The following is a 98,227-nucleotide window of genomic DNA, read 5'->3' as shown; positions in this document are numbered from 1 at the left end:
TCGAGCGAAGACATGGCGACGGAGATGCTTGCTGAGGCACGAGTTCAAAACCCCGGGATGACACGCATCTCCGTCGCACAGCCGCATTATACAGCAGCGGCAACGTACAAGGATGAGGGGCGCTGGAGGATGCCGTGCCCGATGAAGGCAACGCCAACGAGAGCCTCATCCTGAGGTGCCCCGCAGGGGCCTCGAGGGCGAGGCGGGTGCGCTGAGAGTCGATGGATGCAAGGAGCAACGTTGGAACATGTTCGAGGCTCCGGCCTATGGCCTGCGCGACTCAGGATGAGGGAGGTTGGTGGATGCCGCGCCAACGCCACAATAGCCTCATCCTAGCCGAGTGCACTTTGCTCCGTGCAAATCTTGTCGATCAAGGCATCAAGCTCACCTCTCGGCGGACGGCTTTTGGCCAGGCGCTGTTTGAGGTGCATGATCGGCTCGGCGAGGATTTCGTCCAGGCTCTCGGCGCATGTGAAGTCGCCGGCCACGCGCTTGACCTTCGAATTGTCGAAGATCGCGGTCCAGGCCTTGTCGCCCAGGAGCGGGCCAACCCATTCCGGATTGTATTTGATCAGCGCATCCGTCGGCACGTGGACGATCTTCGCCTCGACGCCTAGCAATCTGGCGATCGTCTTCTGGATATCGTCCCAGATGTGGGCGCGGTCGGAGGTGATGTGGAAAATCTCGTTCACCGCCGCCTGCTTGCCGAAGAGGCCGACGAAAGGCACGGCAAAATCGGCCGAGCGGGTCAGCGTCCAGGGCGTGTGGCCGTCGCCCGCCACGATGATGGGCTCTCCGTCCAGCAGGCGTCTCGCCATGATGTCGCTGTCGCCCATCATCATCGGCAGGCCAGTGCGAACGGTGTGGCTGGGACGCACGATCGTCCAGGCGAGATTGTCGGATTTCTTGAGTAATTCCTCGCAGGCGATCTTGGCCTGACTGTAGGGCCAGTACGGATTGATCGCCGGGGTCTCCTCGGTGATCACGTAGTGACGCGGCGGTTTTTCATAGACTGAAGCCGAGGAGATGAATATGTACTGGCCGCACTTGCCAGAGAAGACCTCGATGTCACGCGCGATCTGATCGGGCGTGAAGGCGATGAACTGGCAGACGACATCATAATTGACCTTGGCGAGTTCTGCGTAAGCGCCCGATCCGAGTTCGCCGACGATCGAACTCACGCCCGCAGGCAGGGGGGCGCTTTTCAAGCCGCGATTGAAGACGCTGACATGGTGGCCCGCGGCAACGGCGCGCTCGACGCAGGGATATGAGATCTGGCCGGTGCCGCCGATGAAGAGAACGTTCAAAGCCATAGGCGTGACCTCGGGATCTGTGGGTGGGATCAAGGATGGCCCTTCATAGCGCGAAAGAAGGTGATCGTCTCCGCAAATCTCGTGCACCGCGACCGTCGGAGCTTCGTCGTTTCGACGGCGACAAATGGGGGCGAACTTGCCGCCGTCATGGCGCTTATGCCTGTGCCTTGCGGTAGGCTGCGGCGACAAGCCAGAGCGAGGAAAGCAGGAAATAGAAGGCGCCGAAGCCTGCATAGGGAACAATGTCAAGAATCGTCGGCGATGCGGCGCCGAAAGACCAGCTGATCATGAAGGCGCCAGCAAGCGCCGATTGCGCACCGCTGAGGATCATCACCCATTGGGCGCCGTAGATGCGCCAGCGCCTGACACCTGTTGAGAGTTGCAAGAGCCCGGAAAGGATCGCCCATGCCCCGAAGACGGCAAGGACGGCATAGTTGCTTTTGCCGAGGGCGATGACGACGGCGAGTGTGGTGATGGTGCTGACGACGACATTCAATGCCTGCGAACGGTTGGCCTTGAGGCCGCCATTGACGCGGGCGTCGACGAGGTTGGCCGCGGCATCCCACAGCGGATAGATCACCAGCAGGAAGGCCGCAAGGTTCGCTTGCCCGCCCGAGAGAATGGCGGTGGCAATCCAGATCAGAGAGAATGCGGCGCGCGTGAAATAATAGGATCGCAGCCAGTTGGGCTGGGGAGAGGAATTGTCTTGCATCGGCAGGGGCTCCTTGGTTTGTCTACCTACTAGTAGGAAGATAAATACCTCGAGTCAACGCGTCGCCCGCACACCTCATTGTGAGCAAGAGGAATGCCGCAAGGGCTTGACAATCTGCCTACCAAAAGGTAGGCGACGTCATGAAATCAATGGCTTCCACCTCCGATAAAATTCTCGACGTCGCCCAGTCGCTCATCGTGGCGGGCGGCTATAACGGCTTCAGCTATGCCGACATCTCGGCCGCGATCGGCATCCGGAAGGCGAGCATCCACCACCATTTTCCTGCGAAGGCCGAGCTGGTCGCGGTGCTGGTGGACCGTTACGCCAGGCAGGCGGAGGCGGGTTTGCAGTCTTTGCGCGAGCAGGCGGCAAGCCCTGTCGATCAGCTGCAGTTCTACGCCAATTACTGGCGTTCCTGCATCGAGAACGCGGCGCAGCCCTTCTGCGTCTGCGCTATGCTTGCCAGCGAGATGCAGATGCTGCCCGACGAGGTGGCATCACGCGTTCGTGCCCATTTCCGAAATCTTGCTGCATGGCTCACCTCGGTGCTGCAGGCCGGCGTCGAGCAGGGCCTGTTCCAGCTCGACAAGCGGCCGGAAGAGCAGGGGCAGATGCTGATGGCCTCAGTTCATGGGGCCATGCTCTCGGCGCGGGCTCTGGGCGATCCCGGATTGTTCATCGCAGTGGTTGCACCTGAGATCGCAAGGCTGCGGGCCGCATAACGATCTCCTCTCCAATCTGGAGGATGCCGCGCCGAGGCCCAAGAGAGCCTCATCCTGAGGCGCCCCGCAGGGGCCTCGAAGGACGAGGCGGGTGTGCCGGAAGTTATGGATGCAGGGGGCAACGCTGCGGCGTGTCCTTCGCACCTCATGATAAGGAGCGTTGGGAGGGGGCCGCGCCCAACTCATGGGTCGCGAAATGCTGTTCCGTCACTCCCCACCATCGCCAACCAGCGCATCCCGCACGATCATATAATAGCCGGCAAGCTCCGGAATTTTTGCTGCCAGCGTGTCGAAAACAGGATCGGATGGCGCAAGCGTGCCGGCATATTTCGCCTCGATAAAATCCTCATGCGCGGCCAGCGCCTCGGCATCGGCCTTATGCACGACGGTGTAGATCGGCGAGGGCACGGTGCGGCCCTTGACGATGATGCGGTCGAGTTCGATCACCGTGTAGTTCACGGCGACCAGTCTTGCGGTTTCCTCGCCGAGCAGCAGCGCCACGCCGTAATTTTTCGAGGCGCCTTCGAGGCGCGAGGCGAGGTTGACGCTGTCGCCGAGGCAGGAATAGTCGAAGCGGCGGTTCGAGCCCATGTTGCCGACGATGCATTCGCCGGTGTTGATGCCGACGCCCATCTTCAGGACGTGCGGCTTGCGGCCGAGTGCCGCCGCTTCCCGCTCCAGCTGGTTATTCAGCCTCGAGATCGCCGCCTGCATGGCGAGCGCGGCGCGCACGGCGTGCAGTGCATGGTCGGGATCGTCGAGCGGTGCATTCCAGAAGGCCATGATGCAGTCGCCCATATATTTGTCGATTGTGCCGCCGTGATCCATCACGACGTCGGAGAGCGGCGTCAACAGCCGGTTGATCAGGCCGGTCAGCTGCTCCGGATCGTCCTTCAGCGTCTCGGCGATGGTGGTGAAGCCACGCACGTCGGAAAACAGCACCGAGAGGGTGCGCCGCTCGCCGCCGAGCTTCAGCTGCGACGGGTCGTTCGACAGGCGCTTGACGAGATCGGGCGAAATATATTGGGCGAAGGCGCGGATGATCTGGCGCTTGTTGCGGCGCTCCTCGGCAAAATCGAAGGCGGCCTGACCGAAGACGACGGAGATATAGGCGACGGTCGGGCCGAGCGGCGAGACGAAGACATGGCCGAGCCGGATGCCTGCAAAGCTGACGGCCGCGAAGGCGAGGAGGGCGGCCGCGCTGGTCACGATCGTCGGCCATCCGGTCGAGCGCCAGACGGTCAGCGCCGCAAGCAGCACCGAGATCAGGATGCAGGCGGCGACCGCCGGCAGGTGCGCTTCGCGGATCGACAGGCCGTAGCGGATATTATCGTAGATCGTCGCCTGGATTTCGACGCCGGGGACGAGCTTGCCGGTGTGAACTGTGTAAGGCGTGGCGAAAGCATCGACGCCGCCCTTGTCGATCTCAGGTGCATTCTGCAGGCTGAGGCCGACGAGCACGACGCGGTCCTTGAAATAGCCCGGCGGCAGCAGGTTCTGAGGATCGAGCGCCTGGTAATAGGAGACCGTAGGATAGCTGCGGGCCGGGCCGAGGGACTGGATCAGTCGCCCGGCCGGCAGGATCTCCGTCGCCGCCCCCGAGGCCTTGGCCAGCATGGCGGCAAAGCCGTCCTCATAGCCGGGAATGCGGCGGAAGATGCCGTCACCGCTGAGATCGATCGAGGCGATGCCGGTCACGGCACCCGCGTCGGTCAACGCCGGCAGCGGCGTGGCGCGGATCAGCTGTGAGGCCTGCGGCGTCTCGATCAGCGTTTCATCGCCGGCAAGCACGACATCGGGACCGACCGCCTTGGCGATTGCCGCGTCGTTGCCTGGGTTGGATGGCTCGGCCATGATGATGTCGAGGCCGATGACGCGGGCGCCGGCCGCGCGCAATTGGCTGACAAGTTCGGCATGCAGGCTGCGCGGCCAGGGCCATTGCGCGTTGATATCGGCGAGCGAAGGCTCGTCGATCGCGACGATGATGGGGCCGTCCTTCGGCGGACGCGGATCGTCGACGGTCGAGAGATAGTCGAAGCTTCTGAGTTCCAGCAGCGACCAGGCGGGCAGGCGCGACAGAAGCGAGATGGCGACCAGCACGCTGAGCGACAGCACCAGCAGCCTGAGGCGGCGGCTTCCGGCCTGACCGCCGTCCAGCCCGGCCTGCCGAGGCTTGTGGTCCGCCCGCATCAGAAGCGGACTTTGAGCGTGCCCTTGAAGGCGCGGCCCCAGCCGGGCACGCCGGGCGTGATCTCGAAATCTTCGTCGAGCAGATTATAGGCGGCGGCCTCGAGTTCCATGCGCTTGTCGAAGGGTTCCCAGACGAGGTGGGCGTCGAGGCTCCAGTAATCGTCGAGTTTCGTGCCGAAGCGATCGCCGTCGCGCTCGCCGATGTAGTTGGCGGCAACGGTTGCCTTGACCTTGGCCTCGTTGACCCAGGTCAGCGCAATCTGCCCGGAATTCTGCGGTATGAACGGAAGGGGGCCGCCATAGATCGGCTCGAGCGGATCCCTGTTCTCCGAATCCATATAGGCATAGGTGGCCGAAAGACCGAATCCGTTGCCGAGCGCGACATTGGCGGTGACGGCGGCCCGATCGATGCTGCCGCGCGAGATCGGCAGGCTGGTATCCGAGGGAAGCGAGATCAGCGGAAAATCGACCGAGAAATCATGCAGTTCCTGATGCTGGTACTCGACCGAAGTGAAGAAGCGGTCGGTCCATTCGGCATCCCATTGCAGGGCGGCCGTATCCGTATAGCCCCGCAGATTGTTGGAAAACTGATTGGCCTGCAGTCCGAGTATGCCGATCGGAGCAAGGGTCGGCACGGTAGTATCAAAGCTTTGCCGCATGAAGGCGGCACGCAGCCAGTGGTTTTGAATCGGCGCCCAGGCGAGGCCGAAGCGCGGCTCCAGCCGGCTGATATCGATGCCGTCGCCCTCCAGGCGCGTGGCGAACAAGGCGTATTCGCCCTTGAGATCGGGCGTGATCTCGTGCAGCACATCAACATAGGCGCGGCCGATATTGATAGTGTTGCTTGAGGTGTTCGGGCCGTCGACGAATCCTGGGATTAATGGGAAGCGAGGAACGAGTTCATAAGTGCGGGAGAAGACGGTCGTGCTGAGGTCGCTCCAGCCGCCTTCGATGCCGTACCGCCAGGTCAGCGGCCCGTTGCCGATGGAATGGCTGAGAGCCCCGATGTAAGTCTTGGAGGAGGTGTCCTCGGTTCCGTCTGCGACAGGAATGATGTCTGGATCGGGCAGCGGTATAACGCGGGCGTCGTCGACCTGAAGAGAGGTTGTCGTCTTCGACCTGATCCCCGAATAGAAGAATGCACCATTCAATATGTTTTCATAGGCAAAGGTGTGGCTCCAGCCAATGCCGGCATTGGTGATCTCGTTGTCAATATCGCGGCTGACATATTCCGGCAATACTGTCGTCGTGAGCGGAATACCTGCCAAATTGAACAGGTCCGTTAGCGTCGTGCCCTGCGTCTGCGCGCTTAGCGCTCCGTCATTCTTGCCGTGGTTCACGAAGGCGACTACGCGATCATCAGGCGTGACCGTTGCCGTCAGATAACCGTTGGCGCTCAGCAGTTTGTTGTCTGTCTGAACGCCGCCGAAATCCCGGAAATCGCGATCAAGCGCCAGTTCTTCCCAGCTCAGATTGCCATAGAAGCTGATCGGGATCGTCTCATTGGAATAGCCTTGGATCTCGGCTTCGCCGATCCGCCTGGTATGGCCATCGATGCTGTTGATGCCGCCGCCGACAGAGCCTTCGATGAAGGGAACGTCGAACAGCGTTGCCGAGCGAGAACGGCCCGACAGCATGTGCGGAGAAATCAACAAGCCCTGGATGAAGGATGAATAGCTCGACGTGTTGCCGCGGTTCTGGATGACATTGTCATCACTGAAGCTGGTCGCGTTGACGAAAGGAAAGATGCTGCCCTTGATTGACTGATCGATGTAACCGGTGCCCTTGAAGGGATCAAAAGTGGCATCGCCATAATAGCGGCCCCAGGCCTCCAGACCCTGCAGACGAAAGGCGTTATTCAGCGTCGAACCGGCACTCGCGTTTGCGCCGAGCGAGCTGTAATCGCCCCCGCGAGCGCGCGAGCGGCGCAAGTATTCCTGCGCATTGCGGATCGCGCCGTCGGCATCGTAATCGTCAATATCGACGGCGGTGCGGAAGGCCGAGATAGCCGGGTCGTTGTTGTCGAGCCGGTCGGCATTGTCGAGCGCCTGCTGGGAAGGGATGCGGTCACCTTTTTCATAATGGGCGGCGGCGAGCATCATCTGCGATTGCGAATGCGCGGGGTTGGCGGTGCTGGCGGCGAGCAGGTCTTCCAGCGCCTTGTCCCTCTCGCCACTTTGCAGGTAGTAGCGGCCGCGGACAAGCAGTGCGATGTCGAAAGACGGATCGAGGGCGATCGCGGTATCGATCTCGCGCTTGGCTTCCTTCATGCGAGATTGATCAAGATAGAGCATAGCGAGGTTCGCGTGCAGCAGCGGGTCCTGCGGATCAAGCTCGATCGCCTTCTTGAATGCCTTTTCCGCTTCGCCATTGGCATCGCGTGAACTCTGCAGCAGGCCGAGAGAATTCAGCGCGCCCGAGTCGCCGGGAGCAAGCTCGATGGCATGATTCAAATCAGCGAGCGCGCCGTCGATGTCGCTTTCATAGGCTGCCTTGTATTCGGCGCGGGCGGAGAGAGCCATCGGATGATCAGGATCGAGGGCCAGCGAGCGTTCTATCGCTTCTTTCATCTGCTGGCGGTCGTCGATGAGTTGCGCCAGCTGGGCGCGAACCGCCGGCAGGGTCGGATCGTCGGGATAGCGCCGTTCCGCCTTTTTGATGATCTCGAGCGCTGCACGCGGGTTTTCCAGAAAGCCCGCCGTGTAAGCCTGCATGATGGCGCCATAGGGGCCGGTAGTATTGGCCGGCGGCGCTTCGGAATGGGCGGGATCGGCCAGCGAACGGGCGAAATAGCCGCCATATTGCGCCATGTTGCGGCGTGTCGGGTCAAGATGCGGCAGGGCTTTCTGGAAGAGCTTGGCGGCATCGCCGTAGCGCTTTTCGGAGCCGGCAATGGTGGCGTCGAGCAGGTCGACGCGGGCCTGCTGAGCGACTGTCAGCTTGCGGCCGCGAATGTTCTGCAACGTTGCAGCTGCGGCCTGCCGCCCGTCGAAGGCGCTCTGCACTTCGGCAAGTTCCAGCCAATCTTCGATGCTGCGGCGCTCCGGCGGCAGCGCCAGCAGGCGGCGGCGCTCGGTCGCCATGCGGTCGGCCCGCAGCGGCGAGGTCGGCATCAGGCCGAAACCGTCGCGCAGGTCGAGATAGAAGAGCATCTGTTCGCGGTCGTCGGGATTGACGCTGATGAGCTTATGCGGCGCCTGGCCGATGGTGGCGACCGCCCCTTCGCCCTGGTTCACCTCGACGCTGCCCTGCGGGTTGCTGAGGGCCACGCGGCCTTCGAGCACGATCATCGACGTCTGATCGCCCTTGACGGTCATGGTCCAGTCGGTGCCGCGGATGGCGGCGGCCGCTGCAGGCGTCTCGACCGTCAGGCCCTGGCCGCCGCGCTCGGCGCGCGCCCAGATGGTGCCGGTCTGAAGCTCGAGGGTCGTATCGCCGCTCGCCGCCATCTTCTTGACCTGCAGCGACGAATTGCGGCCCAGGCGAACCTGGGTGTGATCGGAAAAGACGATGGCGAGCTGGCCGTTGGCATTGGTGCGCAGCACGTCGCCGGTCAGAAGATCCTGATGGAGGTCGACGACGCGCCAGTCCGATACGTCGATGAAGCGGACCTCCTCGCCGGTCTTGCGGGCGATGACCGAGCCGGCGACCGGTGTCGGCCGCTGCACGGGATCGGCCATCGCCGGCAGCGCGAAACCGGGCACGGCAAACGCCAGCGCCATCCCGATGCGACAGATGTTATTGGAATAACCCCGCATGACCTTGACCCCATACCCCGCTTCCCGTTTGTCCGTGTAGGATGAAAAAGTCAAGCGCGTTGCACACGTGTTCTTGCTTTCGTCGCAAAGTGTAATATCAGGGAAACACTTTAGGGGATGGAGTATTCAGGTGAGCGAATTCGAAAATGCCACGGAGGTTATGCTGAGCAGTCCGTCGAGCGGAGACGTCAGCACCGAGTATTTCGACCACATCAAGAAAATCAACGACATATTTTATGATCAGATCAAGATTTCCGACCAGAAGGCCGCTTATATCTTTACTTTCATGCTCGCCTTTTTGGTGAGCTCTAGCGAGGTGAGGGCGGTCTTCAGCCTGGCCCGTTATATCGGGGGCGCGCCGGGAAGCATTCTGTTTTCGGGCCTGCTTGCCGCAGCCTCGGTCTTCTCCATCCTCTCGGCCATCCTCGTCGTGCTGCCCCGTCGTCTGGGCACTTCGACCTCGCTTTTCTGGGGCGCCTGGCCGAAGCACCGCGACCTGTTTTTCGAGGCGGCGCTGCGGCGCGACGAGCGCTATCTATTCGACCAGTATCTTGAAAATGCCGAGATTCTTTCCTGCATCGCGCGCAGCAAATATCGCTGTGTGACATTCGCCTTTCGTGGATTGATGGTGAGCGTCGTTGCCTATGTCCTGCTGTTGGCGGCTGGGTGAGAGCTGACACTCTCCTATTGAGGCATAGGGATGGGGCGCGCTGAGGCGCCCCTTCCGTCGTCACTCCTCGACCTCGAGAACGAGTTCGATCTCGATCGGCATGCCGAGCGGCAGGCTGGCGACGCCGAGGACGACACGGCCGGAGAGCCTTTCCTTGCCGAAGACCGCAAGCAGCAGTTCGGACGCGCCGTCGGCGACCCTGGGATGGTCGCGGAAATCGCCTTCGGTAGCGATATAGACGCCGAGCTTGACGACCCTCACGACGCTATCCAGCGAGCCGAGATAATCCCTGGCGGCGGAAAGCGCGCTCAGCGTCGCCGTCTCGGCTGCCTTACGGCCCTCTTCCGATGTCAGCGCGCCGCCGACACGGCCGATATAGCGGGGCTTGTGGCCGACGACCGGCAGCATGCCGCTGAAGAAGATGAGATTGCCTGTTCTCGTTGCCTCGACATAGGCCCCAAAGGGTGTCGGCGGCGGGGGAAGGGTGATGCCGAGTTCCTGCAGCCGCCGTTCCGCGCCGGCTGCCTGCGCTTTTTCATGGTTTACCATTTGCCCAGATGTGCGCCGCCATCGACGTGCAGCACCTCCCCGGTGACGCGCGGAGCTTCAGTGAGGAAGATCACCGCGTCGACGATTTCATCGACATTCGAAATGCCTGCCATCGGCGACAGCGTCCTCAGGAATTCCTTCGGATTATCCTTGTGCAGGGGCGTGTCGACGACGCCGGGGGCGACCGTGTTGACACGGATTCCCTCGCTTGCATATTCCATCGCAAGGTTCTTCGAAATCGCGTCGATGCCGCCCTTGGTCATCATCGCCACCGAAGCGGGAAGACCGGCGATCGGATGGTCGATCAGCGGCGTCGTGATGCTGACGACGCTGCCCCCGGTCTTCTGGGCGAGCATCTGCCTGATGACCAGCTGCGTCAGGTGCAGGAAACCTTCGAGATTGGTCGACGAGAGCTTACGGAAGTCGGTCATCGTGTAATCGACGAACGGCTTGGTGAAGAAGATGCCGGCATTGTTGACGAGCGCGTCGATCGAACCGAACCGGTCGATCGCGGTTTTGGCGACGCGGGCCGCTGTTTCGGCCTCGCCGATGTCGCCGTCGACCACCGCCAGCCTGTCGGAAGCCTGGAAAGCATCCGAAGCGCTGACCTGACGCGAGGTGGCAACAACGTTGTAGCCGCGCTCGACGAAGGCGTTGACGAGGCCTGCTCCGATACCCTGGGAGGCGCCCGTGACGATGACAGTCCTTTGCTTGGTCATGTTGAACTCCATAATCTGGTTCGGGCAACGCGGGCCTGGCAAGGCGGGTCGCTCGAGATGGGGCCACTGCGATCGCGCCGCCATCGGGTTGTTGATTGTTTTCGCAAGGTGAATATGGCGAAACCCGCATTGCTCGATTAGATAGAAATATCTGGATTCTCTTTTGCATCAGTGCAAAAATGGCGGCATGGCCGATCTCAACGACATCGCCGTTTTCGTGAAGGTGGCGCGATATGGCAGCTTCAGCCGCGCCGCCCATTCGCTCGGCATGCCTGTCTCGACCGCCAGTCGGAAGGTGACGTCGCTGGAAGAGCAGCTCGGTGTAACGCTCATTCAGAGGACGACCCGCAAGCTCAGCCTCACCGCGCAGGGCCGGGCCTATTACGACAGGTGCAGCGAGCCGCTCGCCCATCTGCTCGACGCCGAGCAGGCGCTGACTGAAACGCAGAGAAAGCCGGAAGGCCTGTTGAAGATCTCGGTGCCGGTCATCTTCGGACAGGAGGTCTTCTACGAATTCATCTCCGATTTCCTGAAGGCCTATTCCGAGATCCAGATCGATCTTTTCGTCACCAACCTGTTCCTCGATCTGGTCGCGGAGAATATCGATCTCGGCATCCGCTTCGGCGAACTCAAGGATTCCACCATCGTCGCGCAGCGGCTCGGCAAGAGCGTGCGCTATCTGGTCGCCGCGCCCGGCTATCTCAGGGACAGGGCGCTTCCCACGAACCCCGAGGACCTCAAAGACCATCGATGCGTGCTCCTGAATGGGCGTAACGGTGAAGCGGAATGGCATCTCATCAGCGGCCGCAAATCGGTTGACGTGCGCGTGTCGGGGTCGGTATCGAGCCGCGATTTCGATGCGGTCAGCGCCTTCACCTATCGCGGCCATGGCATCGGCCTGCTGCCTTCGACCTATTGCGACGAACAGATCGAAAGAGGCGCGCTCATCCGCGTGCTGCCGGACTGGTCGTCGCCGGAAATCTTCGTGCACGCCGTCTATCCCACCCGCCGCTTCCTGCCCCTGCGCCTGCAGGTCTTCCTCGATGCCCTGAAGGCATGGAAAAGTCCTTTGTGGCTGCCGTTGCATTGAGGGGTGCCATCACCGAAAATTGAAGCCCAGCGCTTGGCTGTGCGTCCGGCCCCGATCAAGCTGTGGTACAGTCTGCCGGCTTGAGAATGGCGCGGGGATCTGCCGATGCTGACGTCGCTTGCGGTGCTCATGGGTCTTTCCGGTGTCGTGCCGACGGCGCAGGCTGCGGCAAACGAGGTCGACGTGACGTTGGTGCTGGCCGTCGACACTTCGCGGTCGATGGATTTCGAAGAGATCGGCATCCAGCGCGACGGTTATGTCGAAGCGCTGAAACACAAGGAATTCATCGACGCGGTGAGGGGCGGGCTCACCGGCCGCATCGCAATCAGCTATTTCGAATGGGCGGGTTATGTCGTCCAGGGTTCGGTGATCGACTGGCAGGTGATCGCGACGGAGCAGGATGCGATCGCCTTTGCCGACAAGATCGACGCTCGGCCGACCGCCACCCAGCGACGCACGTCGATCTCCACCGCGATTACCCAGGGCGTCAGCATGATCATTGCCAGCCCCTTCCGCGGGAGGCGGGAGGTGATCGATGTTTCCGGCGACGGTCCGAATAATTCCGGCAATCCCGTCACCCCCGTCCGCGACAAGGCGGTGGCGTCAGGCATGGTCATCAACGGCCTCGCCCTCATGCTGCGGCCTTCCGACGCGCCTGACGGGCTGGACAAATATTATGCCGACTGCGTCATCGGCGGTCCCGGCGCCTTCGTGCTGCCGGTCCGCAAGATCGAGGACTTCGCCGTCGCCGTGCGCCGCAAGTTGGTGATGGAGATCAGCGGCCTGTCTGCCCCGGCAACGGTGCAGCCGATCGCCGGCACGGAGCCCGCCACGGACTGCCTGATCGGGGAGAAACAGTGGCGGGATTTTTTCGAGCGGTGATGCCAGCGGGCCGAGGCTCCGCCTTTGGCTGGCGCGCCTCTGGATGAGGGACGCCAGAGGATGCCGCTCCCATAGGGGGCGTTAGAAAACCGCAAGTGTTGTTGGACCCACCTATAGCGGCAGTTCCTTGCCGGCCTGTTCGCTAACCATATATTCGGCATACCAGTCCGGCCAGTTCTCGTCGTGCTTGCCGCCGTTGCGTTTCTCGTGTTCGCCGTGGGCGGCGGCGGCGCGGCGCAGGGCAGACGCCAGGTCGCTCGACGTGGAGAAGGCCGTCTCGTCGGCATCGATGCGTCCCGGCAATCGCGTGGTGACTTCCTGGAACAGCCAGCCGTTGCCGTCGGGATCCTTGAAGGAAGCGAAGGAGCGGTAGCTGCGATGCTCGGGATCACGGCCGGCGATCCTCAGCCGTCCGAAGAGATAAGGTTCGTCCTTGCCGGCATAGACGCCTGATGCGTCATGAAACACGTCGCTGACCTCGACGCCGCGGGCGATGAGATCGCGGCGGGCGGCGTCGATGTCGGAGACGACAAGATAAAGGCCCTGGGCGGAGCCGGGCGCCGCAGCGGTGATGTTCTTGCCGAAGATGATCGCGCAGCCGGAGCCCGGTGGCGTAAACTGGATCACCCGGAAGTCGGCATCATTGGTGAAGTCGGCGTCGAGCCGCCAGCCCAAGCCGTCATAGAAACGTTTGGCGCGGTCGACATCGGAGACGGGGATGACGACCACCTCGAGCTTGGTATCGACAGGCCGCGTTTTCGGATTTTCGACGGGGGGTTCACTGCGCATTGCATTGCTCATCTTCAGCTCCTTGAGGTTTGGACGCATTAAGAATGGCGATACATGTCGGGCTCGAGTGGATCACAGCGCGGCGAGGGCGTCGAATCAATTCTTCCGTCTGGGGTGGCGGGTATCGGCGGTCTCGCAGCAAGGCGGCGGGCGCTGTCGCCGCCGCCTTCTGTTCGTCGCGCCGCGGTTATGCGGCGAGAGCGGCGCGCGTCTTGCCGATCATGAGGGCGGCCCGCGCCGCCTCGCGGCCCTTCTCGACGAAGTGCGCGCGGTAGATCTGGGTGTGGTGTTCCGTCTCCTGATACTGATGTGGCGTCAGCGAAACGGACAGCACCGGCACGCCGGTATCCATGCCGGCGCGCATCAGCCCGTCGACAACGGCCTGGGCGACGAATTCGTGGCGGTAAATTCCGCCGTCGACGACGAAGGCGGCGGCAATGACGGCGCTGTAGCGGCCGGTGGCGGCAAGATCACGCGACAGCAGCGGCATTTCGAAGGCGCCGGGTACATCGAACACGTCGATCTGCTCAGCTGGAATAAGCTGCTGGAAACCTTCGAGCGCACGGTCGACGATATCGGCGTGCCAGCCGGCTTTGACGAAGGCATAACGGGTGGGTGTCATGGTAATCTCCTTTGGCGTACAGACACGTCACCCAAGGCGATCACGAACGTTCGCCGGCAGCCGGGGAGGGCAGCAGGAACGCACGTTCTCTTTCATCCGGACTATGACCGTCGGCTCAGGCATCTCACCTGATCTGCTGACCCTTCCTTACGGAAGGCGCTCGCGGGCTCGCAATCGAAACTGCATACCGCCGGTAGGGACTTCCACCCCGCCCTGAGAACGGCGCGGACAATAGGGGCAAGGCGAGAGGCTGGCAATAGGGTTTCGTCGTCGAAGACGTGCGGTGGCCCCCAACCTCCATCATTCCAGGCCTTGAGCTTGGAATCCCGCCAATGGAGGCAAGGGAGCCGCGCTGCGCGGCCTCAGCCGAAGGTCTTGCTGAGCGCGCACTTCCCCCTAACTTCCAGGAGGGCTCACGCCAAACCAGCATGACACGCCGTCCCGCATGAGGCGGGCAGGCCATCACACCACGGGAGGGAGACATGCCGGAAGCTTTCGTCGTTCACCGCGAAGCGCATATCGCAGCGCCGCCGGCGGCGGTGTTCGCGCTGATGACCGATCCGGAAAAGATTCTGCGCTGGATGGGGACGGAGGCTCAGGTCGAGCCGCAGCCGGGCGGTCTCTATCTCGTCAACGTCACCGGCGCCCGCTTTGCGCGCGGCTCGTTTCGCGAGGTGGTGCCGGTGCATCGCCTTGCCTATAGTTTCGGCTGGGATGGCAGCGAGGTGGTGCCGCCGGGCTCGAGCCTGGTCGAGATCGACCTGATCGAGCAGCCCGACGGGACGCTGCTGCGGCTGACCCATAGCGGTCTGCCGAGTGCCGAGCAGTGCGCCGGCCATGCGGAAGGTTGGGCGCATTATCTCGACCGGCTGACCGACGTCGCCGCCGGGCGCGACCCCGGCCCCGATCCGTTTTACGGCAGGACATGAACGGATTTTTGCGGGCATCGGAACGTCCAATGGCTTGTCGTCACTGAAAGGACGGCCGCCGCGACGGCGGTTGGCGCGTCCGCAAAGATGAACGCGCAATTCATCGCAGGTTCAATTTGGCGGCCCTAGAGTCGGTGCGGCTGGATTGAATTGGAGTTCTCGATGAAGGTACTTTTGATCGCGGCTGCCGTGCTCGCTGGCAGCCTCTCGATCGGCACAGCTGAGGCGATGCCGACCGGGACAATCAAAGTTCAGAGCAATATCACACAGGTCGACTACGCCTGTGGTCGCGGTTGGCATCTGACGCGCTGGGGCGAATGCCGGCGCAACTGGCGCCGCCCGCCGCCGGTGGCCTTCTATGGCGGTCCGCCGCGCTGGGGCTGGGAACGGCGGCATCACCGCTATTGGGATGGTCCGCGCTGGCGCGAGGAGCGGCGTTGGGACCGCGACCGTCGCTGGGACGACGATTAAGGGCCTCGATCAGAGGCATGTCGATGGAGGCCGGCGCGATCTCGCCCGGCCTCTTTTCACGAGACTTCGAGCGTTTCCGGTTCAGATCCGGCTGACGAGCCAGTACTTGCCGTCGATCAGTTCTTCGAGTTCGATGGGATCCTTGACGCCGAACTCAAACCATTCGACGAGTTCCTTCGCCTTCAGCCGGCTTTCGTCCGCTGTAAACTCGATTCCATAGCGCGCGCACCAGCGCCGCAGGATCGACGTCAGCAACGTCATGTCGTTTCCGTCCAGCGGATCTTTCGGCCAGAATGTCGTGCCCATCGCAACCCCTCAATCGCGGATGACAGGACATTACAATGGAATCAAAGTCGCGCAAGTTTAAAGTGTTATTTTTCTGTTTTCCACCGTGTGACGGATTTTTGACGGTGTTGTTGCCCGAAGCCGAGGGAAGGGCGGGCGCGGAAGCGTCGGCTTGCGGAGGTTTGCCGGCGATGTCATCCTAGGTCATGGATCTGCCTTCCTCCCTTGCCTGGCTTGTTGACGAGGCCGCTGCCTCGCCCGGTCCCGAACGGTTCCTCGCCGAGCTCGGGCGCCGGCTGCTTGGCGACGGTCTGCCGCTTGCCGGCGGCGCGCTGACGCTTTCGGTGCCGCATCCGATCATCGCGCGGCGCACCTGGCTCTGGCGGGCGGAGACCGGGGCCGTTATCGAGGCGCTCGCCTTCGCCGCGGCCCCGCCCGTCGAGGCCGGGCGCGAGTGGCTGGCCGGGCTCGGGCCGGTCTGGGAGGAAAGGATCGGAGCCTCGCCGGAGAGCCCGCTGCTTGGCTGGGCGGGCATCGGCGATGGAAGAGGGACGGGCGCTTTCGGCACGGCCGACGCGGACCGTCTGCGCGACGTGGCGCGCTTTGCCGCCGCCCCGCTTTCCGCTCTTGCGGCACGGGAGGCGCGGGCCGCCCTGCTCGAAGCCTATCTCGGCCGGCGCAGTGCGGCGCGGGTGCAGGCGGGGGCGCTTGCGCGCGGCACCGGCGAAACCATCCGCGCGGCGCTTCTCTGCGCCGATCTGCGCGACTTCACGGCGCTCTCCGAAGTGACGGAGCCGCACGCAATGATCACCACGCTCGATGCCTGGTTCGACCGCGTCGCCGGTGCCGTGCACGCCTTCGGCGGCGAGGTATTGAAGTTCATCGGTGACGGCGTGCTGGCGATCTTCCCGGTTGCGGCCGCGCCAGGCAAGGCCCAGAGCGATCGTGACGCCTGCGAGGCGGCGCTGCGGGCCATTGCCGCCAGCCGCGCCGGCATGACCCATCTCGATCAGGTGCGCCGGGCACAGGGCCTGGCGCCGCTGCCTTTCGGTGCCGCACTGCATTTCGGAGAAATCCTGTGGGGCAACATCGGTGCGGCCGACCGGCTGGATTTCACCGCCATCGGCCCTGCCGTCAATCTTGTCAGCCGGCTCGAAGGGCTCTGCAAACCACTCGGCCGCAGCGTGCTGATCTCGGGGGCCCTGGCGGGAAACACGTCGGCGCCGCTCGTGCTGCTTGGAGAACACGCTTTGCGTGGCATTGCCGATCCTTGTGCGGTCTTCACCCTGCCGGAGGATTGAGGCGGAGGGGCAATCGGTCAATTTCCACAAAGAAAATTTTGCAAAGATATCTTTGCAGTGGTAGTCTTGTGGGATGAAAAGCCCGCGCCCTCGTCCTGCCACAGATGCTACTACGTCCCGCACCGTCAGCCGCGTCGTGCCCGAACCGACCGCGCTGAAGGCGCTGGCGCATCCTGTCCGGCTGCGCATGCTCGGCATGCTGAGGATCGATGGTCCTGCAACGGCGACGCAGCTTGCCGCGCGGCTCGGCTTGAACAGCGGCGCGACGAGCTATCATCTGCGCCAGCTTGCCCAATACGGTTTCATCGAGGAGGCGCCGCATGCCTCGCGGCGCGACCGCTGGTGGCGCGCGAGCCACGAGATCACATCCGTGCCGCCGAGCGACGCCGAGGGTGAGGCGCTCGAACTCGATCTTGCCTTCAATCAGGCCGCTCTTTCGCTGCAGGTTTCCCAGATGCAGCAGGCGCTGGAGGAATATGCCGAGCTGCCGGCCGAGTGGCGCAAGGCGACAGCCGCCGACGACATCATTATCCCGATGACGGCGGCACAGGCCGAAGCTTTGACGAAACGACTGACCGATGTCATCCTGGAGGCGATGCGGGCGGCGCCGTCGCTGGGGGAAGAGACGTCACAGGCGCCCGGCATGGTTCCCTTCTACGTCATGCTGCACGCCTTTCCCTATCCGGGACGCCTTCCGCATCGGGAAGGGGATAAGCGGTGATAAGGGGCGGGCCGTTCCTGGCGCTCGCCGCGGCCGAAACGCTTTCGCTTTCCGGTACACGCCTGTCGACCATCGCCATTCCCTGGCTGGTGCTCAGCACGACCGGCAGTCCGGTGCTGACGGGCCTGACCGCGATGATGGAGATGCTGCCCTATGTCGTCGCCAGAGCGCTCGGCGGACCGCTGATCGATCGGGTTGGGCCAAAACGGATCGCCGTTTGCTGCGATGTCGCCTCCGTAGCTGTCGTGGCGCTGGTACCGCTCCTCGATTTCTTCGGCCTGCTCGGCATGCCGGCGCTGTTGCCCGTCGTCTTTGCGATGGGCGTGCTGCGCGGGCCGTCCGATGCCGCCAAACAGGCGATGGTTCCCGATATCGCCGCGCTCGCGGCCGTGCCGCTGGAGCGCGTCACCGGCGTCGTTGCGGCGATCGAACGCCTTGCGTCGACGGTGGGCGCTGCCGGGGCTGGAGCGCTGATCGGCCTGATTGGCCCCGGACAAGCGCTGCTCATCAATGCCGCCAGCTTCGCTGCGGCCGCGCTGATCGTCGCAGCCGGCATGCCAGGCTCGCGGCGCATCTGCGAACCGTGCGGCACGCAGGATGCGCGAACGGGGCCCGCAACGTCCTATCTCGACGAGCTCCGTGAAGGCTGGCGGTTTCTGCGCGGCGATGCGGTGCTCGTCGGCATCGCCGCCATGGTGGCGATCACCAATCTGCTCGACCAGGCCTATCACGCCGTCCTGCTGCCCGTCTGGACGCGGGAGTCCGGCCACGGGCCGGAACTGCTGGGTGCTATGCTGGCGGTCTTCACCGGCGCCTCCATCGCCGGTGCGGCGATTGCGGCGGCGGCCGGGGAGCGGCTGCCGCGGCTGACGGTCTATACCGTCGCCTTCCTCTTGACCGGATGTCCACGTTTCCTGGTGCCCGCGCTGGATGCTCCGCTCGCCCTTGTCTTTACGACCTTGGCCATCGCCGGGTTTGCCTCTGGCTTCCTCAATCCGATCCTTTCGGCTGTGATATTCGAGCGCATCCCCAAGCCGCTGACCGGCCGCGTCAGCGCGCTGAACGTCGCCCTGTGCTTCGCCCTCATCCCCTTCGGCGGCCTGGTCGGCGGCGCCCTGATCAGCACTATCGGTCTTGCCGCAGCACTTCTGTTCACTGGTCTTGCCTATCTTGCAGCGACGCTCGCGCCCCTGGCGTTGAAGAGCTTCCGCGAGTTCGACGGCAAGAGTACTGCGGTCACCGATGCCGCAGCTCCTCGACTATCAGGTCGATGAAGCGGCGCACTCGCGGTTCCAGCAAGCGTTTGTCGGGATAGAGTGCGACGATCTTGGCGTCGTCGATTTCGAGCTCCGGCAGGACATGGCGGAGGCGGCCGGCGGCGAGATCGCCGGCGGCGAGAAAGCCGGGCAGCAGGGCTATGCCGAGACCCGCAACGGCAGCGTCGCGGATCGCCTCGCTGCTGTCGAGCCTCAGGCGGCTGCGGCCCTGCGCCTTGACCCAAGCGCCGTCGTCGCCGCGAAAGCGCCAGCCTTGCCGTTGATCGCGGCTGGAAAAGACGAGACAATCATGGGCGGCGAGATCGTCAATGTGGCACGGCTCGCCACGGTCAGCGAGGTAGGACGGCGAGGCGCAGAGCCGCGCCCTGTCGGCGGCGATCACGCGCGAGACGAGCCGGTTCTCGGATGCCGACGGCATCGCGCCGATCCGTATCGCCAGATCGAAACCTTCTTCGACGATGTCGGCCTTGCGATCGGTGAAGTTCACCTCGACCTGGATGTCGGGCCAGGCCAGAAGATATTTTTCGACGATGGGCAGCACGACAAGCCGTCCGAAGGCATCGGGAACGGTGAGCCTGAGAACGCCGCGTAGCGCGCCGCTCTGCCCCGCCACGCTCGCTTCCGCCTCGTCGACCGAAGCGAGGACTCCCAGCCCGTGTTCATAGAATAGCCGGCCTTCGTCGGTCAGGCTCAGCCTTCTCGTGGTGCGGTTGAGCAGGCGCGTGCCGAGGCGATCTTCCAGGCGGATGACGGCCTTTCCCGCTGCCGATCGCGACAGGCCCATGGCCTGGCCGCCGGCGATGAAGCTTCCGGCATCGACGACGGCCATGAAGATCAGGATATCGTTGAGGTTCGTACGCGGCATGAGGCAACTCGAGCGGTTCGGGCTACGGCCTTAAGTCGGTCGTCATGGGATCGATTCAAGGCTCGCAGCATCAACGCCCGACGCGGCAGTAAGGTCCCGACGCCGCCTCAGCGCCAGCCGAGCGCTGGGGCGACGTGGGTCAGGATCGCCTCGATAACGTGGGCGTTGTAGGCAACCCCGAGCTGGTTGGGTACGGTGAGCAGCAGCGTGTCGGCCTCGGCGATCGCCTCATCCTCGGCGAGCTGCCGGATCAGGACGTCGGGCTCGGCGGCGTAGCTGCGGCCGAAGATCGCCCGGGTCTTCTCGTCGATGAAGCCGATCGTGTCGCTCTCGTCGTTGCCGTAGCCGAAATAAGCACGGTCGCGGTCGTCGATCAGGGCGAAGATGCTACGGCTGACCGAGACGCGCGGCTGGCGGGTGTGGCCGGCAGCCTTCCAGGCCTCGCGGTAAGCGCGGATCTGGTCGGCCTGCTGGACGTGGAACGGCTCTCCCGTCTCGTCGTCCTTCAACGTCGAACTCTGCAGGTTCATGCCGAGCTTTGCCGCCCAGACGGCGGTGGCGTTGGAGCTGGCGCCCCACCAGATTCGCTCGCGCAGACCCTCGGAATGCGGTTCGAGACGCAGGAGACCCGGTGGGTTGGGAAACATCGGCCGCGGGTTCGGCTTGGCAAAGCCTTCGCCGCGCAGCACTTCAAGAAAAACTTCCGCGTGGCGCCGCGCCATCTCGGCCTCGTCCTGACCTTCCTGCGGGGCATAGCCGAAATGGCGCCAGCCGTCGATCACCTGCTCCGGCGAGCCGCGGCTGATGCCGAGCTGCAGTCGCCCGCCGGCGATCAGGTCGGCGGCGCCGGCATCCTCGGCCATATAGAGCGGGTTCTCATAACGCATGTCGATGACGGCAGTGCCGATCTCGATGCGGCTGGTTCTCGCGCCGACGGCGGCCAGCAGCGGGAAGGGGGCGGCCAGCTGGCGGGCGAAATGGTGCACGCGAAAATAGGCGCCGTCGGCACCGAGCTCCTCCGCCGCGACGGCAAGGTCGATCGATTGCAGCAGTGCGTCGCCCGCCGAGCGCGTCTGCGATTGCGGCGAGGGCGTCCAGTGCCCGAACGAAAGGAATCCGATCTTCTTCATGCCGATGCCGCACCTTGTTTTGTTGCGTCTGGGGTCGACAGGTCATGGCACAATTTGGGGCTGGAAGACAATCGGAACCGGACAGATACGGCGCATCGGACTGGCGAATGCGGGTTGCCGAGCCTCACTCCGGTCTCTCTCTCCGGTTCATCGTCGGTGCGTCGTGTCCCGTGAGAGTTCTGCGGATCGCAGGTATCGAACATACTACTCGAAAGAGTTATCCCGTCCGCTCATGCCAGCCCTAAGTTAAAAGGGCGCAGCGGAGCGAGATCTGCCATCTGGTCTGCGTGCCAGAAGCGCGAATTGGTCCGCTCGTAAACACCCGGTCGCGGGTCAGGCGTGAGACCTGCGACCGGGGCAGCGCAGACCCTAAGCCGCCGCGCCGAAGACCATCTTTCCGTTGTTCAGAAAACACGTTTTGTCGAACAGCTGCAGGTCAAGTGGGTTCGGCAGCCTGATGTCGCCGATGTCGGGCAGCGGTTTTTGCGCCATCTCGAAGGATCGGTCGATCTGAGCGATGAAAACCATGACTATGCCGCGTTGGCGCGCGAAAACCTTCAGAATGCCGACCTGGGCCGAGAGTTCCGGGTTTTCCCGCTTCTGGTCGAGCAGCTGGAGATAATCGACGACCACGAGGGTGCCACGCGGAGCGGAGACCAGTCTCGCGGTCATGTAATCGGCGCTGATGGCGTCGGAGCCGTCGAATTCGAACAGGTGATCGAACTGCGCGCGGTCGATGCCAATAGCACGAAAGCGGTCTTCGACATTCTCTCGCGTATACTCCAGCGAAAAGAATATGCCGGGATGGCCCGTCTTCATCGCCTCGACGGCGAGCCGGAGGCCCATCAGGGTCTTGCCGTGGCCGGGCCGGGCGCCGACGAGCAGGAGGTCGCCGGGCCGCAAGTGCGCAAACAGCTCGCTGGCGGGCGTAGTCTCCGATGCCTTTGCCGCCAGTAGGCTCCAGCGGCCATAGCCTTCGTCCCTGGCAATGCGGTCGAGCGCCTGATGCAGCGGTATGTCCTCGGCGCGCGATAACGCCTTGGCCTTACGCTTAAGGTGATAGATGGGCTGAGTCGTCTTCATGGATAAACCTCCTATTGCGAGCGTCGTTCGCAATCCCTCCTTATGCCAGGTGCTCGAACAGTCGGTTCGGTGTCAGGTAGCCCCGCATGACGTCTGCTTTCCCAATGGAGGGGGGAGGCGTGGGCTGCGCCGGAATCAGATGATAGCGCAGGACCAGGCGGCCGAGAATTGCCTGGGCCGTCCTGCAGAAAAAAAGTTTCAATCTCTCAAGCGGAAGCGGAGCGGCCCCAAAGGAGTCCGGCATTTTATCGCCTAGAACGCCGGCACCAATAAAACGGAAGCAATCGATTTTCTCCTATTGAGAACGGGCATGTGCCTACAGGCCTCGCCAGCTGGCCATGACCCGCAGCCATGGCGCCAAGTGGAAGCCGCTCATCAACAGATACATCGGCACCATTCCGCCGATCGGGAAGGTCTCGGGCGCGGCCATGCAGATCATGTCGGTGCTGCCGTTGGCGGCCGTCAGCAGTGCCATGATCGCGAAGGTTGGCGCGGCGGCGAGCGACAACCATTCGGCGGCGGACAAGCTCCGGGTGGATTTGCCCGGCTTGGCGGCCGCCCCGTCAGCGGCCGCGGACATCGACAGCCATTCGGCTGTATTGAAGGCGGCGCTGTCGCCTGGTGCGGCGTGTTCGCTGCCGCTTTTCGAGCTGTGGAGGAGGGGCCGCATCACCGTCACTCCTTGTCGTAGCGGTCGTGGTGGCGCCACCAGATGCCGGTTTCGTTGCGGCCCTTCGGCGCACGGTCGAGCCACTGGTACATGCCCCAGAGCCCATCCAGTCCGCGCGCGTAGCTCGAATAGCTGTGGTAGACGGTGCCATCGATCAGCTCAAAGGCGCTGACACCCGGCCGGTCGCGGACATAGGTGGGCACGTCGGTGCCGGTCATGGCGGCAATCTGCCCGATCGGGCTTTCGTCGTCCGGCTGCTCCCACTCGGCAACCGCCCTGCCTGCGCGCGGTTCGGGGGCGGGCGGTTCGCGGCGGTAGTTATATTCGATCTCGCCGCGCAGCTGCTGCTCGGCACTGAACCAGACGCTGAAATCGCTGTTGAAATCGCTGCCGGCGGAGGAAGCCCAGGGAAAGCTCCAGTCCATGCGCCGCTTGAAGGCCTGAAGCTTTGCAAGCGGTGCGCGCGAGACCGCCCAGAAGGCGACGTCGTGGTTTTCGAGATGGACGAAGAAGCCGTTGAAGCCGTCGGCGATCGAGGAGCATGACGGGCATCCGGCGCTGTAATCCGGGCCGAACATGAAGTGGTAGACGAGCAGCTGCGAGCGCCCGCCGAAGAGATCCTGCAGCGAGGCATTGCCGCTTTCGGTGTCGAAGCGATATTGCTTGTCGATCCTCACCCGCGGCAATTGCCGGCGCTTGAGGGCCAGCGCGTCGCTGCGCCGCGTCAGTTCCTTTTCCTCTTCGAGCAGAGCGAGTCGCGCCGCCAGCCAGCGCTCGCGCGTTGCGTTCAGTTCACCAGTCATGGGTCTTCTCCTTTGCTTGCCAATTGTCGTAGCATCCGGCGGCCTTGCCGGCCGGTTGCGAGAAGACTACCGCCGGTCAGGCAAATGGTGGGAGTGACAAGTATGACGGGATTTGAATGGACTCGCTGATCACCGCCGCCGCGCGGGCGCTGGCATCGGGGGACGCGCTCGGCGCGCTGAAGCGGGTGGCGCTGCGCGAGGATGCGCCGGCGCTGGCGCTGCGCGGCATCGCCATGGCGCAGCTCGGCGATCTCGTCCGCGCCAAGGCGTTGCTGAAGAGTGCGGCCCGCGCCTTCGGCCCGCGCGAGGCGGTGGCCCGCGCCCGCTGCCTCGTCGCCGAGGCCGAGATCGCGCTCGCCTCGCGTGACCTCACCTGGCCGGTCAAGGCGCTGGAGGCGGCGCGGGCAACCCTTCAGGCGCGCGGCGACCGCGTCAACGCCGCCCATGCCGGCAATATCGCCATTCGCAGGCTGGTGCTGATCGGTCGGCTCGATGAGGCAGAGCAGGCGCTCGGCGCGCTCGACCCGATGCCGCTGCCGCCGGCCTTGCGAACCGCCCATGAGCTGGTGGCATCGGGCATCGCCGTGCGCCGACTCCGGACCGAAGCGGCGCGCGCGGCGCTCGAGCGGGCAAGGCTTTCGGCGCAGGAAGCCGATATCCCGGCTCTGACGGCGGAGGTCGAAGCCGCCGCCCGCGTGCTCGACATGCCGGCGGCGCGGCTGATTTCACATGGCGGCGAGCGCCCGCTGCTGCTTCACGAGGTGGAGACGCTGTTCTCCGGGGAGACGCTGGTCGTCGATGCCTGCCGCCATGTCGTGCGCAAGGGAGATACCGTCGTGCCGCTGGCGACGCGGCCGGTGCTTTTCGCCCTTGCCCGTGCGCTTGCCGAGGCCTGGCCGGGCGATGTCTCGCGTGGCGCGCTCATCGCGCGCGCCTTCCGCGGCAAGCATGCCGATGAATCGCATCGCGCCCGGCTGCGCGTCGAGATCGGTCGGCTGCGCGCCGCCCTGCAAGCTCTTGCGGAGATTTCGGCGACGAAACGCGGCTTTCGCCTCACGCCGCGCGGCGCCGGCGAGATCGCCGGGCTTGCGCCGCTCGTCGAAGGACCGCATGCGGCGGTGCTCGCCTTTCTGGCTGATGGCGAGGCGTGGTCGAGTTCGGCGCTGTCGATCGCGCTCGGCGCGAGCCCGCGCACCGTGCAGCGGGCGCTGGATGTGTTGGCCGGGGAGGGCAAGGCGCAATCGCTCGGGCGCGGGCGGGCGCGCCGCTGGCTGAGCCCGCCGCTCGCAGCTTTCCCGACGATCTTGTTACTCCCCGGGCCGCTGCCGAGCGACTAGGATGGGGCAAATCCATCAGGAGGAAGAGATGAAGAAATCGGCTGCAACGATCCTGCGTGAATACGGGCCTTTTCCCGGCGCTGAGCGCGTCAACGGTGTCACCTTCGATGGCCGGCATGTCTGGTTCGCCTCGGGCGATAGGCTGAACGCGCTCGATCCCGACAGCGGCGAGGTGGTGCGCTCGATCGAGGTTGCCTCCCATGCCGGAACGGCTTTCGACGGCGAATTCCTCTATCAGATCGCCGAGGATGTCATCCACAAGATCGATCCGAAGACCGGCCGCATCCTTTCCACCATCCCCGCGCCCGGCAACGGCGGCGATTCGGGCCTTGCCTGGGCCGAGGGCACGCTCTGGGTCGGCCAGCATCGCGGCCGCAGGATCCATCAGATCGATCCGGAGACCGGCAAAATTCTGCGGACCATCGAATCCAACCGCGTCGTGACCGGCGTCACCTGGGTCGACGGCCAACTTTGGCACGGCACCTGGGAGGGCGACGACAGCGACGTCAGACGCATCGATCCTGATACCGGAGAGCTGCTGGAACGGCTGGATATGCCGGAAGGCGCCGGCGTCTCCGGCCTCGAATCCGACGGCGCCAACCGCTTCTTCTGCGGCGGAGGCGGCAGCGGCAAGATCCGAGCGGTGCGCCGGCCGTGAGCGTCGGCGGGCGAGCGCAAGCGCCACCGGGTGAGCCCTTGCATCCGGCGATCGCCGGAGCACCCGCCTCGTCCTTCGAGGCCCCTGCGGGCGCCTCAGGATGAGGCACTCGTGGCCGCTGCGGCGGCATCCTCTCGGCGGTTGCCAATGGCGCGCGGCAACTTCCAACGTTCTCTCATGTTGAGGTGCACAGCCCGGAGGGAGCCTCGAAGCACGCCGCAACGCTGCTCCTGGTATCCTCCGATGCCGGTGCGCTGCCGATTTATGCCGACCCATCCTCATCGAACAAAAACGACATACCGATTGCATCGATGAATCGGCCGTCGATGCGTGCAGCGCGCCGAATTATGCCCTCGCGCACGAAGCCCATTTTTTCATAGAGAGCGATCGCCCGGCTGTTGTCTTCGTAAACATCGAGTTCGACTCTAGCGAAACCGGTCTGCTGTGCGGCACTTAATGTCGTCTCCATCAGCTTTCGTCCTAGACCCCGGCCGCGATAGGCGGGAAGGATTCCCATTCCGAGATTTCCGCGATGGGCATGCGATGGGAAAAAGTGCCGGCTGATGTCGCACCAGCCAACGACCTCGTCTCCAATCAAGGCAACGAACTGCGGGTTGCCTTTGGCAATCATGCCCATCACGAACTCGCGGGTCTGCGGCAGGGGAGTCGCTTCCAGCATAGACAGGTATTTCTTCTCGCGCGCGACGGTGTCGAGCGCGCGATGAAAGCTGTCGATATGTGCGGCAGCGATTGGTTCGATCCTGATGTCCGACATGTCCGGCGACGATCCGGCGTCCATGCTCTTCTCCTTCGATTGCTACTGAAGGTGCCTGCGGTTGAGGGCAATCATCCACCGGCTACGCCAGCCCTATGAGGCGCAATTCATGGTCCGTCAACCTTTGCGTGTCAATTTTTCAAATAAGGGGCGCCATCAAAAGGTTGCGGGGATTGAAGGTCAGGCTCACATCGCACATCACGCTGGTCCTGGTGACTCTCACCTGCGCGGCGGCCGTGTTGCTGTGCGGATTTGCCTGGATCGCCGCCGTGAAGGTCGATGATTTCTATTTGCGCCGACAGGCGGACTTCGTGGCCCAGGGATTGGAAGAGCAGATCAATGCACTTCCGCGGGAACAGGAAAGCGTCACCAAATGGGACGACGCCTTCCTTTATGCCAAGCAGCGGAACCATGAATGGCTGCTCGACAATGTCGGCCGCTGGACCAGCCGGTATTTCGGGCATGACAGAACTTACATCTTCGACGATAGCAATCGCCTGATGTTTGCCTTCCGCGACGGAGCCGACGCCATGCCGCCGCGCCTCGGCAGCGATGACGGCGAAGAAATGACGGCGTTGGCCGGCGAGATGCGGGCTGCTCTCCTCGAGGCCGAAAAGCCCGGCGGCGAACCGCTTGGCCAGCTGGCCAGGGTTCGCACGGTGATGATCGGCAACAGGCCGGCGATAACGAGCGCGCGTCCCATTTTGCCGAGCTCGACAAGGATGCAAATCGAGGCGGGCCAGGAGTTCATCGCCGTCTCGGTCAAGTTCATCGACGCAAAGGCTGTCGAAAGCATCGCCTATTATGCGCGGCTCGAAGGGATGCATTTTACCGCGTCGAAGAGCGGCGCACGGGCGCAGGTGCCGGTATCGTCTCATGACGGCGGCACGATCGGCTATCTCATCTGGAACCCGATCCGGCCTGGCTTCATGCTGCTTCAGCAGATCGCGCCGGCAGGGCTCGGCTGCCTGGCGCTGCTGATCGCCGCGGTGTTCTGGCTTGGGCGGGGACTGCATCGTACGTCGCTGACCCTGATCGACAGCCAGGCCGAGCTCACCCACCACCGCAATCACCTGGAAGAGATGGTGGCTGATCGGACGGCCGAAATCGAACGGCAAAGGGCCGAGCTGGACCGCCTGCTGGCCCACGAACGCCAGGTAAACGCGCTCCAGCGCCAGTTCGTCGCCATGGCCTCGCACGAATTTCGAACGCCGCTTGCCATCATCGACGCCGCCGCCCAGCGGCTCCGCCGCTCGACGGCCAATGTCAGCGGCGAGTACGTTCACGAAAAGGCCGGAGTAATCCGAAGCGCGGTCGTGCGCATGGTCGATCTGATGGAGAGCATTCTCGCCAGCGGCCGGCTGGAAACCGGACAGATCATTCTGAAGCGGAGCGAAGGCGATCTGAAAGCCCTGCTCGTCGCCTGCTGCGACAGACAGCGCGAGCTCAGCCGCTCGCACGTCTTCCATCTCGATCTTGAGCCGATACCCGGCGTGTTGACGTTCGATCGCAGCGCGATGGAACAGGTCTTTACCAACCTGATGTCGAATGCCGTCAAATATTCGCCCCATGCGCCTGACATTTATGTTCGCGCTCGGGTTGACGAAAAGATGGTCGAAATCGCCGTTGCCGACAGTGGCATCGGCATGGACGCGGATGATCTGCCGAAACTGTTCCAACCCTATTACCGGGCACGCAGCGCCACGGGCATTGCCGGAACCGGCATCGGACTCAACCTCGTCAAGCAGGTCGTCGAGCTGCACGGCGGCAGCGTCGTGGTGACGAGCGAGCTTGGCAAGGGCACAACATTTACCATTTCTCTGCCAATAGAGGTTCTATTGTCGGATCAACAAGTCGCAGCTTAAGGAAGAGCTCATGGTTACAGTCCTGTGCATAGAAGACGAAGTCGAGATCCGCAATCTCCTCGTCGAAGAGCTGAGCGAGGCCGGCTACAAGACGCTCGAGGCCTCGAACGGCGCCGAAGGCCTGGAAATCATACTGTCGAAATGGCCCGACATCGTCATCAGCGATATTTCCATGCCTGTTATGGACGGGCACCAGCTTCTGGCGGAAATCCAGATCAATCATCCGGAGCTCTCCAACATCCCCTTCATCCTGCTAACGGCGCTGACCGACCGGGAAAACACGCTCGCCGGCCTGCGCGCCGGTGCTGCCGACTATCTGACCAAGCCGCTCGACTTCGACCTGCTGCTCGCCAAGCTGGAGGGTTGCGTGACGCGCCTGGAGAACGATAAGGCGCTCAATCGATCGTTTTGAGGTGTGGGGCGCGGCGATGGTTCCCAGGATAGCTCTTCCTGACGTGCTCGCAGCGGTCCTGAAGGAGAACGCGGCCTTCAAGAGAGCCTCATCCTGAGGTGCCCCGCAGGGGCCTCGAAGGACGAGGCGGGTGCTCTACGACACCTTTCTTATCTCCTCTGCCTCCCCAACACGTCCCCCAACACCTCGAATACCCTCGCATCCAGCGTCTGCGATACATTGAACCGCATGAAATTCGTCGCCGATTGCGACAGGCTGAAAGCATTGCCGGGGGCCAGCACGATCTTTCTCTCCAGCGCGGCTCGCGCGACATCGGCCGCATCGACTTCGTCGGGCAGGCGGCACCAGAGGAACATCCCGGCTGGCGGCTCCAGCCAGGGCGTTATGCCAAGGCCTTTCAGCCGGGCCGACACCTCGCCCATCGCCCGGGAAAGCCGGTTTCTCAGCGTCTCCATATGTTTGCGATAGCTGCCATCGCTCAAGACGTTCAGCACCAGTTCGGCGGTCAGCCGGCCGCCGCCGAAGGAGGTGGCGATCTTGAGATCGGTCAGACCGTCGATCCATTCCGGTTTGGCGACGACGAAGCCGCAGCGAGCCGAGGCCGACAGGGTCTTCGAAAAACTGCCGATGTGGATGACCCGCTCGAGCCCGTCGAAGGCGGCAAGGCGAGGCGCCGGCGTATATTCGAAATCGGCGAAGATATCGTCCTCGATGATGGTGAGGTCGAACTGGTCGGCGAGTTTCAGAAGCCGGTGGGCCGTGACGGGGGAAAGAACCGCGCCGGTGGGGTTGTGAATGGCGGAGTTGGTAATGTAGAGCCGCGGCCGCTCCTGGGCGACGACCTGGGCAAACAGCTCGATATCGGGGCCGGACGGAGTGTAGGGGACGCCGACGATCTTGGCCCGATGGGCGCGCAGCAGCGCATGGAAGTTGAAGTAACAGGGGTCGTCGACCAGCACCGTGTCGCCCGGTTCCAGCAGGAAACGGCAGAGCAGATCGATTGCCTGCGTGCCGGATTCGGCCAACATGATCTGATCCGGCGAGGCTTCGATGCCGCGCTCGGCCATGCGCCGCGAGATCAGCTGGCGCAGAGGCGGCAGGCCAAGCGGCTGGCCGTAATCGGCAAGCGCCGGCGCATCGGCGCGGGAAAGTGTTCTGAGCCCGCGGCGCATGGCTTCGCCCGGTAGCCAGGCGGGCGGCAGCCAGCCGCAGCCGGGCTTCAGGTCACTCTCGCCGGCCTCCAGCGATTGCCGCGATATCCAGAACGGATCGACCGCACGGTCGAGTTTCGGCCCGGCATCGGCAAGCGCAAAGGGCGCTGCCTGGTTGACGACATAGAAGCCGGAGCCTGGTCTTGCCAGGATCGCGCCTTCGGCGACTAGGCGCTCATAGGCATCGACGACGGTCGAGGTCGACAGCTTCATGCTCGCCGCCAGCCCCCGCACCGAGGGCAGCCTCGCGCCCGGCGTCAGGCTGCGCCCTGATATACGCTGGCGGATCGTCGCGACCACGATCTCCACGCGTGTGCGTCCTGCTGGTTCTTCGTTCATCTGTATTGCATTCCGCACCATTACAGTTTGTCGAAATCGTATCAGACTGTCACTGTCCTGGCCATCCGTCTCGACCGATAAAGGTCGCAGCGCGTCGCTGTGAATTTGATTCAAGTGACGCGGCTCAAGTGGTTGTTTTCATGCTTGTCGTCCAAGAGCCGAGGACGGTTTTGACGGCAGGTGTCGGGAAGGAAGAGTGGATAATGGAACGCATGACGTCAGGATGGATCAACGGCTTGATCGGCGTGGTGATCTTCAGCGGCTCGCTGCCGGCGACGCGCGTCGCGGTGGCGCAGTTCGATCCCGTATTCCTGACCGTCGCGCGCGCGGCCATCGCCGGGGCGTTGGCGCTCTGCCTGCTGGTTGCCTTTCGTGAGAAGCGGCCGTCGGGGCGCGATATCGTCTCGCTTGTCGTCGTCGCGCTCGGCGTCGTGGTGGGCTTTCCGCTGCTGACGGCGCTCGCGCTGCAGCATGTCACCTCGGCCCATTCCATCGTCTTCATCGGTCTCCTGCCGCTGGCGACGGCGACCTTCGGCGTCATCCGCGGCGGCGAGCGGCCAAGGCCGGCCTTCTGGCTCTTTTCCATTCTTGGCAGTGCGCTGGTGGCGGGCTTTGCCTTGACGCAGGGGCTGAACGCGTCGCCGCTCGGTGATCTCTTGATGCTGGCGGCCGTCCTCGTCTGCGGCCTCGGTTATGCCGAAGGCGGCAGGCTGTCGCGCACGCTCGGCGGTTGGCAGGTGATTTCCTGGGCACTGGTGCTGTCGCTGCCGGTGATGGTCACGGTCGCGTTTCTATACCGACCGGCGAGTTTTGCCGGCATCGAAACGCCGGCGCTTGTCGGCCTTGGCTATGTCTCGCTGTTTTCAATGCTGATCGGCTTCATCTTCTGGTATCGCGGCCTGTCGCAGGGCGGCATCGCCGCCGTCGGGCAGTTGCAGCTGCTCCAGCCCTTCTTCGGCCTGGCGCTCGCCGCCACCCTGCTGCACGAGCCGGTGACGTGGGCAATGCTGGGGGTGACGGTCGCCGTTATTCTATGCGTGGCGGGGGCGAGGAAGTTTGCGCGGTAGGGCTTGCGTCGGCCTCCGCCGGTCACAAAGCCGCCGCTTAATCGTCAGCAAATGGCCCCGTTACCGCCGCATCGTGCCCATTTCAGGCTTCATCGTCGCGACCTCGCCAGCCTTTCTGCGGCTGAGCGATCGACCGAGGCGGTGTTGCTGCCGTCAAATCACGCACGTGAAAAAGGAACGAATATGATCACTCGTTACACACCTGTCGCAACGATGACCGCTGCGGTTTTCAGCCTGCTGGCGTTCAGCCCGGCTTCGGCTGTCGAGATGGCCCAGGCAGGGCAGCAGCCGGCCGCGCAGGGCCAGGCGCCGATGCAGGGGCAGGGCGGTACGGCTGCGCCGGCGGTCGTCAGCGATCAGAAACTCGAGGCCTTTGCCGTAGCCTACCTGCAGGTCGACAAGGTCAGGCAGGAATATTCGGCCAAGATCGACGCGACGAAGGACCAGGCCGCCAAGCAAAAGCTGCAGGAAGAGGCCAAGAAGCAGATGGTCGATACCGTCAAAGCCTCCAACGCGATTTCGGTCGAGGAGTATTCCTCCATCCTGACGGCCGCGCAGAGCGACCCGGCCTTGGCCAAGAAGGTTCTGGACAAGATCGGTACCCCGCCGCCGGCGCAGTCGCAACAGCAGCAATAGACAGAGCACTCCTGCATCATCCTCAAGTCGGACGAGGGGCGGGCGGGCTAGAAGTCCCCGCGGCGCGCGCTACCTGCGCCGCCCCTTCGCCGCGACTTCCTCGCGATCGCGAAGCAGTTGAGGCGTGCCCGGTGATTCACGGGCGCAGGCGGCGATAGAGCCGACGGTGCGTTCGAACGCGGCTTCGCAGGGGAAGCGGCGTGCCGCTTTCCGATCAAGGATCTACGAGCGGAGGTCGTTTAAGGCAATCCGCCGTTATTTCGCACCTCAAGCCGCGGACGTCGAGCCTCTCACACCCAGCGTCGCAATATCCGTCGCCCCGCCGGAGGATTCGAAGTCGAATATCTTTTGCGTCACCAGCGCCGCGGCACCCCGGGCCCAGGAATTGTCTTCCCAGTCGGGCAAAAGCGGCGGGGCGGTGCGGAAGGTGCGGGCGGAAAGCGCGTCGCGCAGAGGGGTGAGGAAATGGTCGCCGAGGGAGACGGCTTCGCCGCCGGCGACGATGACTTCGGGGTCGGTGATGTTGACGAGGTTGGCGAGTGCGGTGCCGATGCTGCGGCCGGAATGGCCGACGAGGTCGGTGGCGATCGGGTCGCCTGAGGTGAGGGCCTGGCGCAGTTCCTGCAGGCCCAGGTCCTCGCCGCGGCCGGTCTTCTCGCGCCAGCGGCGCAGCATCGACAGCTCGGAGTGATAGGCCATCAGGCAGCCGCGTTTGCCGCATTCGCAAAGGCGGCCATCCTCCTCGAACAGCGTATGGCCGAATTTGCCGGCCGCGCCGTTGGCGCCGCGATAGAGCTTGCCGTCGATGACGAGCGCACAGCTGATGCCCACGCCGACGGCCAGCACCGCCATGTTGCGGTGCTGGCGGCCGAGGCCGAAGAGCTGTTGGGCGATGGCATAGGCGTTGGTATCGTCCTCCAGCCAGACCGGCACGTGGACGCGGCTTGCCACCAGCGAGGCGAGCGGCACGTTGTCCCATTGGAAGCGGTGGCTGCGCACGCAGGCGGTCTGCTCGTGGTTGATGACGCCCGGCATGGAGATGCCGATGCCGGCGAGCTTGGCCTTCGGCCGGCCGGCGAGCTTCACCAATTCAGGCACGATGTCGGCCAGGAGATCGGCGACATAATCGGGATCATGGCCGGCAAGGCGGACGCGCATGGCGGCGACGGGGTTGGTGGCAAGGTCGGTCGCCACGCATTCTACCGCATCCACCATCAGCTTGAAGCCGACGGCGAGCGCATGCTGGTAATTGATCTCGACAGGGATCGGCCGGCGGCCGGCGGGCCCCGGCACCGCCTGTCCCTCGACGACGATGCCTTCCTCCAGGAGATCGGCGACAACGAAGGTAACGGCGGCGGGGCTCAAGCCAATCACGGTCGCGATGTCGGCGCGGCTTCGCGGCCCTTCGCGTCGGAGAAGGTTGAGGATGAGGCGTCGGTTCATGGCTCTCGCCGTGGTCTGGTCGCCCTTTAGCTTCACTTTGCATTCCTTAATTTTGTAAATTAATTATTGCGGGTTGGATCAATTTATGCATAAGTCTGCCCGCCGATCAACAGAACGAGCCAAACGGATTAGGGGCGTTGCATCGTGGAGGGTCGGCATGTCGTGCGCCTGATCGGGCGGGCCTCAAGGAGGAGGCCGCCGGCAGTAGGCGGAGTTGATCGATCAACCGGGAGGAATTCAATGGCATATTCGAAGCAATTTCCCGCAACCACCCGCAGAACCTTTCTCAAAGGGGCGGGCCTCGTCTCCGCTGCAGCTGTCACCGGCAGCTTTCCGATGCCTGCGATCGCGCAGGCGCAGGACGTGACGATCATCTCGTCGGAAAACAACAGTGCTGCGCTCGATGCGCTGAAATCGATCGCGGCGGGCTTCGGCAAGGAAGCCGGCGTCAACGTCGTCGTCAACAATATGGATCACGAGGCGCACAAGACGGCGATCCGTAATTATCTCGTCGCCGGCGCGCCGGATATCTGCTTCTGGTTCTCCGGCAACCGCATGCGCGCCTTCGTCAAGCGCGGCCTGTTCGACGATATTTCCGATCTCTTCGAGAAGGAGAAGTACAAGGACGTGCTCGGCGCCACGGCCGGCGCGGTCACCGATGACGGCAAGCAGTATGGCCTTCCTACCGGCGGCACGCTTTGGGGCATGTTCTATCGCAAGGATGTGTTCGAGCAATATGGTCTGACCGTGCCGAAGACCGCCGAGGACTTCATGGCCTATGGCGAAAAGTGCAAGGCGGCCGGCATCACGCCGATTGCGATCGGCACCAAGGAATTGTGGCCGGCGGCCGGCTGGTTCGACCAGATGAACCTGCGCGTCAACGGCCTCGACAAGCACATGGCGCTGATGAACGGCGAGATGAGCTATCTCGATCCGGCGCTCACCCCCGTCTTTGACCAGTGGGAAGCGATGATCGGCAAGGGCTTCTTCACGCCGAACCATACCTCCTTCGGCTGGCAGGAGGCCGCAGCACTGCTGGCGCAGAAGAAGGCCGGCATGATGAACCTCGGCGCCTTTCTGCGTTCGGCCTTCACCGAAGCGGACCTGCCGCAGCTCGCCTACGCCACCTTCCCGGTGCTCGATCCGAAGGTCGGTCATTTCGAGGAATTCTCGGTCAACTCCGTCCATATTCCGGCTAAGGCCAAGAACAAGCAGGGCGCGCGCGATTTCCTCGCCTATTTCTACAAGCCGGAAAACCTCGCTGCCTATCTGGGGCCGGGCGGCAACGTGCCGCCGCGCCATGACCTGCCGCCGAGCAAGGATCCGCTCGTCAATGTCGCCGTCGAGACCATGAAGTCGGTGCAGGGCGCCTCGCAATATTACGACCGTGACAGCGACCCCGACATGGCCCAGGCCGGCCTCGTCGGCTTCCAGGAGTTCATGGCCAAGCCCGACCGGCGCAAGGCGATCCTGACGCGGCTCGAGGGGACGCGGAAGCGGATTTATAAGATCTGAGGCTGGGACGTCCTCTGAGGTTTGCTCCTCACCCTAACCCTCTCCCCGTTCTGACGGGGAGAGGGGACGTGCCTTACGAGACATCGATGGGGAGGGAGAGGTTGCGGCATGTTTCCTTCGCCCCGCGAGCGGGGAGAAGGTGGGCGGCAGCCGGATGAGGGGCAGCCCTACGTCGGCAGCCGGATGAGGGGCATCAGCCCGCTCCCGAAATAATTTGAGGCTCCAGAGAGATGCAGACATTATGGCGCCGCCAGCGTTGGTGGCTTACCCCGACTTTGCTTATCGCGCCGGCGATCCTGCTGTTCTTCATCGTCATCCTGCTCTCGGCGGTCCGGAGCGTGTGGATCAGCTTTCACGAATGGGACGGCTTCGGCGAGATGGTCTGGGTCGGGCTCGGCAATTACGTCGAGCTCTACAACGATCCGCAATTCTACGTGTCGCTGAAGAACAATCTGATCTGGCTTGTCATGTTCATGGCGGCACCGCCGATCGGGCTCGCCATTGCGCTCCTGGTCAACCAGAAGATCGCGGGCATGCGCTTTCTGAAGTCGCTGTTCTTCATTCCTCTGGTGCTGGCTTCGGTCACGGTCGGCGTCGTCTTCACCTGGGTCTATACGCCGGAGTTCGGGCTGCTGGCGCTGATCTTCCGGGCCTTCGGCGCGGTGGCGCCGGCGGTGCTGTCGGACGAGCATTTCGTCACCTTCGCGATCGTCATCGCGGCGCTCTGGCCGCAGATCACCTTCTGCATGGTGCTCTATCTCGCCGGGCTCAACAATCTGAGCGAAGAGCTGATCGGGGCAGGGCGCGTCGATGGGGCGAGGGGCTGGAACATGCTGCGCCACATCGTGCTGCCGCAACTGACGCAGGTCACCTTCATCGCCATTGCCGTCACGGTCGTCGGGGCGCTGCGCTCCTTCGACATGATCTCGGTCATGACATCCGGCGGCCCGTTCGGCTCCTCCTCAGTGCTCGCCTACCAGATGTACGAGCAGTCGATCTTTTCCTACCGCTTCGGCTATGGCGCGGCGATCGCCTCGGTGCTCTTCGTGATCATGGCCGTCTTCATCGCCTGGTATCTCACCCACATCATCCGCAGCGAAGAGAGGGGAGGCTGATGTATCCTCGTCCCATTCCCGAAAGCGCGATCTGGCAGCGCCGGTTTTATGTCTTAACCGTCATCATCGTGCTTATCCTCTGGCTCTGCCCGCTCTTTGCCATCATCCTCACCTCCTTCCGCTCGACGGCGGATGTGATGGGCGGCAATCTCTGGGGCTGGCCGACCGAGATCGGCGTCATCGACAATTACCGGGCCGTCTTCACCGACACGCCGATGGCGCGCTATTTCCTCAACAGCCTGATCATCACCATTCCCTCGGTGCTCGGCGTGCTGGTGCTGTCGACGCTCGCCGGCTTCGTGCTGTCGCGCTATCGCTTTCCCGGCAACATGCTGATCTTCGCGCTCTTCGTCGGCGGCAATTTCCTGCCGCACCAGATCATGATGATCCCGGTGCGCGACCTGATGGTGCGGCTCGACCTGATCGACACGACCGTGGCGCTGATCATCTTCCACGTCGCCTTCCAGACCGGCTTTGCGACGCTCTTCATGCGCAATTTCATCGCTGCACTCCCGGACGAGCTGTTCCAGGCGGCCCGCGCCGAAGGCGCTTCGCCCTTCCAGACGCTGATCCATGTGGCGATCCCGCTGGTGCGCCCGGCGCTCGCGGCCCTCGCCATCCTGATCTTCACCTTCGTCTGGAACGACTATTTCTGGGCTGTGGTGCTGACGGTCAGCGACAGCGTCAAGCCCGTGACCGCAGGTCTTGCCAATCTGCGCGGCGAGTGGGTCTCGGCCTGGAACCTGATTTCGGCAGGCACGATCATCGTCGCTGTGCCGCCCGTCGTGATGTTCTTCCTGATGCAGCGGCATTTCATCGCCGGCCTCACCATGGGCGCGGTGAAGGGATGAGCCGGCGTCTTCCGTTTCAACAAGAGAGGGCCAGGATATGACCAGTCTCGAACTTCGTCAGATCAACAAGAATTACGGCGCCTATCATGCGCTGCGCGGCATCGATCTTTCCGTCGCGCAAGGCGAGTTCATCGTCATGGTCGGCCCCTCCGGCTGCGGCAAGTCCACGCTGCTGAAGTCCATCGCTGGCCTGGAGACGATCTCGTCGGGCCAGATCGTGATCAACGGCCGCGATGTCAGCCGGCAGGAGCCGGGCGATCGCGGCATCGCCATGGTCTTCCAGTCCTATGCGCTTTATCCGCATATGACGGTGGCGGAGAATATGGGCTTCGGCCTCAGAATGGCGAAGCGCCCGAAGGCCGAGATCGATGCGGCGGTTGCGCGCGCCGCCAAGATCCTGCGCATCACAGACCAGCTCGACAAGCGGCCGAAGCAGCTTTCCGGCGGCCAGCGCCAGCGCGTGGCGATCGGCCGGGCGATCACCCGCTCGCCCGAGGTTTTCCTGTTCGACGAGCCGCTGTCGAACCTCGATGCGGCGCTGCGCACCCAGATGCGCGTCGAACTCAGCAGCCTGCATGCCGAGCTCGGCGCCACCATGGTCTATGTCACCCACGACCAGGTGGAGGCGATGACCATGGCAAGCCGCATCGTCGTGCTCAACCAGGGCATCATCGAGCAAGTGGGCTCGCCGCTGGAGCTTTATCGCAACCCCGACAATCTCTTCGTCGCCGGCTTCCTCGGCGCGCCGCGCATGAATTTCCTCGGCGTCACCGTCGATGCTGTCAACGGCCACAGCGTGACCGTTTCCGCGCCCGGCCTGTCGCCGCTGACGGTGGAGCTGTCGCAGCCGGCGACGCTTTCGAAAGGCACCGGCCTGACGCTCGGCGTGCGGCCGGAGGCGATCTCGGTGGTCGCCGAGGGCAGCGAGAGCGGCGCTGTTCACGGCGAGGTGCGCCTCGTCGAACATCTCGGCCGCGAGACCATTCTCTATGTCGATGCCGGCAATCTCCAGACCATCGCGTCGGAAAGCGGCACCGGCAACATCACCGCCCAGCTGAGCTATGTCGCGCCCTTCGCCGCCGGCCAGAAGGTGGCGCTGAAGCTCGATGCCGGTGAGCTCTATCTCTTTGCTCCCGATGGCGGCCGCACGATCAGCGCCCGCAAGACCATTCTCGACAAATAGGAAAGACCAGCCCCGTGTCCGACAAGACCCTCTCCGTATGGAACACCGTCAAGACCGATCGCTTTCTCGTCGGCGTCCCGCACTATCCCGATCATGTCGACGAAAGCTATTGGGAGCGCGATGCCGAGCGCATGGCCAAGGCCGGCTTCAACGTCGTGCGCATGGCCGAATTCGCCTGGCACATCCTCGAGCCGAAGCTCGGCACCTACAATTTCGATCTCTTCGACCGCGCCATCGCGATCCTTGGCCGTCACGGCATCGATACGATCATGTGCACGCCGACCGCCACCCCGCCGCGCTGGCTGACCGCTGCCCACCCTGAAATTTTAAGGGTGGACGGCAAGGGCCGGCCGATGAGCCACGGCTCGCGCCAACATTGCGATACGGCAAGCCCCGTCTTCCGCGAGCACAGCAAGCGCATTACCCGGGCGATGGCCGAGCACTACCGCGACAATCCTTTCGTTGTCGGCTGGCAGACAGACAATGAGCTGAACACCAGCATGCCGGAGAGCTTTTCCAAGGCGACGCTCAGCGAATTCCAGCTGTTCCTTGCCGACAAATACCGCGAGATCGCCGAGCTCAACCGCGCCTGGGGCGGCGATTTCTGGGCGACGGCCTATGACAGCTTCGATCAGGTGGTGCTGCCGATCGAATTCGGCCCGACCTTCCCGAGCCCCGGCCACCTGCAGGATTACCACCGCTTCCTCGCCTTCTCGACGGCGCGCTTCCAGCACGACCAGGTGGAGATCTTGCGCGCGGTGAAACCCGCCTGGTTCGTCTTCCACAATCTCGGCGGCTTGCGGGATATCGATTTCCGCGGCCAGTTCAGCAAGGATCTCGATTTCGTCGGCTACGACATCTATCCGATGCTCTATGACGAGTTCATGCGGCTCGGCAACCACGCCAAGGTGCAGGCGCTGCATCTCGATATCTGCCGCGGCTTTTCCGGCAATTACATCGTGCCCGAGCAGCAATCGGGCTTCGGCAGCCAGCCGGGCTTCTGCACGCTGACGCCTGAGCCGGGGGAACTTCGCCGCATGGCGCTTTCCTCGGTCGCGCACGGCGCCGACGGCCTGATGTTCTTCCGCTGGCGGCCGGCCCATTTCGGCGCCGAGATCTACTGGATGGGCATCATCGACCATGACGATATCGGCCGCCACCGCTATGAGGAGGCCAGCCGCTTCGCAAGCGAGATGATCGCGCTGCAGCCGAAGATCCTCGGCACCTATGTGCGCATGGATGTCGGTATCGCCGGCTCCGATTTCGACAATCAGGAAGCCCACAAGACCTATCCGATCGGCCTGCCGAGCCCGCAGGACGATGCGATCCTCATGCATCAATATTGCTACGACCGCGGCATCGCCTGCGGCTTCATCCATCCCGAGGACGATCTTTCCAGGCTGAAGCTCTTCTATGTGCCGCACTGGGTGATGTGGAAGGACGAATGGACGGCGAGGCTCGAAGCCTTCGCGGCAGCAGGCGGCACCGTCGTCATCGGCGCTCGCACCGGCACCCGCAATGAAGACAACCACGTCATCCGCGAGACCGCCCCGGGCACGGCGCTGTCGAAGCTGACCGGCGTGCGCGTCGAGGATTTCGGCCGTTTGACCGCGCCCGGCGCCAACGGCCTGTTCGACGTGATGGAACGCTCGGGCGGCCTCGTCATCCCGCCGAACAAACCGGCCGAATCCCAGCGCCGCCAACGCCGCTTCAAGATCGGCAACCGCGAACTGACCGCCGGCCACTTCTACGAAAACCTCACCATCGAGCCCGATGTCGAAGTCATCGCCGCCTGGTCCAACCGCTACGCCGAGGGCTTGGCAATGGCGACCTCGCGCAAGGTCGGCAAGGGGCAGGTGGTCTATCTCGGCACCTACCTCACGCCTGAGCTAACCGAAGCGCTGACCGAGCGCCTGTTTGCGCCCGCCGGCGTGGAGCCGCTGGTCGGCGGGCTGCCCGAGGGCGTGGAGGTGACGATGCGGATGAACGACGAGCGGCGGCTGCTGTTCGTGCAGAATTATACCGATCAGGCCGTGACGGTCGGCGGCGTGCCGGCCGGGCGGGATCTGCTGGATGGGGAGAAGGCGGTGCGGGGGACGCTGGACCTTGGCGGGTATGGGTGTGCAATTGTTGAGCTGGAGAGGTGAGGGTTCGCAGCCAACGATGACGAAAGTTGTCCACGCGCGTTCATGACGCGCGGGGACGTGCTTCGCTGCTTGAGCAGCGGTTCAAATCAGATTAGCAATGTGGTTTCGTGGCGGCCTTCTCCCAGCCGGATTCTGGCCACCTGTTTGGAACCAAGGACGGGCGAGATTGTTTCAGCTGTGACTTTGGCTTGACGCTGACGTGCCCTCCTGGCTGGGTAAGCCTCGATTTTGAGGAGATTCGCATTATGAAGATTTCGTCCAGATTTCGTTCAGTCGCGGCTGCGGTTATCGCAGCAGCAGGAGTGAGCTTTGCCGGCTCTGCGTATGCCGACAGCGGTACGATCAGCTTCTCAGTCTACAAGGCTGCCTTCTTTGTGGGTGGTTCTGGAGGCGAGGGCACGCTGACCTTCCATGGTCGCCATTATCCCATCTCTGTCGGCGGCATCTCGGGCGGCCTCGCCTTCGGGGCTTCCAAGACCAATTTTCATGGCACTGTTCGCCATATTCGCCGCGCTCGAGATGTGACCGGGGTCTACGGTGCGGCGGGCGGTGGCGGCGCGGTCGGCAAAGGGGCCCAGGTGATCGTCATGACCAATGACAAGGGCGCCGAGCTCGAGCTCTCAGGCAAGCAGGTAGGCCTGCAGGTCAACGCCGATATCAGCGGCCTTGCCATCACGGTAAAGTAATGTAAGGCATGCCGTGCAGCCGGATGGGGGGCTGCCCGGCACGCTGCTGCTTACATAGGTTCGGCCCACAAAACCTGCTCTCACTGTCACATCTCCGGCAGGCCGGCCTTTCGGAAGCCGTCGACAAAGTGATCTCGTACAGATGCATCGCGCAGCGGCTGGGAGCTGAGCCAATGGCCGATCGTGAAATGAGGGTGGGCGATCAGGAACAATTCTGCTTCTCGCTGCGCCTCCTCACGGTGGCCCAACTGCGCAAGCGTGGCAGCCAGGAATTTGCGTGAGTTGGTGCGATACGTGTCTTCCCTGCGGAGTGTAGCGGCCGCGGCCTCATAGTCACGCGCAGCGTATTGCGCCTGCCCGAGATGACAAAGATACCAGCAGGCTGGACGGGGATTGAGCCGCAGAGCTTTATCGATCTGCGCAAGTCCGTCGACAACCCTGCCGGCCAGCACTGAAATATCAGACATGGCGGCCCAGGTGTCGGCGTGGTTGGGGTCCAGCTCCAGGGCCTTGGCGAAGGCGGCCTCCGATTCCTCCCATCGCCGCTCATAAGCCAGAATGGTCCCCAGGACGTAACGGCAGCCGGCATCGTTGGGATCCAGCTCGACGGCCTTCTGCGCTGATGTCGTCGCCATCCGGCGGTTGGGATCTTCGGGCTCGCCGAAATGAGTCCAGGCCAGCCAACGGTTATAGGCGAGCAGACCGAGCGCCTCGGCATATGATGGCTCGAGCTTGACCGCGCGCTGGAGCAGCATATAGGCCTCGCGCTCGGTTTGCGGGGACTCTTCCGTCAGGAGGCGGGCGCGCACACACAGGTCGTAGGCCTCGAAGTTCTTCGGCCGATTGCGTGGCGTGGGGATGGTCAGCCGGCCGACGAGGGCTTCGACAATCTTGGCGTTGACTTCGTCCTGTAGTTCGAAAACATCTTCCACCGTCCTGTCAAACCTCTCGGCCCACAGGTGCCCGCCGGCAAGCGCGTCGATCAATTGGGCATTGATGCGGACACGGCCCATTGCGCGTCTGGCGCTCCCCTCCAGGACGTAGCGGACGCCGAGTTCCTGGGCGACCAACTTTACGTTGACCGGCTTGCCCTTGTAGCCGTAGACGGAATTGCGTGCGATGACGAACAGGCCAGCCGTACGGGAAAGGTCAGTGATCAGGTCTTCTGTTAAGCCGTCGACGAAGGGCGCGTCCGCTTCATCCCCACTCATGTTCGTGAACGGCAATACAGCGATCGAGGGACGGTCGGGCAGCGGCAATATGCTCTGCAGCGCATCCGGCCAATGCCACAGGTGGACCGGGCGGGTCAGGTTCTTCAGGTAGCGTTCGCCTGCGTCGAAGAACTGGTCGCCTATCTTGCCGACGATCTCGCCGTGAACGCCGGCTGAAATGCAGATACCTCCCGGCGCGGCCTGTGTCTCCAGGCGCGCCGCGACATTGACCCCGTCGCCGAGGACGTCCGAACCATCGTCAATGACATCTCCCAGATTGACCCCTACACGTAAAAGTAGGCGTCGATCTCCGGAGGCCTCAACAGGAGTGTTAGCCCGTTGCATTTCCAACGCCGCTTCGACCGCGTCCACCGCGCTGCCGAATTCGATCAGGAAGCCGTCGCCCACGACCTTGAAGATGCGGCCGTTGTGGCGCATCACAGCCGGCTCGATAACGCCAGAACGGAGTTCCCTGAGGTTCTCAAGCGTTGCGACTTCATCAGCCTCCATCAGGCGTGAATATCCCACCACATCGGCAACGACGATGGCAGCGAGACGACGCTGAAGAGATTGATCCGTCATCTGAGGACAAGCCCAACGACCAAATTAGCAAGTTATTGTTCAACTGCGGGTGAGTCAACAAGTGGTGAGGGGTAATGTCCAGCGATCTCCACCTCCATCGAGCCGTCAGCCTTCTTTGTGACCGACGGCGTCGAGGTGGACGACACGGAATGAGTATCCACGGAAAGCGGAAGGTTCTTGAACGTCTGGTGATGGGCGGGGAGCGAGCCTTCGAGAAGCCGGTGCGAGCGACGCTGGAGCTTGGCGGTTATGGCTGTGCGATTGTTGAGCTAGGGAGGTGAGGGCATCGGATCGTGATAGTGTAAGTCATGCCGGCGCCTACAAATGTCCAACCGATATGGCCGCCTGCCGCCTCAACCCCCGCGTCACACCAACCGCAATCGCCGCCGCACCCGCCATGGCCGCGGCGCTCAACACAAACGGGCTCCACCAGCCGACATGATCGAACAGCAGGCCGCCCGCGAAGGCGCCGGAGGTGATGGCAAACTGAATGAGGGCGACGAACCAGGCGCCGCCTTCCTCCAGATGGTGCGGGATGGTGCGGGTCATCCAGGTCGTCCAGGCCGCCGGCACCGGCGTCGTCAGCAGGCCCCAGAGAAGCAGCAGGCCGGCGGTTGCCAGCGCGAAGGGGCCGAGGCCGATGAGCGCCAGGGCCACGGTCACCAGCACGGCCGGAAAGCCGATCAGCACATGCGCCATATGCGAGCGCAGGATCGAGGGGATCAACGAGGTTCCGGCGAGGCCGGCAAGGCCGACGCCGAGCAGCACGAGCGACAGCGAGTTGACGCGGAGATGCGTGATGTCTTCGAGAAACGGTCTGAGATAGGTCGAGAGCGCGAACTGCCCCATGAAGAACAGGATCATCGACGCCATGCCGAGGGCGAAGGTGCGGTTGCCCATAAGGCCGAACGTCCTGCCGAGAGAACCGCTTCGGCCGCCCGGCATCCGGGGCAGGGCGGTGGCTTGCCAGATGAAGGCGGCAATGCCGATCGGCACGACCACGAAGAACGCGCCGCGCCATCCGACCAGGCCGCCGAGGAAGCTGCCAAGTGGGGCCGCGATCACTGCGGCCAGAGCACTGCCACCTTGCAGCATGGCAAGGGCCTTGGGCACGTCGGGACCGGCGGCGAGCCGCGCGATGATCGCAGTCGCCAGCGACCAGTAGCCGCCGATCGACACGCCGATCAGGGCGCGGCCGAACATGAACACGAGGTAGTTGGGCGCAAAGGTGACCGCCAGGCCCGACGCCACCAGCACGACGGTATAGGAGAGGATCACCCCACGCCGGTCGAAACGCGCGAACAGCACGTTGCTGAACAGGGCCGTGATGACGGCGAAGAAGCCCGAGATCGAGATGGCCTGACCCGCCTGGCCTGCGGTACTCGCGAGGTCGTCGGCGATCGGCGTCAGCAGGCTCACCGGCATGAATTCCGACGCGACGAGCACGAAGGAGGTCAGCATCATGCAGATGACGGCGCTCCACGGCGTCGTCTTGGTTGCCGGTCTCATATTGTGGATGGTGTCCATCGGGCTTTCACCTCAAGAGCTGTTCATGGAAACGGGCGACGGCTGCGTGTCGCCCTGCCGGCGACCGGGATCACGTCGGCGCCGCCGATTTCGAAATTCACAGGGTCGAGTTCTCGGGGATGCCGGCGATCCTCGCCGTTTCCTCGGTGATCCGGAATGCGGATCTCACATGCGCAGCAGCGTCTTGATCGCAGAGCGTTCGTCCATCGCCTTGTAACCCTTTGCGACATCGGCGAGCGGCACTTCGAGATCGAAGACCTTTCCGGGGTTGATCTTGCGCGACAGAATGAGGTCGATCAGGTGCGGCAGGAAACGTCGCACCGGGGCCGGGCCGCCCAACAGGTTCTTCTGGGCGAAAAACAGCATCTGCCCGTCGAGGCTGACGCCATGGGGAACGCCGACATAGCCGATCGAGCCGCCGGGGCGGCAGGCATTGATCGCCTGCATCATCGACTGCTCGGTGCCGACGCATTCCAGCACCGAGTCCGCGCCGACGCCACCGGTCAACTCCCTGATTCTCGCCACGCCTTCGTCGCCGCGTTCGGTGACGATGTCGGTCGCGCCATATTCGAGCGCCAGCTCTTGACGCTGCTTGTGGCGGCTCATGGCAATGATGCGGCCGGCGCCAAGCTGCTTGGCGGAGAGCACGCCCATCAGGCCGACCGCGCCGTCGCCGACGACGACCGCCGTGCATCCCGGCGTCACCCGCGCGGCGTCGGCCGCATACCAGCCAGTGCCGAGCACATCCGAGGCCGCGAGCAGGCTCGGGATCAGGTCGTCTGATGGTATGGTGTCGGTGGCCACAAGCGTGCCGTCGGCAAGCGCGATCCGGGCGTAGGGCGCCTGCGCGCCCGACATGAATTCGCGATGCTCGCAGGAGGACTGGAAGCCATAGCGGCAATGCGGGCAGGTGTTGTCGGAGAGGCAGAACGAGCCGACGACGAACTGGCCGGGCCGGATATTCTGGACTTCGCTTCCGACCTCGACGACGACGCCGCAATATTCGTGGCCCATGTGCTGCGGGCCATTCACCGGTTGAAGGCCGCGGTAGGGCCAGAGGTCGGAGCCGCAGACGCAGGACGCCGACAGCTTGATGATCGCGTCGGTGGGTTTCTCAATCTTCGGTTCCGCGACTTCCTCGCAGCGGATGTCGCCGGGGGCGCGAAGGACGGTGCCGAGCATGGTGATCTCCTGTCCGGGCGGAATGCCCGTCTCATTCTTTCGGCAGATGCAATAGCACCCTTCGATAGCTCGGATTAGCCGTTGCAATTTGCATGGACTTATCGAAATCGGCTATTAATGGCGCCGGATCGGGAGAGCGGAGATATCCACTATGGCGCGCGAAAACTTCAACGAACTGCTTCTCTTCCTGGCGGTCGCGGAGGAACGCAGCTTCACCCGGGCCGCCGCGAAACTGGGGGTCGCGCAATCGACGCTGAGCTACGCCGTCAAGGAACTCGAAGCGCGCATGGGGCTGCGGCTCCTCACGCGCACGACGCGCAGCGTGGCGACGACGGAGGCCGGCGAGCGTCTGCGACAATCGCTCGCGCCGCGCATTTCCGAAATCGAGGCCGATATCGAGGCGTTGATGGCCTATCGCGACAAACCGGCCGGCACCGTCAGAATCACCCTGTCGAACCACGCGATGGAAAGCGTGGTGTGGCCGAAGCTCGCCCCCATCCTCGGCGAATATCCCGATATCAAGCTGGAACTCAGCGTCGACAACAGCTTCCGCAACATCGTCGAAGACGGCTTCGATGCCGGCGTGCGCCTCGGCGAGAGCCTGGAGAAGGACATGGTTGCGGTGCGGATCGGGCCGGACTGGCGGCTGGTGGTTGTCGCTTCCCCCGATTATTTCAAGACAAGACCCGTGCCGACGACGCCGCAAGAGCTGATGCAGCACAACTGCATCAACAGGCGTCTCGACAGGATCGGCGGGCTTTACGCCTGGGAGTTCGAAAAAAACAATGAGGAGGTCCGTGTGAGGGTGGAAGGCCAACTCACCTTCAACACCGATCGCGAGATGGTCGGCGCAGCCCTTCAGGGCTACGGCATTGCCTTCGTCCCGGAAAGCTACGTCGCAACGCATCTTGCCGAACGGCGTCTCACCCTCGTCCTCGATGACTGGCCCCCCAAATTCGCCGGCTATTACCTCTATTACCCCAGCCGCCGCCAGAACCTCCCCGCCTTCTCGGTCATCATGGAGGCTCTTCGAGAGAGAAGCTCCTGACGCCGAGCACCCGCCTCGTCCTTCGAGGCCCCTGCGGGGCACCTCAGAGACTCTCTCTTCAAGGCGGTGCAAATTCCTCTGCGCCCGCGATTACAGCGCGGCATCCTCCAACGCCCCTCATGCTGAGGTGAGCAGCCTGCAGGGCGATCGAGGCACGCCGCGACGCTGCTTCTTGCATTTGCCGAACAGCATCCCAATCAGTTGCCCCAGCCAATTTGGAACCGATCAAATCGAACCTCGCTCAACGGCTGGTTGGAAGGGCCTAGCCTTACCGAACGAAGAACGAGACGAAGCTCGGGGGAATAGTATTGTTCAAAGATAATCGGAGGCAATCCCGTCAGTTCCAGACGGCTGTTGATGGCCCAAACCTTGTAGGAACAAGATGCGATCGTTTCCTCTCCCAAGCCGTCGAACCGAATAAAAGTAGTGCCCGAAACGGATTTTTTGCCATTGAGGAAAAGCGTGGTGTCGGATTGCCAGGTCTTCTTCTGTGGCAGATCGTCCAACGCAATCGCATTCGCGTATTTAAGCTCATGCGTCCCGTTGGGACCAACTCTCTTTTCGACGAGCAACGGGTGCAAATAGACAGCCGACACCGGCTGCAGTGAGTGGTTACGCTCCACCAGCTTCTGTTCGGTGAGACCCGGACCGTCGGGCTTGTAGAATACGGAAAAGAAAGGCACTTCTCTGGTCAGCAGCACGCCCTGTTTGGTCTCATTGGCGGTCAGGCAATTGCCAAAGGCTGGCACCACTAAAGTTATTCCGACCAGCAGCAATAAACTTCTCAGCAAGGTCGACATTCCAGATTCCCCTCATCCAAATCCGCTGCCATGCCTAGGATGAAATTGCTCCATCGTGGTCAAGCCGTCCCATCCGCTCGGCTGTCTTCATCCAGATCATGAACCGGCAGATACGTATTCTTCTCCAATAATCCGCCGACTGCTAGGCAGCCACAGTTCAAATTGATCTTTACTCAATCAAGCTTCCCCATAATTAGTTTTCTGCTGGGCCTCGAGATGTCCAAAAGAAACAGATCAGGACCTCAAACCTCAACCACACCTTCCATTCACTATCCCCAAACACCGCCCATAAACCCTAATCCGACAACCTCCTGCACAACCCGCCCCAACCCTCGCATTTCCCACCCCCGCACCCCACCCATTTCAACCTTCCTTAAGCGCCCTCTCGCTAGCGTGGCCCCCGAAAATCGAGGGCCACTTCCATGTTCACCGTTCTGACGTGCATCACCCAGCAGCATGATCTCACGCTGGTCGGGCTTGCGGGTCTGATCTGCTTTCTCGCCAGCCATTGCGCGCTCGTTCTCTTGGATCGGGCGACGTTGTCGGAGGGCGTGGTGCGGTGGGTGTGGCTGGTGACGGCGGGGGCGGCGGGTGGTTTCGGCATCTGGGCCACGCATTTCATCGCCATGCTGGCCTATGACCCCGGCGTCGTTGTCGGTTATCACGCCGGGCTGACGCTGGTCTCGCTGCTGGTCGCGATCGTCGCGACGACGGCGGCGGTCGCCGCCAAGATCGCCTACGACAGCTGGGTGGCGAATAGTCTGGCCGGCGTGTTTTTCGGCGCCGGCATCGGGCTGATGCATTTCAGCGGCATGCTCGCCATCGAATTTCCGGGAGAGATCTCCTGGGATGCGAGCTTCGTCGTGGTCTCGGTCGTGCTCGGCGTCGCCTTTTCGGTCGCCGCTTTTCGTTTTGCCGGCCGCAGCGGCCGCTCGACATTCGGCCGGCTGGCGCCGACGGCATTGCTGACGCTCGGCGTCGTCACCCTGCATTTCACCGCAACGGCCGGTGTGACGGTCATTCCAGGCATTACCGCGCTCGATCCCGTCATGCTGCTTTCGCCGGCGCTGATGGCGGTGACGATCGCCGCCGTCACCTTTTCGCTGCTGACGGCGGGTTTTGCCGCCGCCATTTTCGCCGTGCGCTCGCAGGCCAAGGCCGCCAGCGCCGAGCGCAGCTTCAAGCTCCTGGTGCAGGGCGTCACCGACTACGCGATCTATATGCTCGATCCTGACGGCAAGGTCAGCAACTGGAATGCGGGCGCCGAGCGCACCAAGGGCTACAGCGCCGATGAGATCGTCGGCAAGGATTTCTCGCTGTTTTATTCTGAGGAGGACCGCCGGAAAGGCCTGCCGCTGCGGGCGCTCGAGACTGCCCGCAGCGACGGCAAGTTCGAAGCGCAGGGCTGGCGCTATCGCAAGGACGGCTCCTCCTTCTGGGCCCATGTCGTCATCGATCCGATCTATGACGAGACCGGCCAGCTGATCGGCTATGCCAAGATCACCAAAGACAACAGCAAGCAGAAGGCGGATGCCGACCGGATCGACGAGGTCAGCCGCAATCTCGACGTCGCGCTCGAAAATATCGGCCAGGGCATCTGCATGTTCGACGGGGATGAGCGGCTGCTGCTCTGCAACAAGCGCTATCTCGAAATCTTCAAATTCCCCGAAGGCTCGGTGCATGCAGGCATGGGTTACCGGCAGATCGTCGAGGTCGGCTATGCCGCCCATGCGGCGGACCCCAACGAGGCAACGGCGCAGGCCGAGGCGCATTATATCAGGAACATGGCGCTGATCCGGGTCGGTGCCGGCAGCGCGGTGCATAAATATCCGAGCGGCATGTCCATCCAGCAGCATGTCAACATGCTCGCCAATGGCGGCTGGGTCGTCACCTTCGAAGACATCACCGATCGGCTGAAATCGGAGGAGCAGGTCGCATTTCTGGCCAAGCATGACGGGCTGACGGGCCTGCCGAACCGGTTGCAGTTCGGCGAGAGCGTTGCGGAAGAAATGATGATCGCTGACCGGGTGAGGGGCAATGTCGCCGTCATCGGCATTGATCTCGACAAGTTCAAGGAGATCAATGATCAGCACGGCCACGCCACCGGCGACAAGGTGCTTGTCGAGCTTGCCCGACGTCTGGAAGAGGCGCGGCAGGAGGGCGAGTTCATTGCCCGGTTCGGGGGAGACGAGTTCGCGGCAACCAAGCGCTTCGATGAGCTGAGCGCGCTCCACGATTTCATCGGGCGGCTGGAAGGCGCGCTCACCGGCACCGTTGCCATCGACGGGTTCGAGATCAAGACCGGCGCCAGCCTCGGCGTCGCGCTCTATCCGAGCGATGCGGTAAGCGTCGACGGGCTTATGGCCAATGCCGATCTTGCCATGTACCGCGCCAAACAATCGCTGCTGCAAAGGGTCTGCTTCTACGAGGCCGCCATGGACGAGAATGCACGCCGCCGCCGCGCGCTCGCCAACGACCTCTGGGCGTCGATCGACCGCAACGAGCTGCATCTGCACTATCAGGTGCAGAAATCGGTGCGCACCGGCGAGATCACCGGCTACGAGGTCCTCCTGCGCTGGCGGCATCACGCTCGCGGCAATATTCCGCCGATGGATTTCATCGGCCTGGCCGAGGAATGCGGCGCGATCCTGCCGATCGGCGAATGGGTGCTCCGGGAAGCCTGCCGGGAAGCGGCAAGCTGGAACAACAGCTACAAGATCGCCGTCAACCTGTCACCGATCCAGCTCGGCCACGCCGACATGGCCGCCGTCATCTCAGGCATCCTCGCTGAGACCGGCCTGAACCCGCGGCGTCTCGAAATCGAGATCACCGAAAGCTCGATCATCGTCGACAAGGATAAGGCGCTGCGGACGATGCGGGCGATCAAGGCGCTCGGCGTCTCGATCGCCATCGACGATTTCGGCACCGGTTACTCCTCGCTGGAAACCCTGCGCTCCTTCCCCTTCGACAAGATCAAGCTCGACAAGAGCTTCATGGCCGAAGTCGAAACCAGCCCGCAATCCAAGGCGATCGTCCGCGCCATCTTGGCGCTCGGTCGCAGCCTTGAAGTGCCGGTGCTGGCGGAAGGCGTGGAGACCCAGGCCCAGCTCGCTACGCTCTCGGAAGAGCAATGCGACGAGGCACAGGGTTATCTGCTCGGAAGGCCGCATGCGATGGGCGAACCGGCGGTTGAGAGGGCGGCTTGACCGAAACCGTTACTGTAAAGGCGGAGGTGCCGATGGATAGGCAAGAAGTCTACAGGATATTGCAGCGCTTGAGTGAGCTGGAAAGGCATCGAAAGCCGTTCGAACCGGTGCTGCGATATCGGCCGCCCTCTGTCGAGCGCCCCGACTATAAGGGTCTCTCGGATCAAGAGACGAAGGTCTTCGAGAGCGCAATGGAGATCTTATTGTGTTCAGGGATAGGCAGAGCTGCGGATCAACTCAAGTTCGACGGCTGGCAGGAAACTAGTAGCCCGGATCTGATCGAGAGAATAGAGATTACCCGAGCTATTCATCGTTTCAATGCTCGCTTTTATGAGCGCGACATTCCAGGTCACGACCCGGAATCCCAGATGAGACGATTTCAACATATACGTTCCATTTACGGAGCATGGGCGGAGCCCATGAGCGGACTGCCCCCGCATTTCCAATACAGAATACACATCCATCCAAATTGCGACGAAGCGCTCATTCAAACAGCGGGAGGAGACTGTATCGCAATTTTCTTGGGGCGAAGATACGTGCCGGCAGCACTTATCGGACTGCAATGTGAATTCATTAAAACCCGTTTCACGAGTCCGGATTCGGAGCAGTCAAGCAGTTACAGTGTCGAAAGGGGTGGAAAGAAGATTTCCGGCTCATTGCAGCGACACGCCAGAGATACGTTCGATGACTATCGTTTTGAAGCAAGGGTCGGCGACAATATTTTTTTGCCGTCCGCCTTTGACAGCATGAGAGAACAATTTTTCGACGTGTTCGCGGAGATGCACGCTCTCATGCGATCTGTTTGAGCGCTTATCGCGCGGCAGCCGGAGCCGGACCCGAATGGCCGGACAGAAGAAGCCTGATGCCGAGGGCGATCATCACCAGGCCGGTGAACCGCTCCTGCCATCCCAGCAACTGCGGCCAGCGATAAAGGAAATGACCGACGGATCCGGCCGCAAGCGCAACCGATCCCAGCGAAAGCAATCCCATCAGTTTCTGGATTGAACCCAGAATGAGAAGCTGGAGCCACACCGGCCCTGCCGCAGGATCGACGAACTGCGGCAGGAAGGCGAACATGAAGAGCAGGGACTTGGGGTTGGTCAGATTGTTGAAAGCCCCCTCGCGCACCGCCTGCCACGCCGATGCCGGCTTGACCTTGAGCGCGGCGCCGGAATGCTTCCTGAAGCTTCCCCATATCATCCTGCCGCCGAGATAGATCAGATAGATCGCCCCTATCCATTGCAGCATTATCAGCGCAGCCGGATAAGCGCTCAGCAGCGAGGCGAGCCCGAGCACCAGCAATCCAACCTGTACGACACCCGAAACGAAAATCATGCCGACGACGGCTAGCAGCGCCACCTTGCGACCTTGCCCGACACCGCGCGCCATGATCAGCATCATGTCCGGCCCCGGCGTGATCTGCAGCACCGTCAGCGCAAGGAGAAAAGTGAAAAAAGCCGAAGCATTTGCCATTGCGGTCTCGATCGAAATTGGGATGCGGAAGCGCTCGCTTCGATAACACTCTGCGGCCGGATGCTGGAGCAATTTTTGAAATTGGGTCAAACGAAAAAGGTTAGAGCGGTTCTGCGCTTTCAGCGCAGAACCGCTCTAACCTTGATTCTGAAGCCCGGTTCCGGGAAAGACGTCTAAAAAGCGCAAAAAAATAGAGCATTTCCGAACTCAAACAAAATCGGAAATGCTCCTATAGTTCGGTGCGAAGCTATTCCGGTGGCTTCGCACCGCTCGCAACTCACTCGTGGCTATTCATCTGACGTCGTCGACGCGGCGTTCTCGAGCGAGGTGCGGATCTGATCAATCTTGCCGTCGGCGTCGCCAACCCCGAGAATGGTCTTGGCTCTGTCCAGGACCGCCGGGCTGACCTCGCCGGTCTTGGTTGCGGAAGCCAAGGCATCCTCCAGCGCCCGATCGCCCAGCACGGGATCGTCGGCCGCGGGCTCGATGCCGTTGTCGATTTCATACTGGGCATAAGCCACCGCATAGGCTGAGATGGCGGCCATGCGCGGGTCCGATGTGTGCATCAGCGCCCGGTAATTCCGCTTCAAGGAATTCAGGCCGGCCATTTGCGCCGAAAGGTTCTTCTCTTTCTTGCTGGTCGCGGTGTCCGTCTTGTCGGATTTGGATTTGCCCGGCGCCTCTGATGACTTGCCTCTCACTGATTGCGATTTGGAGCTTCCATGATCGGATTGCGATTTGGAGTTTCCATGATCGGAACCGCTGTTATGGCTGCCACCGTTTCCGTTGCCGCCGCCGTTGCCGCCGCCGCCCCCGCCACCATTGCCGCCGCCGTTGCCACCGTCCTTTGCAAGTGCAGCCATGTCGAGCCCGACAATCGTTGCCGGGCTTGCTGCAACTGCCAGCGAAAGCGCGGCCAAGGACACTAGGGTTGCTATCCGCATGGTTTTCCTCCGAACGGGACCATCAATTGCCGTGCAACCGCACGACGTGAGCTGACACGAAAGATAGATTGCTATCGCGCCTCGCACATCGGACTGAGGTCCGGTTCGGGGTACCGTCTATGGTCCTAATCCACGCAGCCGCTCCTGACCGCCCGCGTGCTCGCGGCCATCGTCGCGGCCGATCTCTCCTAGCAGGTCCAGCAGAGGATTAATAAGTTCAGGTAAATTGAAGATTTTGCGAACTCTGTCATCCTTCAACCTGCCGCGCCCCTCCGCGCGGCATCGCTGATTAATGCGGGAGTACGAAATGCCCCGTCCTGGCGGGGCGTTTCGCTTATTGGGACTCCGGTACCGCAGAAAGGCTTCGCACGCGACCTAACCAAAGGAATCACTGGTGCGAGTGGCGACCCTCAGTCCGAGACCGTACCGGAACCTTGCAGGCACCCTTCTCGTTGAAACAGTAGGATCGCACGGTGTTCCTCCGTGTGGTTCGTTGCCAGAACTTGCCCCGTCTCGGCGGGGCATTTTTTGCGTCCGGCGCTCACCGCGCTCGCGGAACGGGGCAGGCCCCAGCAAGTCTGAACCTCGAGATAAGTCTGTTGTATCGATGTCCGCCGTGCTCCCCGGTTTCGGCAGACGCAGCTTGGGAAGAAGGAGTGGACGACGAAAGCGATCACGGTTTCTGGCCTCATTATGGTGGCCTTCGCATCCGGCGCATTTCGATAAGGAAAAATGCGCAACGATCAATTCGCTTGGAGGGAAGAAATACTCCAAGGGGGCCGGAACGCTTACGGTGGAATAGTGCTTTTGATTTTCGTCACCAGGCGGCGTAAATCGCGAAGGCGCGAAATCTCGGAGAAGACTATCGCGAGGTTTGCAGGCGGCCATCGCCGCGCAGCAGGTTCAACCAGGCCTGCGAGACTTTCTCCGCCCCTGTGCCCCCGATATGGCAATCGTCGTAGCGGTCGTCTCCATTGAGTAACGCGTCAGAATTTATGCCCTCTCGGATACCGTGGCCGCTTTTTGACAGGGACAGTTGCGCCCGTACGATCGGATTATCTGGAATATGCTCCTTGAAGCCGCCGTTGCTCGGTTCAAGGCATTTCGATGCGATCGAAATGTAAACGGGTGCCTCGATGCCGTGCTGGTGCAAAGTGTCGACCATCGACAGGAAATATTCCCGATAGGCCTCGGCAGTGGTGCCGATAACGAGGTCTTTCTCTCCTTGCACCCAGAGGACGCTCGTTACCCGATAGCCGGAAGCCTGAAGCTGTTTCATCGTGTCGATCAGCACAGCGTTGAGGTCACCGCCTGCCGCCCATCGGGCGACCTCAGATCCGGAATAGGCGAGAGGTGCGAGGATGACGCTGTCATGTTGTCCCGATGCGATCAATTCGTTTCCGAGCAGCGTCCAATACTCTCCCTTGGTATCGGTCGAGCCAAGAAGCGGCGACGCTGCGATGAAGCACCGTCCGTCAAAGGCGTTTACGACGCGAGCGCCATACTCTGACCGGTGCCGTTGCCCTCCGTCGTTGGCCGCGTTCGATTGGCCAAGAAGCAGCAAGACAGCAGTTCGATCTGTTTGCGCCGGGCAGGCCACCGGTGTTTTCGATTCATCCCCGATGAGACGTTCCTTGTCGTCGAATGTATAACGGCTTGGCGGCGCCGGCTTCTCGCCGCCAACCATTTTCCTCAGCGCGGAAAGCTGCGGCCAAGGAAAGATCTCATGTCTCGCGCTCACGCCGCCAACAAAATACAGGGTGATCAAGGCGGCCAGGCCGACTGCTACTGTTTTGCGCATGTCGTTGCCTTTGGAACATCGACCGATGAGCCTGCGGACCGATCAAGGCTGCTCTAGCCATGAAGGCTCCTTTACATCAGCCACATCTACTTGCTCGGGCATGCTCTCTAAAAAAGAGTTCGTCGCGAAGATCGAGCCCCAATCGACGACATCTCGCACGGAGTCGCCGGAAACCTGCTCTAAACTATAGTCCGGACCAGTGATTCCAATCATCCGGTTGGGTGAGGGATCGCGCCGGCTAAGCAGCACGCACTGCCATGGAGATAGCCCGTGTCCGCAGATTAGGTCGCGCATTCCGACATGCCCATGGTTGGACGCGAGGACAAGATGAGGGTGACTATGCCGGCCCGGGAAAGCATCCCATAGGCTGGCTTGACGAACCATCCGCGACCTCGCGTGTCTTGTAGAATGCTGGAGTTTGGCGAGGCGCCAACGTCTACCTCCGTCATTCCAGGGGCTTGACCCGAGGACCCATGCCGTAGGCTGATGGGTGCGGCTTGTATGCTCGGCTTAATGCCTGGTATGACGGAGGTGGGGTGGTCGTCGTCACCTCACACTCCTGGCCGAAATCGGCTTCACCCTAACTCACGCCAGGCGCAATTCGAGCAGCGGATGCAGCTTCTTGAGATTCGGCAGCGATTTTGCCTGCCACGGATGTTGGTTGGTGCCTTTCACAATGAGCAGGAGGTCGCCCATTTTTCTGGCTTCGATCGTCAATTTCGCCAGGAGATTGATCCCCGACGAATTGAGGAATTCGAGACCGGTCAGGTCGAAGGTCACCTGCTGGTGCCCCTCGTGAAGGAGGGTTGCTATCAATGAATAAATCGGTGCGTAGGCATCGGGTCCCGCCAGGCGGAACACGCCGTCGAAATAGACTTCATTCTTCTCCGCCCATACGCGGAAATTTTCGTCGCTGATTTCCATTCTTGGCTCACAAATTGGAGGAGGGTGGCATCGCCACAGCTGCCGTCGTCGTCAGTATGATCTGCTGGTCGTTATTCTCTTCAAATGTCCATGCCATTCTTGCATCGTAATCACTCAGAAGGGTGAGCAAACCGAGGCCGGAACCGCCTGCTGACGATATGGCGTTGGTTTCGATTTGCTCAAGAAGCAGAACGCCGGGTTCCCTCGATTGCAGGCGTTGCAGGAGTTGCTGAAAGCGGGCCGATGTCGCGTTGTCGATGGCGTTCCGCACCCTGATCAAAAAGCTTCCCTCGACCATGCCGGCTTCGATCAGGATCTCGCCCGGCTGTCGAAATTTGACGGCGTTTTCGATCAGCTCGTTGCTGAGATATCCGATGTCATGGTGCGCCTGCAGGTAATCCTTCCTCGAACGGGAGTAGGGCAGGGCCATGATCTCGGCGATGAAATCGGACGTCATTCCCGAATGCCGCCAACCAAGCTGAAGCGGCCCATCGCTCAACGTGAGGCGAGCGCCTGAATCCAGGCTGATGTCCACCAGAGATTCGAGACCGTATATTTTGGCCGTCATGTCTCACCTATGCCGCACTGCGAGAAGCGTGATGTCGTCGTAGATCTTCTGCGATCCGATAAAGAGCATTAATGTCGCGACAATTTCCGAAACGACCTTCTCAGCGCTCTGATCCTTCAAGCGGAGCGCTTCCCTGCACAGGCGTTCGATGCCGAACAGTTCTCCTGCATCGTTTTCGGCTTCCGTCACCCCATCGGTATGCAGGAGTATCAGGTCGCCTTTCTCAAACGCTATTTCCCGGGTCTTGATGAAGGCGGAAATATCGGCTTCCAACCCGATCGGGATGCCGAGATCCATGGTGTCGATGCGTTGAATCTCGCCGTTTGCCCGCACGATGACGACTTCCTCGTGCTGCCCCGACAGGATCATGTCTTTGCCGTCATAGTCGAGAAAGGCGAGAGTCAGATGCTTGTCGATCCTGGTCCGCTCGATGTTTTTGAACAGGGCGCTGTTCAGATTAGCCAGAAATTCGACGGCGTCGGTGTTGCCTGCTTCCTGCAGCGCGCGGGCGACGGATTGGACCATCAGCATCAGCACGCCGCTCTCGAGCCCATGGCCGGTGACGTCGCCGATGCCGATCTTCAACCGCCTGCCGTTCTTCAGGACGTCATAATAATCGCCGCCGACCTCTTCCGCGGGCCGCATATAGGCTGCGATCTCGATATCCTGAAAGTCTTCCAGCTCCTGTTGCAGCGGCAGAACCATGAGCTGGATTTGCTTGGCGACCGCGAGCTCCGTTCCGAGCCGACGGTTTTCCCGCTGGAGCTGGGCGTTCAGCGCCGAAATCTCCTCCTTCGCATCTTCGATCTGGGCCGTTCGTTCCTCGACGAGCTGTTCGAGATTTTCGGTGTGGTAGCTGATCTGTTGGGCCATTCGATTGAAGGCTTCACCGGCCGCGCCCACCTCATCCTTGCTCGTTATCGCCACTCTGACGGAATAGTCCTGTGCCTGGATCCGCTTGGCGGCACCGGCAAGGGCGCTGATCCCGCTCGTGATGCGCTTCGAAGCCGCAAACACGGCGATCGTCACGATCAGCAGCGACATCAGGATTGCCAGGATCTGGTAGATCACGATCCGGTTGGTGGCCTCGGAAATCTTGGCCTGGGCGGCATAGAGGGAGGCGTCGATTTCCCGCTCCGGCACTACCACCCCAAGCAGCATCGCCTCTTGCCGAACCGGGCCGCTGGACCAGAGGTTGGTCGCCGGCAGCTTCTTGACGATGACGATATAGGGAACTTCGTTGCCGTCCCGCTGCAACAGCAGGTGCTGAATGCCCTGTTCGCGGTCGAGCGCCAGTTTCGCGATCGCAGGCTGTGAGCTTCCTTTCAGGGAGCGCTCCAGCCCGGTCACGCCGGTTCCGCTCGCGCCGCTCGCCGAAACCAGGCCGAGTGTCTTTTCGCCGGTGGCGTTGATTGCCACCACGTTTCCGTCGGACATTGCCAGGAATCCGAAACCGGACTGCGCCACTTTGACGTTTTCCACGGTCTGGGCGAGCTGGTCGAGCGTAATATCGGCGCCGGCCGTCCCGGCGACATCCTTCCTGTCGGCGGTCCAGAGCGGATGAAAGAAGCTGACGATCAGCTTGCCGGTAATGGCATCCGTATAAGGCGCCGTCTGGGTGATGTCTTCGGCGACCGGCCGCGTTTTCCCATCCTTGGCCCAGCCCTGCCAGGACTCGTAAAGTCCGGGGAAAAAGAAGTCCCAGAAATTGGCCTCGTTGTGGCCGGGATAAAGCCGGTCGAAGGTCTGGGCCTGGTCGGTGTAGGGCGCGGTCCTGAAGATCGGCCGTTCTTTCGATCCGATGTAATACATCTGCAGCTTCGAGGCGCCATGCTGCAGCAGGCTCGGCGCGACGAGGTCGAGAACCGCGCTTGTCTCTATATCGCGAGCAATGTCGGGCGTCGGCTGGTGGTCCTGTCCGAGCAGGTAACCCCAGACGCTGACGACCGAAGCGGAGCCGGGCGCGTTCTGAGACCATTTCCCCTTTTCGTCGTAAACCAGGCTGACGCTGCCGGGGGACGTGCGGGCCATTGCCGTACCGACATCGGAATTGCGGGCGGGATTGTCGATCTGCGCCTGGAGCACGCCTGCCAAAGTGTCGACGTCGTTATGGACCTGCCGCAGGAGCAAATTCACCTGGGCCGCGGTCGAATCGGCATAGGTGCGGATATATTCCTGACTTGCGGCTTCAAGGCCCTGGCCGACCTCGAGCGTTGCATCGCGCGACAGCCGCTGAACGTTCCAAAGTGCCAGGCCACCGCTGACCAGCAGGTCGAAGAGGACGGCGCCGCCGACGACGAGGATGAACTTTGCTCGAAACGAGCCCAACCCCACCGGTCTCTTCGATACGTGCCCGTCCATCATAGCGGCTTTCGACCAGAGGCTGCCCAGATCGGCCAGCCTGCATAACCCTTGGGGTGAAGAGCGGCAAAGACGTGATCCTTGAATCCCTGCCGGAACCTGCGAATGAAATCCGGCGAGTCGCCGCGGCGCACAGCCATCTCGCCGGCATAGACATTTTCCCAGGCTTCGATGACATCCGCGAAATCCTGGGGGTCGCCGTCGAGATTCGTCACCATGAAGCAGTCGACCTTGATGTCGTCGAAGCCGGCGTTGAGGAGAAGATGGCGGCTTTTCGGTCCCATCTCGACATCCATGTCGAAGTGGCTGAACAGCTTGGCGACTTCCTCGTAAGTCCATTTGATCGATTCGGCATGCGGCTCGCCCAGGCAGTGCGAATTCTTTTCGTTGGTGATGTAGACACGGCCGCCGGGCTTGCAGATACGAAAAAGCTCCCGTAGCAGCATCTCGGGGCGGTCGAAAATCTGCAGCGAGTGCCGGCAGGTAACAAAATCGAACTGATCGTCTCGGAGCAACATCTGGGAAGCGTCGCCATAGGTGTATTCGATGCCTCGCATATCGAAGTCGGCAGCGACCCTGCGGGCATAGTCGAGACTGCGCACGGAATGATCCAGCGCGACAAGGCGGGCCGGTTTGAATTCCCGCTGAACCAAGGCGGCGAAATCACCGATGCCGCAGCAGATATCCGCCATAGCAAGGCCGTTGCGCAGACCGTGGCGCGGCAAGAGTTCGCGCTCATGCCGCCAGGTCATTTTCGTCTGCGTGCGCAGGATGGGAATGAAAGACTCGTCCTCGACAAAGCTCTGCCCTGGATAAAACGCCGAATCGTAAACCTCGACCGACAGGTTCGGCAGCGATGCCGCCAGCATCTCGAACAGCGAGGCAGACCATGCCATTACGCTTGAGGTAATGATCTTGATGTTCCGGTCCGGCCTCATTCGGCAGCCGGCCGCGAGGATGTCGCACAGAGCGGCGAAGGCCGTCATGTTGATGTGCGTCAAGCGTTTGACGTTGAGGTAAACGATGCCGCTGTATTTTTCCAAACTCTGCCGCACCAGCTCGAGCGCATCGGCAATCTCGGCAACACTTTCGGGCCGCATCTTGCCGGACAGAACAAGCTCCTGATTTGTCGGATCAAATCGCACGGTGAATGGCAGCAGGTTCATTGAAAATCCTCGGCCGATGGGAAATCGGCAATGATGCCGATCCTGTCCGCGCCGTCTTTCTCGATGTGGATGGCGGCGCCGAATATTGCCGCCAGATTGCTGAGCAAAGCCCCATCGGACTTCGTGACCAGCTGACCGGACCCGTCGTCGAGGCCAGGCTGGATTTCGCGTGATCCGGTCTGCATGTGTTTGCGGGGAAACTCCTCGTCGCAAGGGAACGCAATTCGCAGCCGATTGGAGGTCGCGCTGCGAGCGAGGCTGAAACTTATCTTGCCTCGTCCGTTGGTCGCGCGGAAAGCGAGTTCGATAAGTTCGTTTGCCGCGACTGAAAGAAAGTTGGCGTATCGGGCGGGATCGCTGTGACCCTGGCCGAGAATGTCGGAGAGATATTCGGTAATCTCGTCGCAAAACTGCCATTGAGATTTGAACACCGCCACGTTCATTTCCAGCGATACCATCGGCACAAATGCGTGATCGTCGAAGCGGGATGCTTCCTCTTCCAATGCACCCTCCTTTCGTCTGTCTGGAGCGTCAAATTTGCATGCGATCTAAAAGCACGGCGAAAAGTCGATAAAGCACTATTGTCGGGCGTGGACTTTGGATGCGTCCGCGCGGGTAATGAATTCTTCAATTGCCTCCACGGGAAGCGGCCTGCTCACCAGATAGCCCTGCAACCTGTCGCAGCCGACGCTGTGCAACCATTCCGCCTGACCGGGTGTCTCGACCCCCTCGGCCGTCACCTGCATGTCGAGGTCATGTGCAAGGTTGACGATGCAGCGGACGATTGCCTGGCTTTTCTGATCGGTTTCGAGATCGGTGATAAAATACTTGTCGATTTTGATCGTATCGAAAGGAAATGTTTTCAGATAGCTCAGGGAGGAATATTCCGTCCCGAAATCATCGAGAGAAATTCGGATGCCGAGCACATTGAGCGTGTTCAGGGTGTCGATGTTGTTGACGGTCCGCTCAAGCAGCACGCTTTCGGTTATTTCGAGCTCGAGGCGTTCGGGCGGAAGTCCGACAAGATCCAGCGTCTGGGAAATCCGGTCGGTGAGGCCGCTTGTCAGGAACTCGGCCGCTGACAGATTGACGGCGACAATGTAGTTCTCGGGCCACTTCATCGCCTCATGGCATGCCTGCTCCAAAACCCACGCGCCGATCTCGGGCATCATTCCATCCGCTTCGGCCATTGGAATGAACGACGCCGGCGGAATCTTTCCGAGTAGGGGATGGTGCCATCTCAACAATGCTTCGAAGCCGACCATGCAGCCGCCCTCGGCGATGGGCTGGTATTCGACATAGAATTGCTGTTGCACCAGGGCCATACGCAGGCTGCGGCGGAGCAATTCCCGCTGCTCCAGCAGTTCAAGCATTGCCGGGTCAAAGGCTTTCGCCCGACCGCGCCCTTCTTTCTTGGCGGTGTAAAGTGCGAGGTCGGACGCCTTCATAAGCTCCTCCGGAGTTGTACCGTCCGATGGAGCCGTGGATATGCCGATGCTGGTGCCGACAAAGACTGCGATGCCGTTGATCGTGAAGGGCTTTTTGAACGCAGCAACCAGATCGTCCGCCAAACGGTGCGCTTTGGCTGGATGTCCCGAGCCCACGGATATCACCGTGAATTCGTCACCGGCCAGCCGGTAGGCTCTGTCATCGCTGGAAAGGCAGGCCAGGATACGCATTGCCGCCGATTGGAGGAGCTTGTCGCCGGCGGCATGCCCGAGCGTGTCGTTGACGGGTTTGAAATCGTCGAGGTCGAGTTGCATCAGCGACAGAGTCTCGCTCGCGCCTGCGGTTTCCTGCAACAGGGCGGTCAGGTCTTCGCTGAACTGGCGCCGGTTCGGCAGTCCGGTCAGCGGATCATGGGTCGCGAGATGCAGAAGCGTTGCGCGCTCATCGTCAATCCGTTCCTCGGATCGGACCACGGCAAACAAGTCGCCGATCCGGTAGATCGTCAGGCCGTGTGAGCCGGCGGCGCCGAGATCGCCCGATATGCGCAAAGGCTGGGCATTATCATCCAGAGAACGGAAAGCCAGCGTGATTGCCGATTTGTCCAGCTCGGGGAAATGCTCCCAGAAAGAGGCGGCTGGCTTGACGGATGAGGGCAGCACATTGCCGTGCAGATCCTCGATGGGATTGAAATCGCGGTCAAAGAACAAAAGCCGGTCGATCAAGCTCGAAGCTTCTGCCTCCGGCTTTCCGAGGGCTAAACGGGCAGCAGGAACTTTCCGCATGCAGGAGGTTCTCCCTAATCGAATATCCTACCAGATATTATAGCAACTCCGTTACTACACAACTTGTGCTCGGTAAGATTTACATTAGGCATTCCTGATTAACAATCCTTAACCTCCGCACCGATTTGATCGCGGCTGTGGACGCACCTACAGCTCAGGCCCCCGACGAGATAAGGAATGGTGCGAACGTCGTTCGCCGGCTCAGGCAAGGGCATCCCAAAGCTCGCGTACCATCTGGCGCAACGCCAGAGCCTCGGCCCATCTGTCCGTCGAATCGTTGCCGTCTCTGCCGGTGATCGCATAGGGCTTGGGACCTAGCTCGCAGGTAAAAACCAGCTCGGCGTCATCGGCGGCACGGGATCGCCAATGGCGAAAACCATAATCCCACCATTGCAGGAAGAGATCGACCCAGGGCCGATGATGCGGAAAGGCGATTTCGATCTGCACTTGTTCGCGTGAAGCGATGCGCCCATGAAATGCGCGGGCATTCTGCAGGATGCGCCGGATGTGCGCGTGGTTTTCCTCATCGACCGGAAAGGCGAATTCGCGGCCGACCAGGAAATGCGACAGATCGGCCAACAGCGGCAGTTCGGGACGCCGCTCGAGCAGATCCAACGTGAAGAACAGGTCCGTCGTCATCCTGTCGCGATGGGTTTCGATGAACACGGGAATGCCGGCATCTTCGGCGAGCCGCATCCAGCCGTCGAGGAGCGGCAGGCAAGCCTCGACGCGGCGGAGGCGAATATCGGGCTGCAGGTTGATGTGGCTGACGGGAAAGGCCGCGGCAAGCTCCAGCGGCAGCCGCAGATCCTCGACCGAGCGCGGAAAGCAGACCGCCTCGATCTTCAGCCCGCTGCCGCGGATCGTCTCGTTGAGCACAACAACATCGCGGCGGTTGGTGTAATGCGCGCTGATGCCGTCGAAGCCCGCCTGACGGATCATCGCGATGTTCTCGTCGAGTGTGCGCTCGACTCCGTCAGTGTGCCGGCGCTCCATGGCCCAGAGCGACTGGAAGATCAGCAGCTTCTGCGTCATGCGGCCCGCGCGCCTTTCAAAAGCATCTTGAGATTGACCCCCGGATCGGCCAGCGCCGCGGCCGCGGGACTGACAGCCGCGGCAATCAGCAGCTCGGCAAGCTTGATATCCTTGGCGAGGCCACCGCCGATACCGAGGCCGGCGGCCGCCACCAGACGGCCATCGTCGAGATAGAATTCGAGCTCGCCCGCCGGCATCAAGCGCCGGACAGTCTGATGAGCCGGCTGCGGCTGTCCCGCCACCTGCAGTCCGAGATCGTACTGGTCGGACCAGAACCAGGGAATGGCGGCAAAAGCCGCGGCGCTGCCGGCCATGTTCCGCGCCGCGGTCTCGGCCTGCGTTCTGGCGTTGCGCCAGCTTTCGTAGCGGATATGTCCTCCGCCGGGCTCAGCCACCGCCGCGCAATCGCCTGCGGCAAATATATTCGGCGCGCTGGTGCGAAGATAGGCATCCGTCAGAATGCCGTTGCCGGTGGCCAGTCCCGCCGCTTCCGCCAGGGCAATGTCAGGCAGGACCCCGATGGCGCTGACGACGAGATCGGCGGGCACGACGCTGCCGTCGGTCAAAGTGACACCATCGTCGCCGATTGCCGCAACAGCCCGATCGAGATGAAAACGCACACCCTCGGCGGCATGTCGGGCGTGCAGTCTATCGGCAAAGCGGGCAGGGACGGCGCGGCCTAAAGGTTTCGACGCGGCTTCGATCACGCTGACCGCAACGTTTCTGCCGCGAAGCACCGCTGCAAGTTCCATCCCGATCAGACCCGCGCCGATGATCGCGACGCTCCGGCCGGGGGCGATAATGGAGAAGATCGCTTCGGCGTCGGCGTGGGTGCGGAAGTCGAGTGCGCGCTCGGCGCCGGGGCAGGCAAGCCGTCTCGGCCGTGCGCCGGTGGTCAGAAGAAGCTTCTCGTACCGCAATATGCGACCGTCGCTTACCGTCACGGTCGCGGCATCGGCATCCAGCCGTGTGGCTGACAATCCCTTGAGATAGGTGATGCCTGCTGCATCAAGCGCATCGGCGGCGCAGATCAGCTTCATCTGCACCGCACCGTCGACGGTTTTCGACAGGGGCGGCCGTTCATAGGGCAGATGGGGTTCGGCTCCGACCAGCGTGACGGATCCGTGATAGCCTGCTTCGCGCAGTGCGAAGGCCGCCCGGGTTCCGGACTCGCCCGCACCGATGATAACGATACCGTCCATGGCGTACTCCAAAGAGAGCGGCCGGCGCTCGTGAGGAGGAGACGCCGGCCGGGGAGGATCAGTTCTTCTTGGCGTATTCGGTCATGTTCTTGGGCGTGACCAGTTCGAAGGGCACCCATACTTCCTTATCGACGCTGTTGCCGTGGGCAAGCGCCACGGCTGCGTCGACGGCGCTTGCCGCCTGCTGTTTGGCGTTCTGGAAGACGGTCACGTCAAGATCGCCCGCCGCCATCGCCGCCAGTGCGTCCTGCGTCGCGTCGATGCCGACGACGATGACGTCGTCCATCGACACGCCGGATGCCTTGAGCGCCTGAATGGCGCCAAGCGCCATCTCGTCATTATTGGCGAAGATCACGTCGATCGGACGGCCTGCCGTGAGCCAGTTCGTGGTCAGATCCATGGCGTTCGTGCGCGTCCAGGCGGCGGTCTGCTCGTCGGCGATGGTCACGCCCTTGCAATCGCCTGCCGCCAGCGTCGCCTTGACCGACGAGGTGCGGTCGCGCGAGGCCTGATGCGCGAGATCGCCCATCAAGATGTAGGCCTGCGCGTTACTCGCCTTGCCTTTCTTCTTCAGCAGTTCACAGGCGGCTTCGGCGCCGAGCCTGCCGGAGTCGGTTTCCTTCGAGCCGACATAGGCCTGCTTCTCCGGTAGCTTGTCGATATTTTCCGGTTCGAGATTGAGGTAGACGAGCGGAATGCCGGCCTTGCGGGCGGCCTCGCTGATGCCGGTGGCGGCCGACGTATCGGCGAGCGTCATGATGATCGCATCCACGCCAGATGCGATGAAGTTGTCCACCTGGCTGCGCTGCTTGGAAACGTCGGTCTGCGCATCCTCGATCTGCAGGTTGACGCCGGTGAGCTTGGAGGCCCTTGCCTGCAGCCCTTCGCGCAGCAGCGTCTGGAAATTGTTGTCGAAACTCTGCATCGAAACGCCGATCGTCTCGGCCGAGGCAGCAGTCGTCGTCAGGGCGGCCAGGATGGCCGCCACACAGATTGATTTCATATTTTCCTCCCAAGGGGCGCCGGGCCGCCCGATCCATTCCGGAGGCTGTTCAGGCCTGCCTATGTTGCGGGCTCAGATCAGAGCCACGCGAACCTCTCCGTCGATCACCTCTGTCGGATAGGTTTTCAGATTCTCGCAGGCGGGCAGCCTCAAGGCTTCCCCGGTGCGATAATCGAAGGCGCCGGAATGCTTCGGACATTCGACCTCGAAATCCATGACTAGTCCGTCGGCGAGATGGATCGCCTCGTGGGTGCAGAGGCCGGCCGTGCAATAGACGCTGTCGTCGGGGCCGCGATAGATGGCGTAGGTGCGGCTGCCGTGATCGAAACGGATGGCGCCTTCCTGCTCGATGTCGTCGAGCTTGCAAGCAGTAATCCAGCTCATTCGGCTGCTCCCGTGACTTCCATGCGCGCTTTGCGGGCGGCGAGTTTTTCCTTGCGCCGGCGGTAGCGCGCCTGCATCTGCGCCTCGCCTTCGGCGGAGCCGTCGTGCCAGGTGCCGAACCACTTATCGAGCGGGATCAGCGCGTCGCCGTAATTGACCTCGAAATATTTGTGGTGGAGGTAATGCGCATAGGCGTGGCTATCTATGAGCTTGTCCCCGCCGATTTCGACCTTGTCGAAGCCGACATGGCCGGGAATGGCGCCGAAGCCGGCATAATGCAGCTGGTAGAGCATCAGGATCGGATTGGACGGCAGGATCAGGTGGTAGAGGGCCGTGCCGAGATAGAGCAGGTGCTCGACTGGATGCATTGACAGCGAAGACCAAGGCGAGGGATTGACCGAGTTATGGTGGACCGAGTGCACCCACTTATAGAGGAAGGGCGTATGGATGAGCCTGTGGATGCAGAAGAAGTGGAACTCGTGAATGATCGGCACGACGAGGGCCAAGGCGGCAATCGTCCAGGGGTGCTCTGCGAAGCTTAGCCAGGGCGCATAGCCGTTGGCATAGGCCCAGAGCATGCCGACCTCTACGGCGGTCCAGATCACCACGCCCGATAAGAAAGTGCGCAACATGTTGTCGACGTTCTGGCGCTCGAACCAGAAGGCTTTGTTCTTCTGCTCGGACGGAAACTTTCCATTGTATTTGAAGCGATTTTCCTGCCGCTTCAGCACATAGAGATGCACCTCGAAGGCGCCGTAGAAGAGTAAAACGCAGATCGCGTTCACGGCGTAGAGCCAAGCGGCCCAGCCGATGCCGAGCGTTTGCATCGTCTCCATCGGCGGAATGACCCAGGCCCAATAAGCGATCGCGGAGGCGGCGAAAATCGCATTCCAAGGAAAGAAGTAATGCGGCAGCCATTTCAGGATCGCCATCAGCCGCGGCGGAAACGCAAACAGCGGGGCGGTTTCGGCTGGCTGGTTCGGTGCCCAGTCGCCGCGCTTGTTGCGCGTGCCGAATTTCAGATCGTCCATTGTTCTCTCCTTCGGGCTGACGGAATCGTCGGCCCGCACTTGCATCTTGATCGCAGGAGAGCGCCTTTCGTGTCGGGATGTCGCGGCTGTCGACGCATCGGCTCTCCTTCTGTCTTGAAAGTAGCAGGAGACCGCCGCGGCGCCGAAACCATTCTTGATCAAATCAGATCAAAGACTTTCCTTGGTGATGGTGATGAAGCGGATGGGCGCCCGATCCGGCTCAATATCGGTCAAGCCAATCCGGCGCAGGATCAGATCGAGCGATCGCCTGGCCTGCGCCTCGGGCGCCTGGTCGAGGACCACATCCATGGTGCCGTCCTGCAATGCGCTGCGCGTATAGTCGGTGAGCTCGTGGCCGACGAAGAAGATGCCGCGTTCGCGCGCATGCCGTCGCAGCACATTGATCAGTGCGGAATTGCCGCCGCCAGCATTGTAGAGGCCGGCAAGGTCCGGATACATCCGCAAGGCCGAGGACAGGAGTTCCGCGCCGAGATGCTCTTCGTCGAGACCGAACCCCAGGCACTGGAAGCTGGTGGCACCGGTGTGCTCGAGAAAATAGTCCGAAAAGCCGCGGATTCGATCGCGGTGCACCTGATAGATCGGATGGCAGATCGCAAAGACGGGACCGGTCCGGCGTCCCATTCTGCCGATGAAGAGCGCTGCCGTCCGGCCAGCGGCATAATTGTCGATGCCGACGAATTCGCCTGTATGTTCCGAGGCGCGAGTGACGACGTGGACAACCGGCAAACCTTGGGCGCTGACCTTCTCGACGGCCGCGCCGATCACCGGATTGCTGGGTACCGCCAGGATCAGGCCTGCGCGCCGCAGGCCGGCCGACAAGATTCGGCGCGCGATTTCTTCCGGCTTCATCTCTTCGGTAAAGCTGCGATGCACGATGACCAGCGGGTCGAGAGTCGCCGCAATCCTCTCGAATGCCGCGGAGAGCCGCTGATAGAAGGTTGTTTCGGGACGTACCATCAACACCTCTATGCGCAGCAGGCTGCGATGGGTGTCCGGGAGCTTGCGGGGATAATCCAGCGCGCGCGCGGCAATGATCACCTTCTCGACCAGCTCCGGCCGAACGCCGCCGCGCCCGTTCAGGACGCGCTCGACCGTTGCAGTGCCGACGCCGGCATGGCGGGCAATATCCCGATAATTCGGCTTGTTCACTTTCCAATTTCCCCGAAGGTTCCGCTGAACCGATGCGCAACAGCGATACCGATCTTCTATGCGTCTCCAATAGGAATTTGAAGGGCGGGAGGATCAGGCGCGTTCTTATCATTCCGAATGGAACAGGAGGCTTGTGTCGCGCCGGTGGCCGATCTATGATTTTGGAAATTCAGCATGAGATTGCAGGCAGTGTTTCACCGTTAAACCGGACGCGAAGGCTTTATCCTCCGGCCGGAGCGAAGGAGCTGGGCAATGAAAATTCTCATGGTTCTCACATCACATGATCAGCTTGGAAATACCGGCAAGAAGACGGGCTTCTGGCTCGAAGAACTCGCCGCCCCTTATTTTGTCTTCCGCGACGCCGGAGCCGAGGTCGCACTCGCTTCGCCCAAAGGAGGTCAGCCTCCGCTCGATCCGAAGAGCAACGAGCCGGCCTTTCAGACGGAAGACACGCGACGGTTTGAACGCGACCCGGAGGCCACGGCCGCGCTCGCCAATACGCTGAAACTGTCTGACATCGACCAGGCCGATTATGACACCGTGTTCTTTCCCGGCGGCCATGGTCCGCTCTGGGATCTGACGAACGACAGCAACGCCCACGCGCTCATCGAGGCGACGCTTGCGGCCAGAAAACCGCTGGCGCTCGTTTGCCACGCGCCGGGGATCCTGACGAAGGTCAAGGCGCCCGATGGCGGGCCGATCGCCAACGGGCGGACGGTGACCGGATTCACCAATTCCGAGGAGGCCGCCGTGAATCTCGTCGAGGTCGTGCCCTATCTGCTCGAAGACGTGCTGAGAGGGCAGGGGGCGAAGTTTTCGGCGACCGAAGACTGGGCGGTGCATGTCGTCCAGGACGATCAGTTGATCACCGGACAGAACCCGGCGTCTTCGAAGCAGGCCGCTCGCCTGCTGCTCAATGCGCTGGGTGAGCAGGCCGCCGCCTGAGGCCAATCGACCGGATACTCGACCATCGGCATTCCAACATCAGGGGAAAGGCGCTTGGCATGAGCAGGAAATATACCGGGAAATGCGCCTGCGGCGCAGTGCGGTTCGCCTTCGATACCGATCCGACCTTTGTCGCCGACTGCCATTGCCTGGATTGCAAGAAGGCCTCGGGCGGCGAGGCCGCCACCTTCTTTGCCGTGCCGCAGGATGATTTCACCCTGATGGCCGGCAATCCGAAAGCATTTCACTATATCGCCGATTCCGGCAAAGGGCTCGATCGCAATTTCTGCGCCGATTGCGGCGCGAGGCTGTTCAGCAGCAACCTCGAAAGCTTCCCCGGCCTCGTTTTTGTCACCCTCGGCAGCCTGGACCGGCCGGAGCTGATCGAGCCGGGGGTAGAAATGTTCACCAAACGGCGATTGGCCTGGGCAATGCCGCTCCACCTCCCGCAATTCGAGGGCATGCCGAGCTGACACGCTCACGCCTGCGAGCGATTTTTCTTGCAGAAAAGATCGATCCCATGTCGGATCGGCAAAGGCTTGTCCGTCCTTAGCTCGTTCATTCCGTCCATCAAAGGATCACCACCATGCCGAACACCATACGCCTGCACCGCGTTTTCGCGACCAGCCCGGAAAAGGTCTATCGCGCCTTCATCGAGGCAGACGCGCTCGCCAAATGGCTTCCGCCGAACGGTTTTCTCTGCACCGTGCATCATCTGGAACCGGCCGTCGGCGGCACTTTCAGAATGTCCTTCCGCAATTTCACCACCGGCAACAGCCACGCCTTCGGCGGCGAATTCCTCGAACTCGCCCCGGGTGAAAGGGTTCGCTACACTGACAAGTTCGACGATCCGAACCTGCCCGGCGAAATGGAAGTCACCGTGACGCTGAAGAAGGTTTCGGTGGGCACCGAAGTGGAAATCACCCAGGCCGGCATACCCGACCTTATCCCGCCGGAAGCTTGCTATCTCGGCTGGCAGGAATCGCTGCGCAATCTCGCCAAGGTCGTCGAGCCGGATGTCAACGAATAAGCGGCTGCGCCAGGCTTGAAACGTGGCGCTTGCCTCTTCGCCCTCATCCGGCAAATAGCCTGGACTGAGGGCGGAAAGGTGGGCCTTTTGTAGAGGTCCGGACGTCGCTGGCGGCAGGCGATCGGTTGCTCCGCTAAGCCGCGCGTTGACCGATCGGATCTGTGGTTCCGCCTGCGGACGGCAGCGAGGATAGCCAGAGGGAATAGGCCAGGGATAGGCCCGTCGACCAGAAGACCATCGGCAGTGTCATCACCTCGGAGGACAGCTTAAGCATCTCCTGCGGATCGAGGTCCCAGGAGAACAGCGCCGCTGCTGGTGCCGGCGCGGCTTGAAGGGGCTCGAGGCTTGCCTTTTGCATGTCTTCAAGCACCGCCGCAGTGGCGACTTGCTCGGCCAATGACACGTTCTGAACTGGAACGATGGCGGTTTTAGCGTGGTTTTCGGCGCCGGTCATTTGGAGTTCCTTGTTTCGCTTCGTTGTAGAAAGCCGATCCGGGACAAGAAGTTTCATGACATCTCGATGAAATGATCGGCGCGACGAGCCGGTGCGTACACGGCTACACTTCGATACATTTCGGCTGGAGCCTGACATTCGTCAGATACAATCCGAAAGGATCCTGCCTGAGAACATCGGTCCGGCAGGAGTTTTCAATGAAGCTTGCTCTCCTTGGCGTATTTGCCATTTCCAGTCTCGCCCTCAGCGTCGCCATCTCCTATTCCGCTTCCCCGGGCGTATCGCCAGAAAACGCCTCGCCGATCTACGGCGTCACTGTTCCTGACGGCTACAGGGACTGGAAATTCATCGCGCCGGCACAGGAAGCGCCGCCACTTGATGAACTGCGCGCCGTCCTCGGCAACGACATTGCTGTCGAGGCATACAAGAAGGGCACCCTGCCGTTTCCCGACGGGTCGATCCTGGTGAAACTTGCCTACAAACGCATGCAATCGACGGAATTTGCACCGGCGACGGTGCCGGGGGCCCCGACCACCGTGCAGGTGATGGTGAAGGACTCCAAGAGATATCCCGACAGCCATGGCTGGGGCTTCGGAAGGTTCGTCAATGGCAAGCCGGTTGACATCGCTCAGCACGAAACCTGTCTTTCCTGCCATGTCGGCAATGTGAAAGACCATGACTATGTTTTCACACGTTACGCGCCGTGAGCTACAGCGCGATGCCGCGTTTCGCCAGCGCCTGGCGCGCCGCCGATGCGCCCCAGTCCTCGTCGGCATCGCCGCCCTCGATCTCGGTTTCGGCGATTGCCGTTGCCCGGATCAGCGGCACGGAGCCGAAAGGCATGCCGGCCAGGATCACGGCCCAGGACGATGCGGGTCAGGGGGAGGTAATCCGCGGTCAGCCGGCAGAACAGGATGGCGCCATGTTTTTCGACATCGCGGGCAACGCGGTAGCCGTCGGCCACGAGATCGCCGAGGTTGATCAAAAGGTTCCCCCAGTCGGCGATTGTCGTCGCATCCAGCGTGGCGGCGCCGAATTCCATGAAGAGTTCGCATTCGACGCCGTTCTCGGGATCGGAGATACCGGCCCAGGGTGTGGAGAGGCCGTCGGTGGCAAGGAACATTCTCCCCGGTGCATCGATCACCAGGATCCGGCGGTGCGGGCGGAACCATTTGGTCTGGGCGTAGACATTGGCGGTGGCGCGCTCGGCGGCAAAACCTCCGCGCACAGTGCCGCGGCTCTGCCAGAAGGCACGGCGGGCGCTTGCGGCGCGCTCGTAGATCGCGTCGTCGGGGCCGCGCGGCACGATCGCCTGGTCGAAGCTGGTTTCGATCGTGACCTGCGCCCGCATGAAGGGAAGGGCCGGCTTCTTCCAGCGGACGACCACCTGGTTGAAGCGCTCGGTCGCCGCTGCATCGAGTTTTTCGACGACATCGCCGATATCTCGCAGCAGATCGCGTGAATCGTCCGAGACGGTCTTCCCCGCCGCATCGCGGTAGCCGCCCGTGCTTGAGGAATGCCCGGCCTGCATGGTGGTGGAGGTCCATTCGCCGCTGACGGCGCGCGCCGGCGCCTTGGAGAGTGCCGGAGCAAGCTCCCGAATTGCATCGTCAATCGAATAGGATGCCACGTCGCCCCCTGCTGCGCTCAAATACCCGTCCCGCCGACGGCAGAAGGTAGTGCAGAGGCGTTGCCGTTCAATGACCGGCGCTGAAGCGGGGAGACGTTCGCGGCAAGCGGCCCTGCGCTCAGTTGTTCCCAAGAATCATTCACCGCGCAGACGCGCGGTGAATGATTGTGAGCGGCCGGCATATCTTGCCCTTGAGGCCGCACTCGCTTAATTGCTGCCGTCGTTGGGCCGGGCCTTGGCGCTGTCGTTGGTCGTCTCCGAGGCGGTTTTTCCGTCGGGTTGCTGACCGAAATAGGTGCCGCCGAGGTGGCCGCCGGCGCTGGTGTTTCTGACCTGCTGTTCGGCGCGTTTCTGAAGTTCGCGGACGTTGGTCTTGCTCATGTCGGGCTCCGTGTCTCGGGTTGGTGACTTGAGGGGAACCGTTCGGGCAGGAGTGTGTTCCATATTTTCCGGGAACCTTGCCTGCCGCCGACGGTTCAGCTCTCATGAGATTCCTTGCCGTCATCCTCACCCGGCCTGGCGCTCATCGCGCCGGCGGCGCACGCCCTCTCGCTTGTCAACAAGATCGGGATGGCGAAGGCGGATTATTTCGTGGCGCAACAGGCCTATGCCGGCTGGTGGATCGTCGGCCTGCTGCTGCCGCTCGCCTTCCTCGCCAATACAGGCAATGCCATCGTGCTCAGGGCCGACGCGGCGGCTTTGACGCTCTTGGTCGCTGCTGCGGCGCTGATCGTGCTCAACCTCGTCATCTTCATGCTCTTCACCCAGCCGGCGAACGCGGCGACCGAAAACTGGACCGTGCAGCCGGACAATTGGGAGACGCTGCGCCGCCAGTGGGAATATTCGCATGCGGTCAATGCCGCAGTCACCCTGCTTGCCTTTGGCTGCACGACGCTTGCCTCGCTTCGATAAGGCCGGGAACAGTTGCCGCTCTTTGCGGTTTTCCCTGTTCAACCAAGGAGAAACGACAATGGGCATGACGACCCCCAGGGACGGTGCTCCCGGCACCACCGATCAATCCCCCCGCTGGGAAGGGCCGAAGGGCAATACCCCGCGCGGCTACCTGAAACCCAAGGACGATCCTGACAAGAACCGCGACGCAAAAGGCGAAAACAACCGCGACCCCGAGATGAAGGATCTCGGCGACGCGATGAAGCAGAAAGGCGAATGAGATGGCCAACCCCGAAAAAGACGCCGCCGGCCAGTTCGCCAAATCCCGCGCCGACCGCAAGGCCAGCGGTGTCGCCAGCGCCAAACCGACCGTTATCACCGGCTCGGAGGACGCGACGGTGAACCGGGATCCGCCGGGGAAGAAGAAGCGGAAGAAGGATTGGGACGTGAATTTCGATCCGGCCGACACGAATGAAGGGCGGATGCGGTAGGAGACGCGCCGTGCCTCGGGCTTCGGGGCTGTCGAGGCCCCGAAGGAGGCGAGACGTTGCCACGATTCCGCTTCTCCCCTCGGGGAGAAGATGCCGGCAGGCAGAAGAGGGGGTGAGGAGCATATGCGACGAGCGCATTTGAGCGGCAAGCGAAAGGCAAATGACTTGCATGACGCACGCACTTCGCCGCCGCTTCGCTCCATCACTGGAAGCCTATCCGCCGAAATACGCCGGATGATCGATGTCCGCGAGTAGTTCCGGCTGCTCCGGCGCCCAGCCGAGCAATGCCCGCGTATGCGCGCTCGAGGTCGGCACGTCGAAGCCGGCAAACATTCCAAACCAGCCGAAGTGGTTCGCCGCTTCTTCCGGCGAGAGCGAGACGGCGGGTACGTTCAACCGACGGCCGATCAGTTCGGCGATCTCCTTGAACACGACGCCGTCTTCGGCGACTGCGAGGAACGGCCCGCCGGCAGCGCCGTGTTCCATTGCCAGGCGATAGACGCAGGCGGCATCGCGCCTGTGGACAGCCGGCCAGCGGTTCTGTCCGTCACCGATATAGGCGGAGACGCCGGTGCGCCGGGCGGTTTCGATCAGGATCGGCACGAAGCCGTGATCGCCATGGCCATGCACCGAGGGCGGCAGCCGGACGGTGGAGGCGCGCAGCCCACGCGCCGCAAGCGATACCGCGGCAATTTCCGAGGCGCGGGGATAGGTCTCGGTGGTCGGCATCGGCGGGTCTTTCTCGGTGCCGATGCGGCCGGGCGCGTGGCCAAGGCCTGCGGTCACCAGCAGCGGCCGGTCGGTGCCCCGCAGGGCTTCGCCGAGCGCCTCGATGGCGCGCCGGTCGAGCGCGCAGTTTTCGGCGAATTTCGAGAAATCATGGTTGAAGCCGGTATGGATCACGCCGTCAGCCTCGGCCGCGCCGCGCTTCAGACTTTCCAGATCTTCCAGCGAGCCGCGATGGACTGCAGCGCCGGCGGCCGCCAGGTCTTCAGCCCCTTTTTCCGAGCGGGTGAGGCCGAGCACCTGATGGCCGGCGGCGATCAGTTCGTTGACGACGGCCGAGCCGACCCAGCCCGTAGCTCCGGTGACGAATATGCGCATGTCGATATCTCCTGATTGGCTGGAGACAGATATCGGCGGGACTGCTATCATGGTAAAGTAGTGACCTTATCATGGTATAATGGCTAATAGGATGAGCGAATTCGTGACCTCCGAAAACCGGCTGGGCGCCTATCTCAAGGGCCGCCGCGCCAAGCTCGATCCCGCCGCCTTGGGTTTCGCCGGGGAGAGGCGGCGCACGCCGGGTCTGCGCCGCGAGGAGGTGGCGAGCCGCGCCAATATCAGCCCCACCTGGTATACCTGGCTGGAGCAAGGCCGCGGCGGTGCGCCGTCCGCCGACGTGCTCGACCGGATTTCGCGAGCGCTGATGCTGACCGATATCGAGCGCGAGCATCTCTTCCTCATCGGCCTCGGTCGGCCGCCGGAGGTGCGCTATCGCAGGCAGGAAGGCGTAACGCCGCGCCTGCAGGGCGTGCTCGATGCGCTGGATCCGAGCCCGGCGCTGATCCGCAACGCCATCTGGGATGTGGTCGCCTGGAATCGTGCGGCGACCGTATTACTCACAGATTACGGCGCGCTGCCGCCGGAGGAGCGCAATGTGTTGCGCTTCATCTTCCTCGACCCGCGCGTGCGCGCCGCCCAATACGACTGGGAAAGTGTTGCCCGCTTCGTCGTCGCCGCCTTCCGGGTGGATGCCGCCCGCGCGGGGGCTGCAGAGCAAGTCGAGCCGCTGGTCGACGAACTCTGCCGCAAGAGCCCGGAATTCCTGGCCATGTGGCGCGACAATGACGTGCGCACCCACGGCGAGGGCGCCAAGCACATCAAGCACCCGGTGCTCGGGCTGCTCTCCTTCGAATACTCCGCCTTCCAGGTGGATGGCCGGCCCGAGCTCAGCATGGTGGTGTATAATCCGGCAACGGCGGAGGACGCGGAGAAGATCAGGCGGGTTGTGGGGTGACATACGTCACCATCATACTTATGCCCAGAAGCGCCAGCGACGAGAACCAAATGCCGATCAATCTTCCTTCGCGCAATACTTCCGGATTGTCCTGTTTGGACATAATGCTTCCCTCAATCGTTACGAGACGCAGGTTTAGGCACTCCGAGTGTCAACAAGATCACTGCGTCGCCTTAATCCCGACAAATCTGCCGTCATGCTGTCGATCGACGCGCGCAAGATTTCGAGCCGCGGTGGGGATTTCAATGGTTTATATCGTGCCGCGTTGCGGCATCCTCCCTAGTCTGCCATCCGGGTGCGGCATTGTCCCACGCTTCTCATGCTGGGACGCATAGCACTACGAAGCTGTGAAAATCTAAAATACTACTTTCGCTAGAAAATAATTTGACGCGCGCCTCGTCGGCTGCTTTCCTTCCGGCCGACCAGCGAAATGGATCTTGAAGGAGATATCCATGACAGTGTCTGTACCCACAGCGAACGACGATTACCTCAGTGCCTCCGAAAACGATGTGATTTCGGGCAATCTGCTCGCCAATGACGTGGCCGGCCCCGGCGGCCATATGGCTCTCAACTTCTTCAATGGCGAGCGGGTTGTCGCCAAGCAGAGCGGGCAGGTCACCGAATTCGCCGGCGAGTACGGGACGTTTCACGTCAAAGCCGACGGTTCCTATACCTACACGCTGAACGAGGCGGCCAAGCTGGATTTCCGGGACGGGATGACGCTGCGCGAGACGATCGGCTACAAAATCTCCGATGGGGCCGGCAATACCGATTTCGGCCATTTCACGCTCGACATTCATGGGGTGACCAGCCCACCGGTCGCGGTCGACGATGCCTTTACGTTCCGGGAAGGCGGCGCGATGGCGGGCAATGTGCTTGCCAACGACATCGCCGGGGAGGCGGGCCATCTCTTTCTCCGCTCGGTCGAGGGCGCCAGCGTCAGCGCCGATCGGAGCACCGATGTTGCCGGCCAATTCGGCACCTTCCATTTCGCGGGCGACGGAAGCTTCACCTATGATCTCGACCCGGCCGTGAAGGCAGGACTTAACGATGGCGCGCATGTCACGGAGACGCTCGAATATTACAAGGTCTCCGACGGCACCGGACACGCGGATGTCGGTGTGATCTCGCTGACCGTGAACGGTGTCACGGATGGGAAGTCGGTAAATACGGATCATGTCGAGGCGCAGGCAGAGGTCGTGCGGCCTTTCCTCGACCATTACGAGCTCCAAGGGGTCGCGGTCGATCCGCTGACGGGCAAGTATTACGTCAGCTCTGGCCATGGTTTCCCTGACGATTCTATGGTTTACGTCTACGACAACGCCTCGGCATTCGAGGCTGACCAAGCCAGCGGCGCCATCTCTCTTGGCGACTATGACCTGGGCCAATATGACATCGGCGGAACCTATTTTGCGGTCCGCGGCGGCGCAATCATCGGCAGGACCAACGAGGCGAGGGGCGGAGAGGATCCTTTCCCCGATCAGACCTATCTCGCAAAGTGGGATGCTTCGGACGGATCACTCGACCAGAAGGGCGATCCGATCCCCGGCCTTATCGGCAAGAATGGGTCGGGTACCTTCGACTGGGGCGGGTTCACCGCCGTCAACACGATGCAGGATTCGACCGGCATTTACGTCGTGGGCCGCATCGATGATACCACCTGGCAGGTCTCCAGGATCGATCCCGACACGCTGGACCCGATCGAATCCAAGACTTTCGCGGCGGGCGGGCTCGGCTATGGCTTTGCCGTCGACGGCACCTTCTTCTTCGGCGATTCCTCCGGCAGCGAGCACATCGGCACGGCATTCGATTTCAAAACCGGCATCAAGACGGCAATCGATGTCAACATCGCCATACCGGGCGACGATTCCACCACCAACGTGGTCTATGACGCGGCGGCGGATTCCATCTACATCACCAACTCGATGACCGACGAAATCTCCGTGGTGCACAACATCTCGGAGATATTGTTCGCCTGATGAGCCTTAGCGCCCGAACGGTGACGTCGCCCCGTCCCGTACTTTATACGATGGAGCGACGCCATACTGCCGTGTTACTGCAACGTGCGCGTCTGGATTTGTTCAGCCGTGTGATTGGGCGCCGATAGCGGGGGAGCGCTGGCTTCCAGGCCGGTCGCCACGACCGAAACGCGGAACCTGCCGTCCAGGCTGCGGTCGAAGATCGCGCCGACGACGATATCGGCGTCGTCCTGCACTTCGTCGCGAATGCGGCTTGCCGCCTCATCGACTTCGAACAGCGTCATATCAGAACCGCCGGAAATCGAGATCAGCACGCCCCTGGCGCCCTTCATGGAAATATCGTCCAGAAGCGGGTTGGCGATTGCCGCTTCCGCCGCCTTCATCGCCCGGCTTTCGCCGGCGGCTTCACCGGTGCCCATCATGGCGCGGCCCATGCCTTGCATGACCGACTTCACGTCGGCGAAATCGAGGTTGATCAGGCCTTCCTTGACGATGAGATCGGTGATGCAGCCGACGCCGGCAAAGAGCACGCGGTCGGCCGTCATGAAGGCATCGGCGAAGGTGGTTTTTGCGTCCGCGATGCGGAAGAGGTTCTGATTGGGAATGACGATGACGGTATCGGCGGCCTGACGAAGCGCCTCGATGCCGACTTCGGCCGTGCGCATGCGGCGATTGCCCTCGAAGGTGAAGGGCTTGGTGACGACGCCGACCGTCAGGATGCCGGCCGCACGCGCGGCGCGCGCGATGACGGGGGCCGCACCGGTGCCCGTACCGCCGCCCATGCCTGCAGTGACGAAACACATATGCGAGCCGGCTAGGTGATCCATGATCTCGTCGATCGACTCCTCGGCGGCTGCATGACCAACCTCAGGCAGCGAACCGGCACCCAAGCCTTCCGTCACATTCGCGCCGAGCTGAATGCGGCGCGACGCCTTTGAGGTGGCGAGAACCTGGGCGTCCGTATTTGCGGCGATGAATTCGACGCCCGCCAGCTTTTCCGCAATCATGTTATTGATGGCGTTGCCGCCGCCCCCGCCGACGCCGATAACCGTAATATGCGGCCGTAATCCCGAAATGCCGCTCTTGGCGTCCGTCATCGCACTCTCCTTTGATGCAATCTTGCGCCCGCGCCCTCGTCGCGGACAGCGAATCGACGGTGAGGATAAACGCGCAACAAGGCGGAGGCGAGGCGAAAGAAGTCCGGGGCGGCGACACACCTGTGATTGTTGCTCTGGGATCGCTGCCATATCCTCTGCGGATTTCGCTCACCAGCGGAGGAGGGTGTGAACCAAAGGCCGGCCGCGGTGTTTATAGACATGCCTCACGTCTTCGAAAGGACCGATCCCATGCAAAGACTTTTGCTATCAAGCCTTGCTCTTGCCGCACTCGCCGGCACCGCCTTCGCACAACAACCGCCAGCCCCGCCATCGGCAGGAACTCCGCCCGCAGCGGCCGAGCCCAGCCCGCCGCCGCCGCCGCAGTCTGCTCCCGGTGACGACGAGCGGATGATGGGCTCGCCGGATGGACGGTCGGGAGATCGCCCCGATTACCGATGGCATGGTTCGAGGGGCGACATGGGCTTCCGTGGTTTCCGCGGGCATCGCATGCCACTGCCGTCCAAGGCCGCGCATTTCCAGATCGAGGACGGAAACACACGGATCGATCTGAAATGCGCCGAGGACGAGCCGATGAAAGCCTGTGCCGACCTGCTGCTGGAGGTGATGGACCGCTTGCAGGGTCAGAACTAGTCTCGTTCAGCCGCGGCTGCGGCCGACGAGGACCGCCGATCGGTGATGCTCCAACTGGAGGCAGCGGGCTTTGAGCCGCGATTCAACTGGATTGACCGCGCAAGGTTCGCACCAGCTTTGGGTGGCAGAAGCCAATCATTGATTCCTCCCAGGACGTAATGCCGATCAATTTTCAGCATGAACAGCCCCGCCAATGATTGGCGGGGCTTTTTGCTGCCGGGCGGACAAGTGCCTGCCGTCATCTGGCGCCGTGCGTGCCGAGATCAAGCGGGTCCTGCGGCACTGTCGTTTTGACCAGAGAGCCGAGCCAGGGCCCGGCCGGTGGCATATCCCGGGTAACTCTTCTTGCGCTCGGCAATATACTCGTGAGATTGTACTAAAATACATGTGATCTGCTTGACGCGGACGGCGCGGGGCTTCGATGACATTCGTCAGGGTCAATGAGCTGATATCGGTGGCGGGTCAGCCCGAGCCCGCGGATTTTGCCGATCTCGCGGTGCGTGGCTTTGCCGGCGTCATCAATGCCCGGCCGGACGGCGAAGATCCCGGCCAGCCGGGCAATACGGCGGAAAAGGCGGCTGCGGTCGCCGCGGGCCTTTCCTACAGCTTCGTGCCGGTGAAGGGCGCCGAGATCACCGAGGCCGATATCATCGCCTTCCGGGCGGCGATGGCGGATGCCAAGGGGCCGGTGCTTGCGCATTGCAAGAGCGGTACGCGGGCGCTGACGCTTTATGCGCTCGGCGAAGCGCTCGACGGGCGGATGAGCGCGGGGGAGGTCGAAGCGCTGGGCAAGGACCATGGCTTGGATCTTTCTAATGCGCTCCGCTTTCTGGAGAGGCGGGCAGGGCAGGTGCCTCAGGTGAAGGCCTTCTTTCATGCCAGCACATCGAGCGTCCAATATGTCGTGGCCGATCCGGCGACGAAACGCTGCGTCATCATCGACCCGGTGCTCGATTTCGACGAGACCTCGGGAGCGACGGGTACCGCAAGCGCCGATGCCATTCTCGCTTATATTGCGGCCGAGCACCTGACGCTTGAATGGATCCTCGACACCCATCCGCATGCCGATCACTTTTCCGCCGCCCATTACCTCAAGGGCAGGACCGGGGCACCGACAGCCATCGGCGCGCATGTCACCGAGGTGCAGGCGCTCTGGAAGGAGATCTACAACTGGCCGGACCTCGCCACCGACGGCTCGCAATGGGACCGGCTGTTTGCTGATGGTGAGACGTTTGCGATCGGCGCGATGGAGGCCCGGGTGATGTTTTCGCCCGGCCATACGCTTGCTTCGGTCACCTATCTAATCGGCGACGCCGCCTTCGTGCACGACACGGTGTTCACGCCGGATTCCGGCACCGCGCGCACAGATTTTCCGGGCGGCAGCGCAGCCGCTCTGTGGCGTTCGATCCAGGCGATCCTGTCGCTGCCCGACGACACCCGCCTCTTTTCCGGCCACGACTACCAGCCGAGTGGGCGCCATCCGCGCTGGGAGAGCACGGTCGCCGCCCAGAAACGCGACAATCCGCACATATCAGGCAAGGACGAAGCCGGCTACGTCGCACTCAGGCAGGCGCGCGACCGCACGCTGCCCAAGCCGAAGCTGATGCTGCATGCGCTGCAGGTGAACATTCGGGGAGGCAGGTTGCCGGAGCCGGAGGAGAATGGCCGGCGGTATTTGAAGATACCGCTGGATGCGCTGTAGGAACGCAAGGAGCGATATTGTGGCGGATGCTTCGAGGCTTCGCCCTTCGGACTGCGCACGCTCGCTGGTCTTTTTCTGCAATTTCGCTATGATTTTCCTGGGCCATGCCCGGTCAGACGGAGTTCCGCCATGCTCGAACGAAATCAGCTTCCCCTGCGCCCTGCCGCAACGAGTTTTGCCGCCGCCTGGGTCGCGATCATTGCCGGCGCCAGCGTCGCTCTCAGCCTGGTTCTTGCTTGCGTCACGCCTTTCGTGGCGCTTGCGGCGGTCTCGGCAGTCATACTTCCCCGGCGGATGGCGCTGAGGGCGGTGCTGCTGACCTGGCTTGCCAACCAGGCGGTCGGATATCTCGTCCTCGGCTATCCCCAGACCTTCGACAGTTTTGCCTGGGGACTGGCGATCGGGATTGCCGCATTTGCATCGCTTGCCGCGGCGCTCGGGGTGCTGCGCCTTGCGGCAGGCCTTGCCGTCACCATGGCCGGCGCCTTTATGGCCGGGTTCGTTGCTTACGAGGGCGTGCTATTTGCCGCCACGGCGGTGCTTCCGTCCGGCGACGGGGCGTTTTCGGCAGCTGTTGTCGCCGAGGTTCTGTTGATCAATTCTCTGGCCGCGATCGGACTCATCTGCCTACATGCCGGCGCGGCGGCCAGCCGCGCGCTTGTCGCGGCGCAGCCGGGACCGGTGCTGTCTTAGAGTTGCCCTTCAGACATATCGTTTGATCGCAAAACTGCTGCTCTCTCCGGCAATTGGCTGGCGCCCTGCGGAATGCGCAAAGACGGGTTGAGATCGTGGCCGGCAACGGCTATCTGGTTCGGACCCCGCAAGCGGACCTGCTGCGAACGACAAGGCGCATAATTTTCATGATCCCCGATTTCCTCGTCACCCATTCCGGTGGCTTCCATGCCGACGAACTGCTGTCGAGCGTCATCCTGACCCGGCTTTTTCCGGAGGCGCGCCTGATCCGCAGCCGGGCGCCGGCGTGGATCACGCCAGGGCAGGACCGGATCATCTATGATGTCGGCGGCGTTTATGACGCTGATGCCGGCATATTCGATCATCACCAGCGCGGCGCGCCGCTGCGCGACGATGGCCAGCCCTACAGCTCGTTCGGCCTGATCTGGAAACATTATGGCCGCGACTATCTCGCGGCTTGCGGCCTTCCCGCAGACCATGTCGAAGCCGTGCATAGCTCTTTCGATGCCAGCTTCGTGCTGCCGATCGATCTGACCGACAATGGTGCGCTCAGCCCTTCAGGACCGTTGGCGAACTTGACGCTGCCGACGCTGCTCGAGACCCTGAAACCGGTTTTCGACGAAGCGGAGCCCGAGGCTGACGATCGCGCTTTCCACGCGGCTCTTGCCATCGCCCGCAGTTTCGTCGAGGCGAGGATCGCCCAGAGCGCTGCAAAGTTGCGGGCCGAGGCAATCGTGCGTCAGGCAATCGACACCGCGGGGCAAGCGCGTGTTCTGGAGCTGCCGAGGGGCATGCCGTTCCGTGCTGCTATCGTCAAGGCTGGCGCCGATCACCTGCTGTTCGTCGTCCACCCGCGCGAAAAGGATTGGTGCGTTACCGGCATTCGCCGCGCCGAGGAGGGGTTCGCGCTCAGGGCCGACCTGCCCAAGGCCTGGGCCGGTCTTGCCAATGGAGAGCTGGAGGCGGTTTGCGGCGTAGAGGGCGCGAGCTTTTGCCACAACGGCCGTTTCATCGCGGCCGCCGCGACTCGGGAAGCGGCCCTTGCCATGGCCGAATTGGCGGTGCAGGAGGCGGTTTCGATCGGCGTCTAGGCCAAAGGCGTGGGATCGACACGCTATCAGACCGCGCTCAGATGCTTCGAATTGTGAGACCGATTGACTTGCACCGGCGAAGGACTAATCTTTAAGGCATGACAACCACCACCCACACGCGAATGATGCGAAGGGTGCGAGTGGCTGGCGACCTGGGAGGATGAGGTTTGCCGTGGACTATCGTGTTGTTCTGCTGATCGCCACATCCGTCATGGCCCTTTCCCCTGGTGTCGCAGGTGCGCAGGAGGGGGACGCGACGGCGGGTGCCACCGTTTTCAAGAAATGCGCAACCTGTCACATCGCCGATTCCGATACGAACAAGGTCGGTCCGTCCTTGAACAAGCTGTTCGGCCGTAAGGCCGGAACGCATCCCAACTTCGCCTATTCCAGCTCGATGAAGGAAGCTGGCGAGGGCGGCCTCGTGTGGGATGAGGCGACGTTGCGAGACTATCTCCACAATCCGAAAGCCAAGGTGAAGGGCACGAAGATGGCCTTTGCCGGCGTGAAGGACGATCAGGAAATTACCGATCTTATCGCCTATCTCAAGCAATATTCGCAATGATGGGCAATACCCCAAATGACGGGTCGCGGGCCCGCGGCGGATGGCTAAATTGCGGTATTTGCCGGTATTTTCTATCTGTGCGATAATAAACACGGACTTTTTGCGGAATACGGTTTCACGGTCAACCTGCTCGAGGAGGAGCGGAAATGGCTGTCGTGCTGATCCTCGTCCTGATTGTCGTCGGCTCCGTGCTGTTCCATGTGCTGAGTCCGTGGTGGTGGACGCCGATCGCGTCCAACTGGACCTATATCGACAGTACCCTCGTCATCACCTTCTGGATCACCGGCATCGTCTTCGTGGCGGTGGTTTCGTTCATGGCCTATTGCGTCTACCGCTTTCGCCACAAGCCGGGCAACCAGGCGCATTACGAGCCTGAAAACCGCAGGCTGGAGGTGCTGCTCGCCTCGGGAACGGCGGTCGGTGTCGCCGCCATGCTGGCGCCCGGCCTCATCGTGTGGAACCAGTTCATATCCGTGCCGGCCGATGCTGCATCGGTCGAGGTCGTCAGTCAGCAATGGCTGTGGAGCTTCCGCCTGCCGGGGGCGGACGGCAAACTCGGCCGTGCCGAGACGCGCGACGTCACGCCCGAGAACCCGCTCGGCCTCGACAAGAACGATGCGAACGGCCTCGACGACGTGATCGTCGAAGGCGGCGAGTTGCATCTGCCCATGGGCAAACCGGTGCACATCCTGTTGCGCTCGATCGATGTTCTTCACGATTTCTACGTGCCGGAATTCCGCGCCAAGATGGACATGATCCCCGGCATGGTCACCTATTTCTGGTTGACGCCGACGCGGACGGGCACCTTCGAGATCCTTTGCGCCGAACTCTGCGGCGTCGGTCATCCGCAAATGCGCGGCACCGTCGTGGTCGACAACGACACGGACTACCAGACCTGGCTCGGGCAACAGCAGACATTCACCCAGCTGACGGCGTCATCGGGAGAGCTGCCGCCGGCCAATTGACGCGGTGACGCGGTCGTAGGCCGGTTCAGGGAACCGGCGGGAAGACGGCCGGAGGCCGCATCGGGGAAAGGAAGAGAGATTATGGTCGAGATTCCGTCCGGCAGCATCCCCTCCGCCGAAGTCGAGGATGTCGAGCTTTATCATCCGCACAGCTGGTGGACGAGATATGTGTTTAGCCAGGATGCCAAGATCATCGCCGTGCAATATTCGATCACCGCGATCTCGATCGGCCTGGTGGCGCTGGTGCTTTCCTGGTTGATGCGGATTCAACTCGCATTTCCAGGCTATTTCGCCTTCATCGATGCCGATCACTATTACCAGTTCATCACCATGCACGGCATGATCATGGTGATCTATCTCTTGACGGCGCTCTTCCTCGGCGGTTTCGGCAACTACCTCATTCCGCTGATGGTCGGTGCGCGCGACATGGTATTTCCTTACGCGAACATGCTGAGCTACTGGATCTATCTGCTCGCGGTGCTGATCCTCGCCGCCGGCTTCTTCGCCCCGGGCGGGCCGACGGGGGCCGGCTGGACCCTTTATCCGCCGCAATCCGTTCTATCAGGCACGCCGGGCGGCAAGGATTGGGGCATCCTTCTGATGCTCACCTCGCTGATCGTCTTCATCATCGGCTTCACCATGGGCGGGCTGAACTATGTGGTAACGGTGCTGCAGGGGCGGGCGCGGGGGATGACGCTGATGCGGATGCCGCTCACCGTCTGGGGCATCTTCACCGCCACCGTGATGGCGCTGCTTGCCTTTCCGGCACTCTTCGTCGCCTGCGTCATGATGCTCTTCGACCGGGTGCTCGGCACCAGCTTCTTCATGCCCGCCATCGTCGAGATGGGCACGCAGCTGCAGCATGGCGGCGGCAGCCCGATCCTGTTCCAGCATCTGTTCTGGTTTTTCGGCCATCCCGAGGTCTATATCGTCGCGCTGCCGGCTTTCGGCATCGTATCGGACCTGATCAGCACGCATGCGCGCAAGAACATCTTCGGCTACCGGATGATGGTCTGGGCGATCGTCATCATCGGGGGCTTAAGCTTCGTCGTCTGGGCGCACCACATGTATGTCAGCGGCATGCACCCGGCCTTCGGCTTCTTCTTTGCCACCACGACGCTGATCATCGCCATTCCGACGGCGATCAAGGTTTACAACTGGGTGCTGACGCTCTGGCGCGGCGACATCCACCTGACGCTGCCGATGCTCTTTGCGCTCGCCTTCATCGTCACCTTCGTCAATGGCGGGCTCACCGGCCTCTTTCTCGGCAATGTCGTCGTCGACGTGCCGCTGTCGGATACGATGTTCGTCGTCGCGCATTTCCACATGGTCATGGGGGTTGCGCCGATCCTCGTCATCTTCGGGGCGATCTATCACTGGTATCCGAAGGTGACCGGGCGCATGCTGGACGAGACGCTCGGCCACATCCACTTCTGGATCACCTTCCTCGGTACCTATGCAATCTTCTTTCCGATGCATTATCTCGGCCTGCTCGGCGTGCCGCGCCGCTACTTCGAGATGGGAGAGACCGCCTTCGTTCCGCCTTCGGCGCATACGCTGAACATCTTCATCACCGTCATGGCGCTCGTCGTCGGCGCCGGCCAGATGGTCTTCCTGTTCAATCTGGTCTGGAGCCTTTTCTGCGGCCGGGAGGCTGGCGGCAATCCTTGGCGGGCAACGACGCTTGAGTGGCAGACGCCGCAGACGCCGCCTGCCCACGGCAACTGGGGCAGGGACCTGCCTGTCGTCTATCGCTGGGCCTATGACTACAGCGTGCCGGGGGCGGCCGAGGATTTCATTCCGCAGAATGTGCCGGCAAGCGATGGCGTCACCCGCGAGGCTCCGGCATGAACGTCATCCTGCTTTTCCTTGCCGCCATCGCCGCCATCATCATCTGGTGGCTTTCAGGGCAGCGGCTGACCTCGAAGCCCTGGCTGGAAACTGGGTCTGTGCAGCTGCCCGATCATCATGGCACCGACCGGCCGCCGCTGCCGGCGGTGAAGATTGGCCTCTTCGTGTTTCTCGGCGTCGTCGGCGCGCTCTTCAGCCTTGCCGTCAGCGCCTATTTCATGCGTGCGGCGTCGGCGGACTGGTGGGGGATGCCGGTTCCGCGCCTCCTCTGGGTGAACACCGCGGCGCTTGCGTTGAGCAGTGCTGCCCTGCAATGGGCGAAACGTGAAGCGGGGCATGGCCGCATGGAAAGCCTGCGGCCGGCGCTCGTGACAGGGCTTGCGCTTGCCGTCTTCTTTCTCGCCGGGCAGATCCAGGTATGGCGGGAGCTGACGGCGGCGGGCTACGTGCTTGCCGACAATCCCGCTAACAGCTTCTTCTATATGCTGACCGGCCTGCACGGGCTGCATATCCTCGGCGGGCTCGCCGTGCTCACGCATACGACGGCCAGGGCATTTTCATCAGACGTCGCGCCGGAGAGGCTCAGCCTCAGCGTCGATCTTTCCGCGATCTATTCGCATTTCATGCTCGCCGTCTGGCTGCTGCTCTTCGCGCTCTTTGCCGGCTGGGCGAATGACTTCGTCGATCTCTGCCGCACACTACTGAACTAAGGGGTTTGCAGATGGCACAGACTATCGAGACACACGGCGGGGCAGACCTCAGGCCGGCAGGCCTTCGCGGTGTCGCCGCCGATTTCAGCTCGGATCAGCGCGCCTTCAAGACCGCCTCCTGGGGCAAGGCGATGATGTGGATCTTCCTGCTCAGCGACACTTTCGTCTTCGGCTGTTTCCTGATCGCCTATATGACCGCCCGCATGTCGACGCCCGTTCCATGGCCCAATCCGAGCGAAGTTTTCGCGCTGCATATCGGCGGTGCGGACGTGCCGTTGATCCTGATCGCGATCATGACCTTCGTGCTGATCTCGAGCAGCGGCACCATGGCGATGGCGGTCAATTTCGGCTATCGCCGCGACCGCCGCACGACGGCGATCCTGATGCTGCTGACAGCGCTTCTCGGTGCAACCTTCGTCAGCATGCAGGCCTTCGAATGGACGAAGCTGATCACCGAAGGCGTTCGCCCCTGGGAGAACCCATGGGGGGCGGCGCAGTTCGGATCGACCTTCTTCATGATCACGGGCTTTCACGGCACCCATGTCACGATCGGCGTCATCTTCCTCCTCATCGTCGCCCGCAAAGTCTGGCGCGGCGATTTCGACGTGGAACGGCGCGGCTTCTTCACGAGCCGGAAAGGCCGCTACGAGGCCGTCGAGATCATGGGCCTCTACTGGCACTTCGTCGACCTGGTCTGGGTCTTCATCTTCGCATTTTTCTATCTGTGGTGAGGTCGTCATGAACGAGACAACGGCGCATGCACACATCGAAACGGCGCATGCACAGGCACATACCGGACAGCAGCACCCGATCGGGCTCTACTTCTTCGTCTGGGGCCTGCTCTTCGTGCTCAGCGCGGCCTCCTACATGGTCGATTATCTCGGCATCCAGAGCTATCTCAGGTGGACGCTGATCCTGCTGTTCATGATGCTGAAGGCCGGGCTGATCGTCGCCGTCTTCATGCACATGGCCTGGGAACGGCTGGCGCTCGTCTACGCCATCCTGCTGCCGCCGGTGCTGGTGCTGGTCTTCGTCGCACTGATGGTATCGGAATCGCATTATACGATCTTCACCCGGCTCGCCTTCTTCGGCGCGGCGCCGTAGAACCGGCCATCGCGGCAGAGGTGCGACATCGGGGACGACCGCCGCGAGCCTAAATCCGGACTGCTCAGAACTTATCAAATGTGCCGACATCTCGACGGGAGGCGCCTATGGCTGAAATCTTGCTGTTCCATCACGCGCAGGGGCTGACGCCTGGAGTGCACGCCTTCGCCGACGATATCAGGGCTGCCGGCCACATCGTGCATACGCCTGACCTGTTCGATGGCCGAACGTTCGGCAGCATCGAGGACGGTCTCGCCTATATCGGCGAGATCGGATTCGGCGCCGTCCGGGAGCGCGGCGTCCGGGTCGCCGACGAATTGCCTGCCGAACTTGTCTATGCCGGTTTCTCATTCGGCGTGTTGCCGGCGCAGAAGCTGGCACAAACGCGGCCAGGAGCGCGTGGAGCTCTGCTTTTCTATTCCTGCCTGCCGATCAGCGGCGAGTGGGCCTTCGGACCCTGGCCGGACGGCGTCGCCGTCCAGATCCACGGCATGGACAACGATCCGATCTTCGTCGGCGAGGGCGACATCGATGCCGCCCGCGAGATCGTGGCGAAGGTCGAGGACGCCGAGCTCTTTCTCTACCCTGGCGATCAGCATTATTTCGCCGACAGCTCGCTGCCGTCCCATGATGCGCATGCGACTGCGCTCCTGACTGCCCGCGTCATTGAATTCCTGAAGCGCCGCTGATCCGGCGTTCCCGGCTTGCTCGCTCCCTGGACTCCAATCCAAAAAATCCGCGTAAAAAATCGGGTCCTAAAACATGATGGAGGTCGCGCCGGACGAGGATGTCGGCGATGATGGCAGGCGGCCATTGCCGGCGCGCATTGCGCTGCATGCCGTGCCCGCCGCCGTCATCCTGCTGCTGATGGTATTCTGGCGGGAAGCGATCGACATCGCGCTGGTGCTCATCTTCGTCGGTTACGCCCTGGCGATCCTGCTGCTGATGCGTCCGGGTGCGGATGCGCTTCGCCTTGCGCCTTTCGAAGGAGCGGTGCCGGCCTATCGGGCGATCATCTTTGCGGCGGCCGCACTGTGCCTGTCGGCCGCCGTCGATGCTTTCGTCTTCTTCGACTTCACCTGGGCGCATGGCGAGCACGCGCTGACGCTGATCAGCGTCGGCAATCTTGTCGCCCTCGTCATTCTCGGGATTGCCGCTGCCGCGGCCAGCCGCAGCCGGGCGCCTGATGAAACAGTGGAAACGGCGCCGAGGCCCGAAACGACCGAGGACAGGGAGACGATCGCAACTGTCGATGCGTTGATGGAGGCAAAGAAGCTCTATCGCGACGCCAATCTCAATCTCGACCGGCTGGCCCGCAAGGCCGGCATTCCCGCGCGCCAGATCTCGGCAGCGATCAATCGGGCGATGGACAAGAACGTCTCGCAATATGTCAATGATTACAGGGTCGGCGAGGCATGCCGGCTGCTCGCCGGAACGGAAAAACCGGTCACCGAGGTGATGTTCGAGGTCGGCTTCCAGACCAAGTCCAATTTCAACCGCGAATTCCGCCGGGTGACGGATATGACGCCAGTGGCCTGGCGGCAGAGGAAGGCGGAGGGGTAGGGGATATTCAGGCTGATCTCATAAGTGCCGCCGCGCCGCGCCCTCTCCGCGCTTTCATCTCACCTGCCGCCCGGCACGACGATCAGCCCTCATGGTGAGGAGGCCCGTAGGGCCGTCTCGAACCACGAGGGCGGGTGGCTACGCGCTTTAAGCCTTGTCCATTGTCGGAGCGGACACGGTGGCCGACCATCGTCCTTCGAGGCCCCAGGCGGGGCGCCTCGGGATGAGGGCGGAGAGACCGAGCGGCCACCAGCGCTTCGACGTATGGGCAGGCCACCCGCCCTCGCGGCGGCCTGGCGGGCCTGCTCACCATAGGGCTAATTGTTGCGCGCTGCGGCTTGGCTCTCGGTGGCAGGGCGCCCGCGTTCTCCACTGACATAAGCCGCAACCTGCCTCCGCCCTCATCCTGAGGTGCCCCGCGGGGGCCTCGAAGGACGAGGCCGGCCACTGCAGGGTACACAATCGCGATCGAGGACGTTTCGGATCGCGTTCGAGGGCGCGATTTCTGCCGGGTCGGCGATGTTTGGCGGCATGAACACGATATCAGAACACGACCGAGACCTTGCCACCAAACTGAGATCGCTTTCGATCGAGCCGGCGGCCTTCAAGACAGAGTTGCCGGAGGCTCTTCCCCGGCGGCGCATCATCCCTGGGGCAATGCTCCTCCTTGCTGTGGCGGCATCGCTGGCGCTGGTTCCTTTTTATGGAGCTCCGACGATGGAACGTATCGACGCAGTAATTGCGGGTGGCCAGCTTGCGATAGCTGCTCATGAAGCGGCGGCGCCGGCGGGACGCGGTGCCGCTGTCGAGGGAAGGCGGACTCCGGTCGATGATGGCGCGAACCGCACGGCCTTGCCGACCCGTGAGGTTACCGGCTCCGGCTATGTCGTGGCGCCCGACACCGCCGTCGTCTTTTCCAAATATGAGGGCCGGATTGTCGCCGTCGAAGTCGAAGGGGGCGACAAGGTCGCGGTGGGGCAGGTGCTGGTGCGGCTCGACGATGCGGGCGCCCGGTTTGCGCTTCGCGGCGCGGAGATATCATGGCGAGCGGCGGAATTGGTGCTTGCGGCGAGGAACATAGCGCTTGCGCAGGCGCGGTCTTCGCTCACGCGCATCGAGCGGCTTGCCGGGCGCGATGCAATGTCCGCGCAGGCGCTGGAAGAGGCGAAAACCGCTTTCGACACGGCCGAGAATGGCGCGGAGCAGGCCCGGCAGGATCTCGAAAAGGCCAGGCTCGATATCGACAGGGCGCGCGAACAGGTCGAGGCGCTTGTCCTGACCGCGCCGATTTCGGGCACCGTGACGCGGCTTGATGCGCATGTCGGCGACACCGTGCTGTCGCGCGAAGACAGCGTGCGGGAGAATGAAAGCCTGCTTGCGATTGCCGATACGGCAAGCCTAGTCATCGATGCGGATGTGGCCGAGACCAATATCGCGCTGATGCGGCCGGGTCTCGCAGGCGAAGCGGTGCTCGACGGTTTTCCCGATCAGCCTTTCGCGGTCGAAGTGGCGAAGATCGCGCCCGTCATTTCCCGGGAGAAGGGGACGGCGACGCTGCGCCTGTCGTTCACGTCGCCGCCCTCCGGCATACGGCCTGCGATGGCGGCGCGCATCCGGCTTGTGGTGGGCGAGGGGAGCGCGGGCGCTCATCACCCGCCCCCGTCCTTCGAGGCTCCGGCCGTTGGCCTACGCACCTCAGGATGAGGGCCGATCGGTGTGCCGTGTGGCTGGGCGATCGGTCTCTCCGCCTCATCCTGAGGCCCCGCAGGGCCTCGAAGTACGCGGGCGGCGCGGCCCCTACGACGTGACATTCATCACCAAGGAGAAAAACAATGACCGACACGCAAGATCCCTTCATCGCGCTCGCCGGCGTCAAAAAGGCATTCAGGATCGGGACGGAGATCATCCCGATCTTTTCCGGCCTCGATCTTGCCATGCCGCGCGGCGACTTCGTCGCGGTCATGGGGCCGTCGGGTTCCGGAAAATCGACGCTGCTGAATATGCTCGGCGGCATCGACAGTCCCGACGCGGGCGAAATCCGGATCGGGCGCAGCCGTCTCGAGCAGATGGGCGAGGGCGCCAGGGCGGCCTGGCGGGCGCATGGGATGGGGATCGTCTTCCAGTTCTACAATCTGCTGCCGATGCTGAATGCGGCAGAGAATATCGAGCTGCCTCTGCTTTGAAGCCGCTGGGACGGAGGCAGCGGCGGGCGCGCGTCGATACGGTCATGGATCTCGTCGGGCTTTCCGGGCGGCAGCGGCAGTTTCCCTCGAGCATGTCGGGCGGGCAACAGCAGCGGGTGGGCATCGCGCGCGCCATCGTCGGCGATCCCGATCTTCTTCTGTGCGACGAACCGACCGGCGATCTCGACCGGAAATCGGCGAATGACATTCTCGAAATGCTCGGCTTCCTCAACCGCGAGCTCGGCAAGACCATCGTTATGGTCACGCATGATCCCGAGGCCGCTGCCTTTGCCCGGCGCACGCTAACGCTCAACAAGGGCGAATTCACCGAGGGGCGGGGCCGATGACCTTCTTCCAGCTGATGCGGCGCAATGCCTGGCGCAAGCGGCTGCGCGCCATCCTGTTGATGCTTTCGGTCGGCATCGCCTTTCTGATCTACGGGCTGACCGCGAGCTTCGTTGCCGGCAGCCAGGGGGCGGCGGGCGCCAGCGACAATCTGCTCGGCGTCTTCAACAAATCGGGCCGCGGCCTGCCGCTGCCGCTTGCCTATCTGAGCCGGATCGCCGCCGAGCCCCATGTCGCTGCCGTCGCCTATATCGCGCGCATGCGCGGGTTCGTCGATGTCGAGAAGAATGTGGTGGCCGTCAGCGCCGTCGATCCGCAGGCGATCGCCGCCGCCAATGGCAAGGAGCTCGGGTTGACGCCCGATCTGATCGCGGCGCTCGTGGAGGGCGACGACCGGGTGCTGGTCGGCCGGGCGCTGGCTGATGCGCAGGGCTGGTCTGTCGGCCAGCGCATCGGCATCACCAGCCAGATGATCAGGGCCGACGGCAGCCGCAACTGGAGCTTTACGATCGCGGGTATCTTCCAGGGCGCCGATGCCAGCACCGACACCTATTTCATCATCGCCCGCTACGATGCAATCAATGCGGCGCGCGCCCGCGACAGGGATACGGTCGATGCCTTCGTGGTGCGTCCGCGCCAGGGCATTTCGCCAGCCGTGCTGGCGGCGCGCATCGATGCGCTCTTCGCCAATTCGGCGGCTGAGACGCGCACCCGATCGGAGAAGCAGTTCCTCGAGGCGTTCCTCCGGCAGTTCGCCGATATCGGCCTGATCGTCGGCCTCGTCGTCGGCGCCGCCTTCGTGACGATCCTGATGATCGCTGTGAACACCATGCTCTTTGCGCTGAGAGAACGTCGCTTCGAAATCGGCGTCATGAAAGTGCTCGGATTTTCGGGCGGGCGGATCGTGGCGCTGATCCTCGGCGAGACGCTATTCATCTTCGCCGTCGGCGGCGCCTGCGGGCTCGCGCTTGCCAAGCTCGCGACGTACCTGATCGGGCCGGCTTTCGGCCTCGTCTTCAGTCCGGCGGTGCTGCTGAAATCCGCCGCCATCATCGCCGGGCTCGGCCTGCTGACCGGGTTGCTGCCGGCTTTCAGCGCCATGCGGCTGCCCATCGTCAACGCTTTCAGAACGAGATAATCCAATGTCTTCAGCGCTCAAGCAGATCTTTCTCATGATCAGAGTCAATCTCGGCAGCCTGCCCAGGCGGCACGCGATCTCGCTGTCGATGGTGCTGTCGGTGGCGCTCGTCGTGGCGGTGCTCGCCGGATTTCTGGCCATGGCACGCGGCTTCGAGGCAGCGCTTGCCGGTGCGGGCTCCCCGGATATCGCCGTCATCCTCGGCGGCGGCACCAACCAGGAGGCCGGCTCGGACGTGCCTGCCGAGGCGATCCGCAGCCTTGCGACGGGCGACACCGGGATTGCTCGCAACCCCGGGATTACTCGCGGCGGTCGGGGCGATGGGGCGGGCGGATTGACGATGTCGCGCGAGGTCGTCGTTCCCCTCGATGTCAGGGCCGCCGATGGTGTCGAGCAGACGCTGTCGCTGCGGGGCATGGACCCGGCCGGGCCTGCGATGCGCGAGCGTGCCCGGCTTTCAGAGGGGCGGCCGTTTGTCCCGGGCGGCCGTGAGATTGTCGTCGGCGCCCGCCTCGCGGATGCCTTCCCAGGCCTTGCCGTCGGCGACACGGTGCGGCTCGGCGCTGTCGACTGGCGGGTCGCCGGCCATTTCACATCAGGCGGTAGCGCCTTCGAATCCGAGATCTGGGCTGATCTCGAAGCCGTGCAATCGGCCTTCGACCGGCAGGGGCAGGTGCAGAGCCTGCGGGTGCGGCTTGCCGGCGACGATCCGCAAAAGGCGCTGGCGGCGCTGCGGGAACGGCTGTCCACGCTGCCGGGTCCGCCGCTTGCCGCCGTCTCCGAGGCCGATCTCTATGCCGGCCAGGCCGAGCGCACCAAGAGCCTGATCCGCCTGTTCGGCTGGCCGATCGCGCTTCTGATGGTAATTGGCGCAACCGCCGGAACCTTGAACACAATGATGAGCTCGGTTTCCGATCGCGCGGTCGAGATCGCCACGCTGCGCCTCCTCGGCTTCGCCCGCCTGCCGGCCTTCGCCGCCACCTGGGTGGAGGCGGTGCTGCTCTCGGCTGTTGGAGCGGCAATCGGCGCCATCGCCTCCCGGCTCGCCTTTGACGGCTGGCAGGCGAGCACGATGGGCGCCAACAACACGAAGATGGCATTTCAGCTGGTCGTGACGCCGGAGGTGCTTTTGACGGCGGGTTTGCTCGGGCTGGCGGTCGGGGTGATCGGCGGCGCCCTGCCGGCACTGGCGGCCGCGCGGCTGCCGCTCAGCGCCGCGTTGCGGGCGAGGGGGTAGGAACACGATTCCGGCTGTCTTGGAGGCTGTGCCTTGTGGCCCGTCATCTGCCTGCCGGCATCAGCCTGGGCGAGCCACGGGTCTCGCCTGTCCTTCGGACCCCCGAGGGGAGAAGCGGGCAAGTCGCGAGCTTCGCGTCCATAAGGGATGCGTCCGAGAAGGGCGAGACGTTGCCTCGACTCCTCTTCGCCCCAGCGGGGAGAATATGCCGGCAGGCAGATGAGGGGGCCACACGGCAAAACTTTTATTGCCTGCACCCATCCTTACACGTTGCAGCTTTCCAGTGCCTTAGCGAGCGAAACGCGCCAAGCAGCGAAACCCGCCACCCGCTCACTCATCCACCACCTCGATCTCCGGCCGCCCGGCGAGCGTCAGCCGCAGGCGGCCGCGGTCGGCGCGTTCGAGTGTGATCGGGCCTGCCTTCTCCTCCAGGCGCCGGCGCAGGAGGATCAGCCGGGTTTCCAGATTGTCCTTGAAATCGGGCAGTTGCAGGCGACGGTCACGGCGGATCTCGCGGTTCAGGAAGTCCCGCTTGCCGGTGCGCGCATAATCTTCGAGGAAATGCAGGAGCAGCCGCCCCGGCACGCCGCGGATCAGATAGTCGTCGTCGACGAACAGCGAGCCGTCGCGCGGATAGAAGCGCACGGATATGCGCCGGCCGGCGGGCAAGCTGCCGGCCTGATCGGCCGGGGCGTCGGCCTTTTCCCGCCCATTCGTCTCCGCCCGCTCGCGTTCCTCGGACAGGAAGGAGAGCGCGGTGGCGAGATGGGCTGCGATCACGATCAGCGCCTCCTCGTCGCGATGGCGGAAGGTGAAGCGCTCGGTCGATTCCGAAAACAGCACGCCGACAAGCCTTCCCCGCGCGACAAGCGGCAGCGCGATCTGGCTCAGCGGCTTGTCGAGCGCCGGAAGCGGGATCGGTGTCGCATCCTCGACGCCCGCCATGGCCTGCACGGCCTGGAGATAGCGCAGACCGCGACTGAGATCGGTGATCCGCACGTTGCGGCGCCGCTCGGCCGCAAGCCCGATAATACCGCGCCCCGCCGGAACCTCGGCGCCGAAGCCGAACTGGTCGTAGCCTCGGCTGCCGATTGTCGTCAGCCCGCCGCGTTCGCCGTCCGGCACCAGCACCATGGAATTGTGGTAGCCGAAGAGCTCGCCCAGGCCCTCGAGCGTGGCGTCGAGCAGTGATTCCGGATCGCCGCAATCCGACATCCGTGCCGTCAGCCGTGCCACCTTGCCCATCAGGTCGGGCAGAAAGAGCGGCTCCGGTTCGACCAGCGGATTGGCCGCCGGCACTGCCCGACAGTTCTCAACCCGGTAGATGTCGACGGCGCGCAGCTTCATGATCCCGCTCATCCGGCTTTCCAGGATCTCCAGGTGGATCGCCACCTGCTCGAACGTCTCGCCCTCCGTCTCGGAACGCTCGAACACCAAGTCGAGCATGTGCTGCTGGCCGCTATAGCCGTCGACCACCATCACGCTCGCAAGCCCGTTGCGCTCCACATTGGTGGCGGTCTTGGAGAAGAACTGGTTGGAGAGTGCCACGTGCCTCTCATCGACGTAATGCACGTGCGAGAGATAGGAAATATTGGGCATTCCGTCGGCATCGGCGGTGGCGATGATGGAGGGAATGATGCCCTCGAAGCTGTCCCGCAGCGCTTCCAGCGGAATCATGCGGCGGCTTCCGGCATCAGCCTGCGTCCGGCGCCTGGTCCCGGCGTCTGCTCGAAGATCGCCTGCGGCTCGATCGTCAGGCAGACGAGGTCCCGGTCCGACAGCGTGCTGGAGAGCTGCATGCGGGTGACGCCCAACGCCAGCATTCGCGCCAGCTGTTCTGCGACATAGGCTTCGCCCTGTGCCCGGGCGGCGGCATCCGCCGGCCCCGCCGTGAGGATCCGGCCCTTGATCTGGCAGGCCTTATAGTCGGCGGGCCGCACATAGGTCATGGCAATCGGCCGGCCGACCTGCGCCTCGCTGACGGCTTCCGGCCATTGGCAGCGGGAGGCGAGAAAGTGCAGATGCCCGCTCTGCCGGTCGACGCGCACGCCGGAGCCGCGGCCGATCATCGGCCGGCCGGCCTCGTCGCGCGTCGCGAACAGGATCATGACAGGACTTTCTATGAATTCTGCGAGTTCCGGCCCCAGCATGCTTTTCCCCATCCCGAAGTCAGGCGATAATAGTGACTTAGGATATTCTTAGCAATCGTTCCAAGTGCTTAGGATGGTTTTAGGAAGCGCCTCGCAAGCGCCTCGGTTATCTCCCGGTCATCAGCCCGGCGCACGAAAAGAGGCGCCTGATAACGAGAGGAAAACCATCATGAGCCATGAATTCTCGCTTACCAGCATTCCAGATCTCAACGGCCGTTACGACATTTACGGTGCGATCCACAAGGGCCTGCGCAAGGCCGGCTGCGACCTGCTCGGACGCCTCGGCACGGCCGATTTCCAGAATGTCGAGGAGACGGTCTTCCTGATCGGCGACCTGCGCCATTACCTGATGCTGGCCGCCTCCCATGTCACGCACGAAGACGACAACATCCACACCGCGCTGGCCGACAAGGGCGTCTCGACCGTCACGCTCGACGAGCAGCACGACGACCACCGCACTGCCTTCCGCGAGCTGGAAGAACTTGTGGTCGCCTGGGAAAGAGCATGGCCGCTCAACAAGGCGGCCTGCGGCCGCAAGCTTTATCTCGCCTTTGCCGCTTATCTCGCCGACGACTTCGCGCATATGCACGAGGAGGAGGCGGTGACCGGCCCGCTGCTGTGGCGCAACTTCGACGACCAGGAAATCTTCGGCATCGAGATGCGCATCATCGGCTCCCTGCCGCCGGAGAAGAGCATGGCCTTCATGCGTATCATGATCCCGGCCATCAATCCGGCGGAGCGGGCCGCACTGCTCGGCGCCATGAAGAAGGATGCGCCGCCGGAAATCTTCCAGGCGGTCATCGACTTCGCCGTCCGCCCAGGGCTTTCAGCCGGCGACTTCGCCAAGCTTGCCGACGCGCTGAAGCTGGCGGCCTGAGAAAACGGCCGCGGGCGGCGGTCCGAAGCTCCGCCCGCGGCATCCGGTGAATATCAGGAGAAGACCCATGTGCAAGCCAAACGGCGAGGCCGGCATTCCGGCCAAGTGTCCGCGCCGCGGCGACTGTCGCGGCTGCCCCCATTTTGCTTTCGAAGATGGCGAGCGAGAGGATCGCCGCACAGCGCCCGGTCCACGGATCTGGGCCGGGCGCCAGTCCGCCGATCTGGTGGCGAAATTCGCCGAAGGGCTCGGCGCGGCGAGTCTTCCTGAATGACGCGAGGCCAGGAGCGAATCATCTGTGGCGCGTTCGAAGGGGAGGGAAGGTACGATAGCGTACAACCGCGATTTATTCGCCCTTGGGTCGCCCGTTTATGAGGCTGGGTTGCAGCTTTCTCGCGGATGATCGGAGCTCGCGCCATTGCCTGGGAATAAGATTCGCGAACTGGACCGCTGCCGCATTGACAACATCTTCTCGCCTTTTTGCCGTGGACGTTTGCCCGCGCCGCATTCCCGATCAGCCGATTCCGGCCGGTCGCGCGGCGACATAGCGATCCGATGAACAGGGCAACATGGCGATATGACAATCTACTATGTGAACTCAGCGACTGGCTCCGACCGCAACAGCGGAACGGGCCAGAACTCGGCTTTTGCGACTTTGTCCAAAGTGGAATCCTTGACGCTGAAACCGGGCGACAGCGTGCTGCTCGCCAAGGGAAGCGTCTTCAACGAGCAATTCGATATCAAATATTCCGGCACCGAGAGCGCGCCGATCAAGATCGGCAGTTACGGCACGGGTGACGCACCCGTCATCCATAGCGGCGATGACGGCATTCACAGCCTTTACGCATCGAACATCGTCATCGAGAATCTCAAAATATCCAATAGCGGCGGTGCGGCCATTTATGGCGGCAATGTCTCGAACTGGACGGTCAGACACGTCGAGGTCGACAAGGCCGGATCGTCGGCAGAAGCGGGTTCGGTGACTTTTCGCAACAGCAAGAACATCACGGTCGCAGACAGCAAGATAGCAGGTGTCAACAGCGACGGCATCTGGATCGAAAAGGTCGATGGCATCAAACTTCTCAACAACACGGTTACAAACAGCCATGGCGCCAGGGCCGATTCGGTCCAGGTGAACGACAGCAGCAATATTCTGATCCAGGGCAATCATCTCGATCAGACGCAAGCCGACAGTTCGAAAGGCGTCATAGCGCTGGTGCGGGCGACC

General features: G+C 62.6%; 92 protein-coding genes, 3 pseudogenes and 1 riboswitch (1 of these 96 only partly in view). Of the genes and pseudogenes, 52 read left to right on the top strand and 43 right to left on the bottom strand.

The annotated features are described in order from the left end of the window. Window positions 1-332: 332 nt before the first annotated feature. Window positions 333-1,313, bottom strand: coding sequence for an SDR family oxidoreductase (locus EFD56_RS21135; protein WP_126906164.1), 981 nt, complete (start codon window positions 1,311-1,313; stop codon window positions 333-335). A 154-nt stretch (window positions 1,314-1,467) separates the two neighbouring features. Next, a complete protein-coding gene (locus tag EFD56_RS21130) occupies window positions 1,468-2,025 on the bottom strand; it encodes a DUF308 domain-containing protein (protein WP_126906163.1) in 558 nt (185 codons plus the stop codon). 140 nt (window positions 2,026-2,165) lie between these two features. Between EFD56_RS21130 and EFD56_RS21125 the strand changes: the two genes are divergently transcribed. Next, entirely contained in the window at window positions 2,166-2,747 is a 582-nt protein-coding gene (locus EFD56_RS21125) for a TetR/AcrR family transcriptional regulator (protein WP_126906162.1), read from the top strand. Between the two features lie 207 nt (window positions 2,748-2,954). Here EFD56_RS21125 and EFD56_RS21120 read toward each other — a convergent pair whose 3' ends face one another. Next, entirely contained in the window at window positions 2,955-4,937 is a 1,983-nt protein-coding gene (locus EFD56_RS21120; RefSeq protein ID WP_126906161.1) for a CHASE2 domain-containing protein, read from the bottom strand. Continuing rightward, entirely contained in the window at window positions 4,937-8,695 is a 3,759-nt protein-coding gene (locus EFD56_RS21115; RefSeq protein ID WP_126906160.1) for a FecR domain-containing protein, read from the bottom strand. Before EFD56_RS21115 ends, EFD56_RS21120 begins: the two co-directional genes overlap by 1 nt. A 130-nt stretch (window positions 8,696-8,825) precedes the next feature. Between EFD56_RS21115 and EFD56_RS21110 the strand changes: the two genes are divergently transcribed. Beyond that, window positions 8,826-9,365 (top strand): Pycsar system effector family protein, encoded by a 540-nt coding sequence (locus tag EFD56_RS21110; RefSeq protein ID WP_016733485.1) that lies wholly within the window; start codon window positions 8,826-8,828, stop codon window positions 9,363-9,365. 60 nt (window positions 9,366-9,425) lie between these two features. Here EFD56_RS21110 and EFD56_RS21105 read toward each other — a convergent pair whose 3' ends face one another. Together EFD56_RS21105 and EFD56_RS21100 are read right to left on the bottom strand one after the other, a co-directional pair. Next, window positions 9,426-9,914, bottom strand: a complete 489-nt coding sequence (locus EFD56_RS21105; RefSeq protein ID WP_126906159.1) for a RidA family protein — start codon at window positions 9,912-9,914, stop codon at window positions 9,426-9,428. Beyond that, window positions 9,908-10,633, bottom strand: coding sequence for an SDR family NAD(P)-dependent oxidoreductase (locus EFD56_RS21100; protein ID WP_004675531.1), 726 nt, complete (start codon window positions 10,631-10,633; stop codon window positions 9,908-9,910). Before EFD56_RS21100 ends, EFD56_RS21105 begins: the two co-directional genes overlap by 7 nt. 187 nt (window positions 10,634-10,820) lie before the next feature. On the opposite strand from EFD56_RS21100, the gene EFD56_RS21095 reads away from it, so the two are divergent. Together EFD56_RS21095 and EFD56_RS21090 are read left to right on the top strand one after the other, a co-directional pair. Further along, window positions 10,821-11,723, top strand: coding sequence for a LysR family transcriptional regulator (locus EFD56_RS21095; RefSeq protein WP_126906168.1), 903 nt, complete (start codon window positions 10,821-10,823; stop codon window positions 11,721-11,723). A 105-nt stretch (window positions 11,724-11,828) separates the two neighbouring features. Continuing rightward, the gene (locus EFD56_RS21090) at window positions 11,829-12,605 is read left to right on the top strand and encodes a DUF1194 domain-containing protein (protein WP_126906158.1); all 777 of its coding nucleotides are present in this window, start codon (window positions 11,829-11,831) and stop codon (window positions 12,603-12,605) included. Between the two features lie 111 nt (window positions 12,606-12,716). Here the strand turns inward: EFD56_RS21090 and EFD56_RS21085 are convergent, their stop codons facing one another. Further along, window positions 12,717-13,406 (bottom strand): VOC family protein, encoded by a 690-nt coding sequence (locus EFD56_RS21085; protein ID WP_126906157.1) that lies wholly within the window; start codon window positions 13,404-13,406, stop codon window positions 12,717-12,719. A gap of 175 nt (window positions 13,407-13,581) precedes the next feature. After that, window positions 13,582-14,016: a 6,7-dimethyl-8-ribityllumazine synthase gene (locus EFD56_RS21080; RefSeq protein ID WP_004675539.1), complete on the bottom strand. Its 435-nt coding sequence runs from the start codon at window positions 14,014-14,016 to the stop codon at window positions 13,582-13,584. Window positions 14,017-14,096: 80 nt separating this feature from the next. Then, a riboswitch (FMN riboswitch) is annotated at window positions 14,097-14,241 on the bottom strand. A gap of 257 nt (window positions 14,242-14,498) precedes the next feature. On the opposite strand from EFD56_RS21080, the gene EFD56_RS21075 reads away from it, so the two are divergent. Together EFD56_RS21075 and EFD56_RS21070 are read left to right on the top strand one after the other, a co-directional pair. Then, window positions 14,499-14,945, top strand: coding sequence for an SRPBCC family protein (locus EFD56_RS21075; RefSeq protein WP_126906156.1), 447 nt, complete (start codon window positions 14,499-14,501; stop codon window positions 14,943-14,945). Window positions 14,946-15,107: 162 nt separating this feature from the next. Further along, entirely contained in the window at window positions 15,108-15,416 is a 309-nt protein-coding gene (locus tag EFD56_RS21070) for a GCG_CRPN prefix-to-repeats domain-containing protein (protein ID WP_126906155.1), read from the top strand. 81 nt (window positions 15,417-15,497) lie between these two features. On the opposite strand, the gene EFD56_RS21065 is transcribed toward EFD56_RS21070, so the two are convergent. Next, window positions 15,498-15,722 carry a hypothetical protein gene (locus tag EFD56_RS21065; RefSeq protein WP_126906154.1) on the bottom strand — a complete coding sequence of 75 codons (225 nt, stop codon included), beginning with the start codon at window positions 15,720-15,722 and terminating at the stop codon, window positions 15,498-15,500. Between the two features lie 185 nt (window positions 15,723-15,907). On the opposite strand from EFD56_RS21065, the gene EFD56_RS21060 reads away from it, so the two are divergent. From EFD56_RS21060 to EFD56_RS21050, 3 genes are all read left to right on the top strand, one after another. Continuing rightward, the gene (locus EFD56_RS21060) at window positions 15,908-17,002 is read left to right on the top strand and encodes an adenylate/guanylate cyclase domain-containing protein (RefSeq protein WP_126906153.1); all 1,095 of its coding nucleotides are present in this window, start codon (window positions 15,908-15,910) and stop codon (window positions 17,000-17,002) included. A 73-nt stretch (window positions 17,003-17,075) separates the two neighbouring features. Further along, on the top strand, window positions 17,076-17,723 hold the full coding sequence (locus tag EFD56_RS21055) for an ArsR/SmtB family transcription factor (RefSeq protein ID WP_126906152.1): 648 nt from the start codon (window positions 17,076-17,078) through the stop codon (window positions 17,721-17,723). Next, window positions 17,720-18,997 carry an MFS transporter gene (locus EFD56_RS21050; protein ID WP_126906151.1) on the top strand — a complete coding sequence of 426 codons (1,278 nt, stop codon included), beginning with the start codon at window positions 17,720-17,722 and terminating at the stop codon, window positions 18,995-18,997. The genes EFD56_RS21055 and EFD56_RS21050 overlap by 4 nt, the downstream gene beginning before the upstream one ends. Here the strand turns inward: EFD56_RS21050 and EFD56_RS21045 are convergent. From EFD56_RS21045 to EFD56_RS21025, 5 genes are all read right to left on the bottom strand, one after another. Next, window positions 18,960-19,865 (bottom strand): LysR family transcriptional regulator, encoded by a 906-nt coding sequence (locus tag EFD56_RS21045; protein ID WP_126906150.1) that lies wholly within the window; start codon window positions 19,863-19,865, stop codon window positions 18,960-18,962. The two genes, EFD56_RS21050 and EFD56_RS21045, sit on opposite strands and share 38 nt — an antisense overlap. Before the next feature lie 107 nt (window positions 19,866-19,972). Further along, the gene (locus tag EFD56_RS21040) at window positions 19,973-20,995 is read right to left on the bottom strand and encodes an LLM class flavin-dependent oxidoreductase (protein ID WP_012484348.1); all 1,023 of its coding nucleotides are present in this window, start codon (window positions 20,993-20,995) and stop codon (window positions 19,973-19,975) included. A gap of 369 nt (window positions 20,996-21,364) precedes the next feature. After that, on the bottom strand, window positions 21,365-22,078 hold the full coding sequence (locus tag EFD56_RS21035) for a DNA helicase (protein ID WP_126906149.1): 714 nt from the start codon (window positions 22,076-22,078) through the stop codon (window positions 21,365-21,367). Window positions 22,079-22,394: 316 nt separating this feature from the next. Beyond that, a complete protein-coding gene (locus tag EFD56_RS21030; RefSeq protein ID WP_126906148.1) occupies window positions 22,395-22,748 on the bottom strand; it encodes a hypothetical protein in 354 nt (117 codons plus the stop codon). Between the two features lie 5 nt (window positions 22,749-22,753). Next, a complete protein-coding gene (locus EFD56_RS21025) occupies window positions 22,754-23,551 on the bottom strand; it encodes a DUF899 domain-containing protein (RefSeq protein WP_126906147.1) in 798 nt (265 codons plus the stop codon). 116 nt (window positions 23,552-23,667) lie between these two features. Between EFD56_RS21025 and EFD56_RS21020 the strand changes: the two genes are divergently transcribed. Together EFD56_RS21020 and EFD56_RS21015 are read left to right on the top strand one after the other, a co-directional pair. Beyond that, window positions 23,668-24,888: a helix-turn-helix domain-containing protein gene (locus EFD56_RS21020; protein WP_126906146.1), complete on the top strand. Its 1,221-nt coding sequence runs from the start codon at window positions 23,668-23,670 to the stop codon at window positions 24,886-24,888. 28 nt (window positions 24,889-24,916) lie between these two features. Next, window positions 24,917-25,546: a Vgb family protein gene (locus tag EFD56_RS21015; RefSeq protein WP_126906145.1), complete on the top strand. Its 630-nt coding sequence runs from the start codon at window positions 24,917-24,919 to the stop codon at window positions 25,544-25,546. A 262-nt stretch (window positions 25,547-25,808) separates the two neighbouring features. Here the strand turns inward: EFD56_RS21015 and EFD56_RS21010 are convergent, their stop codons facing one another. Next, complete coding sequence (locus EFD56_RS21010) at window positions 25,809-26,345, bottom strand: GNAT family N-acetyltransferase (protein ID WP_126906144.1); 537 nt, start codon at window positions 26,343-26,345, stop codon at window positions 25,809-25,811. Window positions 26,346-26,494: 149 nt separating this feature from the next. Between EFD56_RS21010 and EFD56_RS21005 the strand changes: the two genes are divergently transcribed. Further along, the gene (locus EFD56_RS21005; RefSeq protein WP_126906143.1) at window positions 26,495-28,186 is read left to right on the top strand and encodes a sensor histidine kinase; all 1,692 of its coding nucleotides are present in this window, start codon (window positions 26,495-26,497) and stop codon (window positions 28,184-28,186) included. A gap of 10 nt (window positions 28,187-28,196) precedes the next feature. After that, window positions 28,197-28,598, top strand: coding sequence for a response regulator (locus EFD56_RS21000; RefSeq protein ID WP_064818541.1), 402 nt, complete (start codon window positions 28,197-28,199; stop codon window positions 28,596-28,598). 149 nt (window positions 28,599-28,747) lie between these two features. On the opposite strand, the gene EFD56_RS20995 is transcribed toward EFD56_RS21000, so the two are convergent. Then, complete coding sequence (locus tag EFD56_RS20995; RefSeq protein WP_126906142.1) at window positions 28,748-30,169, bottom strand: aminotransferase-like domain-containing protein; 1,422 nt, start codon at window positions 30,167-30,169, stop codon at window positions 28,748-28,750. Window positions 30,170-30,351: 182 nt separating this feature from the next. Here EFD56_RS20995 and EFD56_RS20990 point away from each other — a divergent pair, with 182 nt between their 5' ends. Continuing rightward, on the top strand, window positions 30,352-31,215 hold the full coding sequence (locus EFD56_RS20990; RefSeq protein WP_085742795.1) for a DMT family transporter: 864 nt from the start codon (window positions 30,352-30,354) through the stop codon (window positions 31,213-31,215). Between the two features lie 183 nt (window positions 31,216-31,398). Continuing rightward, complete coding sequence (locus EFD56_RS20985) at window positions 31,399-31,851, top strand: DUF4168 domain-containing protein (RefSeq protein WP_126906141.1); 453 nt, start codon at window positions 31,399-31,401, stop codon at window positions 31,849-31,851. A 267-nt stretch (window positions 31,852-32,118) separates the two neighbouring features. Here EFD56_RS20985 and EFD56_RS20980 read toward each other — a convergent pair whose 3' ends face one another. Beyond that, window positions 32,119-33,330, bottom strand: a complete 1,212-nt coding sequence (locus EFD56_RS20980; protein WP_126906140.1) for an ROK family protein — start codon at window positions 33,328-33,330, stop codon at window positions 32,119-32,121. 204 nt (window positions 33,331-33,534) lie between these two features. On the opposite strand from EFD56_RS20980, the gene EFD56_RS20975 reads away from it, so the two are divergent. The 6 genes from EFD56_RS20975 (at window position 33,535) to EFD56_RS20950 (ending at window position 40,791) form a co-directional block, all read left to right on the top strand. Further along, the gene (locus tag EFD56_RS20975; protein WP_126906139.1) at window positions 33,535-34,809 is read left to right on the top strand and encodes an ABC transporter substrate-binding protein; all 1,275 of its coding nucleotides are present in this window, start codon (window positions 33,535-33,537) and stop codon (window positions 34,807-34,809) included. A gap of 230 nt (window positions 34,810-35,039) precedes the next feature. Continuing rightward, the gene (locus EFD56_RS20970) at window positions 35,040-35,924 is read left to right on the top strand and encodes a carbohydrate ABC transporter permease (RefSeq protein WP_064842988.1); all 885 of its coding nucleotides are present in this window, start codon (window positions 35,040-35,042) and stop codon (window positions 35,922-35,924) included. Then, complete coding sequence (locus EFD56_RS20965) at window positions 35,924-36,775, top strand: carbohydrate ABC transporter permease (protein WP_126906138.1); 852 nt, start codon at window positions 35,924-35,926, stop codon at window positions 36,773-36,775. Before EFD56_RS20970 ends, EFD56_RS20965 begins: the two co-directional genes overlap by 1 nt. Before the next feature lie 37 nt (window positions 36,776-36,812). Next, the gene (locus EFD56_RS20960) at window positions 36,813-37,958 is read left to right on the top strand and encodes an ABC transporter ATP-binding protein (RefSeq protein ID WP_126906137.1); all 1,146 of its coding nucleotides are present in this window, start codon (window positions 36,813-36,815) and stop codon (window positions 37,956-37,958) included. A gap of 14 nt (window positions 37,959-37,972) precedes the next feature. Next, on the top strand, window positions 37,973-40,105 hold the full coding sequence (locus tag EFD56_RS20955) for a beta-galactosidase (protein WP_126906136.1): 2,133 nt from the start codon (window positions 37,973-37,975) through the stop codon (window positions 40,103-40,105). A 245-nt stretch (window positions 40,106-40,350) separates the two neighbouring features. After that, a complete protein-coding gene (locus EFD56_RS20950) occupies window positions 40,351-40,791 on the top strand; it encodes a lipid-binding SYLF domain-containing protein (protein WP_126906135.1) in 441 nt (146 codons plus the stop codon). Between the two features lie 86 nt (window positions 40,792-40,877). Here the strand turns inward: EFD56_RS20950 and EFD56_RS20945 are convergent, their stop codons facing one another. The 3 genes from EFD56_RS20945 to EFD56_RS20930 form a co-directional block, all read right to left on the bottom strand. Next, a complete protein-coding gene (locus EFD56_RS20945) occupies window positions 40,878-42,584 on the bottom strand; it encodes an adenylate/guanylate cyclase domain-containing protein (RefSeq protein WP_126906134.1) in 1,707 nt (568 codons plus the stop codon). 318 nt (window positions 42,585-42,902) lie between these two features. Next, window positions 42,903-44,111, bottom strand: a complete 1,209-nt coding sequence (locus tag EFD56_RS20935) for an MFS transporter (RefSeq protein ID WP_126906133.1) — start codon at window positions 44,109-44,111, stop codon at window positions 42,903-42,905. Window positions 44,112-44,276: 165 nt separating this feature from the next. Beyond that, a complete protein-coding gene (locus tag EFD56_RS20930; protein ID WP_126906132.1) occupies window positions 44,277-45,293 on the bottom strand; it encodes a zinc-dependent alcohol dehydrogenase family protein in 1,017 nt (338 codons plus the stop codon). A gap of 151 nt (window positions 45,294-45,444) precedes the next feature. Between EFD56_RS20930 and EFD56_RS20925 the strand changes: the two genes are divergently transcribed. Continuing rightward, window positions 45,445-46,341, top strand: coding sequence for a LysR family transcriptional regulator (locus EFD56_RS20925; protein WP_126906131.1), 897 nt, complete (start codon window positions 45,445-45,447; stop codon window positions 46,339-46,341). A gap of 197 nt (window positions 46,342-46,538) precedes the next feature. Here the strand turns inward: EFD56_RS20925 and EFD56_RS20920 are convergent, their stop codons facing one another. Further along, entirely contained in the window at window positions 46,539-47,141 is a 603-nt protein-coding gene (locus tag EFD56_RS20920; RefSeq protein WP_037140074.1) for a hypothetical protein, read from the bottom strand. A 422-nt stretch (window positions 47,142-47,563) separates the two neighbouring features. Here EFD56_RS20920 and EFD56_RS20915 point away from each other — a divergent pair, with 422 nt between their 5' ends. Then, window positions 47,564-50,347: a bifunctional diguanylate cyclase/phosphodiesterase gene (locus tag EFD56_RS20915; protein ID WP_126906130.1), complete on the top strand. Its 2,784-nt coding sequence runs from the start codon at window positions 47,564-47,566 to the stop codon at window positions 50,345-50,347. Beyond that, window positions 50,344-51,153 carry a hypothetical protein gene (locus tag EFD56_RS20910; protein WP_225881612.1) on the top strand — a complete coding sequence of 270 codons (810 nt, stop codon included), beginning with the start codon at window positions 50,344-50,346 and terminating at the stop codon, window positions 51,151-51,153. The genes EFD56_RS20915 and EFD56_RS20910 overlap by 4 nt, the downstream gene beginning before the upstream one ends. A 4-nt stretch (window positions 51,154-51,157) precedes the next feature. Here EFD56_RS20910 and EFD56_RS20905 read toward each other — a convergent pair whose 3' ends face one another. The 15 genes from EFD56_RS20905 to EFD56_RS20830 form a co-directional block, all read right to left on the bottom strand. Then, on the bottom strand, window positions 51,158-51,820 hold the full coding sequence (locus EFD56_RS20905) for a LysE family translocator (protein WP_126906129.1): 663 nt from the start codon (window positions 51,818-51,820) through the stop codon (window positions 51,158-51,160). A 287-nt stretch (window positions 51,821-52,107) separates the two neighbouring features. Continuing rightward, window positions 52,108-52,764, bottom strand: a complete 657-nt coding sequence (locus EFD56_RS32945; protein WP_126906128.1) for a hypothetical protein — start codon at window positions 52,762-52,764, stop codon at window positions 52,108-52,110. 862 nt (window positions 52,765-53,626) lie between these two features. Next, on the bottom strand, window positions 53,627-54,565 hold the full coding sequence (locus EFD56_RS20895) for a sialate O-acetylesterase (RefSeq protein WP_126906127.1): 939 nt from the start codon (window positions 54,563-54,565) through the stop codon (window positions 53,627-53,629). A 585-nt stretch (window positions 54,566-55,150) separates the two neighbouring features. Next, window positions 55,151-55,489 carry a slr1659 superfamily regulator gene (locus tag EFD56_RS20885; RefSeq protein ID WP_037116682.1) on the bottom strand — a complete coding sequence of 113 codons (339 nt, stop codon included), beginning with the start codon at window positions 55,487-55,489 and terminating at the stop codon, window positions 55,151-55,153. Window positions 55,490-55,496: 7 nt separating this feature from the next. Continuing rightward, on the bottom strand, window positions 55,497-56,057 hold the full coding sequence (locus EFD56_RS20880; protein WP_085742777.1) for a slr1658 superfamily regulator: 561 nt from the start codon (window positions 56,055-56,057) through the stop codon (window positions 55,497-55,499). A gap of 3 nt (window positions 56,058-56,060) precedes the next feature. Beyond that, complete coding sequence (locus EFD56_RS20875) at window positions 56,061-58,421, bottom strand: SpoIIE family protein phosphatase (RefSeq protein ID WP_126906125.1); 2,361 nt, start codon at window positions 58,419-58,421, stop codon at window positions 56,061-56,063. Next, window positions 58,418-59,584 (bottom strand): class I SAM-dependent methyltransferase, encoded by a 1,167-nt coding sequence (locus tag EFD56_RS20870; protein ID WP_085742775.1) that lies wholly within the window; start codon window positions 59,582-59,584, stop codon window positions 58,418-58,420. The genes EFD56_RS20875 and EFD56_RS20870 overlap by 4 nt, the downstream gene beginning before the upstream one ends. After that, on the bottom strand, window positions 59,581-60,087 hold the full coding sequence (locus EFD56_RS20865) for a hypothetical protein (RefSeq protein ID WP_016733445.1): 507 nt from the start codon (window positions 60,085-60,087) through the stop codon (window positions 59,581-59,583). The genes EFD56_RS20870 and EFD56_RS20865 overlap by 4 nt, the downstream gene beginning before the upstream one ends. Before the next feature lie 75 nt (window positions 60,088-60,162). Continuing rightward, window positions 60,163-61,815 (bottom strand): putative bifunctional diguanylate cyclase/phosphodiesterase, encoded by a 1,653-nt coding sequence (locus tag EFD56_RS20860; protein WP_037140058.1) that lies wholly within the window; start codon window positions 61,813-61,815, stop codon window positions 60,163-60,165. A gap of 201 nt (window positions 61,816-62,016) precedes the next feature. Beyond that, a complete protein-coding gene (locus EFD56_RS20855; protein ID WP_097602769.1) occupies window positions 62,017-62,850 on the bottom strand; it encodes a sugar phosphate isomerase/epimerase family protein in 834 nt (277 codons plus the stop codon). Then, on the bottom strand, window positions 62,847-64,052 hold the full coding sequence (locus EFD56_RS20850; protein ID WP_126906124.1) for an NAD(P)/FAD-dependent oxidoreductase: 1,206 nt from the start codon (window positions 64,050-64,052) through the stop codon (window positions 62,847-62,849). The genes EFD56_RS20855 and EFD56_RS20850 overlap by 4 nt, the downstream gene beginning before the upstream one ends. A 58-nt stretch (window positions 64,053-64,110) precedes the next feature. Further along, complete coding sequence (locus EFD56_RS20845; RefSeq protein ID WP_064818520.1) at window positions 64,111-65,055, bottom strand: substrate-binding domain-containing protein; 945 nt, start codon at window positions 65,053-65,055, stop codon at window positions 64,111-64,113. Between the two features lie 72 nt (window positions 65,056-65,127). After that, window positions 65,128-65,439 (bottom strand): MocE family 2Fe-2S type ferredoxin, encoded by a 312-nt coding sequence (locus EFD56_RS20840; protein WP_004676509.1) that lies wholly within the window; start codon window positions 65,437-65,439, stop codon window positions 65,128-65,130. Then, window positions 65,436-66,470, bottom strand: a complete 1,035-nt coding sequence (locus EFD56_RS20835) for a sterol desaturase family protein (protein ID WP_126906123.1) — start codon at window positions 66,468-66,470, stop codon at window positions 65,436-65,438. The genes EFD56_RS20840 and EFD56_RS20835 overlap by 4 nt, the downstream gene beginning before the upstream one ends. Window positions 66,471-66,638: 168 nt before the next feature. Then, complete coding sequence (locus tag EFD56_RS20830; protein WP_126906122.1) at window positions 66,639-67,640, bottom strand: LacI family DNA-binding transcriptional regulator; 1,002 nt, start codon at window positions 67,638-67,640, stop codon at window positions 66,639-66,641. A gap of 252 nt (window positions 67,641-67,892) precedes the next feature. Here EFD56_RS20830 and EFD56_RS20825 point away from each other — a divergent pair, with 252 nt between their 5' ends. The 3 genes from EFD56_RS20825 (at window position 67,893) to EFD56_RS20815 (ending at window position 69,615) form a co-directional block, all read left to right on the top strand. Beyond that, on the top strand, window positions 67,893-68,585 hold the full coding sequence (locus tag EFD56_RS20825; protein ID WP_126906121.1) for a type 1 glutamine amidotransferase domain-containing protein: 693 nt from the start codon (window positions 67,893-67,895) through the stop codon (window positions 68,583-68,585). A gap of 59 nt (window positions 68,586-68,644) precedes the next feature. Then, entirely contained in the window at window positions 68,645-69,058 is a 414-nt protein-coding gene (locus EFD56_RS20820; protein ID WP_126906120.1) for a GFA family protein, read from the top strand. A gap of 113 nt (window positions 69,059-69,171) precedes the next feature. Then, window positions 69,172-69,615 (top strand): SRPBCC family protein, encoded by a 444-nt coding sequence (locus EFD56_RS20815; RefSeq protein WP_126906119.1) that lies wholly within the window; start codon window positions 69,172-69,174, stop codon window positions 69,613-69,615. Between the two features lie 133 nt (window positions 69,616-69,748). Here EFD56_RS20815 and EFD56_RS20810 read toward each other — a convergent pair whose 3' ends face one another. Continuing rightward, complete coding sequence (locus EFD56_RS20810) at window positions 69,749-70,126, bottom strand: hypothetical protein (RefSeq protein WP_225881611.1); 378 nt, start codon at window positions 70,124-70,126, stop codon at window positions 69,749-69,751. 140 nt (window positions 70,127-70,266) lie between these two features. Between EFD56_RS20810 and EFD56_RS20805 the strand changes: the two genes are divergently transcribed. Then, window positions 70,267-70,776: a cytochrome P460 family protein gene (locus tag EFD56_RS20805; protein WP_126906118.1), complete on the top strand. Its 510-nt coding sequence runs from the start codon at window positions 70,267-70,269 to the stop codon at window positions 70,774-70,776. 1 nt (window position 70,777) lies between these two features. Here the strand turns inward: EFD56_RS20805 and EFD56_RS20800 are convergent. Together EFD56_RS20800 and EFD56_RS32710 are read right to left on the bottom strand one after the other, a co-directional pair. Further along, a pseudogene (locus tag EFD56_RS20800) lies at window positions 70,778-71,699 on the bottom strand (hypothetical protein). Between the two features lie 207 nt (window positions 71,700-71,906). Continuing rightward, complete coding sequence (locus tag EFD56_RS32710; protein WP_016733432.1) at window positions 71,907-72,080, bottom strand: hypothetical protein; 174 nt, start codon at window positions 72,078-72,080, stop codon at window positions 71,907-71,909. 114 nt (window positions 72,081-72,194) lie between these two features. On the opposite strand from EFD56_RS32710, the gene EFD56_RS20795 reads away from it, so the two are divergent. From EFD56_RS20795 to EFD56_RS20785, 3 genes are read left to right on the top strand one after another with little or no spacing between them, the layout of a single operon-like run. Next, window positions 72,195-72,611: a hypothetical protein gene (locus EFD56_RS20795; protein ID WP_225881610.1), complete on the top strand. Its 417-nt coding sequence runs from the start codon at window positions 72,195-72,197 to the stop codon at window positions 72,609-72,611. Between the two features lie 58 nt (window positions 72,612-72,669). Beyond that, a complete protein-coding gene (locus EFD56_RS20790) occupies window positions 72,670-72,870 on the top strand; it encodes a hypothetical protein (RefSeq protein WP_016733431.1) in 201 nt (66 codons plus the stop codon). A 1-nt stretch (window position 72,871) separates the two neighbouring features. Then, the gene (locus EFD56_RS20785) at window positions 72,872-73,081 is read left to right on the top strand and encodes a hypothetical protein (protein WP_126906117.1); all 210 of its coding nucleotides are present in this window, start codon (window positions 72,872-72,874) and stop codon (window positions 73,079-73,081) included. Window positions 73,082-73,294: 213 nt separating this feature from the next. On the opposite strand, the gene EFD56_RS20780 is transcribed toward EFD56_RS20785, so the two are convergent. Then, window positions 73,295-74,185 (bottom strand): SDR family oxidoreductase, encoded by an 891-nt coding sequence (locus EFD56_RS20780; protein ID WP_126906116.1) that lies wholly within the window; start codon window positions 74,183-74,185, stop codon window positions 73,295-73,297. 91 nt (window positions 74,186-74,276) lie between these two features. Here EFD56_RS20780 and EFD56_RS20775 point away from each other — a divergent pair, with 91 nt between their 5' ends. Both EFD56_RS20775 and EFD56_RS20770 read left to right on the top strand, forming a co-directional pair. Next, entirely contained in the window at window positions 74,277-75,101 is an 825-nt protein-coding gene (locus EFD56_RS20775; protein ID WP_037140035.1) for a helix-turn-helix transcriptional regulator, read from the top strand. A 452-nt stretch (window positions 75,102-75,553) separates the two neighbouring features. Further along, a complete protein-coding gene (locus EFD56_RS20770; protein WP_126906115.1) occupies window positions 75,554-77,080 on the top strand; it encodes an Ig-like domain-containing protein in 1,527 nt (508 codons plus the stop codon). 74 nt (window positions 77,081-77,154) lie between these two features. Here the strand turns inward: EFD56_RS20770 and ftsZ are convergent, their stop codons facing one another. Further along, a complete protein-coding gene (gene ftsZ / locus EFD56_RS20765; protein WP_012484292.1) occupies window positions 77,155-78,177 on the bottom strand; it encodes a cell division protein FtsZ in 1,023 nt (340 codons plus the stop codon). A gap of 249 nt (window positions 78,178-78,426) precedes the next feature. Between ftsZ and EFD56_RS20760 the strand changes: the two genes are divergently transcribed. The 16 genes and pseudogenes from EFD56_RS20760 to EFD56_RS20685 all read left to right on the top strand — a co-directional run bounded on the left by EFD56_RS20760 (window position 78,427) and on the right by EFD56_RS20685 (window position 93,972). Continuing rightward, window positions 78,427-78,828, top strand: a complete 402-nt coding sequence (locus EFD56_RS20760; protein ID WP_126906114.1) for a hypothetical protein — start codon at window positions 78,427-78,429, stop codon at window positions 78,826-78,828. A 421-nt stretch (window positions 78,829-79,249) separates the two neighbouring features. Beyond that, window positions 79,250-80,530, top strand: coding sequence for a bifunctional sulfur transferase/dioxygenase Blh (gene blh / locus EFD56_RS20755; protein WP_126906113.1), 1,281 nt, complete (start codon window positions 79,250-79,252; stop codon window positions 80,528-80,530). A gap of 129 nt (window positions 80,531-80,659) precedes the next feature. Next, window positions 80,660-81,223, top strand: a complete 564-nt coding sequence (locus EFD56_RS20750; protein ID WP_096478025.1) for a hypothetical protein — start codon at window positions 80,660-80,662, stop codon at window positions 81,221-81,223. A gap of 167 nt (window positions 81,224-81,390) precedes the next feature. Then, the gene (locus EFD56_RS20745) at window positions 81,391-82,314 is read left to right on the top strand and encodes an MYG1 family protein (protein ID WP_126906112.1); all 924 of its coding nucleotides are present in this window, start codon (window positions 81,391-81,393) and stop codon (window positions 82,312-82,314) included. Window positions 82,315-82,486: 172 nt separating this feature from the next. Next, the gene (locus EFD56_RS20740) at window positions 82,487-82,876 is read left to right on the top strand and encodes a c-type cytochrome (protein ID WP_029531344.1); all 390 of its coding nucleotides are present in this window, start codon (window positions 82,487-82,489) and stop codon (window positions 82,874-82,876) included. 146 nt (window positions 82,877-83,022) lie between these two features. Next, a complete protein-coding gene (locus EFD56_RS20735; protein WP_016733421.1) occupies window positions 83,023-83,841 on the top strand; it encodes a cytochrome c oxidase subunit II in 819 nt (272 codons plus the stop codon). 81 nt (window positions 83,842-83,922) lie between these two features. After that, complete coding sequence (locus tag EFD56_RS20730; protein ID WP_064831213.1) at window positions 83,923-85,692, top strand: cytochrome c oxidase subunit I; 1,770 nt, start codon at window positions 83,923-83,925, stop codon at window positions 85,690-85,692. Beyond that, window positions 85,689-86,402, top strand: coding sequence for a cytochrome c oxidase subunit 3 (locus EFD56_RS20725; protein ID WP_016733420.1), 714 nt, complete (start codon window positions 85,689-85,691; stop codon window positions 86,400-86,402). Before EFD56_RS20730 ends, EFD56_RS20725 begins: the two co-directional genes overlap by 4 nt. A gap of 11 nt (window positions 86,403-86,413) precedes the next feature. Further along, window positions 86,414-87,133 (top strand): heme-copper oxidase subunit III family protein, encoded by a 720-nt coding sequence (locus EFD56_RS20720; RefSeq protein ID WP_016733419.1) that lies wholly within the window; start codon window positions 86,414-86,416, stop codon window positions 87,131-87,133. A 7-nt stretch (window positions 87,134-87,140) separates the two neighbouring features. Further along, complete coding sequence (locus EFD56_RS20715) at window positions 87,141-87,506, top strand: cytochrome C oxidase subunit IV family protein (protein ID WP_016733418.1); 366 nt, start codon at window positions 87,141-87,143, stop codon at window positions 87,504-87,506. A 107-nt stretch (window positions 87,507-87,613) separates the two neighbouring features. After that, a complete protein-coding gene (locus tag EFD56_RS20710; protein WP_126906111.1) occupies window positions 87,614-88,195 on the top strand; it encodes a dienelactone hydrolase family protein in 582 nt (193 codons plus the stop codon). Between the two features lie 115 nt (window positions 88,196-88,310). Further along, a pseudogene (locus EFD56_RS20705) lies at window positions 88,311-89,069 on the top strand (helix-turn-helix domain-containing protein); the annotation flags it as partial. Between the two features lie 519 nt (window positions 89,070-89,588). Further along, window positions 89,589-90,773 (top strand): efflux RND transporter periplasmic adaptor subunit, encoded by a 1,185-nt coding sequence (locus EFD56_RS20700; protein ID WP_126906110.1) that lies wholly within the window; start codon window positions 89,589-89,591, stop codon window positions 90,771-90,773. 128 nt (window positions 90,774-90,901) lie between these two features. Further along, window positions 90,902-91,599 (top strand): annotated as a pseudogene (locus EFD56_RS20695) (ABC transporter ATP-binding protein). Further along, a complete protein-coding gene (locus EFD56_RS20690; RefSeq protein WP_126906109.1) occupies window positions 91,596-92,735 on the top strand; it encodes an ABC transporter permease in 1,140 nt (379 codons plus the stop codon). The pseudogene EFD56_RS20695 and the gene EFD56_RS20690 overlap by 4 nt, the downstream one beginning before the upstream one ends. 4 nt (window positions 92,736-92,739) lie before the next feature. Next, window positions 92,740-93,972 (top strand): ABC transporter permease, encoded by a 1,233-nt coding sequence (locus EFD56_RS20685; RefSeq protein WP_126906108.1) that lies wholly within the window; start codon window positions 92,740-92,742, stop codon window positions 93,970-93,972. Window positions 93,973-94,302: 330 nt separating this feature from the next. Here the strand turns inward: EFD56_RS20685 and EFD56_RS20680 are convergent, their stop codons facing one another. Together EFD56_RS20680 and EFD56_RS20675 are read right to left on the bottom strand one after the other, a co-directional pair. Continuing rightward, on the bottom strand, window positions 94,303-95,649 hold the full coding sequence (locus EFD56_RS20680) for a GAF domain-containing protein (protein WP_126906107.1): 1,347 nt from the start codon (window positions 95,647-95,649) through the stop codon (window positions 94,303-94,305). Then, the gene (locus tag EFD56_RS20675; RefSeq protein ID WP_225882812.1) at window positions 95,646-96,080 is read right to left on the bottom strand and encodes a hypothetical protein; all 435 of its coding nucleotides are present in this window, start codon (window positions 96,078-96,080) and stop codon (window positions 95,646-95,648) included. The genes EFD56_RS20680 and EFD56_RS20675 overlap by 4 nt, the downstream gene beginning before the upstream one ends. A 211-nt stretch (window positions 96,081-96,291) precedes the next feature. On the opposite strand from EFD56_RS20675, the gene EFD56_RS20670 reads away from it, so the two are divergent. The 3 genes from EFD56_RS20670 to EFD56_RS20660 form a co-directional block, all read left to right on the top strand. Next, on the top strand, window positions 96,292-96,999 hold the full coding sequence (locus EFD56_RS20670; protein ID WP_012484275.1) for a hemerythrin domain-containing protein: 708 nt from the start codon (window positions 96,292-96,294) through the stop codon (window positions 96,997-96,999). Between the two features lie 67 nt (window positions 97,000-97,066). Beyond that, on the top strand, window positions 97,067-97,273 hold the full coding sequence (locus EFD56_RS20665; protein WP_064831207.1) for a hypothetical protein: 207 nt from the start codon (window positions 97,067-97,069) through the stop codon (window positions 97,271-97,273). Between the two features lie 303 nt (window positions 97,274-97,576). Beyond that, a protein-coding gene (locus EFD56_RS20660; RefSeq protein WP_126906106.1) for a right-handed parallel beta-helix repeat-containing protein crosses the window boundary here: on the top strand, window positions 97,577-98,227 show its start. 843 nt of this gene lie beyond the right edge of the window; the window shows 651 of its 1,494 coding nt (coding positions 1-651); it begins with the start codon at window positions 97,577-97,579; its stop codon lies beyond the right edge, outside the window.

Origin of the sequence: Rhizobium phaseoli (assembly GCF_003985125.1) — a bacterium.
Taxonomy (GTDB): domain Bacteria; phylum Pseudomonadota; class Alphaproteobacteria; order Rhizobiales; family Rhizobiaceae; genus Rhizobium; species Rhizobium phaseoli.
Note: the sequence above shows the minus strand (reverse complement) of the source record. Positions and strands in the feature narration are given on the sequence as shown.

Coding starts and splice junctions, on each gene's coding strand:
- EFD56_RS21135 (WP_126906164.1), bottom strand. CDS start 1,313: ATGGCTTTGAACGTTCTCTTCATCGGCGGCACCGGCCAGATCTCATAT.
- EFD56_RS21130 (WP_126906163.1), bottom strand. CDS start 2,025: ATGCAAGACAATTCCTCTCCCCAGCCCAACTGGCTGCGATCCTATTAT.
- EFD56_RS21125 (WP_126906162.1), top strand. CDS start 2,166: ATGAAATCAATGGCTTCCACCTCCGATAAAATTCTCGACGTCGCCCAG.
- EFD56_RS21120 (WP_126906161.1), bottom strand. CDS start 4,937: ATGCGGGCGGACCACAAGCCTCGGCAGGCCGGGCTGGACGGCGGTCAG.
- EFD56_RS21115 (WP_126906160.1), bottom strand. CDS start 8,695: ATGCGGGGTTATTCCAATAACATCTGTCGCATCGGGATGGCGCTGGCG.
- EFD56_RS21105 (WP_126906159.1), bottom strand. CDS start 9,914: ATGGTAAACCATGAAAAAGCGCAGGCAGCCGGCGCGGAACGGCGGCTG.
- EFD56_RS21100 (WP_004675531.1), bottom strand. CDS start 10,633: ATGACCAAGCAAAGGACTGTCATCGTCACGGGCGCCTCCCAGGGTATC.
- EFD56_RS21095 (WP_126906168.1), top strand. CDS start 10,821: ATGGCCGATCTCAACGACATCGCCGTTTTCGTGAAGGTGGCGCGATAT.
- EFD56_RS21090 (WP_126906158.1), top strand. CDS start 11,829: ATGCTGACGTCGCTTGCGGTGCTCATGGGTCTTTCCGGTGTCGTGCCG.
- EFD56_RS21085 (WP_126906157.1), bottom strand. CDS start 13,406: ATGAGCAATGCAATGCGCAGTGAACCCCCCGTCGAAAATCCGAAAACG.
- EFD56_RS21080 (WP_004675539.1), bottom strand. CDS start 14,016: ATGACACCCACCCGTTATGCCTTCGTCAAAGCCGGCTGGCACGCCGAT.
- EFD56_RS21075 (WP_126906156.1), top strand. CDS start 14,499: ATGCCGGAAGCTTTCGTCGTTCACCGCGAAGCGCATATCGCAGCGCCG.
- EFD56_RS21070 (WP_126906155.1), top strand. CDS start 15,108: ATGAAGGTACTTTTGATCGCGGCTGCCGTGCTCGCTGGCAGCCTCTCG.
- EFD56_RS21065 (WP_126906154.1), bottom strand. CDS start 15,722: ATGGGCACGACATTCTGGCCGAAAGATCCGCTGGACGGAAACGACATG.
- EFD56_RS21060 (WP_126906153.1), top strand. CDS start 15,908: ATGGATCTGCCTTCCTCCCTTGCCTGGCTTGTTGACGAGGCCGCTGCC.
- EFD56_RS21055 (WP_126906152.1), top strand. CDS start 17,076: ATGAAAAGCCCGCGCCCTCGTCCTGCCACAGATGCTACTACGTCCCGC.
- EFD56_RS21045 (WP_126906150.1), bottom strand. CDS start 19,865: ATGCCGCGTACGAACCTCAACGATATCCTGATCTTCATGGCCGTCGTC.
- EFD56_RS21040 (WP_012484348.1), bottom strand. CDS start 20,995: ATGAAGAAGATCGGATTCCTTTCGTTCGGGCACTGGACGCCCTCGCCG.
- EFD56_RS21035 (WP_126906149.1), bottom strand. CDS start 22,078: ATGAAGACGACTCAGCCCATCTATCACCTTAAGCGTAAGGCCAAGGCG.
- EFD56_RS21030 (WP_126906148.1), bottom strand. CDS start 22,748: ATGCGGCCCCTCCTCCACAGCTCGAAAAGCGGCAGCGAACACGCCGCA.
- EFD56_RS21025 (WP_126906147.1), bottom strand. CDS start 23,551: ATGACTGGTGAACTGAACGCAACGCGCGAGCGCTGGCTGGCGGCGCGA.
- EFD56_RS21020 (WP_126906146.1), top strand. CDS start 23,668: ATGGACTCGCTGATCACCGCCGCCGCGCGGGCGCTGGCATCGGGGGAC.
- EFD56_RS21015 (WP_126906145.1), top strand. CDS start 24,917: ATGAAGAAATCGGCTGCAACGATCCTGCGTGAATACGGGCCTTTTCCC.
- EFD56_RS21010 (WP_126906144.1), bottom strand. CDS start 26,345: ATGGACGCCGGATCGTCGCCGGACATGTCGGACATCAGGATCGAACCA.
- EFD56_RS21000 (WP_064818541.1), top strand. CDS start 28,197: ATGGTTACAGTCCTGTGCATAGAAGACGAAGTCGAGATCCGCAATCTC.
- EFD56_RS20995 (WP_126906142.1), bottom strand. CDS start 30,169: ATGGTGCGGAATGCAATACAGATGAACGAAGAACCAGCAGGACGCACA.
- EFD56_RS20990 (WP_085742795.1), top strand. CDS start 30,352: ATGGAACGCATGACGTCAGGATGGATCAACGGCTTGATCGGCGTGGTG.
- EFD56_RS20985 (WP_126906141.1), top strand. CDS start 31,399: ATGATCACTCGTTACACACCTGTCGCAACGATGACCGCTGCGGTTTTC.
- EFD56_RS20975 (WP_126906139.1), top strand. CDS start 33,535: ATGGCATATTCGAAGCAATTTCCCGCAACCACCCGCAGAACCTTTCTC.
- EFD56_RS20970 (WP_064842988.1), top strand. CDS start 35,040: ATGCAGACATTATGGCGCCGCCAGCGTTGGTGGCTTACCCCGACTTTG.
- EFD56_RS20965 (WP_126906138.1), top strand. CDS start 35,924: ATGTATCCTCGTCCCATTCCCGAAAGCGCGATCTGGCAGCGCCGGTTT.
- EFD56_RS20960 (WP_126906137.1), top strand. CDS start 36,813: ATGACCAGTCTCGAACTTCGTCAGATCAACAAGAATTACGGCGCCTAT.
- EFD56_RS20950 (WP_126906135.1), top strand. CDS start 40,351: ATGAAGATTTCGTCCAGATTTCGTTCAGTCGCGGCTGCGGTTATCGCA.
- EFD56_RS20945 (WP_126906134.1), bottom strand. CDS start 42,584: ATGACGGATCAATCTCTTCAGCGTCGTCTCGCTGCCATCGTCGTTGCC.
- EFD56_RS20935 (WP_126906133.1), bottom strand. CDS start 44,111: ATGGACACCATCCACAATATGAGACCGGCAACCAAGACGACGCCGTGG.
- EFD56_RS20930 (WP_126906132.1), bottom strand. CDS start 45,293: ATGCTCGGCACCGTCCTTCGCGCCCCCGGCGACATCCGCTGCGAGGAA.
- EFD56_RS20925 (WP_126906131.1), top strand. CDS start 45,445: ATGGCGCGCGAAAACTTCAACGAACTGCTTCTCTTCCTGGCGGTCGCG.
- EFD56_RS20920 (WP_037140074.1), bottom strand. CDS start 47,141: ATGTCGACCTTGCTGAGAAGTTTATTGCTGCTGGTCGGAATAACTTTA.
- EFD56_RS20915 (WP_126906130.1), top strand. CDS start 47,564: ATGTTCACCGTTCTGACGTGCATCACCCAGCAGCATGATCTCACGCTG.
- EFD56_RS20905 (WP_126906129.1), bottom strand. CDS start 51,820: ATGGCAAATGCTTCGGCTTTTTTCACTTTTCTCCTTGCGCTGACGGTG.
- EFD56_RS32945 (WP_126906128.1), bottom strand. CDS start 52,764: ATGCGGATAGCAACCCTAGTGTCCTTGGCCGCGCTTTCGCTGGCAGTT.
- EFD56_RS20895 (WP_126906127.1), bottom strand. CDS start 54,565: ATGCGCAAAACAGTAGCAGTCGGCCTGGCCGCCTTGATCACCCTGTAT.
- EFD56_RS20885 (WP_037116682.1), bottom strand. CDS start 55,489: ATGGAAATCAGCGACGAAAATTTCCGCGTATGGGCGGAGAAGAATGAA.
- EFD56_RS20880 (WP_085742777.1), bottom strand. CDS start 56,057: ATGACGGCCAAAATATACGGTCTCGAATCTCTGGTGGACATCAGCCTG.
- EFD56_RS20875 (WP_126906125.1), bottom strand. CDS start 58,421: ATGATGGACGGGCACGTATCGAAGAGACCGGTGGGGTTGGGCTCGTTT.
- EFD56_RS20870 (WP_085742775.1), bottom strand. CDS start 59,584: ATGAACCTGCTGCCATTCACCGTGCGATTTGATCCGACAAATCAGGAG.
- EFD56_RS20860 (WP_037140058.1), bottom strand. CDS start 61,815: ATGCGGAAAGTTCCTGCTGCCCGTTTAGCCCTCGGAAAGCCGGAGGCA.
- EFD56_RS20855 (WP_097602769.1), bottom strand. CDS start 62,850: ATGACGCAGAAGCTGCTGATCTTCCAGTCGCTCTGGGCCATGGAGCGC.
- EFD56_RS20850 (WP_126906124.1), bottom strand. CDS start 64,052: ATGGACGGTATCGTTATCATCGGTGCGGGCGAGTCCGGAACCCGGGCG.
- EFD56_RS20845 (WP_064818520.1), bottom strand. CDS start 65,055: ATGAAATCAATCTGTGTGGCGGCCATCCTGGCCGCCCTGACGACGACT.
- EFD56_RS20840 (WP_004676509.1), bottom strand. CDS start 65,439: ATGAGCTGGATTACTGCTTGCAAGCTCGACGACATCGAGCAGGAAGGC.
- EFD56_RS20835 (WP_126906123.1), bottom strand. CDS start 66,470: ATGGACGATCTGAAATTCGGCACGCGCAACAAGCGCGGCGACTGGGCA.
- EFD56_RS20825 (WP_126906121.1), top strand. CDS start 67,893: ATGAAAATTCTCATGGTTCTCACATCACATGATCAGCTTGGAAATACC.
- EFD56_RS20820 (WP_126906120.1), top strand. CDS start 68,645: ATGAGCAGGAAATATACCGGGAAATGCGCCTGCGGCGCAGTGCGGTTC.
- EFD56_RS20815 (WP_126906119.1), top strand. CDS start 69,172: ATGCCGAACACCATACGCCTGCACCGCGTTTTCGCGACCAGCCCGGAA.
- EFD56_RS20810 (WP_225881611.1), bottom strand. CDS start 70,126: ATGAAACTTCTTGTCCCGGATCGGCTTTCTACAACGAAGCGAAACAAG.
- EFD56_RS20805 (WP_126906118.1), top strand. CDS start 70,267: ATGAAGCTTGCTCTCCTTGGCGTATTTGCCATTTCCAGTCTCGCCCTC.
- EFD56_RS32710 (WP_016733432.1), bottom strand. CDS start 72,080: ATGAGCAAGACCAACGTCCGCGAACTTCAGAAACGCGCCGAACAGCAG.
- EFD56_RS20790 (WP_016733431.1), top strand. CDS start 72,670: ATGGGCATGACGACCCCCAGGGACGGTGCTCCCGGCACCACCGATCAA.
- EFD56_RS20785 (WP_126906117.1), top strand. CDS start 72,872: ATGGCCAACCCCGAAAAAGACGCCGCCGGCCAGTTCGCCAAATCCCGC.
- EFD56_RS20780 (WP_126906116.1), bottom strand. CDS start 74,185: ATGCGCATATTCGTCACCGGAGCTACGGGCTGGGTCGGCTCGGCCGTC.
- EFD56_RS20775 (WP_037140035.1), top strand. CDS start 74,277: ATGAGCGAATTCGTGACCTCCGAAAACCGGCTGGGCGCCTATCTCAAG.
- EFD56_RS20770 (WP_126906115.1), top strand. CDS start 75,554: ATGACAGTGTCTGTACCCACAGCGAACGACGATTACCTCAGTGCCTCC.
- ftsZ (WP_012484292.1), bottom strand. CDS start 78,177: ATGACGGACGCCAAGAGCGGCATTTCGGGATTACGGCCGCATATTACG.
- EFD56_RS20760 (WP_126906114.1), top strand. CDS start 78,427: ATGCAAAGACTTTTGCTATCAAGCCTTGCTCTTGCCGCACTCGCCGGC.
- blh (WP_126906113.1), top strand. CDS start 79,250: ATGACATTCGTCAGGGTCAATGAGCTGATATCGGTGGCGGGTCAGCCC.
- EFD56_RS20750 (WP_096478025.1), top strand. CDS start 80,660: ATGCTCGAACGAAATCAGCTTCCCCTGCGCCCTGCCGCAACGAGTTTT.
- EFD56_RS20745 (WP_126906112.1), top strand. CDS start 81,391: ATGATCCCCGATTTCCTCGTCACCCATTCCGGTGGCTTCCATGCCGAC.
- EFD56_RS20735 (WP_016733421.1), top strand. CDS start 83,023: ATGGCTGTCGTGCTGATCCTCGTCCTGATTGTCGTCGGCTCCGTGCTG.
- EFD56_RS20730 (WP_064831213.1), top strand. CDS start 83,923: ATGGTCGAGATTCCGTCCGGCAGCATCCCCTCCGCCGAAGTCGAGGAT.
- EFD56_RS20725 (WP_016733420.1), top strand. CDS start 85,689: ATGAACGTCATCCTGCTTTTCCTTGCCGCCATCGCCGCCATCATCATC.
- EFD56_RS20720 (WP_016733419.1), top strand. CDS start 86,414: ATGGCACAGACTATCGAGACACACGGCGGGGCAGACCTCAGGCCGGCA.
- EFD56_RS20715 (WP_016733418.1), top strand. CDS start 87,141: ATGAACGAGACAACGGCGCATGCACACATCGAAACGGCGCATGCACAG.
- EFD56_RS20710 (WP_126906111.1), top strand. CDS start 87,614: ATGGCTGAAATCTTGCTGTTCCATCACGCGCAGGGGCTGACGCCTGGA.
- EFD56_RS20700 (WP_126906110.1), top strand. CDS start 89,589: ATGTTTGGCGGCATGAACACGATATCAGAACACGACCGAGACCTTGCC.
- EFD56_RS20690 (WP_126906109.1), top strand. CDS start 91,596: ATGACCTTCTTCCAGCTGATGCGGCGCAATGCCTGGCGCAAGCGGCTG.
- EFD56_RS20685 (WP_126906108.1), top strand. CDS start 92,740: ATGTCTTCAGCGCTCAAGCAGATCTTTCTCATGATCAGAGTCAATCTC.
- EFD56_RS20680 (WP_126906107.1), bottom strand. CDS start 95,649: ATGATTCCGCTGGAAGCGCTGCGGGACAGCTTCGAGGGCATCATTCCC.
- EFD56_RS20675 (WP_225882812.1), bottom strand. CDS start 96,080: ATGATCCTGTTCGCGACGCGCGACGAGGCCGGCCGGCCGATGATCGGC.
- EFD56_RS20670 (WP_012484275.1), top strand. CDS start 96,292: ATGAGCCATGAATTCTCGCTTACCAGCATTCCAGATCTCAACGGCCGT.
- EFD56_RS20665 (WP_064831207.1), top strand. CDS start 97,067: ATGTGCAAGCCAAACGGCGAGGCCGGCATTCCGGCCAAGTGTCCGCGC.